Source organism: Enterobacter sp. E14S (genome assembly GCF_055666685.1).
The window spans coordinates 1-115,343 of sequence record NZ_JBVODQ010000004.1; the positions used below are offsets into that span (position 1 = coordinate 1).

Sequence of the window (115,343 nt, forward strand, 5' to 3'; positions counted from 1 at the left end):
GTAATGAATTACGTATGTTCACTCAGAGACTTGGTATTCATTTTTCGTCCGAGGACGTTAAGAATCCATGTCACTTTGAGTGCCCACACAGATTGTCTGATAAATTGTTAAAGAGCAGTGCAACGCGGCTTTCGCTCACCGTTGCGAGGTGGCGTATATTACGCTTTCCTCTTTCAGAGTCAACCCATTATTTCAGGGTTTTTTCTCTTCAACCGACCGCGTTGTCTGTGAAGTGATTCACATCCGCCGTGTCGATGGAGGCGCATTATAGGGGGCCGCCGAGGAATGACAAGCGGAAAAATGCATTTTTATTTCAACCGCTCACCTTTTCACCAAAAAGGCTATTTTTGGTGCTTTTTAATCTCTTTTGGCAGGTCGGCCAGGCTATTAATCACCCAATCCGCTGCATTTTCTGCTTCTGGCGTCACTGGCTTACCGGTGCGAACTAATATTTTGGTTCCTACACCCGCCGCTGCTGCTGCCTGCATATCTTCCAGTTTATCGCCCACCATATAAGAAGCGGACATATCAATGTGCAGGAACTCCTGTGCAGAGATGAACATCCCGGGATGCGGCTTACGGCAGTCACAGGTCTGACGATACGCTTCAACGGTTCCCTGCGGGTGGTGCGGACAATAGTAGATGCCGTCGAGATCCACACCGCGGTCGGCTAGCGACCAGTCCATCCATTCCGTCAGCGTCTCGAACTGCGCTTCGGTAAATTTACCGCGTGCAATACCGGACTGGTTCGTCACAACCACCAGCGCATAACCCATCTCTTTCAGCTGGCGCATGGCATCTATTACGCCCTCGATAAACTCGAACTCATCAATCTCATGAACATAACCGTGATCCACATTAATAGTGCCATCACGATCGAGAAAAATTGCGGGTACTGATTTTGCCACCGGTTTGCTCCTGAAAAAGGCATGTTCGACTAGTATCTCATGAATCGCAGCGCAATAAAGTGCTCATCGTACAGAGTTGGATTGATTTAGACGTCTGGATGCCTTAACATCCGTTTTGTTTACGGTCATCACCCGTATCTGGCAGAAGAAAATGCCACGGCTAACTTACATACGATAAAAATAATCTAATGATTAAACTTTCCAATATCACCAAAGTGTTCCAGCAGGGGAACCGAACCATTCAGGCGCTGAACAACGTCAGCCTGCATGTTCCTGCTGGTCAAATTTATGGCGTCATTGGCGCATCGGGTGCAGGTAAAAGCACGCTGATTCGTTGTGTTAACCTGCTTGAGCGCCCAACCCAGGGCAGCGTAGAAGTTGGCGGCCAGGACCTTACCGCCCTCTCAGAGAAAGAACTCACCAAAGCGCGTCGTCAGATTGGCATGATCTTCCAGCACTTTAACCTGCTGGCTTCCCGCACCGTGTTCGGCAACGTTGCCCTGCCGCTTGAGCTGGATAACACGCCGAAAGAAGAAGTGAAGCGTCGCGTCACCGAGCTGCTCGACCTCGTGGGTCTGGGCGACAAGCATGATAGCTACCCGGCAAATCTGTCCGGTGGGCAAAAGCAGCGTGTGGCCATTGCCCGCGCGCTGGCAAGCAATCCTAAGGTACTGCTGTGCGATGAAGCCACCAGCGCACTGGATCCGGCAACCACGCGTTCGATTCTGGAACTGCTGAAAGACATTAACCGTCGCCTGGGCCTGACGATCCTCCTTATTACGCATGAGATGGACGTGGTGAAACGCATCTGCGACTGCGTGGCGGTCATCAGCAACGGTGAACTGATCGAGCAGGACACGGTAAGTGAAGTGTTTTCGCATCCGAAGACGCCGCTGGCACAGCAGTTCATCCAGTCCACGCTGCATCTGGATATTCCGGAAGATTATCTGGAGCGTTTGAAAACCGAACCCGCAGCAGACAGCGTCCCGATGCTGCGCATGGAGTTCACCGGTCAGTCCGTTGACGCTCCCCTGCTTTCTGAAACCGCGCGTCGCTTTAACGTGAACAACAATATCATCAGCGCGCAGATGGATTACGCCGGTGGCGTGAAGTTCGGCATCATGCTGACAGAAATGCACGGCACACAAGAAGAAACCCAGGCCGCGATTGCCTGGCTGCAAGAACACCACGTAAAAGTAGAGGTACTGGGTTATGTCTGAGCCGATGATGTGGCTGCTGGTTCGCGGCGTTTGGGAAACGCTGGCAATGACCTTTGTCTCTGGCTTCTTTGGTTTTGTGATTGGCCTGCCGGTCGGCGTACTGCTGTACGTGACGCGTCCGGGTCAAATCATTGAGAACGCGAAACTGTACCGTACGCTCTCTGCGCTGGTGAACATCTTCCGTTCTATTCCCTTCATTATTCTGCTGGTGTGGATGATTCCGTTTACCCGCGTGATCGTCGGAACGTCTATCGGTCTGCAGGCGGCCATTGTTCCGCTGACCGTGGGGGCTGCGCCGTTTATCGCCCGTATGGTGGAAAACGCCCTGCTGGAGATCCCAACCGGTTTGATCGAAGCCTCACGCGCGATGGGCGCAACGCCGATGCAGATCGTCCGCAAAGTCCTGCTCCCGGAAGCACTGCCGGGCCTGGTGAACGCGGCAACCATCACGCTCATCACGCTGGTCGGTTATTCCGCAATGGGTGGTGCAGTTGGCGCTGGCGGTTTAGGCCAGATTGGTTACCAGTACGGCTATATTGGATATAACGCTACCGTGATGAATACCGTTCTGGTATTGCTGGTGGTTCTGGTTTATTTAATCCAGTTCTCCGGCGATCGCATCGTCCGGACCGTTACTCACAAATAACGTTACACACAACACAAACTCTACGAGTTAAGGATAAAACATGGCGTTTAAATTAAAGACCTTTGCAGCAGTAGGCGCGCTGATCGGCTCTCTGGCACTGGTGGGTTGCGGTCAGGACGAAAAAGATCCAAACCACATTAAAGTGGGCGTTATCGTGGGTGCAGAACAACAGGTTGCTGAAGTTGCTCAGAAAGTGGCGAAAGAGAAGTATGGCCTGGACGTTGAGCTGGTGACCTTCAACGATTACGTTCTGCCGAACGAAGCGCTGAGCAAAGGCGATATCGACGCTAACGCCTTCCAGCATAAGCCATACCTGGATCAGCAGATCAAAGATCGTGGCTATAAACTGGTGGGCGTCGGTAACACCTTCGTTTATCCAATTGCCGGTTACTCTAAGAAAATTAAATCGCTGGACGAGCTGCAGCCGGGCTCTCAGGTTGCCGTGCCTAACGACCCAACCAACCTTGGCCGTTCCCTGCTGCTGCTGCAGAAAGTGGGCCTGATCAAACTGAAAGACGGTGTTGGCCTGCTGCCAACCGTTCTGGATGTCACCGAGAACCCGAAAAATCTGAAAATTGTTGAACTGGAAGCACCGCAGCTGCCACGTTCTCTGGACGATGCGCAGATTGCCCTGGCCGTTATCAACACCACTTATGCCAGCCAGATTGGCCTGACGCCAGCCAAAGACGGTATCTTCGTAGAAGATAAAGACTCCCCGTACGTTAACCTGATCGTGACTCGCGAAGACAACAAGGACGCGGAAAACGTGAAGAAATTCGTTCAGGCTTATCAGTCTGATGAAGTTTACCAGGAAGCCAACAAAGTGTTTAACGGCGGCGCTGTTAAAGGCTGGTAATCTCACCTCAGTGTAATATCATCAGGACGGGCTTATGCCCGTCTTGTCATTTGTGCAGTCAACTGATTCAATATCTGACGTTTTGATTATCCATTGAGGAACTATTATGCGTGCTTTACCGATCTGTCTTTTAGCACTCATGCTGAGCGGCTGTTCTATGCTAAGCAGATCTCCCGTTGAACCTGTTCAAAGCACGGCAACCCCGCCAAAAACAGAGCCTGCAAAACCGAAAGTGGTTCGCCCTGCGCCGGTTCGCATTATCACGAAAGCAGACGAACTCGTCGGTAAACCATTCCGTGAACTGGGCGAAGTGAGCGGCGAATCCTGTCAGGCAACCAATCAGGACTCACCACCGAATATTCCGACAGCGCGTAAACGTATGCAGATTAATGCCGCAAAAATGAAAGCCAACGCGGTTCTGTTGCACAGCTGCGAAGTCACCAGCGGCACGCCGGGCTGCTATCGTCAGGCGGTTTGCATCGGTTCTGCGCTGAACATCACGGCGAAATGAGTGCATTTCAGTTCGAGCAGATAGGCGTTATCCACTCTCCTTATAAAGAGAAGTTCGCCGTCCCCCGCCAGCCCGGTCTGGTCACCAGCGGAAGCGGTGAGCTTCACCTGATTGCGCCTTACAATCAGGCCGATGCGGTACGCGGGCTCGAGGCTTTCAGCCATTTGTGGGTGGTGTTCGTGTTTCACCAGACGATGGAAGGCGGCTGGCGTCCGACCGTGCGCCCTCCTCGTCTTGGCGGAAATGCGAGAATGGGCGTGTTTGCAACTCGCTCGACCTTCCGCCCAAACCCGATTGGAATGTCGCTGGTTGAACTGAAAGGCATACGCTGCCAGAAAGATCGGGTGATACTGGAGTTAGGTAGTCTGGACCTGGTAGACGGCACGCCGGTAATCGACATCAAACCCTATTTGCCCTTCGCCGAAGCGCTCCCGGACGCGCGTGCAAGTTATGCTCAGGACGCACCGCAGGCGGACATGCCTGTTTATTTTACGCCAGAGATAACCGCGCAGCTCGGTCAGCTGGAGAAACGCTATCCTCGCTTACGGGATTTCATCACTGAAGTTCTGGCACAGGACCCTCGTCCGGCCTACCGTAAAGAAGAGGAAGAAGGAAAAATGTACGCCGTCTGGCTGCTTGATTTCAACGTTCGCTGGCGCGTCACCGGGGCAGGTTTTGAAGTGTTTGCCCTTGAACGCAGGTAATTTTGTTCTCCTCTCTTTTGGCATCTTTGCCACACTGGTAAACTAAACCACTTTTTTTGTGTCAGGTTGGCCTTTAAGCCAGCCCTACTCGTCGAAACGGAACCGTAACAACATGCGTACTAGCCAATATCTGCTCTCCACTTTAAAGGAGACACCTGCCGACGCCGAAGTGATCAGCCATCAGCTGATGCTGCGCGCCGGGATGATCCGCAAGCTGGCCTCCGGGTTATACACCTGGCTGCCGACCGGCGTGCGCGTCCTGAAAAAAGTCGAAAACATCGTGCGTGAAGAGATGAACAACGCCGGTGCAATCGAGGTGTTAATGCCGGTCGTTCAGCCCTCTGAACTGTGGCAGGAGAGCGGTCGCTGGGAGCAGTACGGTCCGGAACTGCTGCGTATTGCCGATCGCGGCGATCGTCCGTTTGTCCTCGGCCCAACGCATGAAGAAGTCATTACCGATCTGATCCGTAATGAGCTGAGCTCATACAAACAGTTACCGCTAAACTTCTTCCAGATCCAGACCAAGTTCCGTGACGAAGTTCGCCCACGTTTCGGCGTTATGCGCTCTCGCGAATTCCTGATGAAAGATGCTTACTCTTTCCATACCTCTCAGGAATCACTGCAAGAGACCTACGACGCAATGTACGCGGCGTACAGCAAAATCTTCTCCCGCATGGGTCTGGATTTCCGCGCGGTGCAGGCCGATACCGGCTCCATCGGCGGTAGCGCATCTCATGAGTTCCAGGTCCTGGCGCAGAGCGGTGAAGACGATGTGATCTTCTCTGACTCTTCAGACTACGCGGCGAACATCGAATTTGCAGAAGCGCTGGCGCCAAAAGAACCACGCGGCGCGGCAACGCAAGAGATGACGCTGGTTGATACGCCAAACGCGAAAACCATCGCCGAGCTGGTTGAGCAGTTCAATCTGCCTGTCGAAAAAACCGTGAAAACGCTGCTGGTGAAATCCACCGAAGGCAGCGCTTACCCGCTGGTTGCCCTGCTGGTGCGTGGCGATCACGAGCTGAACGAAGTGAAAGCCGAGAAGCTGCCGCAGGTAGCCAGCCCGCTGACCTTCGCAACGGAAGCGGAAATCCGCGCCGTGGTGAATGCGGGTCCAGGTTCACTGGGTCCAGTCAATCTGCCGGTGCCTGTTGTCATTGACCGCACGGTTGCGGCAATGAGCGACTTCTCCGCAGGTGCGAACATCGACGGTAAACATTACTTCGGCATCAACTGGGATCGCGACGTGGCGACGCCGGAAGTGGCTGACATCCGTAACGTGGTTGCAGGCGATCCAAGCCCGGACGGTCAGGGCACCCTGATGATTAAGCGCGGCATCGAAGTCGGTCACATCTTCCAGCTGGGCGATAAATACTCTCGCGCGCTGAACGCCGCAGTTCAGGGTGAAGATGGCCGTAACCAGATCCTGACCATGGGTTGCTACGGTATCGGGGTGACGCGCGTGGTAGCTGCGGCAATTGAGCAGAACTACGACGAGCGCGGCATCGTCTGGCCGGACAATATTGCGCCGTTCCAGGTGGCTATTCTGCCAATGAACATGCACAAATCTTACCGCGTGCAGGAGCTGGCCGAGAAGCTGTACGCCGAGCTGCGCGCTCAGGGTATTGAAGTGCTGATGGATGACCGCAAAGAGCGTCCGGGCGTGATGTTTGCCGATATGGAACTGATCGGTATCCCGCACACCGTCGTCATTGGCGACCGTAACCTCGACAGCGATGAGATTGAATACAAATACCGTCGCAGCGGCGAAAAACAGATGATCAAGACCGGCGACATTCTTGATTACCTGATGAAAGCCATCAAAGGCTAAACAAAAAACCCCGCTCAGGCGGGGTTTTTTAATGGCTCAGCGTCGGCTTATTTACTGTTACAGTCTTTACCCGCAACAAACTTCGCGTCTTTATCTGCCACCAGCGTTTTCACCATCTCCCCGCTATCCGGGTTTGGCTCCAGCGTAAAGTGACCGTCAACCGTCAGCAACACCGGCTTGCTGTCATTACCGCGTGCCACTGCGTAATCACGTTCAAGCTGCGCATTGTTTGCCACGCTGACCTTCCTGCCGGTTGCGCAGTCGGTAAAGATCGCCGCATCCGCCATATAGAAGTACATCCCCCGCATCGCCATCGGCGTGGCAGGCAGAGCTGCTTTTACCGGCGCAAGCGTGTAGTTGAACTGGGATTCAATCGGGTTGCCTTCGCGGTCAAGCATTTCCATGTTCTCGCCTTTAGGGCGGAACCAGGTTTTGTCACCGGAGGTATCCGTCAGCACCAGCTTCTCAGCCGTACGCGCCCATGTCCCGTAAGTCGCAAATGAAGAGGGTTCTTTCGCGCCCTGATAGCGCTGGTTCATCACCCAGGTACCGTCTTTTTGCAGGAACAGTGACGTTTCAATGCCTTCGCAATCCGCGCAAGGCAATACGCCCCGCCAGCTCTGCTGCATTGGCTTTAACTCTTCATTCTGCGCTGGCTGCAAAACCTGCGTTTCAGAACGGTTGTTACACCCGAAAAGCGCAAACAGCGTACTCACTGCCAGCGCTGAAAATAATGCTTTTTTCACAATGAATTCCTTATGAAAAGTGTGTTCCCTTTCGTCACTCTGTCGGGCGACGAACTTTACCGCGTAGTGCTTTCACTGTGGATTTTTGGGCCTTCGAGGACAACCGACGCTCTTTCGATGCGCGGGTTGGCCGCGTTGCCCGGCGGCTTTTTTGTACTGCCGTTAACTCTTTGATGACCGCCACCAGCCTGGCTACCGCCGCTTCCCGGTTTAATTCCTGGCTGCGGTACTCCTGGGCTTTAATCACGATCACACCTTCGCTGGTGATCAGGTGATGGCTGGCAGCGAGCAGACTTTCCTTATAATACTCTGGCAGGCTTGATGCCCGAATGTCAAAACGCAAATGGATAGCCGTCGACGCCTTGTTGACGTGCTGCCCGCCTGCCCCCTGTGCACGGATGGCGGTAATCTCCAGCTCGCTGTCAGGAATGCTGACGTTTCGGGACAAGACGATCATGACGCGGGTTGCCACGCCGTTAAATGAATTTCCAGATTATTCTGAGAATCAGAGAGCCAGATGGCGCCATCCTGAATCGTCGCCTGCAAAACCATGGTCCGGCTGGCGAACTCGCTCAACTGCGCCAGCTGCTCATCATCCAGATACCAGACCGTGAGATTTTTAAACTGTCCGCACTTGCTCTTGTTTTGCTGCCACCAGATTTCCGCCGCGCGCTGGTTATAGGCGAATAAGGCCACTTCCGCGGACTGGGTGCAGGCCTTCTTAATTCTGCGCTCGTCCGGCAGGCCGAGTTCGATCCACAAATCGATACCCAGATGATCGTTGCGCAGCCAGGCTTCAGGCTCGTCTTCTGCGCTTAACCCACGGGAAAACTGCAGGCGCTCGTCGGCATACTTAATCCACGCCAGCAGGCGCAGCATCATGCGCTCCTGGGTTTCGGAGGGGTGGCGTGCCAGCGTAAGCGACGCGTCGAGGAACTGGTTGCGATCCAGATCGGCCACATTGACCACAGCTTTATAAATTGTCGCTTTAAGCGCCATGTGAGAACTCCATTCGAATCAGGCGCACATTGTAGCGAAAACCGCGGCAAAAGGCTGTTACAGGGTGTTAAATACACCGCTATCAAGGCCCTGATATTGCTTAAATGAGTATGGTATAGTCACCTTGCTAAACCGAGTTTATCTTCGTAGGCTTAATGATATCTCACAGTAAGTCAGTGCGCTGGCGGGAGGGGATGTGAATAATTATTGTGAGTTAATTCGCAAACGGTATGCGGAAATCGCCAGCGGAGATCTGGGGTATGTCCCGGATGCGTTGGGCTGTGTATTGAAAGTGCTTAATGAAGTGGCCTCTGATGAGAGCCTTTCAGAGTCGGTCAGGGAAAAAGCAGCGTATGCTGCGGCGAATTTACTGGTGAGCGATTATGTCGATGAATGATACTTATCAACCTATCAATTGTGATGACTATGACAACCTCGAACTCGCCTGCCAGCATCATTTATTACTGACGCTGGAGCTAAAAGATGGCGAAGTGTTGAAGGCGAAAGCCAGCGATCTGGTTTCACGAAAGAATGTGGAATACCTGATAGTGGAAGACGCCGGTGCGACGCGTGAGCTGCGTCTGGACAAAATAGCCAGCTTCAGCCACCCGCAAATCGGCACCGTCGTGGTGAGCGAATCCTGATGACACTAACGGGCAGCCTGGCTGCCCGTTACGCTTTCTGCCACTCGAAACGAACGCCCTCTTCTGACCACCCCTCTTCCGTGATGAACACCCCTGCCGCAGCGATAAGCGTTTCACCGTAGAAGAGTAGCGGCGTGGTGTCGCGCAGCCACGGCGGCACGTTACACTCCTGCCATATTTTCTTCAGCTTCCGTCCCCCGTTGCGCCCGACGATATGCAGCATGCCGCCAGCCTTGAAGCGCACGGTGACAGGTTCATCGGGCTTAGGCAGCCGCACATGACCAGACGACAGGAGAAAGACGCGTCCTGCCTCACAGGGCAATATCAGGGGCGCGTCAGGAGAAAGCCAGTCGAGCACCACATCGGTCAGAGAGGGCATGGATTTTATCCACCAGAGCTCCCCTTTATAGCGTCTCACCTCAAAACCGTTCAGGTGGACGCACGGGGAAGCATCATCCCGCGCCAGTGCGACTTCGTCCCAGATGCGGCTCAGCATTGTCCGCGACGGCATCGCGGCGCGATGAAAGGCCAGCCAGCGCCGTAGCAGCGCGGCGCGACGTACCGGGCTCATCGCTTTCATCGGTACGATCGCCAGCGCCCCGTCTGCAGAAATCAGCCCAGCCAGCTCGTCGCTCAATAACTCATCCAGCAACGATTCCTGTTCGGCGCACAGCATGGCGCTTCTTGCCGTCGCGTCGGCGAAATGCGGCCAGCGCTCGCCCAAAAGCGGGAGGACGCGCAGACGCAGGAAGTTACGGTCATAGCCGTCATCCTGGTTACTCTCATCTTCGATCCAGTTCAGCTGATGTTCTCGCGCCCAGGCTTCCAGTGAGGCACGCGTCTCGCCAAGCAGCGGACGCAGTAACGTTGTGCCGGCAAATTCAGAACGCGCCGGCATGGCAGAAAGCCCCGCCGGCCCGCTGCCCCGCTTAAGCGCCAGCAGAAAGGTTTCACACTGGTCATCAAGATGCTGGGCCGTGACAAGCGCTTCTCCAGGACGTAATGCCCCGGCAAACGCGGCATAGCGGGCTTTCCGCGCCTGCGCCTCGATGCCCAGCCCTTCCTCCGCAAGCGTCACTCGCTCAACGATGAGCGGGATCGCCCAGGCCGCACACAAGGCTTCGCAGTGCGCCACCCACGCCTCTGCATGAGGACTTAATCCGTGGTGAATATGCATCGCCCGAAGCTGGACGTCAGGTTCCCGATCGCGCCAAAGCTTAAGGCGATGCAGCAACGCGGTAGAATCCAGGCCACCGCTAAACCCCACCAGCAGCTGGCGGTACGGTGAAACGGCTTGTGCGATAGCGGGTAAGGTCATAGGAGATTACACATAAAAAATGCCCGAACTGAGCGGGCATTATCACACAGGACAACCATTACTGCTGATAAAGCTCCAGCGGCAGGCCGTCCGGATCGTTGAAAAAAGTAAAGCGCTTGTCGGTGAACGGATCGACGCGTATCGCTTCGCACGTCACGCCGTGCGCTTCCAGATGCTTAACTGCGCTATCCAGGTCATCGACGCTGAAGGCAAGATGACGCAGGCCGCAGGCTTCCGGGCGGGACGGACGCGCAGGCGGAAAAGGAAAAGAGAACAGCTCAATCACATATTTCCCATTTAACGCCAGGTCGCCCTTCCAGGAGTCGCGCTCCTCGCGGTAGGCCTCGCTCATGAGCGTAAAGCCCAGGATGTCGCAGTAGAAGGCCTTACTTTTCGCGTAATCGGTGGCAATGATCGCAATATGATGAACCTGTTTTAAACCCAGCATAGCTTCTCCTTTTTATGATGCCTGAACGTTACAACCGAAAACCCGCGCCTGGCAAGCGGTCACCCTTATTTTAGGACTCGCACCCAGTAAACGCCGCTCTCGTCGCGCTTCGCACCGTGGATATCCGTCTCAAAACCGGGATAGTGGCGCCCGACAGAGCAGAGCATCAGCAGGAAATCGAGCACGGCCCGACTCTCTTCGGTAATCATCTCTCCCGGTATCAGGAGCGGAACGCCCGGCGGGTAAGGCAGGATCATGTTAGCCGATACGCGCCCGACCAGGTTTTCCAGCTCGACGGTTTCGACCTCCCCTTTAACCTGGCGCTGCCATGCCTTGTGCGGGGTAAACTTCATCTCCGGTAAGACATCGAACGCCTGAAGCATCAGACGCGGCAGATCGTGCTGACGGATCAGCCTGTGGATCCCCTGGGCCAGATCCTGAATGCGCATATTTCGATAGAAGTCAGGATCCTCCGCGTAGAGATCCGGCAGCATGTTCTTCACCCGCAGGTTAAGATCGTAGGCCCGCTTAAACTCCATCAGGCCGCGCAGCAACCCCATCGCGCGGGTTTTATCAATACCAATGCTGAACAGGAACAGCAGGTTATAGGGCCCGGTCTTCTCTACCACCACGCCACGTTCATCAAGGAATTTCGCGACCAGCGCGGCCGGAATACCTTCCTCGCTCATCTTTCCCTGCTCATCCATGCCCGGCGTCAGGATCGTCACTTTTACCGGGTCGAGGAACATATGGTCGCTATCGGCATCCCGGAAACCATGCCAGTCTTCGCCGGGCGAGACGGGCCAGCATTCCGCCTCATCAATCTCTTCCGGCTGCCAGATATCAAAGAACCAGCCGTCGGCTTCATCTTTCAGCCGCTGAACCTCTTTGCGGAAATGCAGCGCGCGCTCCACCGAACGGTTGATGAGGCGTTTGCCCGGATTGCCGCGCAGCATCGCCGCGGCCGTTTCAATAGAGGCCACCAGCGGGTAGCTCGGCGAGGTGGTGGTGTGCATCATAAAGGCTTCGTTGAACGTGTCTTCGTCGTACTCGCCTTTGATGTGAATAAGCGAAGCCTGGGAAAACGCCGCCAGCATTTTATGCGTCGACTGCGTTTCGAAGAACACTTTACCCGGCACGCGTTCACCGCTCATGCCGCTTTTGCCTGCGTAAATCGGGTGGAAATTGGTGTACGGCACCCACGCGGAATCGAAGTGGATCGACGGCACGTCCAGCGTCTTTTTGATCCAGTTCGTATTGTACAGCAGACCGTCATAGGTCGAGTTGGTGATCACCGCATGGACAGGCCAGCTTGCACCAGGGATCGTCGCGACCTTACGTTCAATCGCGTCATGCGCAAACTCCCGGCGCGGAATGCCGCCAAGAATACCGAGCGCGTTACGCGTGGGCGACAGCCAGAGCGGTACGACGTCGCTCATCATCAGCAGGTGTGCCAGCGATTTATGGCAGTTACGGTCAATCAGCAAGGTGCTGCCAGCAGGCGCAGCGTACATCCCGACAATTTTGTTCGAGGTCGAGGTGCCGTTGGTCACCATATAGCTCTGCTCGGCGCCAAAGGTGCGGGCGATATACTCTTCGGCTTCAAGATGCGGGCCGGTGTGATCCAGCAGAGAGCCCAGTTCGGTGACTGAAATAGACACGTCCGCTTTCAGCGTGTTGCCACCGAAGAAATCATAGAACAGGCAGCCCACCGGGCTTTTTTGATAGGCCGTTCCCGCCATATGACCTGGCGTACAGAAGGTATATTTCCCCTCTTTCACGTAGGTGAAGAGCGCGCGGGTAAAGGGCGGAGTGATGTTATCGAGATATTCATTCGTGTATTGCTGAATTCGGGTCGCAATGTCTTCCGCCACGCCGAGGGAATATTCAAAGAACCACAGCGCCATACGCATATCATTGGCGCTGACGTCCATGGTTGAGTGAGTATTAATAAACGCGTACAGCGGGAGGTATTCGTTCAGCTTGTTGATGTCGCTGCACAGTTCGAGATCGTATTCGTCCCAGTCGAAGATCACGCCGCAAATACGCGGGTTATGCTCGATGAACTTCAGCAGGTCGGCGCTGTTGTGCGGCCAGATTAGCTGATACCCGCGCGACTGCAGGGCTTGCTCAAGCTCCTTGATGGGCTCGTCTTTATAGAAGACGCCGTGTGGCCCCATAATGGCAATGATATTCATGGGCTTCCTCCTTAAAAAACATTAGCTAAGCATAGTCCGGCTAAACCGCAGGTATAAAAAAAGCCGCAACATTGTGCGGCTTTTCAGATAATTGTGAAGCTTACGCGTAACCGTAGGTCATCAGACGCTGGTAACGGCGGTTGAGCAGATCTTCTTTGCTCAGCACGTCCAGATCCGCCAGGTCAGCCAGCAGCTGTGCTTTCAGAGAAGCAGCCATTACTTCCGGCTTACGATGCGCACCACCCAGCGGTTCCGGGATGATGGAGTCGATCAGCTTCAGCTCTTTCAGGCGTGGCGCAATGATGCCCATTGCTTCTGCAGCCAGCGGCGCTTTGTCGGCGCTTTTCCACAGAATGGACGCACAGCCTTCCGGGGAGATAACGGAATAGGTGCTGTACTGCAGCATATTCACTTTATCGCCCACGCCAATCGCCAGCGCACCGCCGGAACCACCCTCACCGATAACGGTACAGATGACCGGCACCTTCAGACGAGACATCTCGCGCAGGTTGCGCGCGATAGCTTCAGACTGACCGCGCTCTTCCGCGCCCACGCCAGGGTATGCACCCGGGGTGTCGATGAAGGTGATGATTGGCATGTTGAAACGCTCAGCCATCTCCATCAGACGCAGGGCTTTACGGTAGCCTTCTGGTGCTGGCATACCGAAGTTACGACGGATTTTTTCTTTGGTTTCACGACCTTTCTGATGACCAATGATCATCACCGGGCGTCCGTCCAGACGCGCGATACCGCCAACGATAGCTTTATCGTCAGCGTATGCGCGATCGCCTGCCAGTTCGTCAAATTCGTCAAACGCCAGGCGGACATAATCCAGGGTGTACGGACGCTGTGGATGGCGGGCCAGCTGGGCCACCTGCCATGCGCCGAGATCGGCAAAGATTTTGCGCGTCAGCTCTACGCTTTTCTCGCGCAGACGATGCACTTCTTCGTCGATGTTAATATCCAGTTTTTCATCCTGACGGCTAACCGCTGTCAGAGAATCGATTTTCGCTTCCAGCTCAGCAATCGGCTGTTCGAAATCAAGGAAATTCAGACTCATAGTATTCCTGTATTAGTCAAACTCCAGTTCCACCTGCTCCGAACCAATGAGGCCACGGAGATCGTTCAGTAAACGATCGCTCGGAGAGACACGCCACGTTGCACCAAAGCGCAACCGCGCACGTGCATCCGCCCTCTGATAGTAGAGATGTACTGGAATTGTCCCCGAGCGGTGGGGTTCCAGAGACTGACGGAGTCGGTTTAAAAGCTGGTCATCAATTTGCCTGTCCGTCAGCGAGATAGCAAGCCCGCGAGCATATTTTTCCCGGGCTTCGTCAATGTCCATCACTTCGCGGGCGGTCATTTTAAGCCCCCCACTGAAGTCATCAAAGCTGACCTGTCCGCTGACGATAAGTATGCGGTCTTTTTCCAGCAATTGCTGGTATTTATCCAGCGCGTCGGTGAACAACATCACCTCCAGACGCCCGGAACGGTCATCCAACGTACAGATGCCGATACGATTGCCGCGCTTGGTGACCATAACCCTTGCGGCAATCACGAGCCCCGCAGCCGTGGTGATTTTACCACGTTCTGTCGGATGCATGTCTTTAAGCCTGTGGCCGCCGACATAGCGCTCAATTTCTTTGATGTACTGGTTGATCGGGTGCCCCGTCAGGTACAAGCCTAACGTCTCACGCTCCCCATCCAGTACCACCTGTTCTGGCCACGGCTGGCAGTTGGAATAAGATTGCTCGATCTGCTCTGGCTCTTCCGCCAGCACGCCGAACATATCCGCCTGACCAATGGCTTCCGCTTTTGCGTGCTGATCCGCCGCTTTCAGGGCGTCGCCGAGGGAATTCATCAGCGCGGCGCGGTGCGGCCCCAGCCTGTCAAACGCGCCGGACATGATCAGTTTTTCCAGCACGCGACGGTTCAGTTTTTTGGTATCGGTACGGGCGCAAAGATCGAACAGCTCGCGGAAATACCCGCCATTGTTACGCGCTTCGATGATCGCCTCGATCGGACCTTCGCCCACGCCTTTGATCGCGCCGATCCCGTAAACGATCTCTCCGTCGTCGTTGACGTGGAAGTGGTAGAGCCCTGAGTTAATATCCGGCGGCAGGATCTTAAGGCCCATGCGCCAGCACTCGTCCACCAGGCCAACCACCTTCTCGGTGTTGTCCATATCGGCCGTCATTACCGCCGCCATAAATTCAGCAGGATAGTGTGCTTTCAGCCACAGCGTTTGATATGACACCAAAGCATAGGCGGCGGAGTGGGATTTGTTAAATCCGTACCCGGCGAATTTCTCCACCAGGTCGAAGATTTTCATCGCCAGCTCGCCGTCAACGCCGTTTTTCTTCGCCCCGTCTTCAAAGATGGAGCGCTGCTTGGCCATCTCTTCCGGCTTTTTCTTACCCATCGCACGACGCAGCATGTCCGCGCCGCCGAGCGTATAGCCGGAAAGCACCTGAGCAATCTGCATGACCTGTTCCTGATACAGGATAATGCCGTAGGTTGGCTCCAGCACCGGCTTCAGGCTTTCATGCTGCCACTGAACGTCCGGGTAAGAAATCTCTTCGCGACCGTGCTTACGGTCGATAAAGTTATCTACCATCCCTGACTGCAGCGGGCCCGGACGGAACAGGGCGACCAGTGCGATCATATCTTCGAAGCAGTCGGGCTGCAGGCGTTTAATCAGATCTTTCATGCCGCGGGATTCAAGCTGGAAGACGGCCGTCGTCTCCGAGCGCTGCAGCATGTCGAAACTTTTCTTGTCATCCAGCGGGATGGCGGCAATGTCTATCGGCTCAAGGCCCTGCTTTTCCCGGCGCGGGTTGATCATCTTCAGCGCCCAGTCGATGATCGTCAGCGTACGCAGGCCGAGGAAGTCAAACTTCACCAGCCCGGCGTATTCTACGTCGTTCTTATCAAACTGAGTAACCGGGTGCTCACCCGCTTCATCGCAGTAGAGCGGCGCGAAGTCGGTAATTTTGGTCGGGGCGATAACCACGCCCCCCGCATGCTTGCCGGCGTTACGCGTGACGCCTTCCAGCTTGCGCGCCATGTCGATCAGCGCTTTCACTTCTTCGTCAGCTTCGTAGATTTCCGGCAGCTGAGGTTCGGCTTCAAACGCTTTTGCCAGCGTCATGCCCGGATCGGGCGGCACCAGCTTCGAAATACGATCGACAAACCCGTACGGGTGGCCCAGCACGCGGCCGACGTCACGAATAACCGCCTTCGCCGCCATCGTACCGAACGTAATAATCTGCGATACCGCATCACGGCCGTACATATCGGCGACGTGCTCGATCACCTGGTCGCGTTTCTCCATGCAGAAGTCGACGTCAAAGTCGGGCATGGAAACACGTTCCGGGTTAAGGAAACGTTCGAACAGCAGGTCGAACTCCAGCGGGTCGAGGTCGGTAATTTTAAGCGCATAGGCCACCAGCGAGCCTGCACCAGAGCCTCGTCCCGGTCCGACCGGTACGCCGTTATCCTTCGACCACTGGATAAACTCCATTACGATCAGGAAGTAGCCCGGGAAGCCCATCTGGTTGATTACCTGGAGTTCAATATCCAGGCGCTCATCGTACGGCGGCCGCTTCTCTTTGCGAACGGCCTCATCCGGGAACAGGAATTCCAGGCGCTCTTCCAGACCTTCCTTTGATTTCACGACCAGGAAATCTTCCGTGGTCATGTCACCCGTCGGGAACTGCGGCAGGAAGTATTCGCCGAGGCGGACGGTAACGTTACAGCGCCTGGCGATCTCTACGCTGTTTTCCAGCGCTTCGGGGATATCGGAGAAGAGTTCACACATCTCCTCCTCGCTGCGCATGTACTGTTGAGCGGAGTAATTACGCGGTCGTTTCGGATCGTCGAGCGTGAAGCCATCGTGGATCGCCACGCGAATTTCGTGAGCGTCAAAATCTCCCGGCTCGAGGAACCGCACATCGTTTGTCGCGACGACGGGCAGACCGCGTTCTTCCGCAAGTGCGACCGCCGCATGCAGATAGTTCTCTTCGTCCTGACGACCGGTGCGGATCAACTCCAGATAATAACGATCCGGGAAATACTCTTCATAGAACGAAACGCATTGATCCACCAGCGCGCTATTGCCGCGCAGCAGGCATTTACCGACATCGCCCATACGGCCACCGGAGATCAGCAGCAGCCCTTCGTTCAGCTCAGCCAGCCAGTCCCTGTCGATCCACGGGCCCAGCGCACCATATCCGCGCTGATAGGCTTTTGAGATAAGCAGAGTGAGGTTTTGATAGCCCGTGTTGTTCATCGCCAGCACGGAGATTTGCGTCATTTCATCGCCGACGAGATCGCTCTGGACATGAAAATCTGCGCCGACGATAGGCTTCATCCCCGCGCCGTGCGCCGTTCCGTAGAACTTCACCAGACCACACAGGTTGGTAAAATCGGTGATCGCCAGCGCGGGCATGCCAAGGGAGGCCGCCTTTTTTACCAGCGGCCCGGTCTTCGCCAGCCCATCGATCATGGAGTAGTCGCTATGCACCCGCAGGTGTACGAAACGTGGTTCAGCCATCTTCAGATTCCGCGTTACTTAATTGCTTGCGTATTGATTCAGGACACCCGTCCCAGCGCGCGTTTCACCGGGCCAAAACTGCGCCGGTGATGTTCGGTTGCACCATGTTCAGCCAGCCTTTCCAGATGGAAAGGTGTGGGATACCCCTTATGCTGGGCGAAACCATACTGAGGATAAGTGAGGTCCAGCGCGGCCATTTCGGCGTCGCGCGTCACTTTGGCAATGATAGAAGCTGCGCTAATTTCTGCGACCCGGCTATCGCCTTTGACGACCGCCATTGAAGGCATGGGCAATGCCGGACAGCGGTTGCCGTCAATCAGGACATATTCCGGGGAAATTTTCAGGCCTGCTACCGCACGCTGCATCGCCAGCATCGTGGCATGCAAAATATTCAGCTCGTCTATTTCATGCGGTTCAGCGCGCCCCAGGCTCCAGGCCAGCGCCTTCTCCTGAATCTCACTAAACAGCGCCAGACGGCGCTTTTCAGACAATTTTTTAGAGTCGTTCAGCCCGATAATCGGGCGAGCCGGATCGAGGATCACCGCGGCAGTCACCACAGCCCCGACCAGCGGGCCACGACCGACTTCGTCCACGCCCGCCACAAGGCGAGTGTGAGGATAAACAAATTCCATCATTTTGCTAGCTCCAGCACCGCATCAGCCGCTTGCTCATCAGCATTACAGCGGATCAGTTGATGCAGTTCGCGGAAGGTATCGTGCATCTGGTGGCTGGTCTTGCCGTTGGCGAGCAGCGGCAGCAGTGCATCGGCAAGCGACTGCGGCTGGCACTCATCCTGCAGCAGCTCTTTCACCAGCTCGCGCCCGGCCAGCAGGTTTGGCAGGGAGACATAATCCGTTTTCACCAGACGTTTTGCCAGCCAGAAGGTGAACGGCTTCATGCGATAGCCGACCACCATCGGGCATTTCGCCAGCATGCATTCCAGCGCCGCCGTGCCGGAGGCCAGCAGCGCGGCATCGCTCGCATACATCGCTTCCCGCCCTTTCCCGTCCAGAAGACGGACGTGAAGATCCGGGGCGACTTCCGCTTTGATGCGCTCAAACTGCTCGCGGCGTTTGGCATTTACCAGCGGAACAACCACTTCAAGATCCGGATAGGTCTGGCGAAGAATTTGCGCAGTTTTGAGGAAATCGGCGCTCAGCATCTCAACTTCTGCGCCACGGCTGCCCGGTAGCAGTGCCAGACAGTGCACATCGTGCGGGATGCCCAGCGCGTCGCGCGCCGCGTTTTTATCCGGATCCAATGGCATCGCATCCGCCATGGTATGACCGATAAAACGGCACGGAACATTAAATCTGTCGTAAAACGCTTTTTCGAAAGGCAGGAAAGCCAGCACCAGGTTGGTGGACCGTCCGATTTTGAAAACGCGTTTCTGTCGCCACGCCCAGACGGACGGACTGACGTAGTGAATCGTTTTGATACCCTGCTTTTTCAGATTCCCTTCGAGGGTAATGTTGAAATCAGGCGCATCGATACCGACAAACACATCGGGTTTGAGTTCGGTAAAACGGCGGGTGAGATCGGCGCGGATGTGCAGCAAACGGCGTAGCCGTCCCAGCACCTCAACGATGCCCATCACGGCGAGTTCTTCCATTTCATACCAGGCTTCACAGCCTTCGGCCTGCATCAGCGGGCCAGCAACGCCGACAAAGCGAGCATTGGGTACACGCGCCTTAAGCGCGCGGATGAGACCGGCACCAAGAATATCGCCGGAGGTTTCTCCGGCGACCAGGGCTATCGTAAGCGGACGACTGTCGACCATTAACGAATCAGACCCCTTGTTGAACGGTCAAAGAATTCCATGAACGCGTTCACTTCCGGGTACTTATTCGCCAGCTCGGCAATTTCCGGCTTCGCCTCTTCCAGCGTTTTACCGCTACGGTACAGCAGTTTGTACGCGTTGCGGATAGCAGTAATCGCTTCGCGGCTAAAACCACGACGCTTGAGGCCTTCGATGTTCACGCCAAACGGCGTGGCATGGTTGCCCTGCGCAATCACATACGGTGGGACGTCCTGCGCCACACCGGAGCATCCGCCAACCATCACGTGCGCACCAATGATGCAGAACTGATGGACTGCGGTCATGCCGCCAATAATTGCGAAGTCATCAACCGATACGTGTCCTGCCAGCGTTGCGTTGTTGGCAAGAATACAGCGGTCACCCACGGTACAGTCGTGCGCGATGTGCGCATTAACCATAAACAGGTTATCGCTGCCCACCTTCGTCAACCCACCACCCTGTACTGTTCCACGATGAATAGTGACGCTTTCGCGAATACGGTTACGATCGCCAATTTCCAGACGGGTCGACTCACCAGCATATTTCAGATCCTGGTTAACTTCGCCGATGGAAGCGAACTGATAGATCTCGTTATTGCAGCCAATGGTCGTGTGACCATTCACGACAACGTGAGATTTCAGTACTGTACCCTCACCAATTTCGACATGGGGTCCAACAATACAAAACGGGCCAATGTGGACGTTAGCGCCAATGATGGCACCGGTTTCCACAATAGCGGTAGGATGAATAAAGGCGGATTTATCAATCACGTATCAGGACTCCCGGCTACGAGCACACATCATCGTCGCTTCGCAAACAACTTTGCCGTCAACCAGCGCTACGCCTTTGAAGCGAGTCAGGCCACGACGCGTTTTTTCAAAAGTGACTTCCATGATCATCTGATCACCAGGCACGACAGGGCGCTTAAAGCGCGCTTCATCAATACCCGCGAAGTAATACAGCTCACCTGGCTCCAGTTTGCCGACGCTTTTAAACGCCAGAATACCGGTAGCCTGAGCCATCGCTTCCAGAATCAACACACCCGGGAAGATAGGCTTACCAGGGAAGTGTCCCTGGAAAAACGGCTCGTTCACGGAAACATTTTTCACTGCGCGCAGAAAACGACCTTCTTCAAAATCCAGCACACGGTCTACCAGCAGAAACGGGTAGCGGTGCGGCAGAAGTTCTAAAATCTCTTCAATATGCAGAGTATGAGTGTCAGTAGTCAAAATACTCTTCCTGTCAAAATGTACTGATAACAATAATAACACGGCCTGCCGGTTTATTAGAAAGCCGACAGGCCGGGAAAAATAGCGTTCAACGGATGACGCTTAATCTTGTTGATCGATCTTACGCTCAAGAGACTTGAGGCGCTTGCTCATATCATCAATGTTCATCACCAGAGCTGCTGTTTTACGCCATACCTTGTTGGGTTGTAGCGGAATACCTGAGGAATAGACGCCAGGTTCAGTGATAGGACGCATTACCATGCCCATTCCCGTCACAGTCACCTTGTCGCATATTTCCATATGGCCATTAATCACGCTCGCGCCGCCAATCATGCAATAACGGCCAATTTTCAGGCTGCCTGCCATGATGACGCCACCCGCAACCGCGGTATTGTCGCCAATCACAACGTTATGCGCAATCTGGCACTGGTTATCGATGATAACACCATTGCCAATGATCGTGTCGTCAAGCGCGCCACGGTCAATGGTGGTACAGGCGCCGATCTCTACGCGATCGCCAATAATAACGCGACCAAGCTGCGGGATCTTAACCCAGTTACCACGATCGTTAGCGTAACCAAAGCCATCAGAACCAATAACGGTGCTGGACTGGACGAGGCAATTTTCGCCAATTTCAACATCATGATAAACGGACACATTGGCCCATAAACGGGTCCCGGCGCCGATTTTCGTATTTTTCCCAACGAAGCAGCCCGGGCCAATGACGACGTTATCGCCCAGCACAACGCCGGATTCGATAACTGCATTCGCGCCAACGGCGACGTTGTTACCAAGCCTGGCCGTCGCATCAATCGCTGCACTGGCCGCAATGTTCTGGGCCGGCTGCGGCGTGGTATCAAGAATTTGAGCCATGCGTGCATACGTCAGGTAGGGGTTTTTCACTACCAGCGCGCTTACAGTGGCAAATGGAAGATCGTCCTGCGTCAGTACAACAGCTGACGCCTGGCATTGAGCCAGTTGCTCACGGTACTTAGGGCTTACCATGAAGGTAATCGTGCCAGCTTTAGCAGATTGCATGGACGCAACAGCGGTGATGACGATATCGCCATCACCGTGTAATTCTGCATCCAACTGCTGAGCTAAATCAGCCAGTCGAATTGAAGGCATTACTTATTTAACCTGTTTCAGAACATCAGCAGTGATGTCTTTAACATCTTTGCTGTTATAAGCAACGGCGTTCGCATCTACAACCAGATCGATACTCTGATCGGCAGCCACTGCTTTAACAGCAGTCTGAATGCGAGTTACCAGCTTGCCGCGTTCTTCGTTAGAACGACGCTGACGATCCTGCTCGAAAGCCTGCGCTTTCTGGGAGAACGTCTGGCGCTGAGCCATTACGTCTTTTTCCAGCTTGCTACGGTCGCTTGCTTTCATGGTAGAACCATCACGCTGCAGACGCTGCATTTTGGACTGAAGATCGTTTTCCATACCCTGCAGTTCGCTTGCACGGCCTTTGAATTCGTTTTCCAGAGTCGCAGAAACACCCGTTTTCTGTGCAACCTGCTGGAACAAATTACCCATGTTGACGATTGCAATTTTGTCTGCTGCCTGAGCAGAAGTTGCCATCGCTAAACCGAGACCTGCAGCTAATAACCACTTTTTCACAATTAACTCCTTACCATCCCATTGGCACCAGAAGGTACCGTTCTTTGCGTGGCAAGGCGACCGTGTAACCGATCGCCAGTTGTCAGCGCTACACTGCCAACGCATTCCTTTGCAGCGGATTATTACCAGGTTTTACCAATGTTAAACTGGAATTGCTCCGCTTTGTCTCCATCATATTTCTTAAACGGCTGGGCGTAAGAGAAGACCAACGGCCCCAGCGGTGACATCCATTGTAATGCGATACCGGCAGACATGCGAATATTGCTCGGATCGCTGTAGTCAGGAATGCCTTCTGCGCGCATCTGGGCAGTATTCTGCCAGTTGGTATCCCACACGGTACCGGCATCCCAGAAGAAGGACGTACGGACCGAGTTCGCATATTTATCACTGATAAACGGCGTTGGCGTGATGAACTCCAGGCTGGCAACGGCCATGGCGTTACCGCCCACCGCGTCATTGGAGCTACAGACTTCTGACGAGGAAGACTTATCACAGTTATCTTTGTCGTTTCCGCCGTAGTAAACCGCTTTCGGACCAATGTTGTTGGACTGGAAACCACGAACGGTGCTGGAGCCACCCGCATAGAAGTTTTCATAGAACGGCAGTTCTTTGCTACCCAGACCATCGCCATAGCCCCAACGGGTACGACCCAGAACCACCCACTTATGATCGTCATCGATCGGGAAGTAGGACGCGGTATCCAGCGTGACCTTATAGAACTCGTTATCGGAACCCGGCACGGTAACTTTACCGTTCAGGTTGACGCGAGAACCTTCCGTTGGGAAGTAACCACGGTCGAGACGGTTATAGGTCCAGCCGTAGTTAAAGGTGAAGTCATCCGCCGCGAAGCCATTGTCATTACCATTTTTACTGGTTGACTGGCCGATAGAGTCCAGATAACGCCACATCGCCACCTGCGGTTGCATGTTGGACAGGTCGTTATGCACGTAACCCAAGCCTGCACGCAGGGTGTTGTATTCGTTAACCGGGAAGCCAAGCGTACCGTCTACACCGTAACTCTTGTTGGTGTATGAAGACAGGTCCGCGTCATCTGCTTTAAAGTCGTTATAGAAGATACGACCGCCCAGGCTCACACCGTCTACGGTGAAGTATGGGTTAGTCACAGAGAACTCAGAGTAGGTCTGGTAGTCGTTTTTGGTGCCGTTAATACCGACAGAGTAACCCGTACCCAGCCAGTTATCCTGCTGCACGCCTACCTGGAAGCTGACGCCGCTTTCAGTACCGTAGCCCACACCGAAGTTGAAGCTACCGGTGTTGCGCTCTTTCACTTTATATACGACATCAACCTGATCCGGGCTGCCCGGTACGCGCTGGGTATCGGTATCCACCGTTTCAAAATAGCCCAGACGGTTCAGACGCTCTTTACCCTGATCAACGAGGTCGCTTCCCAACCATGCGCCTTCCATCTGACGCATTTCGCGACGCAGAACGGAATCTTTGGAGGTGTCGTTACCGACGAAGCGGATCTTACGCACGTAGAAACGGTTGCCCGCATCCACATTCACGTGCAGCTTAACGGTTTTATCCGCGTCATTGATTTCCGGCTGAGTCTGTACGCGCGGATAGGCATAACCGTAGCGGCCGAGCAGCTTCTTAATGCTGTCTTCCATTTTGGTTACCTTGGAACCGCTATACAGATCGCCCGGCTGAATTTTGGTCAGCGATTCGATTTCAGCAGAATGCCCCGCCAGGTTACCACTCACTTCAACACCAGAAAGCTTGTACTGCTCGCCTTCAGTGATGTTAACCGTAATGTAGATACCTTTTTTGTCCGGAGTCAGACTGACCTGAGTCGAGTCGATGTTGAAACGCGCATAGCCACGATCGAGATAGTAGCTGCGCAGGGTTTCGAGGTCACCCGCCAGTTTCTGTTTCTGGTATTTGCGATCGCCCACCACGTTCCACCATGGCACTTCATCGCGCAGCTGGAAGGTGGAGATCAGTTCGTCGGTGCTGAACGCGTGGTTGCCGACAATGTTGATCTGCTGGATCTTCGCAGAAACACCTTCCTGGAAGACCAGCTTCAGGTCAACACGGTTACGCGGCAGCGGAGTGACAACCGCTTTCACGCTGGCGCTGTATTTACCGACGCTGTAGTAGAAGTCTTCCAGACCTTTTTCAATGTCTGAAAGGGTTGTGCGGTCCAGGGATTCACCCACACGAACACCGGATGCTTCAAGGTTCTGCTTGAGCATGTCATCTTTCACCGACTTGTTACCGGAGAAAGTGATACTGGCAATCGTTGGACGTTCTTTTACCTGTACCAGCAGCGTATCACCATCGCGCAGGACGCGAACGTCCTCAAAGTTGCCGGTGGCAAACAGAGCACGGATGGTGTTACTGATATCATCATCATTTACCGTATCGCCGGGGCGTACAGGCATACTGAGGAGGGCCGCACCAACGGCGACACGCTGGAGGCCTTCGAAATGAATGTCTTTCACTACGAACCCGTCAGCACCGTATACGGTGGCGCTGCTAAACAGCAGCGACGCTATGAGCAACTTTTTCATCGCCATCGTTATTATGCGTTCTTCCTAACACTCTCTTACAACCGAGAGAAATCATTGAAAAGTGCAAGCCCCATTAACAGCACCAGCAAAATCGAGCCAATGCGATAACTAAAGTCTTGAACTCGCTCGGATACCGGTCCGCCTTTTAGCTTTTCAATCGCCAAAAACAGCAGATGACCCCCGTCTAAAACGGGAAGCGGGAACAGGTTGATTATCCCAAGGTTCACGCTAATGAGCGCGAGGAACATGAGATAGTAAATCACCCCGAATTCTGCTGACATCCCAGCCCCCTGAGCAATCGAAATTGGCCCACTGAGGTTGTTCAGTTTCACATCACCGGTTATCAATTTCCCCAACATGTTGACCGTCAGCTTCATCAGTTGCCATGTTTTATCCGTGGCTTCAAGGATGGCGCTGAACGGCCCATACTGGCGTATTGTCTTGTACTCATCTGGCAGCGGGATCACTTTTGGCACAACGCCTGCGAACCCTTCTGCCTTTTTGCCGACCGACTTCGTATCCGGGATCAGCGTCAGCGAAAGCGGACTGCCTTGCCTTTCAACTTCCAGCGCGAGAGACGTTCCCGGATTATCGCGCACCAGAGTAACAAAGGTCATCCACTCTGTTAATGGTTGACCATCGACTTTAACGATCCTGTCGCCCGCTTGCAAACCCGCTTTGCTCGCCGCCGAATTTGCCTGTACTTCGGCTAATACCGGCTCAATCTGCACACCGCGTGGACGAATGCCCAGCGCAGCAACGGGATCCTCTTTGTCTGGCTCGAAACGCCAGTGACGTAAATCGAGTACTTTGTCCTGACGCGTATCTGAACCAAACGGCGATACGCTGATGGTGGTCTGCGGATCGCCAATTTTGGCTACCAGCTGCAGTCGCACGGCATCCCAATCAGGGGTTTCGATGCCATCAATCGCTTTAAGTTCCATCCCGGATGTAATTTGCGCACTCGCCGCGATGGAGTTGGGGGCAATTTCACCCACCACCGGACGTACGCCAGGGACGCCGATGATAAACACCAGCCAGTAAGCGAAAATCGCAAAGATGAAGTTGGCTACCGGTCCGGCAGCAATGATGGCGGCGCGTTGTCCAACGGTTTTATTGTTGAATGCGCTGTGTCGCAGCTCAGGAGCGACAGGCTCGACGCGTTCGTCGAGCATTTTGACGTAGCCGCCCAGCGGGATAAGGGCGATGACAAATTCCGTGCCGTGGCGGTCGGTGCGCTTCCAGAGTGATTTCCCAAAGCCGATGGAAAATCGCTCTACGCGCACGCCACAGCGGCGAGCAACCCAGAAATGGCCAAATTCATGCACGGTAATCAGTACACCCAGTGCAACAATGAACGCCGCCAGATTCCAGAGAATGCTCAGCATAAAACCTTCCGTTAAATCGTCCCGAATACCAGTAAAAGCAAACACGCAAACACTGGAACAGCCGCTGTCAGGCTATCAATGCGATCCAGTATACCGCCATGCCCTGGAATCAGGTGTCCGCTGTCCTTAATCCCTGCTTCACGCTTAAACATACTTTCGGTTAAATCACCGAGCACGGAGGCAAGCGCAGCAAAAATCGAGCACACCAGCAGTATTGACGGTGCCACTTCAAGATTCGCCCAGACGCCGTAGCCCCAGGAGATGATCGCTGCCGTAAACAAGCCGCCGATGAATCCTTGCCAGGTTTTGCCCGGAGAAACCTTCGGTGCCAGCTTATGTTTGCCAAACAGTTTACCAAACATATAGGCCCCGGAGTCAGCCCCCCAGACCAGAATCATCACATAAAGCAGCCAGATCGCACCGCTGTAGTGGTTTTCGTCGTAGTGCCAGGCTCGCAGCGCAACCATACCCCAGAAAAAAGGAATAATTGTGAGCAAGCCAAAAATCAGACGCAGCACTTTTGAATTACGCCACAATGCCGCGGAACCCGGATAAAAAAGAACCAGCAACAGCGCGGCAACCCACCAGGCCAGCGATATCCACAAGGAACCGGCAACCAGGGGCTGATGAATATCATGGTGATATTCAGGTAACGTAAACAGCATTATGGCCAGGATAAAGCCACAAAGTACCGCAAGCCATACTCGCTGAGTGCGCGAGGTAAAGCCGCTAAACTGTCCCCATTCCCACGCGGCGAGCATGCACACCACCAGCGTGACAATAGCGAATCCCACCGGGGGCAGTAAAAACAGCGCCGCAATGACAATGGGTATTAATACAAAAGCGGAAATCAGGCGATACTTCAGCAAAAGCTACCCCCATCAGGCTTTGTCGCCACCAGGCTCGGTGCCGCCGAAACGACGCTCTCGATTGGCAAAGGCATGCAGCGCACCTTCAAAGTCTTGTTCATCAAAATCGGGCCAAAGAACATCTGTAAAGTAAAGTTCGGCATAGGCAATTTGCCATATCAAAAAGTTACTTATGCGATGTTCCCCCCCTGTCCTAATTACCAAATCCACAGGTGCCTGTTCATTCATGCAGACTTGCTTGCTCAGCGCCTCTTCATCAATCTGGTCGGGTCTCAACAGCCCTTCCTGAACCTGTTCGGCCAGATGCCGAACGCCCTGGATAATATCCCAGCGTCCGCCGTAATTCGCCGCAATATTCAGCGTCAAACCGGTATTATTTTCCGTCAGCGCTTCAGCTTTGCGGATCCGTTCCTGCAAACGTGAGTTAAAACGACTGGTATCGCCAATGATACGCAGGCGGACGTTGTGGCGGTGCAGGCTTTTTACTTCGCTGTCTAGCGCCCACACAAACAATTCCATCAACGCAGTCACTTCCTGCAGAGGTCGATTCCAGTTTTCACTGCTAAAAGCATAGAGCGTTAACGCATCAATGCCGTTGTTGGCGGCAAAAGAAACGGCGCGACGTACGGATTTCGCCCCCGCTTTATGCCCAAAGGCTCGTATCTTCCCTTGTCTTTTCGCCCAGCGGCCATTGCCATCCATAATGATTGCTACATGACGGCAGCCATGAGCTGGCAAATTTTCGCTTATTGGTTGATTCGCAGACAACATAACGCGTTTTTTGTCCCTGAAAAGGATTTAACGGTACTCAGGAATACTGAAGCCTATACATAAAAAAGCCGTGTCAAACCACGGCTCACCTGACCACATTAAGTCAAATACCTGCGATCAGGTGGCGCAGACTATATCACTGAAGCCCAACGCTAACAAATAGCACGACGACTAGTGCTTGCTTTATCACCAGCTTGCGAGACGTGTCACCTGTTGGCGCGCAATATTACGCGCAGCTGCATCCACCGCCAGCACCTCTTCCACGCTTTGTGGTTCGCGCAAATCCATCATCTCAAGTACCGATAAATTAAGCGACGCGATATCGGTAAAACGAATTTGCTGATTCAGAAATGCCTCAACGGTAATTTCATTAGCTGCATTAAGTGCCGTCGTCGCCGCCTGCCCCTGGTCAAAGGCATTCATCGCAAGCTTCAGACAAGGATAGCGGTCGTAGTCTGGTTCACTGAACGTCAGAGAATTTAGCTTGCAGAAATCAAGCGGCTTCACGCCGGATTTCACTCGATTTGGCCACGCCATTGAATGGGCAATCGGCGTACGCATATCCGGCTCGCCCAGCTGTGCCAGCACGCTGCCATCCTGATAACGCACCATCGAGTGAATCACCGATTGCGGGTGAATCAGTACTTCCATCTGTTTCGCTGACGCATTAAACAACCAGCGCGCTTCAATGTATTCCAGACCTTTGTTCATCATGGTGGCAGAATCAACGGAGATTTTACGCCCCATCGACCAGTTCGGATGACGGCACGCCTGATCCGGTGTCATCGCACGCAGTTCAGACAGTGGCGTTTCACGGAATGGGCCACCAGACCCGGTAAGTAGAATAGACACTACGCCATTCTGCTCCAGGTCAGCGTACCCCAGGTTCTGTTGAAAAGGTTGCGGTAAACTCTGAAAAATCGCGTTGTGTTCGCTGTCGACCGGCAGAAGACGCGCACCGCGCTGCTTCACCGCATCCATAAACAGGCGTCCGCAGGTGACCAGCGACTCTTTATTGGCCAGCAAAACATCCTTACCGGCATCAATCGCGGCAAGCGTCGGCAGCAGCCCTGCCGCGCCGACAATGGCCGCCATGACCTGATCCACCTCATCCAGCGCCGCCATCTCGCAGGCAGCCTGCTGGCCACTCAGCACCTCGGTTCGACTGCCCTTTTCACGCAGCTGTGCTTTCAGCAGACGCGCGCTTTCTTCGTCATCCATCACCGCATAGCGGGGCGCAAACTCCAGGCACTGCTCGGCCATTCGCTGCACATTCTTACCGGCCACCAGCGCTGTCACGGTGTAAAGTTCAGGATTATGGCGAACGACGTCGAGAGTGCTGCAACCGATAGAGCCGGTTGAGCCGAGGAGTGTTAAATGCTTCATGAGATGCCCGAAAAGTTAGACCAGATAAAAGCAAAACGCCGCCAGCAAGACCCGAAGTCCTTCTGAACGGCGTTTATCAGTGTACGACAGAAATCAGAACTGCATCAGTTCCGCTTCTTTTTCTGCCAGCGCCGCATCAATTTTCTTGATGGCCGCGTCGGTCATTTTCTGAATGTCGTCCTGAGAACGACGATCGTCATCTTCGCTGATCTCTTTTTCTTTCAGCAGTGCTTTCACTTTATCGTTCGCGTCGCGACGGACGTTACGCACGGATACACGACCCTGCTCAGCTTCGCCACGAACCACTTTGATAAGATCTTTACGACGCTCTTCCGTCAGCGGAGGCAGTGGAACGCGGATGTCAGCGCCCGCAGAGCTAGGGTTCAGTCCGAGGTCAGAGGCCATAATCGCTTTCTCAACGGCCGGGCTCATAGAGCGGTCGAATACGTTGATTTTCAGCGTACGGGTATCTTCTACCGTGACGCTCGCCAGCTGGCGCAGAGGCGTTGGCGTACCGTAATATTCTACGATGATGCCATCCAGCAGGCTTGGGGAAGCACGGCCAGTACGGATTTTGCTGATTTGGTTTTTGAACGCTTCTACGCATTTGTCCATGCGTACTTCAGCATCTTTTCTGATGTCGTTAATCACGTTACGAATCCTTGAAAACTTGTCTCAGGCAGACTATCCGCCAGCACAGCGCTACAGGTGTGCTAAGTATAGTCGCGTTTAATTCATGACAACGCCAAAGGCGCGCCCGGGTAAGATACCACTACAAAATAAAGCGGAATCTTACCTGTATTTATCGTCAACGGAAATTATTCCGTGATCAAAGTGCCTTCTTTTTCGCCCATGACCACGCGACGCAGTGCGCCAGGCTTGTTCATGTTGAAGACACGGATCGGCAGTTTGTGGTCGCGAGCCAGCGTGAAGGCGGCAAGATCCATCACTTTCAGCTCTTTATCCAGCACTTCGCTGTAGCTCAGCTGATCGTACATGGTGGCAGAAGGATCTTTTGCCGGGTCGGCAGTAAACACGCCGTCTACTTTGGTCGCTTTCAGTACCACATCGGCTTCGATCTCGATACCGCGCAGGCAGGCAGCGGAATCGGTTGTAAAGAACGGGTTACCCGTACCGGCGGAGAGGATCACCACGCGGTTATTGCGCAGCAGGCTGATGGCTTCTGCCCAGCTGTAATTATCGCAAACGCCATTCAGGGGAATCGCGGACATCAGGCGGGCATTCACATAGGCGCGATGCAGTGCATCACGCATTGCCAGGCCATTCATGACGGTTGCCAGCATACCCATGTGGTCGCCCACAACGCGGTTCATCCCCGCTTTCGCCAGACCAGCACCACGGAAAAGGTTGCCACCGCCAATGACCACGCCAACCTGGATACCCAGTTCGACCAGTTCTTTGATTTCCTGTGCCATGCGATCAAGGATGCTTGCGTCAATACCGAAGCCTTCCGATCCCTGCAGCGCTTCGCCACTCAGCTTAAGCAGAATGCGTTTGTACACGGGTTTTGCATTGGTAGCCATGTTTCTTTCCTGAGACTGTCAACGATTAAGATGGGGGTTAATTCTGGCGACATGATATGCCGCAAATCAGCACAGCGATACTGGAGCCTGTCTGATTTCCTGTGACGGGTGACAAAAAGAAGCCGCCCTCAGGCGGCTCCTTTTCAATCATTAAGACTGCTTGGACATTGCAGCAACTTCTGCTGCGAAGTCAGTCTCAACTTTCTCGATGCCTTCGCCCACTTCGAAGCGGATGAAGCCAGTTACGTCAGCGTTGTGCTCTTTCAGCAGCTGAGCAACAGACTTGCTTGGGTCCATTACGAATGGCTGGCCAGTCAGAGAAACTTCGCCGGTGAATTTCTTCATGCGGCCTTCAACCATTTTCTCTGCGATTTCTTTTGGCTTACCAGACTGCATCGCGATGTCCAGCTGAACCTGGTACTCTTTCTCTACCACTTCAGCAGACACGTCTTCTGGCTTAACGAATTCTGGTTTGCTTGCAGCGATGTGCATTGCCAGCTGTTTAACCAGCTCTTCGTCAGCGCCTTTAGCCGCAACCAGAACACCGATACGTGCACCGTGCTGGTAAGAGCCCAGAACGTCGCCTTCCAGAGAAGATACGCGACGAATGTTGATGTTCTCACCGATTTTAGCAACCAGCGCAACACGTTCTTCTTCGAACTGTGCTTTCAGAACTTCAACGTCAGTGATTTTACCAGCAACAGCTGCGTCCAGAACTTTGTTAGCAAATGCCTGGAAACCACCATCTTTAGCAACGAAGTCAGTCTGGCAGTTAACTTCCAGAATGATGCCGTAGTTGCCGTCGATCTTAGTGATGATCACGCCGTCAGCAGCAACGTTGCCTGCTTTTTTAGCTGCTTTGATCGCACCGGATTTACGCATGTTTTCGATTGCCAGCTCGATGTCGCCGTTCGCTTCAGTCAGCGCTTTTTTGCAATCCATCATGCCTGCGCCAGTACGCTCGCGCAGCTCTTTTACCAGGGATGCGGTAATTTCAGCCATTCTTAAATCCTCGGGAGATGTGAACTGCCCGGCCGGGGGCCAAACAGTGTAAATTGAAAAAAGGGGCCGGTAATGGGCCCCTATTCATACACGGTACTAATAAGGGGTAAAACCTTATTATTCAGCTTCTACGAAGCTTTCTTCCGCCTGAGAAGCCAGATCCTGGGAACGGCCTTCACGAACGGTAGCAGCTACAGCGCTCAGGTACAGGCTAACAGCACGGATTGCGTCGTCGTTACCCGGGATAACGAAGTCAACACCGTCCGGATCGGAGTTGGTATCAACGATAGCGAATACCGGGATACCCAGGTTGTTAGCTTCTTTGATTGCGATGTGCTCGTGGTCTGCATCGATTACGAACAGCGCGTCTGGCAGGCCGCCCATATCTTTGATACCGCCCAGGCTGTTTTCCAGCTTGTCCAGTTCACGAGTGCGCATCAGCGCTTCTTTCTTAGTCAGCTTGTCGAAAGTACCGTCCTGAGACTGGGTTTCCAGATCTTTCAGGCGTTTGATGGACTGACGAACAGTTTTCCAGTTGGTCAGCATGCCGCCCAACCAGCGATGGTTCACGAAGAACTGATCGCAGCTGTTAGCAGCATCTTTCACAGCTTCGCTTGCAGCGCGCTTAGTACCAACGAACAGAATCTTACCTTTACGGGAAGAGATCTTGTTCAGCTCAGCCAGGGCTTCGTTGAACATTGGTACAGTTTTCTCAAGGTTGATGATGTGAACTTTGTTACGCGCGCCGAAGATGAAAGGCTTCATTTTCGGGTTCCAGTAACGGGTCTGGTGACCGAAGTGAACACCAGCCTTGAGCATGTCGCGCATGGAAACAGTTGCCATGTTTAAAACCTCTATATTGAAAGTTGGGGTTATGCCTCCACGTATCCCATATTACCGACCCCGAAGGGCACCCCGGAATATGTGCCGATACGTGTGTGTTGTTACACAAAGTGAGATTTGTCGCTTCCGTCCAGCCTGTGTATCTGAGATGGATCGGAAGTCCGGCGCGCTTTATACCACAAAACACGACCAGAAACCAACAGTTGTTGGCGGAGTGTGCTGTTAATGATTCTCAATTTGGCACGGAGCGTGCCTGACTGATACCATTGACGACACTTAGACTAGTATTGTCGAAAAAATCGACACCGATGGACAGATTACATGGCTATCTCTATTAAGACTCCTGAAGAAATTGAAAAGATGCGCGTCGCCGGTCGTCTGGCCGCGGAAGTGCTGGAAATGATCGAGCCGTTCGTGAAGCCGGGCGTCAGCACCGGTGAACTGGACCGTATCTGTAACGACTATATCGTGAACGAGCAGCACGCGGTTTCCGCCTGCCTCGGCTACCACGGTTTCCCGAAATCCGTCTGCATCTCTATTAATGAAGTGGTGTGTCACGGCATTCCGGATGACGAAAAACTGCTGAAAGATGGCGACATCGTCAACATCGACGTGACCGTCATTAAAGACGAATACCACGGTGACACCTCAAAAATGTTCATCGTTGGCAAGCCGACCATCCTGGGCGAGCGCCTGTGCAAAGTCACCCAGGACAGCCTCTATCTGGCACTGAAAATGGTTAAACCGGGTATTCGCCTGCGTACCCTCGGTGCGGCAATCCAGAAGTTTGTGGAAGCAGAAGGTTTCTCCGTGGTGCGCGAGTACTGCGGTCACGGCATTGGTCGCGTCTTCCATGAAGAACCGCAGGTCCTGCACTATGATGCGGATGACGGCGGCGTGGTGCTGCAAAAAGGCATGACCTTTACCATTGAGCCGATGGTCAACGCGGGCGACTACCGCATCCGCACCATGAAAGACGGCTGGACGGTGAAAACCAAAGACAGAAGCTTGTCTGCGCAGTACGAGCATACTATTGTGGTAACAGACAACGGCTGCGAAATTATGACGTTGCGCAAGGATGACACCATCCCGGCGATACTGACGCACGATGAATGATAAAAAAGCCGGCAAATGCCGGCTTTTTTAATGGCTATAGCTTTTTCTTATGGGTGGCGCACGATGAGTAATCTTTTACCCGAACAGTATGCTAACACAGCACTTCCCACCCTCCCCGACCAGCCCGATAACCCGGGCGTATGGCCGTCGCACGAGCTGACCTGCGCGCATATTAAAGCCCATATGGATGTTTTCCATCGCTGGCTGGGCAGCGCGTTCGACGCGGGCGTGTCGGCCGAGCAGCTCATTGAAGCGCGCACCGAATTTATCGACCAGCTGCTGCAGCGCCTGTGGATCGATTACGGGTTTGGGCAAATCAGTGATGTTGCGCTGGTTGCCGTCGGGGGCTATGGCCGCGGTGAGCTGCATCCGCTTTCCGATATCGATCTGCTGATCTTAAGCCGCAAAAAGCTGCCGGACGAACAGGCGCAAAAAATTGGCGAACTGCTGACGCTGCTCTGGGACGTAAAGCTGGAAGTCGGCCACAGCGTGCGTACCCTGGAAGAGTGTCTGCTGGAAGGGTTATCGGACCTGACCGTCGCCACCAACCTGATTGAAACCCGCCTGCTGATTGGTGACGTCGCTCTGTTCCTGGAGCTGCAAAAACACATCTTCAGTGACGGCTTCTGGCCGTCAGAAAAGTTCTTCGCCGCGAAGGTCGAGGAGCAAAATCAGCGCCACCAGCGCTACCACGGCACCAGCTATAATCTTGAACCCGATATTAAAAGCAGCCCCGGCGGTCTGCGCGACATCCACACCCTGCAGTGGGTCGCCCGCCGCCATTTTGGCGCCACTTCGATGGACGAGATGGTCGGCTTCGGCTTTTTAACCGAGGCCGAGCGAAACGAGCTGAACGAGTGCCTGCACCTGCTGTGGCGCATCCGGTTTGCCCTGCATCTGGAAGTCACCCGCTACGATAACCGCCTGCTGTTTGACCGTCAGCTCAGCGTGGCTCAGCGCCTGAATTATCAGGGCGAAGGCAACGAGCCGGTTGAGCACATGATGAAGGATTTCTTCCGCGTCACCCGCCGGGTGACCGAGCTGAACCAGATGCTGTTGCAGCTGTTCGACGAGGCCATTCTGGCTCTGACGGCGGACGAAAAACCGCGCCCGATTGATGACGAATTCCAGCTGCGCGGCACGCTTATCGACCTGCGCGACGAAACGCTGTTCATCCGCGAGCCGGAAGCGATTCTGCGGATGTTCTATACCATGGTGCGCAATAGCACCATCACCGGGATCTACTCCACCACCCTGCGCCATCTGCGCCATGCGCGCCGTCATCTGACGCAGCCGCTGTGCTATATCCCGGAAGCGCGTTCGCTGTTCCTGAGCATGCTCCGCCACCCAGGCGCCGTCAGCCGCGGCCTTCTGCCGATGCACCGCCACAGCGTGCTGTGGGCCTATATGCCGCAGTGGTCGCACATTGTCGGGCAAATGCAGTTCGATCTGTTCCACGCCTACACGGTGGATGAACACACGATCCGCGTGATGCTCAAGCTGGAAAGCTTTGCGAAAGAAGAGACGCGCTCCCGCCACCCGCTCTGCGTGGAGCTGTGGCCGCGCCTGACCCATCCGGAGCTGATCCTGATTGCCGCCCTGTTCCACGATATCGCCAAAGGTCGCGGCGGTGACCATTCGGTGCTGGGCGCACAGGACGTGCTGAAATTTGCCGAACTGCACGGCCTGAACTCGCGTGAAACGCAGCTGGTGGCCTGGCTGGTGCGCCATCACCTGCTGATGTCGGTCACCGCGCAGCGCCGTGACATTCAGGATCCGGAAGTGATCAAGCAGTTCGCTGAAGAGGTTCAGACGGAAAACCGTCTGCGCTATCTGGTCTGCCTGACGGTGGCCGATATCTGCGCCACCAACGAGACCCTGTGGAACAGCTGGAAGCAGAGCCTGCTGCGCGAGCTGTACTTCGCCACCGAAAAACAGCTGCGTCGCGGGATGCAAAACACCCCGGACATGCGCGAGCGCGTGCGCCATCACCAGCTGCAGGCGCTGGCGCTGCTGCGGATGGATAATATTGATGAAGAGGCACTGCATCAGATTTGGGCCCGCTGCCGCGCCAACTATTTTGTCCGCCATAGCCCAAACCAGCTTGCGTGGCACGCGCGGCATCTGCTCAAGCACGATCTGTCCCAGCCGATGATCCTGCTGAGCCCGCAGGCAACCCGCGGCGGGACGGAGATTTTCATCTGGAGCCCGGACCGACCTTACCTGTTTGCTGCGGTCTGCGCCGAGCTGGACAGGCGTAACCTGAGCGTTCACGACGCGCAGATTTTCACCACCCGCGACGGCATGGCGATGGACACCTTTATCGTGCTTGAGCCGGACGGCAGCCCGCTCTCGGCGGACAGGCATGAAGGGATACGTTTTGGTCTGGAACAGGCGATTACCCAGCGCAGCTGGCAGCCCCCGCAGCCGCGTCGCCAGCCGGCGAAATTGCGCCACTTTACCGTCGATACCGAGGTCAATTTCCTGCCGACCCACACCGACCGTAAATCGTTCCTGGAGCTGATCGCACTCGACCAGCCGGGGCTGCTTGCTCGCGTCGGCCAGGTTTTTGCCGATCTGGGAATTTCGCTTCATGGGGCCCGAATTACAACCATTGGCGAGCGAGTAGAAGATTTATTTATAATCGCCACCGCCGACCGGCGTGCCCTTAATAATGACCTGCAGCTTGAAGTGCAACAACGGTTGACAGCAGCCCTCAATCCAAACGATAAAGGGTGATATGTTTTTTAGTGAAATGGAAAGAGTAAACAATGCAGCAGTTACAGAACGTTATTGAGTCCGCTTTTGAGCGTCGCGCCGAGATTACCCCGGCAAATGTGGATACCGTGACCCGTGAAGCGGTAAACCAGGTGATTTCCCTTCTGGATTCCGGCGCGCTGCGCGTGGCAGAAAAAATCGACGGTCAGTGGGTCACTCATCAATGGCTGAAGAAAGCCGTGCTGCTCTCTTTCCGTATCAACGATAACCAGGTTATCGACGGAGCTGAAAGCCGCTACTTCGATAAAGTGCCTATGAAATTCGCTGACTACGACGAAGCGCGTTTCCAGAAAGAAGGCTTCCGCGTGGTACCGCCTGCGGCGGTTCGTCAGGGCGCATTCATCGCACGTAACACCGTGCTGATGCCATCCTACGTGAACATCGGTGCCTACGTTGACGAAGGCACCATGGTTGACACCTGGGCGACCGTCGGTTCCTGCGCGCAGATCGGTAAAAACGTTCACCTGTCCGGCGGCGTGGGCATCGGTGGTGTTCTGGAGCCACTGCAGGCTAACCCGACCATCATCGAAGACAACTGCTTCATCGGCGCGCGCTCTGAAGTGGTTGAAGGCGTGATCGTGGAAGAAGGCTCCGTGATCTCCATGGGCGTTTACATCGGCCAGAGCACCCGTATTTACGACCGTGAAACCGGCGAAGTTCACTACGGTCGCGTTCCGGCGGGCTCCGTAGTGGTTTCCGGCAACCTACCGTCAAAAGATGGCAAATACAGCCTGTACTGTGCGGTTATCGTGAAGAAAGTGGATGCGAAAACGCGCGGTAAAGTGGGCATCAACGAATTGCTGCGCACCATCGATTAATCGGGTATAACAAAAAGCGGGGGCAACCCCGCTTTTTTTATATCTGAGGGTGGCGAAAATAGATTTTTTCGTTAATTATTCAAAGGTTATGTTGAGATCAAGGGTACCGCTATGTACGATAATCTGAAAAGTCTGGGCATTACCAATCCTGATGAAATTGATCGTTACAGCCTCCGTCAGGAAGCCAATAACGATATTCTGAAAATCTATTTTCACAAGGACAAAGGAGAGTTTTTCGCCAAAAGCGTGAAGTTTAAATATCCACGCCAGCGTAAGACCGTTGTGGCTGACGGTGTAGGACAGGGCTACAAAGAAGTACAGGAAATCAGCCCTAACCTGCGCTATGTGATCGATGAACTCGATCAGATCTGCCAGCGCGACCGCACCGAAGTCGATCTCAAGCGTAAGATCCTTGACGATCTGCGTCACCTTGAAAGCGTTGTAACAAATAAGATCAGCGAGATTGAAGCGGATCTTGAGAAATTAACGCGGAAATAAAAGCAAAACGGCAATCCTTGATTGCCGTTTTTAGTGTTTGCGCCCTCTCCCCGTGGGAGAGGGATGGGGTGAGGGTACCAGACCGCACTCAGTCATCTCTGTTCGTCCAGCTGCAGCGCCACATACAGCAGCAGCCTGTCGTCAAAGTTTCCCAGATCCAGACCCGTCAGCTCTGAAATCCGGTTTAACCGATACTCAAGCGTATTGCGGTGAATAAACAGCGCCTTCGAGGTCGCCAGCGGCTGCACGTTATGGCGGAACCACGCCTGCAGCGTCCGGCGCAGCAGGCCGTTGTTGTCCATGGCTTTCAGACGCGCCAATGGCCGCGCCAGCTCATTGGCCTGCCAGCCCCCGCGCAGGCTGTCGAGCAGCACCGGCAGCATCAGATCCTGATAGAAATAGCTGCGGCTCTCCGGCATCCGCTGCTTGCCCACCATCATGGTGGTGCGCGCGGTACGCCAGGAGCGGGCGATACTGCCCGGCCCGGTAAAGTAGTTGCCCAGCGCAACGCGAAAACGCAGCTGGCCGTTCTCCTCCATCCGGGAGATCAGCTGCTCCACGCGACGACGATGATCGTCTGCATCCCAGCGGCCGAACGCATTGAGCGCCGGTTTGAGGACCACCATTTCCGTCAGAGAAACGATCGCCACCAGGTTATCGCGCTCCGGCGTCGCCAGCGCATTTTGCAGCTGCTGCAGCTCGGCCATCGCGCTGTCCACGCCAAGCTGGCCGCTATCGACCTCAATGACCGCCACCACGCGCGGCTGATTTAAATCGATCCCCAGACGCTGCGCCCATTCGCTGAGCGCAGGCGTATGCTCTTCCGCCTGAATAAGGTTCATTACCAGCTCTTCACGCAGGCGGCTGTCCTGAGCGAGCAGGTGCATCAGGCGCGACTGCTCCAGCATCATCTCTGCCGTCATACAGACCAGCTCACCGTATTTTCGCAGTGACTCGGGCTCGCCGGTGAGGCCAATTACTCCCACAATTTCGCCTTCAAGACGCAGCGGTAAATTGATGCCCTGACGTACGCCGTGCAGGTGTTTCGCTACCGCATCGTCGATATCCACGACCCGCCCCTGAGAAAGCACCAGCAGCGCACCTTCGTGCAATTCCCCAATACGCTCGCGATCGCCGCTGCCAATAATGCGCCCGCGGGCATCCATTACGTTGATATTGGTATCAATGATGCGCATGGTGCGCGCCACGATATCCTGCGCCATTTTGGTATCAAGATGCCAGCCAGCCATGTAACCCTCCCGTGAGCAGAGCTCAAGCATAGGGAAGTTCAGCGACGACTGCATTGTGCAAATGCACAAAGAGAGAGGAAGAAGTATGGAGTTGTGGCAAGAATCACAGAAACGAGAAAGCCCCTGCGAACAGGGGCTTCAGAGGATTACTGCATCAGCAGATAAAGAGAGGTATCACCACGCTGGATATTAAGCGCCAGCACGGAAGGCTTGCTGTCGAGAATTTTGCGCAGTTCAGCGATATTTTTCACCGGCTGCTGGTTAGCGCCCATGATCACATCGCCTTTTTTCAGGCCGATACGGGCTGCCGGTGAATTCGCTTTCACGTTGTTCACCACCACGCCTTTGTCTGCGCCTTTATTGCTCATCTCGGCACCTTCAATACCGCTGAAGATGGTGCTGGAATCCACCTGATTCTGGCTGCTCTGCTGCAGCTCCAGGCTCACGTTAACCGGCTTACCGTCGCGCAGCAGGCCGAGGGTCACTTTACTGCCAATCGGCATCGAGCCCACTTCAGCACGCAGGGCGGCAAAGCTGCTGATCGGTTTACCGTTCAGGGAGGTGATTACATCGCCCGCTTTAATGCCCGCTTTCGCCGCAGAAGAATTCGGCATCACCTGGCTGACGAATGCCCCGCGCTGAGCGTCAACTTTCATCGCCTTAGCCAGTTCGGAGTTCAGCTCCGTACCGAGGATACCCAGCTCGCCGCGTTTCACCTGGCCATACTGCACCATCTGCGCGGTCAGGTTTTTCACCATGTTACTCGGGATAGCAAAACCGATCCCGATGTTGCCGCCGTCCGGTGCCAGGATAGCGGTGTTGATACCGATCAGCTCACCGTTCAGGTTCACCAGCGCACCGCCGGAGTTACCGCGGTTGATCGCCGCATCCGTCTGGATGAAGTTTTCATAGTTCTCAGCATTGAGGCCGCTACGGCCCAGCGCAGAGACGATACCCGAGGTCACGGTTTCACCCAGACCGAACGGGTTACCGATCGCCACGGTATAGTCGCCCACGCGCAGCGCATCGGAGTCGGCAATTTTAATCGCCGTCAGGTTTTTCGGATCCTGAATCTGGATCAGCGCGATGTCGGAGCGCGGGTCTTTACCCACCACTTTGGCATCGAACTTGCGGCCATCGCTCAGCTGAACCTTAATGCTGTTAGCGTTATCGACAACGTGGTTATTGGTAACGACGTAGCCTTTCGCCGCATCAATAATTACCCCCGAGCCAAGCGCCATGAATTTCTGCTGCTGGCCGCCGCCCTGGCTGTCATCCCCTGCGCCACCGCCCTGACAGAACGGGGAACTCTGGAATGGCGAACCGTCCTGGCAGAACGGCGAGTTGTCGCCGAAGAACTGCTGGAAGTTACGCGGCATACGCGGCGTATTGACGGTCGTACTTCCCTCAACGTTAATACTCACCACCGATGGCATCACTTTTTCGAGCATCGGTGCCAGGCTTGGCATCTGCTGCGCGGTTGCTGCCGACGACGCGGTCTCGGCTGCAGTAGCAGTCAGAGGAGACAGCGCTAAACCTAAACTCAGAGCCAGTGCACTCATTGCTAATGTGGTTTTTTTCATGTTTCTCAATCTCGATTTACAGGTAACGCAAAATTGCTGTGTAACTCAGATTCGTTTTATACCGCTTAGTTCCGGCGATAAGTTTATGGAAAAGGTAAAAATTTATTGGCCGTCTTTACAAAACTCCGGAATTATTCCACCGCCATCAGCTTGCGGTATTCATCCCAGGCATACAAATCCGTCATGCCGCTGATATAGTCCTGGATAAGACGGCAGCGATAATAATATTCCATCACCGGCCATTGGGGAGAGTTGCGTTCCAGCTTGCCAATCGCTTCGACATACGCCAGACGATGCCGGGTAGAGAGTTTTTGGTAAAGCCGCGATTCGATAGGTATTCTACGCACGCGCTCGTGTTCCACCAGCTCGCTGAACTCGTCGACCGACAGCTGAAGCAACGGGGAATAAATTTCCAGTAACCCACTGATTACCCGATAGCCCTGCAGCTCTAACTGCTCGACATCCGGATGGCTGAATACATGCCGCATCGCCACATGTTTATAAAGCTCAAGGAGTTGACTGAAACTGCTGTCATCTTCCAGCAGCGCGTGGTTGAATTCCCCGCTAAAAATGAGCGGCAAATTATCAATAAAACGCGACGCCGCATACGGCACCAGTTTATTTAATGTATTGACCCGCAAATACATAAAGAACTGGTCTTCCGTACTGCGGCTTAAAGTATTTGAGCGCGATTTTTCCCAGGCATTTTCGACAACCTGCGCAAACAACGAGCCTTTTTCATGGGTCCCCCAGGCCGCATAAAGATGTTGATAAAGCTCCTCGACGCTGAAGATTCTTTTCTCCACGGCATCTTCCAGATCGGCCACGCAATAGGAAATATCATCCGCGGCTTCCATAATCCAGGTCAATGGAAAGCGGCCGTTTGGCGTCAATGAAAGTTCTTTACGTAACCGTTCAATATAGGCCTCTTCGGAAAGGTAATAGCCCGGTTTTTTCATTAAATAGCTGTGGGACGCGGGCGTATCCCCCATCCACCACGCGGGGCGCGTATATTTCAGAATGCAGCCGACCTGGGCCCAGGTCAGGTTCATGCGCATCAGGGAATGGACCAGCCGGATCCCCTGCGCGTTGCCCTCGAAGTGACACAAATCCTGGCGCACTTTGCGGCGCAGATCGTTCAGCCGCTCTTCACCTTCACGCAGGCGTAAATCGCGTACGATGCAGCGGTCATCGCTGAGGGGCTGGCTTACCGCATCCGAAGGATAAAGCCGCTGCTTAAACCAGTCATTGATAGCCGCCTCACCAAAGTGGCCGAAAGGCGGGTTGCCGATGTCATGCATCAGGCAGGCCATCTCAACGATGCTCTCGAAGGGCCCCGTCAGCTCGTCCAGACCATAGGCTTCCAGTAAACGCTGCTCTTTGAGACGGCTCAAAATCTCTTTGGCAATGTAGCGACCGACCTGCTGCACTTCCATCGAGTGGGTTAAGCGCGTGCGCACCGCGGCGTTACGCTCCAGTGGGAACACCTGAGTTTTTTGCTGTAGACGGCGGATAGCAGGCGAGTTAACGATCCGCCCGCGATCGCTTTCGAAGATACGCAGGATCTCATGTTCGCTCTTGTCGCCCTGCGGCGAACGGAAACGTCGGTGCCAGTTTATTTTGGTGCGAAAATCGATTGGTGACATGTGCTCCCCCGCGTGAGAATGCGTTTCCCCTTAACCGCATGATAGACTATGCATCTTAACAAGGCACATCGCGAGTAAATCTATGAAAATCGGCATTATTGGTGCAATGGAAGAAGAAGTTACGCTGCTGCGTGACAAAATTGAGAACCGTCAGACCCTCTCTCTGGGAGGTTGTGAGATCTACACCGGCCAGCTGAACGGTGTTGACGTGGCTCTGCTGAAATCAGGCATCGGTAAAGTGGCTGCTGCGCTGGGTGCAACCCTGCTGCTTGAGCGCTGCAAGCCGGACGTGATCGTGAATACCGGCTCTGCGGGCGGCCTGGCGCCGACGCTGAAAGTGGGCGATATCGTTGTCTCCGACGAAGCGCGTTACCACGATGCCGACGTCACCGCGTTCGGTTACGAGTACGGCCAGCTCCCGGGCTGCCCTGCTGGATTTAAAGCTGACGACAAGCTGATTGCGGCGGCAGAGACCTGCATCGCAGAACTCAACCTCAACGCGGTACGCGGTCTGATTGTCAGCGGTGATGCCTTCATCAACGGCTCCGTTGGGCTGGCGAAAATCCGTCATAACTTCCCTCAGGCGGTTGCCGTTGAGATGGAAGCGACCGCGATCGCTCACGTTTGCCATAACTTCAGCGTACCCTTCGTGGTGGTTCGCGCCATCTCTGACGTGGCAGACCAGCAGTCCCACATCAGCTTCGACGAGTTCCTGACCGTTGCGGCAAAACAGTCCACCGTGATGGTGGAGCGCCTGGTGCAGAATCTGGCACGTGGCTAAACATACCGTCAGGGCGCTGGCCGCCCTGCTTCTTCTCGCACCGCTGTGGCTCTATGCTGTACCGCGCGTGATTACTCTCTCTCCCGCGAATACGGAACTGGCGTTTGCCGCCGGGATCACGCCCGTTGGCGTGAGTAGCTTTTCAGATTACCCACCGCAGGCCGCGGGTATTGAACAGGTGGCAACCTGGCAGGGGATGAACCTTGAGCGCATCGTGGCGCTTAAACCGGATCTCGTGCTGGCCTGGCGCGGCGGCAACGCCGAGCGGCAGGTCAACCAGCTCACCTCGCTTGGCATAAAGGTCATGTGGATTGATGCCGTCAGCATTGAGCAGGTCGCTCAGGCGCTACGCGCCCTGGCACCCTACAGCCCTACGCCCAAAAAAGCCGAGGCTGCGGCGAAACAGATGCTGAGCGACTATGCCGCGCTGAAATCCCGATACGATACCCCTGTTAAAAAGCGCATCTTCCTGCAGTTTGGCAGCCAGCCGCTATTCACCACCGGAAAAGGGTCGATTCAGAACCAGGTACTGGAAGTCTGCGGCGGTGAAAACATCTTTGCTGCCAGCCGGGTACCGTGGCCGCAGGTGAGCCGCGAACAGGTGCTGGCGCGCCAGCCGCAGGCCATCGTCGTGGTCGGAACTGCGAGCGAAATTCCCAAAATTGAGCAATTCTGGCAAAGGCAGCTAAAAATTCCGGTGATCCCGCTCAACAGCGACTGGTTTGAACGCGCCAGCCCGCGTATTATCCTCGCCGCAAAACAGCTCTGTGCCGCGCTGGCAGAGAGTCACTAACATAAGACCCTTTTCGAGGATTTAACGATGCTCGTTTATTGGCTGGATATTCTTGGCACAGCCGTTTTTGCTATCTCCGGCGTTCTGCTCGCTGGAAAACTACGCATGGATCCGTTTGGCGTGCTGGTGCTGGGCGTCGTGACCGCCGTCGGCGGCGGGACTATCCGCGATATGGCGCTGGCGAATGGGCCGGTGTTTTGGGTGAAAGATCCTACCGATCTGGTGGTCGCGATGGTCACCTGCCTGTTAACCATTGTGCTGGTTCGCCAGCCCCGCCGCTTACCCAAGTGGATATTGCCGGTACTGGATGCCGTCGGTCTGGCCGTGTTTGTCGGTATTGGCGTCAACAAGGCGTTTAATGCGGGTACCGGTCCGATGGTGGCAATCTGCATGGGCGTATTAACCGGCGTGGGCGGCGGGATCATACGCGACATTCTGGCGCGTGAAGTGCCGATGATCCTGCGTACTGAAATTTACGCGACGGCCTGCATCGTGGGCGGGATTGTTCACGCGACCGCGTACTACACCTTTGCCCTCCCGCTTGAAAATGCCGCGATGCTGGGGATGGTCGTGACGCTGGTGATACGTTTAGCGGCGATACGCTGGCACCTGAAGCTGCCGACGTTTGCGCTGGATGATAATGGCAGGTAAAAGCAAAACGGTAACCGCAAGGTTACCGTTTTGAGTATTTACGCCCTCTCCCTGTGGGAGAGGGACGGAGTAACGGCATCAGCCGCGCTCCGTTAGATGCTGAACGAAGATCCACACCCGCAGGTGCTTGTCGCATTCGGGTTAGTGACCACAAAGCGTGAACCTTCCAGACCCTCGGTGTAATCCACCGAACCACCCACCAGATATTGCAGGCTCATCGGGTCAACCACCAGCGCGACGCCCTGTTTCTCGATAGTCATATCGCCATCGTTAACCTGATCGTCAAAAGTAAAACCATACTGGAAGCCGCTGCAGCCGCCACCGGTAATATAGACACGCAGTTTCAGATCCGGATTGTCTTCATCGGCAATCAGGACTTTCACTTTGTTGGCTGCTGCTTCGGTAAATTCGAGCGGTACAGCTACTACGTCATCACTCATCTTATGCTCCCATGAATACTGCTATTGGGTAAAATTCACCCAATTCTTTGTCTCATTATCTAATACCCTGGTAATTCATTCAAGTATTCTGCGTGGCGGCCCGTTCAGCCTCTTGTTTCGCCAGGGTACGCGCGAGGATGGTGGAGTATAACGGTTTTCCACCCAGGAACTGGGCTAATAGTGTCGCGCCGAGGCAGGTAATGATCATTGGCAAAATGAGCTGGTAATTGTCCGTCATCTCCAGCACCAGCACGATCCCGGTCAAGGGCGCACGCAGGGACGCGGCCAGCAGCGCCCCCATTCCGGCCACCGCAAAGGTCCCGGCTTCAAGGTGATAGGCGGGAAAGCCCACTTCAGCCGCCATACCAAATGCGGTCCCGAGCAACGTACCCAGCGCCAGCATCGGGGCAAAAATCCCCCCGGGCGCGCCGGAAGAGAAGCACAGTACCGTCGTGATAACCCGGGAGATAAACATAAACAGCAGCAGACCCACGCTGAAATTCCCCGCCGCCGCAATGGGAATCAGCCCGAACCCGCCGCCTGCGGCATTCGGCTCGATAAACCCGAGTACGCCACACATTCCGCCCAGCAGACCGCCCATCAGCACCCATTTCGTGGTGTTCCCGCCGTGAATGCGCTGGAACATATCCTGAGCGCGCAGGATAAAGGTGTTAAACAGCGGCCCCACCACGCCAAAAATCATGCCGAGGATCAGGTAAAGCCACAGGGTGTTGACCGGCGCGTTGGTCAGTTTACCCACCTCAATGACCGCTCCCTCGCCATTAAAGATGCGAAACACGATGCTCGACATAATGACGCCGGTGAATACCGCTTTAATTGAGATCAGGTTGTAGCGGAACTGCGCGCGCATCTCTTCGATAATGAACAAAATGCCTGCCAGCGGCGCGTTAAACGCGGCGGAAAGCCCCGCCGCCGCGCCGGTTGCCAGCAGCGTATGGCGCGCTTCGGCGCTTCGCATCCGAAACAGATCGCCCACCATGCGGCCGACGTTCCCCCCCAGCTGTACCGTGGGTCCTTCCCGTCCAAGCACCATTCCCGCGCCCAGAGTCCCCATGCCGCCGATGAACTTAACCGGAATCACCCGCCACCAGCGCACCGGACGCAGCTCCTCAAGCGCGCCTTCAATTTCAGGGATGCCCGATCCCCCCGCTTCCGGCGCGAATTTACGCACCAGAAAATACCCCACCATGGCAAACAGCGCGGACAGCCCGAATGCCCACACCCAGACCAGCCATTCGCTGTCGGCGAAACCGGCCACGGTGCCCACTCGCCAGTTGAGTACGGCATTAACCGCTTTTTCAAACGCCACGCCAACCAGGCCCGCGAGAGTGCCCACCACGGCAGCGGCCAGCAGGATCGCCAGCGGCGTTTTATCGCGATTGAGCAGCCGCCGAATGCTGACTCGGTTCTGGGCGCGCGTAAACTGTTGTTCTTCAAAAGAAGGAGAATCTGATTTCATGTCCTGTTCTTATTTGTCACACAAAAAGCCGCGAGGATTTTACCAGAGACGGCCCCCCCGTCTCCTGAAAATTACTTAACAAATCTTAAAGCATTGCCCGGCTAAAAATTTCATAACCTTCCCCGAATCACATAGAATAGTGGGCTTAACCATTTTATTCGAACCAGGAACGACGCCATGAGCAAGTCTGAAAACCTCTACAGTGCAGCCCGCGAGCTTATTCCGGGTGGCGTGAACTCACCTGTGCGCGCCTTCACCGGCGTGGGCGGTACGCCGCTCTTTATCGAACGTGCTGACGGCGCGTATCTGTATGATGTCGATGGCAAAGCCTATATCGATTATGTGGGTTCCTGGGGACCGATGGTGCTGGGGCACAACCATCCGGCCATTCGTAACGCGGTAATTGAAGCCGCCCAGCGCGGCCTGAGCTTCGGTGCGCCAACCGAAATGGAAGTGAAAATGGCGGAGCTGGTGACCGAACTGGTGCCGACCATGGACATGGTGCGTATGGTGAACTCCGGTACCGAAGCGACCATGAGCGCCATCCGCCTGGCGCGCGGTTTTACCGGTCGCGATAAAATCATCAAGTTTGAAGGCTGCTACCACGGTCATGCGGACTGCCTGCTGGTGAAAGCCGGTTCCGGCGCGCTGACGCTCGGCCAGCCGAACTCCCCGGGCGTACCGGCAGATTTCGCGAAGCACACCCTGACCTGCACCTACAACGATCTTGCTACCGTTCGCGCGGCGTTCGAGCAGTATCCGCAGGAGATCGCCTGCATCATCGTTGAGCCGGTTGCCGGCAACATGAACTGTATCCCACCGCAGCCTGACTTCCTGCCGGGCCTGCGTGCCCTGTGCGACGAGTTCGGCGCGCTGCTGATCATCGATGAAGTCATGACCGGCTTCCGCGTGGCGCTGGCGGGTGCCCAGTCTTACTACGACGTCGTGCCGGACCTGACCTGCCTCGGCAAAATCATCGGCGGCGGCATGCCGGTCGGCGCATTCGGTGGTCGTAAGGACGTAATGGAAGCCCTGGCGCCAACCGGTCCGGTTTACCAGGCGGGCACGCTCTCCGGTAACCCCATCGCCATGGCGGCGGGCTTTGCCTGCCTGACCGAAGTGGCTCAGCCGGGCATTCACGAAACCCTGACCGACCTGACCTCGCTGCTGGCAAACGGTCTGCTGGAAGCGGCAGAAGAAGCGGGGATTCCGCTGGTGGTTAACCACGTGGGCGGCATGTTCGGGATTTTCTTCACCGATGCGAAAACCGTGACCTGCTATCAGGACGTGGTGAAGTGCGACGTTGAACGCTTCAAGCGCTTCTTCCACCTGATGCTGGAAGAAGGCGTGTACCTCGCGCCGTCAGCGTTCGAAGCGGGCTTTATGTCCGTGGCGCACAGCGAAGAAGATATCAACAACACCATCGACGCGGCGCGCAAGGTGTTTGCGAAGCTGTAAGATGTGCGGCTTGATGCCCTCACCCCAACCCTCTCCCACGGGGAGAGGGAGCAAATACTAAAACGGCAATCAAAAGATTGCCGTTTACTTTTATTACCGGCTCTGCTTTCTCAACAGATAAATAAAGTACGGCGCACCGATAAAGGTCGACAGCAGACCCGCCGGGATCTGATACGGGAACAGCACCATTCTTCCGCACCAGTCCGCAAACACCAGCATCACCCCGCCCGTCAGGGCCGACATCACAATATGCGGCATCGTCCGGCGGAATCCCATCATTCTGGCAATGTGCGGCGCCATTAATCCGACAAAACTCAGCGGTCCAATCGTCAGGGTTGCCACAGCCGTCAGGCACGCCGCCAGCAGCAGCAGGGCCACGCGCGCTGGCGTCAGCGCCATTCCCACCGCGCGCGCGGTTTCGCCGCCGAGCGGCAGAATGGTCATCCAGCGGCGGCACAGCGGCACCATCGCCAGCAGCACGAGCATCACGATCCCGGACCAGACCACCTGGCTGCCGGTGGCGTTGTACGTCGAGCCGGAAATCCAGGTCAGGATCTTCGCCATACGCGGATCGCCGCTGGCCTGCAGCATCATCAGCAGCATGGTAAATGCGGTGCTGAGCGCCATCCCGGCCAGCAGCATGCGGTGCGGTGAAAACCCGCCGCGACCGGCGGCTATCAGGATAATCATCAGCGTGACTGCCGCACCGATACTGCCGGCTGGCATCAGCCAGCCAAACGCATTCCCCGGCACAAAGAACAGCATCAGCACCACGCCAAAGGCGGCTCCAGAGCTGATCCCGAGCACTTCCGGGCTTGCCATCGGGTTGCCGGTCAGACGCTGAATAATGCACCCCGCCACCGCCAGCATCACCCCTGCGATCAGCGCGGCGAAGATACGCGGCCAGCGCCACTGCACCAGTTCATTGAGTAAATCACTCGTTGCCCAGTGCCAGCCCATGGCATCGCGTCCGAAAGAAAGCGCCGCGAACGAGGCGATAATCAGCACCGCCAGGCCGGCAAGGCTAAACCACAGCACCGACTGACGTTCAGCGTAGACTTTATCGCCGGCGTCCATCGCCGGTGCGCTCATGCTGCGCAGTCGCGGGAGCAGCCACAGCAGCAGCGGCGCCCCGATAAGCGCGGTCACAGAGCCGGTGGAGACTTCTCTCCAGACCTGCGCCAGCCAGAGAATAAGCTGATCGGAAAGCCAGAGGATCAGCGCCCCAATCAGCGGCGCCAGCATCAGACGCGCCAGCAGGCGACGCGCCCCGAGCATTTTCGCCAGCAGCGGCGCAAACAGGCCGATAAACCCGATGATGCCGACCGCGTTGACCAGCAGGGCACTCAATACAATCGCCAGCGTCAGCGCCGCCAGACGAGCCAGCGACAGCGCCAGCCCCAGGTTACGCGCCACGCCATCATCCAGCCCCATGAGCGTCAGAGGGCGCAGGAGCAGCAGCGTCAGCACGACTCCGCCAGCCAGCTGCGGCCAGAGGTGATCTACAACGCCCCAGTCGGTCTGGGTGAGCGTGCCGGTACTCCACAGGAACATGCTTTGCAGCCGATCGTGATGGAACAGCACCAGCAGCTGGTTAATCGCCCCGCAGTACAGGCTCACCACCAGCCCGGCCAGAATAAGCGTCACAGGAGAAAGGCGCTTGCCCCAGGCCACGCCAAAGACCAGCGCGCCCACCACGCACGCCCCCGCGAGTGCCGCAAACTGCGAGGTTAACGCTCCCGGCAGCGCCCACAGCGTGGTGATGGTGATCCCAAGCTGCGCGCCGGTCGCGACGCCGAGCGTGGTTGGCTCTGCTAGCGGGTTACGTAAAACCTGCTGGAACAGCACGCCCACCAGCCCTAAGCCGGCCCCGACCAAAAGGGAGATTGCCAGACGCGGCAGCAGGCTGTAGTGGAACAGCATCTGCTGAATATTGTCGATATCCGGCGAGGCCAGAGCGGCCCCCCACTGCTCGCGAGGTAAGGCCGCAGAGAGGTTGAACCCGGTTAATACCAGCGCAACCAGAAAAAGCAGGGATAACAGCAGCGCCGGGAAGCGGGCGATACGCGTACTCATGCTTTACCTCCCAGGGCGTTATCCAGCACGCGGGCAAAATGCATGGCCGACAGCGTCGCACCGTAGAACCAGACCGCCTGGGCGCGCTGGAAGCGCTTCTCGCGCACAAACGGCATCGCCTGCCAGAGCGGGGTCGCCATCAGGGTTTGCATGTCGCGTTCGTTACCGTGGTCGAAACAGAGCACGTCCACATCGCGAAACGCCGCCAGGCGGTCGATACCCACGGCGGTACTGCCCCAGAAGGTCATCTCCCCTTCCCAGGCGTTGCGAATGCCGAAGCTGTCCAGCACCTCCTGGAACAGACAGTTTTTACCGAAGACCAGCATATGGCGGGCATCCAGCAGCGTCACCATGAGCAGCGGACGATCGCCCCGGTGAGCAAAGCGCGGCTTCAGGGAGTCTATCAGGGCATCAAATTCGTCGAGATGCTTTTTGGCCTCCGCTTCGCGGTTGAGGAAATGCGCCATCTCGTTAATCGAGTTTTTCGCCACGGCCAGCGGTTTTTTACCGTCGCTGAAAGCAAATCCACGTCCCGGCGCAATGCGCGCCATGGTCTCCTCTGACGGGCCGTAGCCCGCTGACCAGAACAGGAACGAGGGTTTCATCTGGGTGAGCAGCTCAAGGTTTGGCTCCGTTCGCAGGCCGACGTCGATTACCGAGTCCGGCAGCTTTGGCTCGTTCACCCAGAGGTTATAGTTAGGAATGTCCGCCACGCCATAGGGCGTGACGCCGAGCGCCATCATCAGTTCGACCGGCAGCCACTCCAGGGCCACAATACGGTGCGGATCGACGGCGGCGGCACGCGCCGTATTCATTTTTAACAGCAGCGGCGAGAGCGCCATCGCCGTCAGCAGGCGACGGCGGCTAATGCGTGTGTTATTCAGCATCAGTAGACAAAGCTCACCGGTGCAGCCCCGGCCGGTGAGGCAGAATACCCATCGGAATACCGTAAATATGTTCCAGCGTTTCGCTGCGCATCAGCTCTGCCGGTGTCCCCTGGGCAATCATCTCGCCCCCGCGCAGCGCGACGAGGTAGTCACAATAGCGCGCAGCCATGTTGATATCGTGCAGAACCGCAATGACCGTCAGGCCACGCTGCTGGCTCAATCGATGCACCAGCGCCAGGACGTCGACCTGATGGGCGATATCCAGCGCAGAGGTCGGTTCATCCAGCAGCAGACAGCGGCTGTCCTGCGCCACCAGCATCGCGATCCACGCGCGCTGACGTTCGCCGCCGGACAGACTATCCACCAGACGGTGCGCCAGCGGTTTTAGCCCGACCAGCGCAATCGCCTCTTCCACCTTCTCTCTGTCGGCGACGCCGAAGCGCCCAAGCGCACCGTGCCACGGATAACGCCCAATCGCCACCAGCTCACGCACCGTCATCCCTTCCGCCTGCGGCAGCTGCTGCGGCAGATAGGCCACTTTGCGGGCAAAGGCTTTACTGCTCCAGCTCTCCAGCGGTTGGTCATCCAGCAGAATATCGCCTTCTGAAGGCGGCTGATGGCGCCCCAGCATCTTGAGCAGCGTGGATTTACCGGAACCGTTGTGACCAATCAGGCCCGTCACTTTACCGGCCGGAAACGTCAAAGAGAGCGGATGCAGCAGCGTGCGCCCGGGTACGCGAAAGGAGAGATGGTTGAGCGTAAAGGTGGTGTCGGGTTGCGTTTGAATATCCTGCATATCAGCCAACTTAAATAAAAAGGGCACGGCGAACCGTGCCCGAAGAGAGATTAGAAGCGGAAGGTCGCGGTGGCAACAACCTGACGTTCAGCACCCCAGAAGCAGCCGTAGGTATTGAAGCAGCTGGCAACGTACTCACGATCGAACAGGTTGTTCACGTGCAGCGCCACGTTTGAGCCAGCCATGCCAACGCGTGCCAGATCGTATCTGACCAGCGCATCGACAACGGTGTAGCTGCCCACCTTGAAGGAGTTCGCCGGATCGCCATAGCTTGAGCCCGTGTAACGCACGCCGGTACCCAGCGTCAGACCTGACAGCGCACCGTCAAACAGGGTGTAATCACCCCACAACGATGCCATGTGTTTTGGCACCTGAGCAGGCGTGTTGCCTTTGTAGGTGGTGTCCGTGGTGTATTCCGCATCGGTGTAGGTATAAGACCCCACCAGGTTGACGCTCGCAGACAGGGCCGCTTTCGCTTCCAGTTCTACGCCACGCGCGCGGATTTCACCGCCCTGAACCGAGAAGAAGGAGCCCGCCGGGTCCGCCATCAGGTTGTTGGTTTTGGTCAGCTGGTACAACGCACCGGTGACGACGATCGGACGATCGTTCGGCACGTATTTCACGCCCGCTTCGTACTGTTTGCCTTTAGACGGCGAGAACAGCTTGCCCTGGGCATCGGTCTGCGAAGCCGGTTCAAACGATTCGCTGTAGCTAAAGTACGGAGTTACGCCGTTATCAAACAGATAGTTAACGCCACCGCGCCAGGTGAACTGGGTATCATCACGTTTGGAGGTGGTGTTCGTCACGCGGTTATAGGATTCCTGATCGGCCCAGTCATAACGGCCGCCCAGGGTTACCAGCACTTTATCCCACTGCGCCTGATCCTGAACATACAGCCCCGTCTGTTTCTGACGGTTGAGGATCTGATATGGACCGGAGGTCGCGGGATCTTTTGAGCCGAAATCAAAATCGCTGTTCACCGGATTGTAGAGATCCAGCAGCGGAACAGAGTCGTCGTAACCGAACCAGGAGTTGATGTCATTTCGCATGCGCATAAAGTCAACGCCGGTCAGCAGGACATGGTCCACCTCGCCGGTTGAGAATTTGCTCTGCAGCTGGGTATCAACGGTAAAGTTCTGCAGCTTTTCGTTATCGACAACGTATTTACGCGCCAGATAATGGCCCTTGTCCGATGGCGCTAGCGCGGCACACTGTTTGTTGCCGCTGTTTGCCGGGTCGGTACAAACGCCATAACCGTATACGCTGTTTTGCGAGGTTTTGTTCTCGGCAAAGCGCAGGTTCTGACGCACGGTAAAGGTATCGTTGAACTCGTGGTCGAAGCTATATCCCACCATTTTCTGGTTACGGGAATAGGTATTGTTCTTCGCGCCTTCGTTGAAGTTCGTCGGCAGACGATCGCCGTTCGGCAGCGGCTCAACCGTTCCCTCTTTTGGCAGCCAGCCGTAGTAGCCCGTTTCAGGCTCGTTCTGGAAGTAGGAGAGGAACGTGAAGGTGGTTTTATCATCCGGACGCCAGGAGAACGATGGCGCGATGGCGTAACGCTGCTCTTCAGCACGCTCCTGCTGAGCGTTATTAGAACGCGCAACGCCCGTTAAGCGATAAGAGTAAACGCCGTCGTCGTCGATCGCATCGCTAAAATCGAACCCGGTCTGGAACAGGCTATCCGTGCCAACTTTGAACTGGATCTCTTTCAGCGGCTCGGTTGTTGGGCGCTTACTGACCATGTTCAGCAAACCGCCCGGGCTGCTTTTGCCGTACAGAACGGAAACCGGGCCGCGCATGATTTCGGCGCGCTCCAGCATGTAAGGATCAATCACCGCGTCGTTATAGAAGTTCCCCTGCATTTTCATGCCGTCGAGGTAGTTATTCTGCGTCTGACCATCGGCCGCGAAGCCGCGAATGATCAAATAGTCATAGGTGTTAGACGCGCCGCGCGTGCCTACCGCAACGCCCGGCGTGTAGCTCAGGGCTTCTTTCACCGAGCGCGGCTGATGCAGCGCCATCTCTTCGGCAGTGACCACAGAAATAGACTGCGGAACCTTTTGAATAGGGGTATCCGTTTTGGTTCCGGTCGCGGATTGCCGTGCGGCGATGGTCGCAGCAGGCCCCCAGGCACTTTCCTGTGCCGCAGGAGCTGCGGTTACCGTAATGGTTTCTTCTTTTTTCGGGGTTTCGGCCGCGTGAGCATAAGCAGACATGCCGGCAACCGCTGTGGCGACGACGACCGCGAGCTTACGCAGCGAGGTGTTCATTGGCTGAGCAGTATTGGAAAGCGCCATGTTGAATCTCTGATGTGAAAGTGAATGATAACGTAAACGAGAATTATTATTATGAGCGCCAGAATAATATGCGAAACGCTGGTTGCATAGCAAGCAGTAAGCGGCCCTATGAGAATTAAGGGTTTAAGAAATCATCAAGAGAAAACGAAGGGTTAATCAGAGTTAAAGCGAGGGTTAACGAAATGAGGTCTACGGGTAAAAAAAGCCCCCTTCCGGGGAAGAGGGCTTTAAAAGGTTAGTTACCGCCGAACATGTCTTTAATCCAGCCCGCGACACCGTCGCTGTCTTTCTTCTCATTCTGCTGCTGCGGCTGTTGCTGCTGCGGCTGCTGTGGCTGAGAAGACTGGTCGAACGGGTTACCCGTCGGCTGTTCAGGCTGGCTTTGCTGGCACAGCGAGTCCGGGTTGGCCGTCCAGACCGGCAGGGTACGCATTCCCCCGCCGCAGACGAAGTTACCGGAACTGTCCACGCCCATATCCACGATATCTTCCGGCGCAACCAGATTCAGCGGCACCGGAGACTGATTGGCCAGATAGCGCTGGTAAATCGACATCGCCCCGCTCGCCCCGTACAGTTTGGTCGGCTGGTTGTTGTCGCGGCCTACCCAGGTGATCACCACTTCACGGCCATCAATACCGGCAAACCAGGTATCGACGTTGTTGTTGGTGGTCCCGGTTTTACCCGCCAGATGCAGGCCCGGATACTTCGCACCCAGCTGACGCCCGGTACCGCGCTGCACAACCTGCTGCATCGTCCACAGCGTCATATAGGCGGCCTGAGCAGGAACGGCACGCTCCGCCTGCGGGAAGCTCTGATAAAGCACGGAACCATCTTCGGCAATCACTGAGCGCAGGGCAGACAGCGGCGCGCGGTTGCCCCCGCTGGCAATGGTCTGGAACGCCTGCGCCACTTCGATCGGCGTCAGGTTAAGCGCACCGAGGATCATCGCCGGCACCGGATGCAGCTGATCTTTCGCCACGCCCAGCTTTTGCCAGGTATCGACAATCGCCGGCAGTCCCAGCGACATGCCCAGGTTCACCGTTGGCACGTTCATGGAACGGGTCAACGCATCCACCAGCATGACCTGGCCGCTGAACTGTTTATCATCGTTCTGCGGTGACCAGACCTGACCGTTAGGCTGGCGCAGGGAGATCGGCGCATCCGCAATCCAGGTATTCAGGCGATACTGATTTGGCTGGCTCAGGGCTGTGAGGTAGGTTGCCGGTTTTGCCAGAGAGCCGATTGAGCGACGCGCCTGCATCGCACGGTTGTAGCCTGCAAACTGCGGCTCGGCCCCGCCCACCATCGCGCGCACTTCGCCGGTGTTACGGTCAACCACCACCATCGCGGTTTCAAGATCGGAGAGCTTACGCTGTTTCTTCAGCGCCGGAATGCCTTCCACAGCCGCTTTTTCGGCCGCATCCTGCGCCACGGAGTCAAAGGTGGTGAAGATCTTCACGCCGGAGAGATCTTTGACCTTATCACCGAGCTTGCTTTGCAGCTCCTGACGCACCAGCTGCATAAACGCAGGCTGAGGCGAAATCACGCCGCCGCGCGGCTGAACGCCGAGCGGACGCGCGCTCAGCATGTCGTACAGCTCCTGGTCAATCACCTGCTGCTGTTGCAGCAGACGCAGAACGAGGTTACGACGCTCCAGCGCCAGTTTCGGGTTACGCCACGGGTTATAAATGGACGCCCCTTTCACCATGCCCACCAGCAGCGCCTGCTGGTCCAGGCTCAGCTCTTCCACCGGACGGCCAAAGTAGTACAGGCTCGCCAGCGGGAAGCCGCGGATTTCGTTATCGCCGCTCTGACCGAGGTACACCTCGTTCATGTACAGCTCAAGGATACGATCCTTGCTGTAGCGCGCATCCATCAGCACGGCCATGTAGGCTTCGTTCGCTTTACGCCAGTAAGAGCGTTCGCTGGAGAGGAACAGGTTTTTCACCAGCTGCTGGGTCAGCGTACTCGCTCCCTGCACGGTGCGACCGGCAGTCAGGTTAGCCAGTACCGCACGGCCAATCGAGTAGAGGCTGATGCCATCGTGCTCGTAGAAGTGACGGTCTTCGGTTGCCAGCAGGGTATCGACCAGCAGATCCGGGAAGCCATTACGCGCCACGAACAGGCGCTGCTCGCCGTTTGCTGACGAAAGCATGGTGATCAGACGCGGATCGAGACGGAAGAAACCGAACTGACGGTTGTTATCCATGTTCTCGATGGTGTCCAGACGATCGCCGTCAAAGGTCAGACGCGCGCGCACCTGCCCCTCTTTGCTGTCCGGGAAATCAAACGGACGACGGATCATCTCAATACTGTTGGACTGCACGGTAAATTCGCCAGGCCGCGTCATTTTTGACACCTGACGATACTGGGTGGCTTCCAGCAGTTTAACCATCTCGTTTTTGGTGATGGACATATCTGGCTCAAGGTTCACCATACGGCCATACACTGCCGCAGGGAGCTGCCAGACTTTTCCGTCGATACGGCTGCGGATCTTCTGATCCAGATACACGCCGTAAATTGCCATCAGGACAACAAAAATAATAAACAGCTTCAGCAGCAGCCAGAACCAGCCGCGCTTGCCCCGAGGCTTACGCCCTTTGCCTTTTCCATTACGCGGCATCGGTTCTTCATCCTCATAATCGTCTTCATAGTCATCGTCATAGTCCTCATCTCTGAGGCGACGACGGCTTACCTTTTCTTTCGCCGGACGCGCTGGTTTTCCCTTACGTCCTATTGGCTCGCGGTCATTCCCCGCCATGCTTTTTCTCCGCAACTTTCAGGCGCAAAGGCCAGATTTTCTTTTCTTTCACAGGCCTGTGAAAGAAGAAATCTCTCAAAATTTGTTTTCTCCCTCTCCCCGTGGGAGAGGGCCGGGGTGAGGGCATCAGGCCGCACTCCCCTTTTACGAATATTTCTTCGTTCGCCGCGTCGGCGCCGTATTCGCCGGATCGTCCGGCCAGACATGTTTGGGATATCGCCCCTTCATCTCTTTCTGCACTTCACGGTAGCTTCCCGCCCAGAACGCCCCCAAATCTCTGGTGATTTGTAATGGACGATGCGCAGGCGACAGCAGTTCAAGCACTAACGGCACACGCCCTTCCGCAATGGACGGCGTGGTGGCTTCACCAAACATCTCCTGTATCCGAACCGCCAGCGCCGGCGGATTATCCTCATGATAACGGATGGCAATCCGGCTTCCGGTCGGCACAGTGTAATGCCCTGGCAGTTCACTATCCAGACGTTGACGTAATGACCAGTCCAGTAAATTCTGTAACGCGGTCTTAACATCAAGCGCCTTAAGGGCTCGCAGAGAGTGTACGCCGCTCATTTGCGGCAGTAGCCAGCGCTCAAGCGTAGCGAGCAGCGTCTCGTCATCCACCGCAGGCCAACTATATTCCGGTAGCCACTTCGCGGCGCAGTGCAGACGAATGCGGTACTGCTCCGCTTCCGGCGTCCAGTTCAGGGCGCTCAGCCCTTTTTCCCGAATACCGTTCAGCATCGCCTGATGAAGCTCGTCTTCCGACGGCTTCGCCAGCGGCTTCGTCCCAAGCGTCAACTTGCCAATCTGACTGCGACGAAAGGCCTTCAGCGTGCCCTGGGCGTCATCCCATTCCACGGTATCAGATTGCTGAAGCAGCTGCGGACAGGCACGCGTCAGGGCGTCAATCTCTACGGCTATCGCCTGCAGGATACGCGCATCCGGAGAATGGCTGCCCTGCAGCAACAGCGGGGCGATCAGCCATTCGTGGCGCGTCAGCGCATCATCGCTGTCCAGCATCGCCCCCATGCCGTTTGCCAGCTGGTAGCGACCGTCCAGCCCGCGCCGACGCGCAATCCTGTCCGGGAAGGCCTGGGCCAGCAGGAAGGCAATCTTATCGCTGTCAGGCGCTCCTCCCCGGCTATTCAGGCGTTTACTCAGCTGCTGCGCCCGCTGCTGCCAGTTCCCCTGGCTGCGCGAAAACGCCTGCCCCAGATCGCTGCTGCCACCGCGAGGCGGCTCCTCAAGAATAGCCGCCAGTTTTGCCGCCGTGGCAATTTCATCATCCCTTTGCGCGGCCACCAGCATCGCGGCCAGACGCGGATCGTTGCCCAGCGCCGCCATTTTCTGGCCGCGCGCCGTCAGGCGCTCGCCTTCCAGCGCGCCAAGCTGCGTCAGCAACGTGCGCGCAGCGGTGAGGTTTACGGCAGGAGGAGGATTAAGCCAGGTGAGCTGCTCAGGGTTCGGGCAGCCCCACTGGAGCAGATCCATCACCAGACCAGACAAATCGCTTTGTAAAATTTCCGGCGTGCTTTGCTGTGCAGCGCGTTCAGCCTGCTCCGCGCTGGTCAAATGCAGGCAGATGCCCGGCTCAAGACGCCCCGCACGGCCCGCGCGCTGCACCATCGACGCCTGGCTGATGCGCTGCGTCAGGAGTTTAGTCAGCCCGGTACGCGGATCAAAGCTTGCCACTCTCTCCTGCGCGCTATCCACCACCAGGCGAATCCCTTCAATGGTCAAACTGGTTTCAGCAATGTTGGTTGCCAGCACCACCTTGCGCTGCCCCGCCGGGGCCGGAAGGATGGCTTTACGCTGATCCTGCAGCGACAACGCGCCGTAGAGCGGGCAAAGCAGCACGTCGCCGCCTACGCGGGTAGAAAGCTGCTCCTGCACGCGCTGAATTTCGCCCACGCCCGGCAAAAACAGCAGCAGGGAACCGGCTTCCTGGCGCAGCAGCTCAGCCGTGGCAATGGCGACGGCCTCGTCAAAACGCTGATGGGAGGGAATCGGCTGATAGCGGCGTTCAACCGGAAACGCCCGCCCCTCTGAGCTGATGACCGGCGCACCGGGTAATGCCTGTCGTAGCCGCTCGTTGTCCAGCGTAGCCGACATAATAAGCAGCCGGAGATCGTCGCGTAGCCCCTGCTGCACGTCCAGCAACAGCGCGAGGGCCAGATCCGCCTGCAGGCTGCGCTCGTGGAATTCATCGAGGATCACCAGCCCGACGCCGGTCAGCTCAGGATCGTTTTGCAGCATGCGGGTGAGAATACCCTCGGTGACCACTTCAAGACGCGTGGTCGGGCCAACGCAGGTCTCGGCACGCATCCTGTAACCTACCGTTTCGCCCGGTTTTTCATTCAGCAGTTCCGCCAGACGCTGCGCCACGTTGCGCGCGGCCAGCCTGCGCGGCTCCAGCAGGATAATTTTCCCGCGGATGTTTCCGTCTTTCAGAATCTGCAGCGGCAGCCAGGTGGACTTGCCCGCGCCCGTAGGGGCATTCAGCAAAACCTGCGGGGCATAGTGTAAGGCAGCGAGAAGCTCAGGAAGAATGACGGCGACCGGCAATGAGGACACTAACAGCTCCAGAGGGTTAACATTAGTCGGCGTACATTGTAGCATCGGCGCATATCATTACCGAGTCCTCCGTATGCCTGAGTCGAAACGGCTGTTCTTTGCCATTGAATTGCCCGCCACAATACAGCGTCAAATTGTTCGCTGGCGCGCTGATTGCTTTCCGCCGGAAGCGGGCCGCCCTGTCGCGGCGGCCAACCTGCACCTGACGCTGGCCTTTTTGGGCGACGTCAGTGCCGAAAAACAGCGGGCGTTAGCCGCGATGGCCGGGCGTATTGCCCAGCCGGAATTTACGCTGCACCTCGACGACGCGGGCCAGTGGCTGCGTTCGCGCGTGGTCTGGCTGGGAACGCGCCAGCCGCCGCGCGGATTGTTACAGCTGGCGAATATGCTGCGCGCCCAGGCGGCGCGCAGCGGCTGTTATCAGAGCCCACAGCCGTTTCATCCACATATCACGCTGCTGCGCGATGCCGGTCAGGCCGTTGCCATCCCGCCGCCGGGTTTTCACTGGGCCTTTCCGGTCAACGCATTCGCGCTTTACGAATCCGTCTTTGCACAGGGACGCACCCGCTATACGCCGCTACAGCGCTGGACGCTGGGCAACACCGAAAGGAATTCTGATGAAGTTTAGTCCTCCCCTGCAGCACGCTACGCTTATCCAGCGCTACAAACGCTTCCTCGCCGACGTGATTACCCCCGAAGGGGTTCAGCTCACCCTGCACTGCCCCAATACCGGCGCCATGACGGGGTGCGCGACGCCGGGTGACAGAGTCTGGTATTCCACATCAGAAAATAGTAAACGCAAATATGCCCATACCTGGGAAGTGACCGAAACCCAAAACGGGGCATTTATTTGCGTCAATACCCAGCGCGCAAATCAGCTGGTTAAGGAAGCGCTGACCCTTGGCACCATTCCCGAACTGGTGGGATATGGCACGCATAAAAGTGAAGTGAAATATGGCGATGAAGGCAGCAGAATTGACTTCATGTTACAGGCGGAAGACAGGCCCGAGTGCTATATTGAAGTAAAATCAGTGACGTTAGCGGAACAGGAAAATGGCTACTTCCCGGATGCGGTAACGCTACGTGGCCAGAAGCATCTGCGAGAGCTAATGAGTGTTGCGGCGGCGGGCAAACGCGCCGTATTGCTGTTTGCGGTGTTGCATTCAGCCATTGAACGTTTCTCACCTGCCCGCCATATTGATCCTAAATACGCGCAATTGTTGAATGAGGCACAAAAGCAGGGGGTAGAGGTTTTCGCTTATAAAGCGGAACTTTCTGCCGATAATATGACTCTGAGATCGTCTCTTCCCATTGTCTTATAAGGGATTAGACATTGACGAATAAGTGTTCTGGCCGCGTGCGCAAATACGCTTTTCCTCACAGGCTTGTCAAGTGTTACGTTTAGATAATTGCCATACGGAAAAGCATCTGCTATTTATAGCGACCTGATTTTTCCCCCAACACGGGGATCGATAGTGCGTGTTAAGGAGAAGCAACATGCAAGAAGGGCAAAACCGTAAAACATCGTCCCTGAGTATTCTCGCCATCGCTGGGGTGGAGCCGTATCAAGAGAAGCCGGGCGAAGAGTATATGAACGAAGCCCAGCTGTCGCACTTCAAGCGTATTCTTGAAGCATGGCGTAATCAACTCAGGGATGAAGTCGATCGCACCGTTACTCATATGCAGGATGAAGCTGCTAACTTCCCGGATCCGGTAGACCGTGCCGCTCAGGAAGAAGAGTTCAGCCTCGAACTGCGTAACCGTGACCGCGAACGCAAACTGATCAAAAAGATCGAGAAAACGCTGAAAAAAGTCGAAGACGAAGATTTTGGCTACTGCGAATCCTGCGGTGTTGAAATTGGCATTCGTCGCCTGGAAGCGCGTCCAACCGCCGATCTGTGCATCGACTGTAAAACGCTGGCCGAAATCCGCGAAAAACAGATGGCCGGTTAATACCAGCGCTGTTTACACACTCCAAAGGCGGGAGTCTCTCCCGCCTTGTTACTGTTGATATGTCTGAATCACACTATATTGGGCGCTTCGCGCCATCTCCTTCCGGTGAATTACACTTCGGCTCATTAATTGCCGCGCTCGGCAGCTACCTGCAGGCTCGCGCCCGCCTGGGAAAATGGCTTGTCCGCATTGAAGATATAGACCCCCCGCGTGAAGTTCCCGGTGCTGCAGAGACGATTCTGCGTCAGCTGGAACATTACGGTCTTTACTGGGATGACGAGGTGCTCTGGCAGTCAAAACGTCACGAGGCTTATCGTGAACGTCTGGCCTGGCTTCGCGATCGGGGGCTTTCCTATAACTGCACCTGCACCCGCGCGCGTATCCAGAGCGTGGGTGGCGTCTATGACGGCCACTGCCGTACGCTTAATCTTCCCCCGGAAAATGCCGCCGTACGTATAAAGCAGCGTGCCCCGGTGACGCGCTTTACCGATCTCCTCTCCGGTGAGATTCATGCCGATGAACGTCTGGCGCGTGAGGATTTTATTATTCACCGCCGTGACGGCCTGTTTGCCTATAACCTGGCGGTGGTCGTCGACGATCGTTTCCAGGGCGTGACGGAAATTGTGCGCGGGGCGGATCTGGTCGAACCGACCGTGCGACAAATATCGCTCTATCACCAGTTTGGCTGGACGGCCCCGGACTACATTCATCTGCCGCTGGCGGTCAATGCGCAGGGCTTTAAATTGTCAAAGCAGAACCACGCCCCGGCCCTGCCAGACGGCGATCCGCGTCCTGTTTTGATCGACGCGCTGCGATTTCTCAACCAGAATGTAACCAACGAATGGCAGGATCTGCGAATTGACGAACTGCTGAAAATGGCCGTTGCCAACTGGACGCTCGCGGCAGTGCCAAAAATCCAGCATTCTCAAATGCGTTGCGCTGAGCTATGATTAGCCGCTTTTTTCATAACAAAACACACTACGAGGTGTACCATTTTTACCCGAGTCGCTAATTTTTGCCGTAAAGTGCTAAGCCGCGAAGAGAGCATGGCGAACGATGCTATTGCACAGCCACACATGTCGGTTATTCCGCGTGAGCAGCACACTATTTCCCGCAAAGATATCAGTGAAAATGCCCTCAAGGTGCTCTATCGTCTGAATAAAGCGGGCTACGAGGCCTATCTCGTGGGCGGTGGAGTACGTGATTTACTGCTGGGCAAAAAACCAAAAGATTTCGACGTGACGACCAGCGCCACGCCTGAGCAGGTGCGCAAATTATTCCGCAACTGCCGTCTCGTTGGCCGCCGTTTCCGTCTGGCTCACGTGATGTTTGGGCCGGAAATTATCGAAGTGGCGACCTTCCGCGGCCACCACGAAGCGGGCGCATCCGATCGCACCACGTCACAGCGCGGCCAGAACGGCATGCTGCTGCGTGATAATATCTTCGGCTCTATCGAAGAAGATGCCCAGCGTCGCGACTTCACCATCAACAGCCTTTATTACAGCGTGGCGGATTTCACCGTGCGCGATTACGTCGGCGGCATGCAGGACCTGAAAGAAGGTCTGATCCGTCTGATCGGCACGCCGGAAACGCGCTATCGCGAAGATCCCGTGCGTATGCTGCGCGCCGTGCGTTTCGCCGCCAAGCTTAATATGCGCATCAGCCCGGAAACGGCAGAGCCGATTCCGCGCCTGGCGACGCTGATTAACGACGTGCCGCCTGCCCGCCTGTTTGAAGAGGCGCTGAAGCTGCTGCAGGCCGGCCACGGCTTTGAAACCTACAATCTGCTGCGCGAATACAACCTTTTCCAGCCCCTGTTCCCGACCATTACCCGCTACTTCACCGAAAGCGGTGACAGCCCAATGGAGCGGATGATTGCGCAGGTGCTGAAAAATACCGATACCCGTATTCGCAACGACATGCGCGTCAATCCGGCGTTCCTGTTTGCGGCGATGTTCTGGTATCCGCTGCTCGAAACGGCCCAGCGAATTACCCAGGAGAGCGGGCTTGCCTACTATGATGCCTTCGCGCTGGCCGCAAACGACGTGCTGGACGAAGGGTGCCGTACGCTCGCTATTCCAAAACGTATTACCACGCTGGTGCGCGATATCTGGCAGCTTCAGCTGCGCATGTCCCGTCGTCAGGGCAAACGCGCCTGGAAGCTGATGGAGCATCCAAAATTCCGCGCCGCCTTCGATCTGCTGTCGCTGCGTGCTGAAATTGAACGCAACCAGGAGCTGCAGCGCCTGGCGCAGTGGTGGGCCGAATTCCAGGTCTCCGCCCCGCCGGAGCAAAAAGATATGCTCACCGGGCTGGATGAAGAGCCGGAACCGCGTCGCCGCCATCGTCGTCCGCGCAAACGCGCGCCGCGTCGTGAAGGGACAGCATGACCCTTGCGTATATCGCCATTGGCAGCAATTTAGCCTCTCCGCTGGAGCAGGTGAACGCTGCCGTACAGGCGCTGGGGGAGATCCCGCAAAGCAAGATCGTGGCGGTCTCCTCTTTCTACCGTACCCCGCCGCTGGGGCCGCAGGATCAGCCTGATTATCTCAATGCCGCCGTGGTGCTGGAAACCGCCCTTGATGCCGAAACGCTGCTCGATAACACCCAGCGCATCGAACTGCAGCAGGGCCGCGTACGCAAAGCCGAGCGCTGGGGACCGCGCACGCTGGACCTCGACATTATGCTGTTTGGTCACGAGACCATTAGCACTGAACGTCTCACCGTTCCGCATTACGACATGAAAAATCGCGGGTTTATGCTCTGGCCGCTGTTTGAAGTCGCCCCCGATCTCATCTTCCCTGACGGCATCTCGCTCAAGTCCATTCTGGACGGCCTCAACGCGGAAAGACCCGCCCGCTGGTGATCCGGTCCCCTGCTGATTAGCCTTAAAATAATTGTGGCTAATCGGTTGCCTAAAATCATTGTTCCCTCGAATGTTACTGTTAGAATGCGCAAAGATTCGCTTTTGGGCTATCAGGAAACAGTATGAAACCAACCACCATCTCCTTACTGCAGAAATGCAAACAGGAAAAAAAACGCTTCGCCACCATCACCGCGTATGACTACAGCTTCGCCAAACTCTTTGCCGAAGAGGGTATCAACGTCATGCTGGTCGGAGATTCGTTAGGGATGACGGTACAAGGACATGATTCCACACTGCCGGTCACGGTTGAGGATATCGCTTACCACACGCGTGCGGTGCGCCGCGGGGCTCCAGCCTGCCTGCTGCTTTCCGATCTGCCGTTTATGGCCTATGCCACGCCGGAGCAGGCATTCGAAAACGCGGCAGCGGTCATGCGTGCTGGCGCTAACATGGTCAAAATTGAAGGCGGCGCCTGGCTGGTGGATACGGTGAAGATGCTCACCGAGCGCGCCGTGCCGGTGTGCGGCCATTTGGGCCTGACGCCGCAGTCCGTCAACATCTTTGGTGGATATAAGGTGCAGGGCCGCGGTGACGCCGCCCAGACGCTGTTTGATGATGCCCTGGCGCTGGAAGCCGCAGGCGCCCAGCTGCTGGTGCTGGAGTGCGTGCCGGTTGAGCTGGCGAATCGTATTACTGAAGCCCTGTCGATTCCGGTGATTGGTATTGGCGCAGGCAACGTGACCGACGGTCAGATCCTGGTGATGCACGACGCCTTTGGCATCACCGGCGGGCATATTCCGAAGTTTGCCAAAAATTTCCTCACCGAAGCGGGCGACATGCGCGCTGCGGTCAGGCAGTATATTGCCGACGTTGAATCCGGTGTTTACCCGGGTGAAGAACACAGTTTCCATTAAGGAGTCTCGTTGTGCTAATCATTGAAACCCTGCCGCTGCTGCGCCAGCATATCCGTCGCGCGCGTCAGGAAGGTAAACGTATCGCACTGGTCCCAACCATGGGCAACCTGCATGACGGCCATATGAAGCTGGTTGACGAAGCAAGAGCCCGTGCAGATATCGTGGTGGTCAGTATCTTCGTTAACCCAATGCAGTTTGACCGCGCCGACGATCTGGCACGCTATCCGCGCACCCTGCAGGAAGATTGCGAGAAGCTCAAAAAACGCCATGCGGATATTGTCTTCTCTCCGGCACCGGCGGATGTCTATCCTCAGGGTACCGATGAGGCCACTTACGTTGACGTACCAGGCATTTCCACCATGCTGGAAGGCGCAAGCCGCCCGGGTCATTTCCGCGGCGTATCGACCATCGTCAGCAAGCTGTTCAACCTGGTGCAGCCGGACGTTGCCTGCTTCGGTGAGAAAGATTTCCAGCAGCTGGCGCTGATCCGCAAGATGGTTGCGGATATGGGCTACGATATCGAGATTGTCGGCGTACCCATTGTACGCGCGAAAGACGGTCTGGCGCTCAGCTCGCGAAATGGCTACCTGACCGCGGACCAGCGTAAAATCGCGCCGGGCTTAAGCAAGGTCATGAACACCATGGCAGAACAGCTGCTGGCGAAAGAGTTAATGGCCGAAGAGATTATTGCTCTGGCTGAACAGGCGCTGAACGATAAAGGCTTCCGCGCTGATGATATTCAAATTCGCGATGCCGATACGCTTCTGGAGCTTACACAGACCAGCAAACGTGCGGTCATTCTGGTGGCGGCATGGCTCGGTCAGGCCCGCCTAATCGACAACAAAGTGGTTGAACTGGCGTAGGTTTCTCTACCCGGAAGATGAAAGGTAAATGTAATGATTCGCAAAATGCTGCAAGGTAAGCTTCACCGTGTGAAAGTCACCCAAGCCGACCTGCACTATGAAGGCTCCTGCGCTATCGACCAGGATTTCCTTGATGCTGCGGGCATCCTTGAAAACGAAGCGATTGATATCTGGAACGTTAACAACGGCAAACGTTTCTCAACCTACGCCATCGCCGCCGAGCGCGGGTCTAAAATCATCTCCGTTAACGGCGCGGCAGCGCACTGCGCGGACGTGGGCGATATTGTGATTATCGCCAGCTTCGTGATGATGTCTGATGAAGAAGCACGCCGCTGGCAGCCGAAAGTGGCCTACTTTGAAGGCGACAACGACATGAAACGTACCGCGAAGGCGATTCCGGTTCAGGTTGCATAAGCACTATCCCTGCGGCTGATTGCTGATCAGCCGCGACATGGTCTCCAGCGAATCCGTTCTTAAGATGTACAGGCGTTTCAGTAAGAACGGATTATCCCCCGGCTTCACCTTCCCTTTCACCGTCGTCACCGCAAGATGAAAACCGGCGTCGTTCGCCGCCTTTATCGCTTTATTGTCGTAGCCGCCAAACGGATAGGAAAGATAGAGCACGCGTGGATTAAACTGCGCCAGCGCGCGACGCGAGCGTTCAAAATCAAACAAAATCACGTGATAGCTGCGGCTCAGTAAAATCGGGTGCTTATACCCATCCACGCGGTGCAGGAAGTGGGTGTGGGACTGAATATCGAACACATCCTGAATCCCCTTAATCTCCTGCACGCTCATAAACTGCAGCGATTTCGGGTCCCACTTCTGCGGATGGCCTTTTATGCGGGAAGAGATAATAAACGCGGTAGCCTTGAAGCCGTACTCTTTCAGCACAGGATAGGCATAGCGGCTAACGGATTTCAGGCCATCGTCAAAGGTAATCACCACCGATTTTGCAGGCAGGTTCATTTTGTTACGCACGTACCCTTCAAGCTGGTACATCGTCAGGGTGGTATAGCCCTGATCGCGTAGCCAGGCCATCTGGTTGTTGAACGCACGTACGCTGGTGGTCGTGGACGTATGTCGAAAGCGCGTGTTTTCTTCATCACGCAAAATATGGTGGTAGGTCAGAACCGGAAGGCCGTTATCTTCCTGCGCGTCCAGGCTGCTGATCCACGCCAGACGATTGCCGATGCGGATCTGGAACCAGGTCTGATTCAGACGGTCCTTCAGTTTATTCAGAATGGGATAACGCAGGTTGGCGCTAAGGGTGCCAAAAGGCGCACTTCCGCTGCTGGGCGCGTTATAGACGGGCGTATCTTTCCAGGTGATGAGGTTCTGGTTACTGAGCGGCTTGTTCAGATCGCCCAGGCTGTCCTCAACGCGCTGTTTGCCCTGCACTTTCTCAAGGTGATCTTTATCGATAAACCCCGTGCCGAATCCGAAGCGAAATTCATAATAATCCGCCGCAGCGGGAAAAACCGCGAGGATCTGCCCGGCGCGGATATTGCCTACGTTAACCACCTCATTCCCCACCTGGGCCCAGATGGCCGCATCCTCAGTGGTTTGCATATATTGAGCAGGAAGCCCTTGCTGACTTATCAGGCTGGCAGACGCCCCGCCGGAAACCAGCAGCAAAAGGAGAAAGATAACGCGCATGAACATAGGATATTAATCGACACAGGAAATCAGTCGCCATTGTAGCAAAAGCGACATCAATACCAATGTTTAATGCTTATACAGATCGTGAAGCAGAACGAAAGGCGGGTTCTTCTGCTGCTGGTGCCACAGGCTGCTCACTTCCGGCAGCCCCTCTGCCACGATGGCGTGACGAAACTCGGCGCTGCTTAACGAGGCACGAAGCGGATACACGGTTTCGAGTAAAGGCAGGCTGATACCGGAGATCACTTCACAGTTATCATGCTTGTGGCTCAGTAACGCCGCGGCCCGGTAAGGCGCCGCGCCCGATTTATCGGTAAGAAAAATCACGCCATCACCGGTGTCCGTTTCATGCAGGGCATCGCACATCATGCGGCTCAGCATGTTGGTGCTCAACCCGCGCCAGTAGTTTACCGCCCGGCATTGCACCAGCGGGCCAAATCTGGCTTCAAGCTTATCCAGCATTTCCTGCGCCTGTTCATCGTGGCAGGTGATAACCCATCCCAGCATAACTCCCTCCTTAGCAGGCAAGTAGTTTAGCGGAGTGAAGGTTAGCTTACGGTGATAACTGTCAAAGAAAGTGCCCGGCAAACAGAACGTCACCGGGCAAAAGATTAGCTGCGCAGCCCGCGTCCGCGCTGGATCAGCGACCAGCAGAGCAGGTAGAAGGCGATGATAAACACCACCAGCACCGCCACCGTGGTAAACAGCGGCACATCGGTGATACCGAGGAAGCCAAAGCGGAACCCGCTGATCATGTAGACAATCGGGTTCAGGTGCGACAGCGCCTGCCAGAACGGTGGCAGCAGCGTCAGGGAGTAGAACACCCCGCCGAGATAGGTCAGCGGCGTCAGCACGAAGGTCGGGATCAGGCTGATATCGTCAAACGTTTTGGCGAACACGGCGTTCAGCAGACCGGCCAGCGAGAAGAGGATCGCCGTCAGGAGCAGCGTCAGCGCGACAAACAGCCACGAGTGGACCTGGAACGGCACGAAGAACAGCGAAATCGCCGTGACCAGGATCCCCACGCACAGCCCGCGCGCCACGCCGCCGCCCACGTAGCCCGCGATAATAACGTGCGTCGGCACCGGCGCGACCAGCAGCTCTTCAATATTGCGCTGGAACTTGGCGCTGAAAAACGACGACGCCACGTTGGCGTAGGCATTGGTGATCACCGCCATCATGATCAGGCCCGGCACGATAAACTGCATATAGGTAAAGCCGTGCATCTCACCAATCCGGGAACCAATAAGGTTACCGAAGATGATGAAATAGAGCGTCATCGTGATGACCGGCGGTACCAGGGTTTGCACCCAGATACGCATAAAGCGGTTGATCTCTTTCGCCCAGATACTTTTCAGCGCGACCCAGTAAAGATGCGTCATGCCTTGTCTCCTTGTTTGTCATGTACCAGAGAGACAAACAGCTCTTCCAGTCGGTTCGCTTTGTTACGCATACTTAAAACCTGAATCCCCTGCGCGCTCAGCTGTGAGAACACGCTGTTAATCCCCTGCTCGCGCAGCACTTCCACTTCCAGCGTCGAGGTATCTACCAGACGATAGTTGTAACCTTCAAGTTTTGGCAGCGCGCTTTTCGCCGCCAGATCGAGAATGAAGGTTTCGGATTTCAGCTTGGAGAGCAGATTCTTCATCGAGGTGTTCTCCACCAGCTCGCCGTTCTGAATGATGCCGATATTGCGGCACAGCATTTCAGCCTCTTCAAGGTAGTGGGTGGTCAGAATAATGGTGGTGCCTTTGTCGTTGAGATCTTTCAGGAAGCCCCACATGGAGCGACGAAGTTCGATATCAACACCCGCTGTCGGTTCATCGAGGATCAGCAGCTTTGGCTCGTGCATCAGCGCACGGGCGATCATCAGGCGGCGCTTCATCCCGCCGGACAACATGCGCGCGCGTTCGTTACGCTTTTCCCACAGATCGAGCTGCTTAAGGTATTTTTCGCTACGCTCGAGAGCCTCTTTACGCTCAACGCCGTAATAGCCCGCCTGGTTAACGACAATTTGCTGCACCGTCTCGAACGGGTTGAAGTTGAACTCCTGCGGAACCAGCCCCAGCTGGCGCTTGGCGTTCACCACGTCTTTTTGCAGGTCGTACCCAAACACGCTCACCCGGCCGGACGTTTTATTGACCAGCGAGCTGATAATCCCAATGGTGGTCGATTTCCCGGCCCCGTTCGGCCCCAGAAGCGCGTAAAAATCGCCGGCCTCTACTTTCAGATCTATTCCGCGTAGCGCCTGAACGCCACCCGGATAGGTTTTTTTAAGCTGCTCAAGCTCCAGTGCAATTGCCATGAAATTAACTTACCTTCAGTTCTTACACACGTTGTGTGGTTTCATTAAAAGTCGGGTTACCCTATAGTAGCGCAACGCAATAACTCGGTTACAGGTCGCTAACCTCCATGAACAACATAGATACACTCATCAGCAACAATGCACTATGGTCAAAAATGCTGGTGGAGGAAGACCCCGGATTTTTTGGAAAACTCGCGCAGGCTCAGAACCCACGCTTTCTCTGGATTGGATGTTCCGACAGCCGCGTACCGGCGGAGCGCCTGACCGGCCTTGAACCCGGCGAACTGTTTGTTCACCGCAATGTCGCCAATCTCGTGATTCACACCGATCTCAACTGTCTTTCTGTTGTTCAGTATGCCGTGGACGTTCTGCAAGTCGAGCACATCATCATTTGCGGCCATTATGGCTGCGGCGGCGTGCAGGCGGCGGTTGAAAACACGGAACTGGGGCTCATTGATAACTGGCTACTGCACATCCGCGATATCTGGTTCAAACATAGCTCACTGCTGGGCGAAATGCCGCAGGAGCGTCGCATGGATACCCTTTGCGAACTCAACGTGATGGAGCAGGTGTATAACCTGGGTCACTCAACGATCATGCAATCAGCGTGGAAACGCGGGCAGAAGGTCTCTATCCACGGCTGGGCGTACGGGATTCACGATGGCCTGCTGCGCAATCTGGAAGTGACCGCCACCAACCGCGAAACGCTGGAGCAGCGTTACCGTTCGGGGATTGCCAACCTTCAGCTTAAGCATGTAAATCATAAATAAAGCCGGGGATGTTCTCCCTCTCCCTGTGGGAGAGGGCCGGGGTGAGGACATCAGCCCTCGATTACTCGTCCAGCAGTACCACTTTCCCCACATACGGCAGATGACGATAGCGCTGCGCGTAGTCAATGCCGTAACCGACGACGAATTCGTCAGGAATCGAGAAGCCCACGAACTCTACCGGCACCTGCACTTCACGACGGTCAGGTTTATCCAGCAGCGTACAAATCGCCAGAGATTTTGGTTCACGCAGGCTCAGGATCTCGCGCACTTTTGACAGCGTGTTGCCGGAGTCGATGATGTCCTCAACGATCAACACATCTTTGCCACGAATATCTTCATCCAGATCTTTCAGGATTTTCACATCACGGGTAGTGGACATGCCGCTGCCGTAGCTGGAGGCGGTCATAAAATCGACCTCATGGGGCACATGCACTTCACGGCACAGGTCTGCCATGAACATGAAAGAGCCGCGCAACAGACCGACCAGCACCATTTCGCTGCCGCTGTCCTTGTAATGTTCGGTGATTTGACGACCCAGTTCGGCGATACGCGCTTTGATCTCGGCTTCCGGGATCATCACTTCAACAGTATGTTTCATATTACTAACCAAATGATTTTAGTGAAAATCTCTCAATACGGATGAGTTAATATCCAGCACTGATACGCAAGCCAGCCATTATATCAGCAAATGGATAAGCCTGGCGTATGAGTTATAAAAAGCAAATATTGTGATTCCGATCACACTTGTTAATACCTATAATTAGTTGCTAGCAAATTATTAACAAAAACTGACGAGTACACTTTCTATGGCTGAAACAAACTCTAAACAGCCGCGTCTACTGGTGACATTAACAGCCGCATTCGCAGCCTTCTGCGCGCTGTATCTGTTAATCGGTGGCGTCTGGCTGGTCGCTTTAGGCGGCTCCTGGTACTACCCGATTGCGGGTCTGGTTATGGTTGGCGTAACCGTCCTGCTGTTGCGTAGAAAACAATCTGCACTGTGGCTGTATGCCGCCCTCCTTCTTGCCACCATGATCTGGGGCGTCTGGGAAGTCGGGTTCGACTTCTGGGCACTGACGCCGCGCAGCGACATCCTGGTCTTCTTCGGTATCTGGCTGATCCTGCCGTTCGTCTGGCGTCGCCTGATTGTGCCGTCCAGCGGTGCGGTGGCGGGCCTGGTTGTTGCCCTGCTGATTACCGGCGGCATTCTGACCTGGGCCGGCTTTAATGACCCACAGGAGATCAACGGTACGCTGAACGCAGAATCCACGCCTGCTGCGGCTATCTCGCAGGTCGCTGACGGCGACTGGCCAGCGTATGGTCGTAACCAGGAAGGTCAACGTTACTCCCCGCTGAAGCAGATCAACGCGGACAACGTTAAAAACCTGAAGGAAGCCTGGGTATTCCGTACCGGCGACCTGAAGATGCCGAACGATCCGGGTGAACTGACCAACGAAGTCACGCCGATTAAAGTCGGCAATATGCTCTACCTGTGTACGGCGCACCAGCGTCTGTTCGCGCTCGACGCGGCCACCGGTAAAGAGAAATGGCACTTTGATCCGCAGCTGAATTCCAACCCGTCCTTCCAGCACGTCACCTGCCGTGGCGTCTCTTACCACGAAGCGCGCGCCGATAATGCGAGCCCGGAAGTTATTGCTGACTGTCCTCGCCGCATTATGCTGCCGGTGAACGATGGCCGTCTGTTCGCCATCAATGCCGAAACGGGCAAGCTGTGCGAAACCTTTGCCAACAAAGGTATCCTGAACCTGCAGACCAACATGCCGGACACCACGCCGGGTCTGTATGAACCCACCTCGCCGCCAATCATCACCGATAAAACCATCGTGATTGCCGGTTCGGTAACGGATAACTTCTCCACGCGTGAAACCTCCGGCGTTATCCGTGGTTTCGACGTGAACACCGGTAAACTGCTGTGGGCCTTCGACCCGGGCGCGAAAGATCCAAACGCGATCCCGTCGGACGAGCACACCTTTACCTTTAACTCGCCAAACTCCTGGGCACCGGCGGCGTATGACGCGAAGCTGGACCTGGTCTATCTGCCAATGGGTGTGACCACGCCAGATATCTGGGGCGGTAACCGCACGCCGGAGCAGGAGCGTTACGCGAGTGCTATCGTGGCGCTGAACGCGACCACCGGCAAGCTGGCGTGGAGCTACCAGACCGTTCACCACGATCTGTGGGATATGGATATGCCGTCCCAGCCGACGCTGGCGGACATTACCGTTGATGGCAAAACCGTTCCGGTGATTTACGCTCCGGCCAAGACGGGCAACATCTTCGTGCTGGATCGCAGCAACGGCAAGCTGGTTGTGCCTGCACCGGAAAAACCGGTTCCGCAGGGCGCGGCGAAAGGCGATTACGTCAGCAAAACCCAGCCGTTCTCTGACCTGAGCTTCCGTCCGAAGAAAGACCTCAGCGGTGCGGACATGTGGGGTGCCACCATGTTTGACCAGCTGGTGTGCCGCGTGATGTTCCACCAGCTGCGCTATGAAGGCATCTTCACGCCGCCATCTGAGCAGGGCACGCTGGTCTTCCCGGGTAACCTGGGGATGTTCGAGTGGGGCGGGATCTCCGTTGACCCTAACCGTCAGGTGGCGATTGCCAACCCGATGGCGCTACCGTTCGTTTCCCGCTTGATCCCACGCGGTCCGGGCAACCCAATGGAGCAGCCGAAAGACGCGAAAGGCAGCGGTACCGAAGCCGGCATTCAGCCGCAGTACGGCGTGCCGTTTGGCGTAACGCTGAACCCGTTCCTGTCGCCGTTTGGTCTGCCGTGTAAACAGCCTGCCTGGGGTTATATCTCCGGTCTGGATCTGAAAACTAACCAGATCGTATGGAAAAAACGTATTGGTACGCCACAGGACAGCATGCCGTTCCCGATGCCTGTTCCGGTGCCGTTCAATATGGGTATGCCAATGCTGGGTGGCCCAATTTCTACCGCCGGTAACGTGCTGTTCATCGCGGCAACCGCAGATAACTACCTGCGCGCGTACAACATGACCAACGGTGAAAAACTGTGGCAGGGCCGTCTGCCGGCGGGTGGACAGGCCACGCCGATGACCTATGAAGTGAATGGCAAGCAGTACGTTGTCATCTCAGCGGGTGGTCACGGTTCGTTTGGCACCAAGATGGGCGACTATATCGTCGCGTATGCGTTGCCTGACGAAAACAAGTAACTGAAAAAGCCGGGTGGCGGCTACGCCTTACCCGGCCTACGGAAAGATGAAAAACGGCAACCTCGGTTGCCGTTTTTGTGTTTGTTCCCTCTCCCCGTGGGAGAGGGCTAGGGTGAGGGCATCAGGCCGCACTGTTTCAAATAGTGAACCCCAGCATCATCCCCGTATCTTCATGCTCCAGCAGGTGGCAGTGCGCCATATAGGCAAACTCTTTCGGCGCCTCATGGTCAAACTTCACCAGCACCTCGCTGACGCCGCCCTCCACTCTCACCGTATCTTTCCAGCCCGCGCGATGCGCATCCGGCGCTTTACCGTTCTCTGTGAGAATGCGGAACTGGGTGCCGTGGATATGGAACGGGTGCAGCATCATGTCCCCTTCGCCTGAAATCACCCAGCGCTCAAGCTGACCCTTTGTCGCAGCAAACATCGGCGTGTTCATGTCGAACGCTTTGCCGTTGATCATGTTGGCGTTGTGGAAATCAAAGCCGTGGTCGCCGTGATTCATATTCCCCATGCCGCCCATTTTGCCGTGGTCCATATTCATGTGGCCCATCATCTGGCCGTGCTGCATCCCCGCCATCGCCTTATCGCCATATTTCGCCATCAGCGCCTGCATGCCCATCATATCGAGCATCGGGTTCATGGAGAGCTGCAGCTTGCGCTGCGTAAGCCCATCCAGCGACGGGAGGGCTGGCAGGGTGGTTAACGTATCAGGCAGCGTGCCGGAAGCGGCCACCAGCAGCGGCTGAATACGCAGCACCGGATGCGGCTTATCAAACGGTGCGACCGCCATCCCCATCTGGCTCACCGGCAGGGTTACGAGGTCAAACGGCTTGCCGTCGCTGATATCCACCAGCACCTCAAAGCGTTCGCCCATGAGCATCGGCAGCTCGCTCACCTTCACCGGCTCCGGCAGCAGCCCGCCGTCGCTGGCTACCACGTACAGCGGACGTTTATCGCTGGCGGCGAAATTGAGCGAGCGCGCGTTACAGCCGTTGAGCAGGCGCAGGCGCAGCCAGCCTTTCGGCGCGGCGTGCTGAGGGTAAATGGCGCCGTTGGTCAGCAACGTGTCGCCAAACCAGCCTACCGCCGCGCTCATCACGTCCAGCTGGTAGTCTATTTGCCCGTCAGCGTTGAATTTCTTGTCCTGCACAATCACCGGTACGTCGTCGATGCCCCACTGCTTCGGCAGGCGCAGCAGGCGGCTTTCGTCGTCTTCAATCAGCACCAGCCCCGCCAGCCCCATCGCCACCTGATGGCCCGTTTTGCCATGCTGATGCGGATGGAACCAGCAGGTCGCCGCGCGCTGATCGGGCGTAAAGGTGACGCTGCGCGTACCGCCCGCTTTGATGATGCCCTGCGGCCCACCGTCCACCTCGCCCGGCACTTCCAGCCCGTGCCAGTGCAGCGTCGTCTCTTCGGCGAGCGTGTTGTGGATATCCACCGTCACCGTTTTCCCTTTACGTAGCTGAAGCGCCGGACCGAGCAAATTGCCGTTATAACCCCACGTCGTGGCGTGGTGCTCGCCGAACGTCGTTTTACCGGCCTGAACCACAAGCTGGATACGGCTGCGGGCGTCAGCGGTCACTAAGTCAGGGATGGGTAAGACAGGCCTGTCGGCCGCAAAAACGCGCGGCTCCAGAGTGGTAATGCGCTGGCAGCCCCCAGCACAGCGGAATATTTTAAAAAATCACGACGTTGCATGTTCATTTCCTTATTTCCAGCAGGCGATCTTTTGAGCATAAACCCTCCCCTTACCGGAAGGTCAAGTCAAGCGGCAATAATAAAGATCGTCGCACCGGCATCAAGTATGCTAACGTTAATTTTCCGTGAAGAAGTGGTAGAAGCAATGAAGACGTTTTTCAGGACAATTTTGTTCGGAAGCCTGATGGCAATGTGTGCGAACAGCTATGCGCTAAGTGAAAATGAAGCGGAAGATATGGCCGATTTAACGGCGGTTTTTGTATTCCTGAAAAATGATTGTGGCTACCAGAATTTACCCAACGGGCAGATTCGCCGCGCGCTGGTCTTTTTTGCCCAGCAAAACCAGTGGGATCTCAGCAACTACGACAGCTTCGACATGAAGGCGCTCGGCGAAGACAGCTACCGTGACTTGAGCGGTATTGGTATTCCCACTGCCAAAAAATGTAAAGCGCTGGCTCGCGACTCACTCAGCCTGCTCGCCTACGTCAAATAACCTTCCCGACGCCCCCCTGTTGAACCTATAGCCGTGCAACCACGGTTATAGTTAGCTATCATGTTTCGCTCATTTTTTTGTGAGCGTAACGGATGTTAACAAAGGAGGAGTCCGCGTATGGCCGACCACACGTTGTGGCATGAAACACTGCATGACCAGTTTGGTCAGTACTTTGCCGTTGATAACGTGCTCTATCATGAGAAAACCGATCACCAGGATCTCATCATCTTCGAAAACGCCGCCTTTGGCCGCGTGATGGCGCTGGACGGCGTCGTGCAAACGACCGAGCGCGACGAGTTTATCTATCACGAAATGATGACCCACGTTCCGCTGCTGGCGCACGGACACGCGAAGCATGTCCTGATTATCGGCGGCGGCGACGGCGCAATGCTGCGTGAAGTGTCCCGCCATCGTTCCATTGAAACCATCACCATGGTGGAAATCGATGCGGGCGTCGTCTCTTTCTGTCGCCAGTATCTGCCCAACCACAATGCCGGTAGCTATGACGATCCGCGCTTTAGCCTGGTGATTGACGACGGCGTTAACTTTGTTAACCAGACCTCGCAGACCTTTGACGTCATTATCTCCGACTGCACCGACCCAATCGGCCCCGGCGCGTCGCTGTTTACCTCCTCCTTCTACGAAGGCTGCAAGCGCTGCCTGAACCCGGGCGGGATCTTCGTCGCACAAAATGGCGTCTGCTTCCTGCAGCAGGATGAAGCGCTCGATAGCCATCGTAAGCTGAGCACCTATTTCGATGACGTCAGCTTCTATCAGGCGGCCATTCCGACGTACTACGGCGGGATCATGACCTTTGCCTGGGCGACGGATAACGACGTATTACGCCATCTCTCCACCGAAATTATTCAGGCCCGCTTCCATCAGGCCGGTCTTCAGTGCCGATACTACAATCCGGCTATTCATACCGCAGCGTTTGCGCTGCCGCAGTACCTGCAAGACGCATTATCCACTAAGGGGGTGAGCTAATTGAAAAAGCTTAAACTGCATGGCTTTAACAACCTGACGAAAAGCCTGAGTTTTTGTATTTACGATATCTGCTATGCCAAAACAGCGGAAGAACGCGATGGTTACATCGCCTATATCGACGAACTCTACAACGCCAACCGTCTGACCGAGATCCTGTCAGAAACCTGTTCCATTATCGGCGCAAACATCCTGAACATCGCCCGACAGGATTATGAACCTCAGGGCGCCAGCGTGACCATTCTGGTCAGCGAAGAGCCGGTCGACCCGAAGCTTATCGACAAAACTGAACATCCGGGCCCGCTGCCGGAAGTGGTCGTGGCCCACCTGGATAAAAGCCATATCTGCGTGCACACCTACCCGGAGAGTCACCCGGAAGGCGGGCTGTGCACGTTCCGCGCCGATATTGAAGTATCGACCTGCGGCGTGATTTCCCCGCTGAACGCGCTGAACTATTTAATCCACCAGCTGGAATCGGACATCGTCACCATTGATTATCGCGTGCGTGGTTTTACCCGCGATATCAACGGCATGAAGCATTTCATCGACCATGAGATCAACTCCATCCAGAACTTTATGTCCGAGGACATGAAATCGCTGTACGATATGATGGACGTGAACGTGTATCAGGAAAATATCTTCCATACCAAGATGTTACTTAAGGAATTTGACCTTAAGCACTACATGTTCCACACGAAGCCGGAAGATTTGAGCGAAGAAGAGCGTAAGGCGATTACTGACCTGCTCTGGAAAGAGATGCGCGAGATTTACTACGGCCGCAATATTCCGGCCGTGTAAAAGCAAGCCGGAGCAGGGATGCTCCGGGCTGTTATTTCTGTTTCATAAAGTCGCGGTAGGCATTTACCACCTGAAGGAAATCCTCTACGCCGCACATCGACAGGCTTTCTTCGTCATAGTAGCTCATCCCCTCTTCCATCTCGTCACCTGAAAACTCAAGCTGGTTGGCACGCACCATGACCTCTTCACCGTCCATCCACAGCGTATATTCATGCCCGGCGCGCTGCCAGGATCGTTCACTGCCTTTCACCGTATTTGCCGCCTGTTCAACCTCATCAAGAAGTGCGAGATTTTCTTTCACCTCTTCGTTAAACCAGTGTCCAACGGCTTCGTGGCCCATCGACATACGCACTTTCACCACTCCGGTGATGTCGCGCAGAAATTCGTAATCCATAGTGTTTTCCTCTGCAAAGCCATTACGGTAATTATCGCAGCAGTGAGGAAGAAAAAAAGCGGGAGAGGTGGGAGGAATGAAAATAAAAAGGTGAGAGCAAGACCCTGCGGCCTGGTGCCCTCACCCCGTCCCTCTCCCACGGGAGAGGGTGCAAACACTAAAAACCGTCTCGTAGAGACGGTTTTGCTGTTTATACCGCCGTCTGGAAGATAACCCCGTCGGCCTTCTCGGTGTACTGAGAAAGCTGGTCGAAGTTCAGATAGCGATAGGTATCCACCGCCGTCTTATCCACCTGAGCCACAAAGGTCTGGTACTCTTCCGGCGTTGGCAGTTTGCCAATCAGCGCCGCAACCGCCGCCAGCTCCGCAGAGGCCAGGAAGACGTTCGCACCGGTACCTAAACGGTTCGGGAAGTTACGGGTAGAGGTGGAGACCACCGTCGCACCGTCAGCTACGCGCGCCTGGTTGCCCATGCACAGGGAACAGCCAGGGATTTCGATACGCGCACCGCTCTTACCAAACACGCTGTAGTAGCCCTCTTCGGTCAGCTGAGCCGCGTCCATACGGGTTGGCGGCGCCACCCACAGACGGGTTGGCAGCTGGCCTTTGTGGGTATCCAGCAGTTTACCGGCAGCACGGAAGTGACCGATGTTGGTCATACAGGATCCGATGAACACTTCGTCGATCTTCTCGCCCTGAACCTCAGACAGCGGACGCGCGTCGTCAGGATCGTTCGGTGCACACAGGATTGGCTCTTTGATATCCGCCAGATCGATGTCGATCACCGCCGCGTACTCTGCGTCAGCATCGGCTTCCAGCAGCTGCGGATCGGCCAGCCATTTTTCCATGCCCTGGATACGACGCTCCAGCGTACGACGGTCGCCGTAGCCTTCTGCAATCATCCACTTCAGCAGCACGATGTTGGAGGTCAGATACTCAATAATCGGCTCTTTGTTCAGCTTGATGGTACAGCCCGCCGCAGAACGCTCGGCGGAAGCATCGGTCAGCTCGAACGCCTGCTCCACTTTCAGATCCGGCAGACCTTCAATTTCCAGAATGCGGCCAGAGAAGATGTTTTTCTTCCCTTTCTTCTCAACGGTCAGCAGGCCCTGTTTAATCGCATACAGCGGGATCGCGTGAACCAGGTCGCGCAGGGTGATACCCGGCTGCATTTTACCTTTGAAGCGCACCAGCACCGATTCCGGCATATCCAGCGGCATCACGCCAGTCGCAGCAGCAAACGCCACCAGACCGGAGCCCGCCGGGAAAGAGATACCGATTGGGAAACGGGTATGGGAGTCACCGCCGGTACCGACGGTATCCGGCAGCAGCATGCGGTTCAGCCAGGAGTGGATTACGCCGTCACCCGGACGCAGGGAAACGCCGCCGCGGTTCATGATGAAGTCTGGCAGCGTGTGGTGCGTGGTCACGTCAACCGGCTTCGGATAGGCCGCCGTGTGGCAGAAGGACTGCATCACCAGATCAGAAGAGAAGCCCAGGCACGCCAGGTCTTTCAGTTCGTCACGGGTCATTGGACCGGTGGTGTCCTGAGAGCCTACGGAGGTCATCTTCGGCTCGCAGTACGCGCCAGGACGAATACCGGCTACGCCGCACGCGCGCCCCACCATTTTCTGCGCCAGCGAGTAGCCGCGGTTGCTTTCAGCAACGTCTTTCGCCTGACGGAAAACGTCAGAGTGCGGCAGACCCAGCGCTTCACGCGCTTTGGTAGTCAGAGCACGACCAATGATCAGCGGGATACGGCCACCGGCGCGCACTTCGTCGATCAGCACGTCGGTTTTCAGCTCGAAGCTTGCCAGCAGCTCGTTGGTCTCGTGGTTGCGCACTTCGCCTTTGTACGGGTAAACGTCAATCACGTCGCCCATGTTCAGGTTAGAAACGTCCACTTCGATCGGCAGGGCGCCCGCATCTTCCATGGTGTTGAAGAAGATTGGCGCAATTTTGCCGCCGAGGCACAGGCCGCCGCCGCGCTTGTTCGGCACGTGCGGAATGTCGTCGCCCATGAACCACAGCACGGAGTTGGTTGCGGACTTACGGGAAGAACCGGTACCCACAACGTCACCCACATAGGCCAGCGGGAACCCTTTTTTCTGCAGGGCTTCAATCTGTTTGATCGGGCCGACGCTGCCCGGCTGATCCGGCTCAATACCTTCACGGGCGTTTTTCAGCATCGCCAGGGCGTGCAGAGGGATATCCGGGCGAGACCACGCGTCCGGTGCCGGAGAGAGGTCATCGGTGTTGGTTTCACCAGTCACTTTAAAGACGGTAACGGTGATTTTTTCAGCCAGCGCTGGGCGGTTCAGGAACCATTCGGCATCAGCCCAGGACTGCATCACCTGCTTCGCATAGACGTTGCCTGCTTTGGCTTTTTCTTCTACGTCGTAGAAGTTATCGAACATCAGCAGCGTGGAAGAGAGCGCTTTAGCGGCAATCGGTGCCAGCTTGTCGTTATCCAGCGCGTCAATCAGCGGATGAATGTTGTAACCACCCTGCATGGTGCCGAGCAGTTCAATGGCTTTTTCAGGAGTAACCAGTGGGGAGGTGGCTTCGCCTTTGGCGATAGCAGCAAGGAATCCGGCTTTTACGTAGGCAGCTTCATCTACGCCAGGCGGTACGCGGTTGATCAGCAGATCTAACAGGAATTCTTCTTCGCCCTTAGGCGGGTTCTTCAGCAGCTCGACGAGCGCGGCCATTTGGGTTGCATCTAAAGGTTTGGGTACAATTCCCTCGGCGGCACGTTCTGCTACGTGCTTACGGTATTCTTCTAGCACGACGGTTCTCCTCGCTCTCATTGTCATATGCGGCGGGCGTTCTCTTCACGCTCCTGTGAGACAGCAGTTTGTAGGGTAAATGCCCGATACCGCGTCGGGCAGCATAGCAGGATTTCTGCACAGTGTTAATCCGTTTACAAAAAAGCAACATTAAAAAATTTGCTGAATCGTTAAGCATGGTGTAGCGGGGATTCAGGGCATCTTTTTGCGGTATCTTCTGCACCGTGACGCTTCAGTTTTTTCTTCATCAGATATAATTGTGTAATAAATACTCACACTCTTTATCCGGACGTCCCGGACGCTTCCCAATAAAAGTCAAAACAGTAAAAGACGGGTGAATAATACTCACGCCAACCGTAACGCCTCACGGCACAGCGCTTGTCTCGTTGGAGTCATTTTATGAAGTTGCCCTTTAAGCCACATCTGCTCGTCCTTGTGTGCAGTGCCGGGCTGTTTGCCGCCTCGGGCGTCATGTTTGTCAAAGGTCGCGCCACGGAGCCCGCCGCGCCGGCCCCCGTCGCACAGCAACCGGCTGCACCTGCGCCTGCCGCAGCCCAGCCCGCACCTGTTGTCGCGCCAGCCTACACTGCCGCGCAAATCGATCAATGGGTTGCTCCCATCGCGCTCTACCCGGATGCCCTGCTGTCGCAAATTTTAATGGCGTCGACCTATCCGGCCAACGTGATCCAGGCGGCGCAGTGGTCCAAAGACAACCCTAAAATGGAAGGGGACGCCGCGATTCAGGCCGTTGCCAGCCAGCCCTGGGATCCCAGCGTAAAATCGCTGGTCGCGTTTCCTCAGCTTATGTCCCTGATGGGTGAAAACCCGCCGTGGGTACAAAATCTGGGTGATGCGTTTCTCGCGCAGCCGAAGGACGTGATGGATTCCGTTCAGCGCCTGCGCACGCTGGCGCAGAAGACCGGCGCTTTACAATCCACGCCTCAGCAGACGGTCACCACCGTGACAAAACCGGCGCCAGCGAAAACCAGCCCCACCGAGGCAACGACAGCCACGACGGCCGCGCCAGCTCCAACGGTAATCAAAATTGAATCTGCCGACCCGCAGGTTGTTTACGTCCCCACCTATAACCCCAATACGGTTTACGGGACCTGGCCAAACGCCGCCTATCCGCCCACCTATCTGCCGCCTACGCCCGGGGAGCAGTTTGGCAGCAGCTTCGTAAACGGTTTAGGCTTCAGCCTGGGCGTCGCCACAACCTATGCCATCTTCAGCAGCATCGACTGGGATGATGATGATGACTGGGATCATCACCATGGCGACTGGGATAATCACGGCGGCTATAACCGCAACGGTGATAACAATATCAATATCAACGTTGAGAACTTCAATAAAATCAGCGGACAGCGCCTGACGGACGCCAACCGCACCTGGCAGCACAACCCGGCCTATCGGGAAGGCGTGCCCTACCCGACTAACCAGCTCAACACTCGCTTCCACGCCACCAACGCGGCCACAGGGCTCAGCTCAACGCAGCAAAAACCGGTTAACCGCGATAGCCAGCGTCAGGCCGCGCTGAGCCAGATGGAGAAATCCACGGGCAAAACCTTCCCCCAAACGGCGCGCACCGGAACGAAAGACGTGCAGCGTCAGGCCTCAGGCGAACAGCTGAAGCAGATTTCGCAGCGCAATAACTACCGCGGCTACGACACCAAACCGCAGACGGCGAAGCGGAGCACCGCGCAGCAGCGAGAAAATCGCCAGACCACCGCCCAGAGACAAGAGAAGCGGGTTTCGCAGCCCGCGCAGCAGCGCACGCTCCAGCAGCGAAGCAGCCAGCCCCGGGCCAATGCGCTGAGCGGTAACGACAGCCGCTCGGCGAACTGGCAGGCGCAGCAGCAGCGCGGTGCGCAAAGCAGACAGCTCGCTGCGCGCCAGCAGCAGCCACGTCAGGCGTCTGGTGGACGTGCTGAACGCCGTGAAATTCGACATCGCTAAGGGAACCGACATGAAAAGTAAACTACTCAGCGGAATGGTGTTATTCATGCTTTCGGCCCCGGTGATGGCGCAGCAGTCTTTTAGCACACCCGCCCAGGCAACCGATGCGCTGACCAAAGCCATCAGTGAGCAAAATGAGAGCGCGATGACCAACCTGCTCGGAGAGAACTGGCGCGATTTTCTGCCGCCTGAGGGCGTTGATCCGGATGCTGTCGATCGCTTCCTGCGCGACTGGAACGTCCGTCATACCACGGTTGTCGAAGGGGATACGGCGCATCTGGTTGTCGGAGACAGCGGCTGGCAGCTTCCCATCCCGGTGATCAAAACCTCGGCAGGCTGGCAGTTCGACATCAAAGAAGGGGCAGAAGAGATCCTGACCCGTGAAATCGGGCGTAACGAGCTCGCCGCCATTGAAGCCTTACATGCCTATGTTGATGCGCAGCAAAGCTATTTTGCGATGAACCAGAAATACGCACAAAAGATTGTCAGCTCGAAAGGCAAAAAAGACGGTTTGTACTGGCCAGCCTCGCCCGGCGAAGCGCCCAGCCCGCTCGGCCCGGCATTTAGCCCGAAAGAGCCGGGTACCGGCTATCACGGCTATCGCTTCCGCATCCTGCCGGATAATCACGGTTTCGCGATGGTTGCCTGGCCGGTCAGCTACGGTCAGACGGGCGTCATGAGCTTTGTGATAAACCAGGACGACAAGGTGTACCAGTCCGATCTCGGCAGCGATTCAGAGCAGAAAGCCCGGGCGCTAGCCGCCTATAGCCCTGATAAAACCTGGCAGCCTGTGGTCCCCTAAACGCAGCGCATAAAAAAAGCGGCCATTGGCCGCTTTTTTTCATCTGAAGAAACTTATTTCTTCTTCGCTTTCGCGTTTGGCAGGTCGGTGATGCTGCCTTCAAACACTTCTGCCGCCAGGCCCACGGACTCGTGCAGAGTCGGGTGAGCGTGGATGGTCAGCGCGATGTCTTCAGCGTCACAGCCCATTTCGATAGCCAGACCGATTTCACCCAGCAGCTCGCCGCCGTTGGTACCGACAATCGCACCACCGATGACGCGGTGAGTTTCTTTGTCGAAGATCAGTTTGGTCATACCGTCTGCGCAGTCGGAAGCGATAGCACGGCCAGAAGCAGCCCATGGGAAGGTGGCGGTTTCGTAGCTGATGCCTTTCTCTTTCGCTTCTTTCTCAGTCAGACCCACCCATGCCACTTCTGGCTCGGTGTACGCGATAGATGGAATGACTTTCGGATCGAAGTAGTGCTTCATGCCGGCGATAACTTCAGCGGCAACGTGACCTTCGTGAACACCTTTGTGCGCCAGCATTGGCTGACCGACGATATCGCCGATAGCAAAGATGTGCGGCACGTTAGTGCGCAGCTGTTTGTCAACGCGGATAAAGCCACGGTCGTCCACTTCCACGCCAGCTTTGCCCGCGTCGAGGTTTTTACCGTTCGGCACACGGCCGATAGCCACCAGCACGGCGTCGTAACGCTGTGGTTCGGATGGGGCTTTTTTGCCTTCCATGGAAACGTAAATACCGTCTTCTTTCGCTTCAACGGCAGTCACTTTGGTTTCCAGCATCAGGTTGAATTTCTTGCTGATGCGTTTGGTGAAGACTTTAACGATGTCTTTGTCGGCAGCCGGGATAACCTGGTCGAACATTTCAACCACGTCGATCTCTGAACCCAGCGCATGGTACACGGTACCCATTTCCAGACCGATGATACCGCCGCCCATGACCAGCAGACGCTTAGGAACGGTTTTCAGCTCCAGCGCATCGGTGGAATCCCACACGCGTGGATCTTCATGCGGAATGAATGGCAGTTCGATTGGGCGAGAGCCTGCCGCGATGATCGCGTTGTCGAAGTTGATCACGGTTTTGCCGTTTTCGCCAAAACATAAAACAGGATATCGCCATGCTCGACAAACACACCCATACCCTGATCGCCCACCGCCTGCATCAGGCGGAACAAACGCGGGAGCAGATCCGCGCGATCTCGCTGGACTACCCGGAGATCACCATTGAAGACGCCTACGCCGTTCAGCGCGAATGGGTCAGCCTGAAAATCGCCGAAGGCCGCGTGCTGAAGGGCCATAAGATCGGCCTGACCTCCAAAGCGATGCAGGCCAGCTCGCAGATTAGCGAGCCTGACTATGGCGCGCTGCTGGACGACATGTTTTTCCACGACGGCAGCGACATTCCCGTCGATCGCTTTATCGTTCCGCGCATCGAAGTGGAGCTGGCCTTCGTGCTGGCGAAACCGCTGCGCGGACCGAACTGCACCATCTTCGACGTCTACAACGCCACGGACTACGTGATCCCCGCGCTGGAGCTGATCGACGCCCGCTGCCACAACGTTGACCCGGAAACCCAGCGCCCGCGCAAGGTGTTCGACACCATCTCCGATAACGCCGCCAACGCGGGGGTGATCCTCGGCGGCCGCCCGATTAAGCCCGACGAGCTGGATCTGCGCTGGATCTCCGCCCTGCTCTACCGCAACGGCGTGATCGAAGAGACCGGCGTCGCCGCAGGCGTGCTTAACCACCCGGCGAACGGCGTAGCGTGGCTGGCGAACAAGCTGGCAACGTACGACGTGCAGCTTGAGCCGGGGCAAATCATCCTCGGCGGCTCGTTTACCCGCCCGGTGCCCGCCAGCAGAGGCGACACCTTCCACGTCGACTACGGCAACATGGGCTCCATCAGCTGCCGCTTTGTTTAGGAGAGGACCATGCAAAACGCATTCAAAGCGGCGCTGCAGGCAGGCCGCCCGCAAATTGGCTTATGGCTGGGGCTCACCAGCAGCTACAGCGCCGAGCTGCTGGCGGGGGCAGGCTTCGACTGGCTGCTGATCGACGGCGAGCACGCGCCGAATAATGTGCAAACCGTCTTAGCCCAGTTACAGGCCATCGCGCCCTATCCCAGCCAGCCGGTAGTGCGCCCGTCGTGGAACGACCCGGTGCAGATCAAACAGCTGCTGGACGTGGGCGCGCAAACCCTGCTGGTGCCGATGGTGCAAAACGCCGACGAAGCGCGGCTGGCGGTGCGTGCCACCCGCTACCCGCCTGCGGGCATTCGCGGCGTCGGCAGCGCCCTTGCGCGCGCCTCGCGCTGGAACCGCATCCCGGATTACCTGCAGCAGGCCAACGACGCCATGTGCGTGCTGGTGCAGATTGAAACCCGCGAGGCGCTAAAAAACCTGCCGCAGATCCTCGACGTGGACGGCGTCGACGGCGTGTTTATCGGCCCGGCGGATCTGAGCGCCGACATGGGCTTTGCCGGCAACCCGCAGCACCCGGAGGTGCAGGCCGCCATCGAGCAGGCGATCGCGCAGATCCTTAGCGCCGGTAAAGCGCCCGGCATCCTGATGGCGAACGAACAGCTGGCGAAACGCTACCTCGAGCTTGGTGCCCGGTTTGTCGCCGTCGGCGTCGACACCACCCTGCTCGCCCGCGGCGCGGAAGCGCTGGCGGCACGCTTTATCGAACAACCGGTTACGTCAGTTAATAACAATAAATCCGTCTACTAAACGTAAGATCTGGAGCGCACCATGACGACCTCTACCCTGCAAACCCATGATAATAAAGCTGTTGAACATCGCGTCATTAACAAGCTGTTCCGACGCCTGATCGTCTTTCTCTTTATCCTGTTTGTCTTTTCGTTTCTCGATCGCATCAACATCGGCTTTGCCGGACTGACGATGGGCAAAGATCTGGGCCTGACGTCGACCATGTTTGGCCTGGCCGCGACGCTGTTTTACGTCACCTACGTGCTGTGCGGCATCCCGAGCAACATCATGCTGGCGAAGATCGGCGCGCGGCGCTGGATCGCCGGGATCATGGTGGTGTGGGGCATCGCCTCGACCTGCACCATGTTTGCCACCAGCCCTGAAACGCTCTACGTCCTGCGCATGCTGGTGGGCATTGCCGAAGCGGGCTTCCTGCCGGGGATCCTGGTCTACCTGACATGGTGGTTCCCGGCGTATCACCGCGCCCGCGCCAACGCGCTGTTTATGATCGCCATGCCGGTGACCATGATGCTCGGCTCGATCCTCTCCGGCTACATTCTGGCGATGGACGGGCTGTGGAACCTGAAGGGCTGGCAGTGGCTGTTCCTGCTGGAGGGGCTGCCGTCGGTGGTGCTCGGCGTGGTGACCTGGTTTTACCTCAACGACACGCCGGATCGGGCCACCTGGCTCGACGACGACGAAAAGCAGGCGCTGAAATGATGATCGCCCGCGAGCAGGAGGTCGCCATTGCCCAGTCCGTCACGCCGCGATCGACGCTGCGCGAAGTGCTGACCCCGGCGGTGCTGCTCTACACGCTGGCCTACTTCTGCCTGACCAACACGCTCAGCGCCATCAACATCTGGACGCCGCAGATCCTGCAAAGCTTCAACACGGGGAGCAGCAATATCGTCATCGGCCTGCTGGCGGCGATCCCGCAGTTTTGCACCATTCTCGGGATGATCTGGTGGAGCCGACGCTCCGACAGGCTGAAAGAGCGAAAAAAGCACACCATCCTGCCGTACCTGTTCGCCGCGGCGGGATGGATGCTGGCCTCGGCCACCGATCACAGCCTGATCCAGCTGCTTGGCATCATCATGGCCTCAACCGGATCCTTTACCGCCATGGCGATATTCTGGACCACGCCGGATCGGGTGATTAGCCTGCAGTCCCGCGCGGTGGCGCTGGCGGTGATCAACGCGATCGGCAACGTCGGATCCGCCGTCAGCCCGCTGCTGATCGGCATTCTGCGTGACGCGACCGGCAGCTTCAGTTCCGGACTGTGGTTTGTGGCCGGGCTGCTGGTGGTCGGCGCGCTGGTGCTGACGCGCATTCCGATGACGCAGCGGGATCAACAGAGGAACGATCATGTGCCAGAGCCCTATCGCCAACATTGATATCAGCAAGGAGTACGACGAAAGTCTGGGCACCGACGACGTGCACTACCAGTCGTTTGCCCGCATGGCGGCCTTTTTTGGCCGCGACATGCAGGCGCACCGTCACGACCAGTATTTTCAGATGCACTTTCTCGATACCGGGCAGATTGAGCTTCAGCTCGACGATCATCGCTACTCGGTGCAGGCCCCGCTGTTCGTCCTCACGCCGCCGTCGGTGCCGCACGCGTTTATCACCGAATCCGACAGCGACGGACACGTGCTGACGGTGCGCGAGGATCTGATCTGGCCGCTGCTGGAGGTGCTCTACCCCGGCACGCGTGAAGCGTTTGGCCTGCCGGGGATCTGCCTCTCGCTGGCCGACAGGCCGGACGAGCTGGCGGCGCTGAAGCACTACTGGCAGCTCATTGCCCGGGAATCCACGGAACAGCTGCCGGGGCGCGAACATACTCTGGTCCTGCTGGCGCAGGCGGTGTTTACTCTGCTGCTGCGCAACGCGAAGCTCGACGACCACGCTTCGGGCGGCATGCGCGGCGAGCTGAAGCTGTTCCAGCGCTTTACCCAGCTGATAGATGCCCACTACCACCAGCACTGGACGGTGCCGGAATACGCCAGCGAGCTGCACCTGACCGAATCCCGCCTGACCGATATCTGCCGCCGCTTCGCCAACCGCCCGCCGAAGCGGCTGATCTTCGACCGCCAGCTGCGGGAGGCCAGACGCTTGCTGCTCTTCTCCGACAGCGCGGTCAGCGAGATTGCCTGGCAGCTGGGGTTTAAGGATCCGGCCTATTTTGCCCGTTTTTTTAACCGCTTAGTGGGGTGTTCGCCGAGCGCGTATCGGGCGCAGAAAGTACCGGTGTCGCCTGTTCCCCTCTCCCAAAGGGAGAGGGAGTAACCGTCCCCTCTCCCTTTGGGAGAGGGTTAGGGTGAGGGAAATCACACTCTGCGATCTCTCGCGAAAAGTACCCGTCGTTGTCCTAATCGTCCCTTCACGTTACGCCCCTCTCAGGCTTCAATTAAACAACAAAAACAAAACATAAATTTAACAACATTATTCCGATACGAGGTCCCTATGAAGCCTGAAGATTTCCGCGCTGATGCCAAACGTCCGTTAACCGGCGAAGAGTATTTAAAAAGCCTGCAGGACGGCCGTGAGATTTATATCTACGGCGAGCGCGTCAAAGACGTCACCACCCATCCGGCGTTTCGCAACGCGGCGGCCTCCATCGCACAGATGTACGACGCGCTGCACAAGCCGGAGATGCAGGACACGCTCTGCTGGGGCACCGATACCGGCAGCGGCGGCTACACCCACAAGTTCTTCCGCATGGCGAAAAGCGCCGACGACCTGCGCCAGCAGCGTGACGCCATCGCCGAGTGGTCGCGCCTGAGCTACGGCTGGATGGGCCGCACGCCGGACTACAAAGCCGCGTTCGGCTGCGCGCTCGGCGCCAATCCGGCCTTCTACGGCCAGTTCGAACAGAACGCCCGTAACTGGTACACGCGCATTCAGGAAACCGGCCTGTACTTCAACCACGCCATCGTTAACCCGCCGATCGACCGCCACAAGCCGGCGGACGAGGTGAAAGACGTCTACATCAAGCTGGAGAAAGAGACCGACGCCGGGATTATCGTCAGCGGCGCGAAGGTGGTGGCAACCAACTCGGCGCTGACCCACTACAACATGATCGGCTTCGGCTCCGCGCAGGTGATGGGCGAAAACCCGGACTTCGCGCTGATGTTCGTCGCGCCGATGGATGCCGAAGGCGTGAAGCTGATCTCCCGCGCCTCTTACGAGATGGTGGCAGGCGCAACCGGATCCCCGTACGACTACCCGCTCTCCAGCCGCTTCGACGAGAACGACGCGATCCTGGTGATGGATCACGTGCTGATCCCGTGGGAAAACGTGCTGATCTACCGCGATTTCGACCGCTGCCGTCGCTGGACGATGGAAGGCGGCTTTGCGCGGATGTACCCGCTGCAGGCCTGCGTGCGTCTGGCGGTGAAGCTCGACTTCATCACCGCCCTGCTGAAGAAATCCCTGGAGTGCACCGGTACCCTGGAGTTCCGCGGCGTGCAGGCGGATCTCGGCGAAGTGGTGGCCTGGCGCAACATGTTCTGGGCGCTGAGCGACTCCATGTGCTCCGAAGCCACCCCGTGGGTCAACGGCGCGTATCTGCCGGATCACGCCGCGCTGCAAACCTACCGCGTGATGGCGCCGATGGCCTACGCCAAGATCAAGAACATCATCGAGCGTAACGTGACGTCCGGGCTGATCTACCTGCCGTCCAGCGCCCGGGATCTGAACAACCCGCAGATCGACCAGTATCTGGCGAAGTACGTGCGCGGCTCCAACGGCATGGATCACGTCGAACGCATAAAGATTTTGAAGCTGATGTGGGACGCCATCGGCAGCGAGTTTGGCGGCCGTCACGAGCTGTACGAAATCAACTACTCTGGCAGCCAGGATGAGATCCGCCTGCAGTGTCTGCGCCAGGCGCAGAGCTCCGGCAACATGGACAAGATGATGGCGATGGTTGACCGCTGCATGTCCGAGTACGACCAGCACGGCTGGACGGTGCCACACCTGCACAACAACAGCGATATCAACATGCTCGACAAGCTGCTGAAATAGCGCAGCGGGAGGTTGCAATGCATTCAGATGAACAACGCCTGCGTTTTCGCGACGCAATGAGTAGCCTGTCGGCTGCGGTTAATGTGGTCACCACCGAGGGCGAGGCGGGCCGCTGCGGCATTACCGCCACCGCCGTCTGTTCGGTCACGGACACCCCGCCGTCGGTTATGGTGTGCATCAACGCCAACAGCGCCATGAATCCGGTATTTCAGGGCAACTGCAGGCTGTGCGTTAACGTACTGAACCACGAACAGGAGATCATGGCTCGCCATTTTGCGGGGATGACCGGTATGACGATGGAGGAACGCTTTACCCTCTCCTGCTGGCAGAAAGGGCCGCTGGCGCAGCCGGTGCTCAAGGGCGCGCTGGCCAGCCTTGAGGGCGAGATTAGCCAGGTGCAAACCATCGGCACGCATCTTGTCTACCTTGTCGAAATTAAAAATATCATCCTGAGTGACGCGGGACACGGCCTGATCTACTTCAAGCGCCGTTTCCACCCGGTCATGCTGGAGGCGGAAGCCGCCGTCTGATCCCCCCTCGCGCTGGCCTTTTTCTTCGGCCAGCGCCGCTTTCTACAAAAACTCCTAAGGTTTCCGCTAAATCACGCCGTTATATAACCATAAGAGAAATTTTCTGTGACTGAATACTGACACCCTTTGTCAGTGCATCCGCATCATTCAGCGCATACCTAAATATACAGGATGACCTTATGGCTAAAACGACGCGGAGCCGCTCGGCTGAACGTCTGGTCGATATTCTGGTTGAGCTACATTTAAACGGTGTGGTAAACCGCAGTGCGCTAATGGAAAAATTTAAAATTACCGAGCGTACCGTCTACCGGGATTTAAATGCCCTCTCTCCTATTGTTGAACATACCGGTAACGGGCTATATCGACTGATCCATTCTGCGCAATCGCCCGGCGGACAAGGCTTACACCACACCCTTGCTAACTTCCTGAATGCTGACAGCTTTTTCCCTGAAAGAAATACGGAATTCTGGCAGAAGCTCGAAACGCGCGTTGACGAAAACCATATTCTTATTCTTGGCAATGAGGCAGAACACACGGTAGAACGTGATATTCGCCGTCATTTAACGAAAATCGAGAAATCGATTAAAAACCATAATGTTTGTCAGATCGTTTATAAGGGAAAAGCCCGTCTGATTAATCCCTATAAACTCATTAACAAAAAAAATATATGGTATTTACAAGCCACCGAAAATAGCCGCCTGAAATCCTTCTCATTGAGCCAGATTAGCTGGTTCGATATTCAAAAAACGTCCTTCACGCCCGAGGAAAATGTCCTTGAGCTGCTGGAGAAAAGCCTCGATCCCTGGGTGTCTGAAAATACTTTCGCAGTGAAAATATTTATCAAAGATAATATTTCACATTACTTCCTGCGCCGCGATCTTCTGCCGGAACAGGAGCTGCTGGAGGAGCAACAGGGCGGCGTCACGCTGCGCTGCCAGGCGGCGCACGAGAACCAGATCCTGCCGCTGCTGTTCTACTGGCTGCCCCATATTCAGATTCTGGAACCGAACTGGCTGAAGGAAAAACTGATTAGAACGCTGGAGAACTATCTGGCGGTGGAGCGTAACCCGAATAATCAAGTGATCTCAATCACATAATTTCGCCCCCTGGCGGCGAGCCGGAACCGCTCGTCGCCCCCTTTGACCGCTCACCCGGCACTTTCAACCACTCATTCATTTACCGTCCTTTACACGCGCGAGGATCTGGCAAGATCGCTCCAGCATTAATCAATACCTCCCCACAACGAACCCTGACCCTTTTTTCTTTACATAAAAAACCAGGTCTTACTATGGATACTAAAAAACTACTGAAGCACGTGCCCTGGGCCTTACTCGGGATCCTCGGCGCTTTTTGTCTGGCGGTTGTCGCATTACGCCGGGGCGAACACGTAAGCGCCCTGTGGATCGTGGTCGCGTCGGTTTCCGTCTATCTTGTTGCTTATCGCTACTACAGCTTGTACATCGCGCAGAAGGTCATGAAGCTCGACCCGACGCGCGCCACCCCGGCGGTCATTAACAATGACGGCCTGAACTACGTGCCAACCAACCGCTACGTGCTGTTTGGTCACCACTTTGCCGCTATCGCGGGCGCAGGCCCGCTGGTCGGCCCGGTGCTGGCCGCGCAGATGGGCTACCTGCCGGGTACCCTGTGGCTGCTTGCCGGCGTGGTGCTAGCGGGTGCGGTGCAGGACTTTATGGTGCTGTTTATCTCTTCTCGCCGTAACGGGGCCTCTCTGGGTGAGATGGTCAAAGAAGAGATGGGCCGCGTGCCGGGGACTATCGCCCTGTTCGGCTGCTTCCTGATTATGATCATCATCCTCGCGGTGCTGGCCCTGATCGTGGTGAAAGCGCTGGCCGAAAGTCCGTGGGGCGTCTTCACCGTCTGCTCAACCGTGCCGATTGCGCTGTTCATGGGTATCTACATGCGCTTCCTGCGTCCGGGACGCGTGGGCGAAGTGTCGGTGATTGGTATCGTGCTGCTGGTGGCCTCCATCTACTTCGGCGGCGTGATTGCGCACGACCCTTACTGGGGCCCGGCGCTGACCTTCAAAGACACCACCATTACCTTCGCGCTGATTGGCTATGCGTTTATCTCCGCGCTGCTGCCGGTCTGGCTGATTCTGGCACCGCGTGACTACCTGGCGACCTTCCTCAAAATCGGCGTTATCGTCGGTCTGGCGATCGGTATCCTGGTGATTAACCCGGACCTGAAAATGCCTGCGGTCACGCAGTACATCGACGGTACCGGCCCGCTGTGGAAAGGCGCCCTGTTCCCGTTCCTGTTCATCACCATCGCCTGCGGTGCGGTCTCCGGCTTCCATGCCCTGATTGCCTCCGGTACCACGCCTAAGCTGCTGGCGAACGAGAAAGACGCGCGTCTGATCGGCTACGGCGCGATGCTGATGGAGTCCTTCGTGGCGATCATGGCGCTGGTTGCAGCCTCCATCATCGAACCGGGTCTCTACTTCGCGATGAACACCCCGCCTGCTGGCCTCGGCATTACCATGCCAAACCTGCACGAGATGGGCGGCGATAACGCGGCGCTGATTATGGCGCAGCTGAAGGACGCAAGCGCACACGCCGCGGCGACCGTCAGCTCCTGGGGCTTCGTGATTTCGCCTGAGCAGATCATGCAGACCGCGAAGGACATCGGCGAACCGTCCGTGCTGAACCGCGCAGGCGGTGCACCTACGCTTGCCGTCGGTATCGCACACGTGTTCCACAAGGTGCTGCCGTGGGCGGACATGGGCTTCTGGTACCACTTCGGTATTCTGTTCGAAGCGCTGTTCATCCTGACCGCGCTGGACGCCGGTACCCGTGCGGGCCGCTTCATGCTGCAAGATTTACTCGGTAACTTCGTGCCGTTCCTGAAGAAAACCGACTCTCTGGTGGCGGGTATTCTGGGTACTGCCGGCTGCGTCGGCCTGTGGGGCTACCTGCTGTATCAGGGCGTTGTCGACCCGCTCGGCGGCGTGAAGAGCCTGTGGCCGCTGTTCGGTATCTCTAACCAGATGCTGGCAGCCGTTGCTCTGGTGCTCGGTACCGTGGTCCTCGTGAAGATGAAGCGTACCAAATACATCTGGGTCACCGTGGTTCCTGCGCTGTGGCTGCTGCTCTGCACCACCTGGGCGCTTGGCCTGAAGCTGTTCAGCGCCAACCCGCAGCTGGAAGGCTTCTTCTTCATGGCTAACCAGTACAAAGAGAAGATTGCCGCAGGCGGCGCGGACCTGACCGCGCAGCAGATTGCCAACATGAACCATATCGTGGTGAACAACTACACCAACGCGGGTCTGAGCATTCTGTTCCTGGTGGTGGTGTACAGCATCATCTTCTACGGCATCAAAACCTGGCTGAACGTGCGCAACGCCGACGGCCGTACGGATAAAGAAACTCCGTACGTGCCGGTGCCGGAAGGCGGCGTGAAGACCTCTTCACATCATTAATCCGCAATCCTCCCCCTCTCCCTTTGGGAGAGGGCTGGGGTGAGGGGAACATAAGCCCAGCGGACTCACATCGCCGGGCTTTTTCTGTCTGGAACCCACAATGTTTGGTAACTTAGGCGAAGCAAAAAAATACCTCGGTCAGGCGGCGAAAATGCTGATTGGCATTCCGGACTATGACAACTACGTTGAGCATATGAAGACCAACCATCCGGATAAGCCGTACATGACCTACACCGAATTCTTCCGCGAGCGCCAGGAAGCGCGCTACGGCGGAAGTGGAGAAGGCGGCGTCCGCTGCTGCTAAAGGAGAGACCATGACCCCGATTGCCGTTACCCTGCTGACCGGTTTCCTCGGCGCCGGTAAAACCACCCTGCTGCGCCACATCCTGAACGAACAGCACGGCTTCAAAATCGCCGTCATCGAAAACGAGTTCGGCGAGGTCTCCGTTGACGATCAATTGATCGGCGATCGCGCCACCCAGATCAAAACCCTGACCAACGGCTGCATCTGCTGCACCCGCTCTAACGAATTAGAAGACGCCCTGCTGGACCTGCTCGACAGCCGCGATCGCGGCGAGATCGACTTTGACCGCCTGGTGATCGAGTGCACCGGCATGGCCGACCCCGGCCCGATTATTCAGACCTTTTTCTCTCACGAAATCCTCTGCCAGCGCTACATGCTGGACGGCGTGATTGCCCTGGTCGACGCGGTTCACGCCGACGAGCAGATGAACCAGTTCACCATCGCCCAGTCTCAGGTGGGCTACGCCGACCGCATCCTGCTGACCAAAACCGATGTGGCGGGCGAAAGCGAAAAACTGCGCGAGCGCCTGACCCGCATTAACTCCCGCGCGCCGGTTTACACGGTGACGCATGGCGACATCGATCTGTCTCAGCTGTTCAACACCAACGGCTTTATGCTGGAAGAGAACGTCACCGCGAAACCGCGCTTCCACTTTATGGGAGATAAGCAAAACGACGTGGCGTCGATTGTGGTCGAGCTGGACTACCCGGTGGACATCAGCGAGGTTTCGCGGGTGATGGAAAACCTGCTGCTGTCGTTTGCCGACAAGCTGCTGCGCTATAAAGGGATGCTGTGGATTGACGGCGAGCCGAACCGCCTGCTGTTCCAGGGCGTACAGCGCCTGTACAGCGCAGACTGGGACAGACCCTGGGGCGATGAAGCGCCGCACAGCGTGATGGTGTTTATCGGTATCCAACTCCCGGAAGAAGAGATTCGGGCGGCGTTTGCAGGGCTGAAGAAATAACCGCTATGCATCTCCTCTCCCCTGTGGGGCTGAGGGATCCCCGGTAATTTTTTAACCTGAAGCGATGAATGTTGCTTCAGAAAAATTAGTGGCTCACAGCGATGCCCTGGTCCGGCTGTAAATCGCCGAGGCGTTTCCGTAAGGCCGGGGCGAGGCGCAGGGATGCGCCGAGAGGGCGTGGCCTGCAGGGATGCAGGCTCATGCCCGACCCGATAGCCTGAAGGAATAAGCTGAGGGTACCGCGAAGCGGCGATTTACCGCCGGGAGCCCGGGTCGCCAGGGTGGTGGCGATTGAGCCACCCTGGCACGTTCACAGGTCATGCCGTTACAGAGTAGCAAGGAACATAGAGTGAACGGAATAACCTCCACAGCCGTATGTTCCCCCTCACCCCAGCCCTCTCCCTCAAGGGAGAGGGAGCCGTCTGTGCAGGCATTATCTTGTGGGGATACCCCAGCCTTTAGCAAGAAGGGTAAACTTATTTCACCGCTTCCGGCAGCGTCACAATCCACAGCTCGCTGTCCGACTCCGGCTTCTTCAGCGGCTTCACGCTGAGCGTGGTTTCAACCGGCTTATCATCCAGCGTCAGCTTGCCTTCCGCGTTCACCCGATAATCCTTGAGCTTCTTGCCCTCGACCGGGTTTTGCATCGCAACCTTCACGCCAAAGTCGTTATCGTTCGCTACCGCAAGCGTTTTGCTGTCGATCAGCGCCAGCCCTTCGGCCTTCTCCTGCTGCCAGCCCAGTGCGCGGAGATCGACGACCTGCGTTTTAGCCGCAAGGGTAATGCCGCGCTGCGCCAGGGTTTTTTCATCATCAAACTCCGGGTACTCGCCCGGCTTGTCGAAGGCGGAAAGGTCGCTCGCCTTGCTGAGATCCACCTTATAAATCAGGTTACGCATGCCGTCGTTTTTATCGCTTCCCTGCTCAATCAGCAGGATGTGCTGGTTATCGAGCGCCACGATGTCGCCGATTTTGGCGTCGCTGTTTTTGTCATAAGCCGCGCTGTCGATAGGGTAACCGTACATCGCCGTTTTCCCGGTTGCCGGGTCGAAGCTCACCAGACGCGTAAACAGCGCCTGCTTTTTGCTCTTACCATCGATATCCAGCGTGCTTTGCACAGCGGCGATAATACGCCCGTCCGGCATCCGGGTCAGGCCTTCAAAGCCCCGGTTCGCCTGGCGCCATTTGATAATGTTTGGCAGACCGCCCGCGATGGATTTCTCCCCTTCCGCGGCCTGCGGCCCGTGGATCGCCAGGATCTTCCCTTTGCTGTCGACGTTAATCAGGAACGGGCCATATTCGTCGCACAGCCAGTAGCCGCCTTTGCCGTCCGGGGTGATGCCTTCCGTGTCCAGCCCGCGGTTGTCGCCCTTCAGGATCTTGAGGGTATCGCTGAACGCCACTTCATTGGTGGAGCCAATCACGCCGCTTTGCAGCGGCAGACCGTTGATCTCGCCTTTATCATCATGCAGCGGGCGGGCATCGACAGCCTCCGCTTTGCCGTTCTGAACGCGGATGGTCATCAGCAGCGGCGCGAAATCTGGCGTGACAAATATTTTGGCTTCGCTTTTACCCATTTTTGGCGCATCGGCGTTTGGACCGCGATCGGTCACGGTCGCAAAGGTCAGGGCGTCGCCCTGCTTGCCCGTAAACAGCAGGCCAGAACCGATTCCCACGGGCAGTCCGTTCGGAAACGCGCTGGCAAACGCGCCGCTGTAGCTCACGTGGGAGCCTTCAGGGAAGCTGACGACATAGCGCTCAGCAGTGGGCTGCGCCGCCAGGCCAGAGAAAGAGAGCGCACAGCCGATTAGCACAGGAATAATTTTTCTTTTCATATTGTTAGCATCCAGTTAGTGAAGCCAACAACGTAAAGAATAAACGTGTCAGAAAAATGACATGGAAGGGAAACCGGTATGAGCGATTGAACGTATATTCATCACTCGAAATGTAAGGCTTTGTTGTTTTGTGTGACAGGCGAAACATTTTTGGAAATTATTAGAAACCCAATTAATTCATCTCAAATCACTATCCCCGCCTCGTTCAGTTTATGTTTAGTCAAAAAACTAAACGGTTCCTAAACGCTAAAAACATCCCCTGTTGACACCCCGACAATCAAACATCATTGCAACAACTTCAATAAAAAAGTTAACAATATCAGTATAAAACCGCGATTTATATCACATTTGCAGTCATTAACATCGCTTGTTAAGGTGCGCCCAGATGAATTTAATGACGAGGCAAAAAACATGAAAAAACTGAATATCCTTCTTCTTTCTGCTCTGGCTGCCGTATCGGGTTCCGCACTGGCGATGGGCGGCACCGTTGAGCAGGGTAAAAACTTTACCAACCTCAACCTGGAAATGGGGAAATCCTCATCCGGTGTTTATCTGGAAAGTAACTGGCTGAAAAACACCGACGACGGTACCCAGACCGGCGGCGTGGGCGCAGGCTACAACCTGGGTCTTGGCCCGGTGATGCTGAACGCGGGCGCAAAAGCCATCTACCTCGGCCCGAAAAAAGGCGATAACGGCGTGGCGTTCCCGATTGGCGGCGGCGTAAACGTTGCCCTGACCGACAGCATCCACGTCTACGGTGAAGGCTATGTCGCACCAGAAGGCCTGAACAACAGCGTGAAAAACTACGTCGAAGCCAACGGCGGCGTAAGCTGGACGCCAATTACGCCAGTGACCCTGAAAGTGGGCTACCGCCACGTGAGCGTGGACGGCAAAGACGGTCGTCCTGGCCACACGCTGATTGACGGCGCATATGTAGGCGGTGGAGTCACCTTCTGATGAAACACCGCATGACCGCGCTTTGCGTTCTGAGCCTCACGCTGATGCTCGCCGGCTGCGTCCAGTACAAATGGGTGAAACCGGGCGTCAGCGATGCGGAAATGAATAAAAAGCTCACGGAATGCGAAGCGCAGGCGCTGATCGATCTGCCCCCGGATAACGTCGTAACCGGATCCAGCTCGGAAAAAACGGACAAAAAGAACAAGAAAAAGGATATTTCCACGAGCTACACGGTTGAAGACGCGAATGAATATCGCCGGGATACGTTAGTTGACAGCTGCATGTTCAAAAGCGGCTGGGACAAGATCGAAGTGCAATAATCCCTTTAAAAAAAACCTGCCGGCTGGCAGGTTTTTTATGACCTCTTACTTATGCACCACCACCAGCTTCTGGTTCACAAACTCTTTGATCCCCAGATCCGACAGCTCGCGCCCGTAGCCGGAGCGCTTCACGCCGCCGAACGGCAGCTCTGGCGCGGTATCGGTGAGCCAGTTGATGTACACCATCCCGGTCTCAATCCGCGACGCCATTTTCTTCGCGCGCTCGATATTCTGGCTGAATACCGCCCCGCCCAGGCCGTAGTGGGAGTCGTTCGCCAGCGCGACCGCCTCGTCGTCGTTTTTCACCACGTACATCTGCGCCACCGGGCCGAAGAACTCTTCGAAATACGCCGGGTTATCGCGGGAGATATTCGTCAGGATCGTCGGTTCGAAGAAACTCCCGTCGCGCTGCGCCGGTTTGCCGCCATAGTGCAGCGTGGCGCCGTTTTTCACCGCCTCGTTAACCTGTCTGGTCAGCGTTTCGAGCGCATCTTTAGACGACAGCGGCCCCAGCGTGGTGCTTTCGTCCAGCGGATCGCCAATCTTCACCTGCTTAAACGCCTCGGTGAATTTGCTCAGGAAGGCCTCTGCAATCTTTTCATGCAGGATAAAGCGCTTCGCCGCGGTGCAGACCTGCCCGGCGTTGTTGAGCCGCGCGTTAACGCCAATTTTCACGGCCTTCTCAAGGTCTGCATCGTCCAGGACCACGAACACGTCATTACCGCCCAGCTCCAGCGTGGATTTCTTAATGTGCTTCGCCGCCTGCGCGGCCACCGCGCTGCCGGCCTTTTCGGAGCCGGTTAATGCGGCGCCCTGCACGCGATCGTCAGCAATGATATTCGCCACCTGCTCGGACGAGATAAACAGGTTGGTCCACGCCCCTTCCGGCGCACCCGCCTCGCGCACCAGATGGGCAAAGGTCTCGGCGCAGTGCGGCACGATGCTGGCATGTTTGGCGATGACGGGGTTACCCGCCGCCAGGTTTGGCGCCAGGACGCGCATCAGCTGGTAGTACGGGAAGTTCCACGGCTCAACGGCCATCAGCACGCCGATGGGGTGATGCTCCACCCAGGCTTCACCGAGCTCAGAGTCGTACTTCACCGGGGCCAGGAACCGCTGCGCGTTGTCGGCGTAGTAGCGGGCGATCTGCGCGCACAGCTTCACCTCGCCGCGGCTCTGTTCGATGAGCTTACCCATCTCCTGGCTGGCGATTTTAGCCAGATCCTCCACGCGCTCGTCGATCAGATCGGCAAGCTTATGCAGCACCGGCAGGCGCTGGCTGATGTCGCCTTTCGCCCAGTCCGAATGATAAAGCGCATCGGCCGCCTTCAGCGCCGCTTCGATATCCGCGTCGGTATGTGAGGGGTATTCTTTGATGAGCTGGTTAGTGGCAGGATTTACTGTCTGATAAGCCATGTCGAATCTCCTTGTTTTACCGCTTAGGGTATTAAGGGTAGTCAACATGACTGGCTATGGACGTAAAGTTGGGTATATCCGGAAGGTTCTTAATGAAGCGCTGCCGGACGGTTCGCTGACGTGGTATAAAAAATCTTCAGAAGGAGCGCCCATGACCGATACCCGACATATCCGCCAGACTTTTCACCGCGCCTCAGGCCTTGAGCTGCGCAGCACCTGGCAGAGTACGCAGGCGTACAAACGCCACAGTCACCCTCAGCTTTCCATCGGCGCGATTGTGGAGGGCCAGACCCGCTGCGTGTGTCATGACAGAGAGTACATCCTTAACCCCGGGGACCTCATCGCGATCCCGGCCGGTGTGCCACACAGCTGTAACCCCGTCGCCGGGCAACCGCGCAGCTGCCATATGCTCTATATCGACACCGGGTTTCCGCTGGCGCTACAGGTGATTCGTAGCCCAACCCTGTTTGCCCATTACCAGGACGTTGTCGAGACCCTGTCTCCGGCATCACTGGAAACGCTGCTTTCTGCCCTTCCCCGCGCCGCGGATAACGCTGACGCGCTTCGCGCAACCAGCCAGCAGGTTCAGCAGGCATTTCTTTCCGATCTCGCCTGCCCGCCTTCCCTCGACGAGCTTGCCCAACGCTTCTCGCTGCGCAAGGAGACGCTGATCCGCACCTTCAGGCAGGACACCGGCCTGACGCCGGGCAGTTTTCTCAACATCTCCCGCGTGGAGTACGCCAAGGTGCGGCTGCGTGCCGGGGACGATATTGCCGACGTCGGCTACCAGAGCGGCTTTGCCGACCAGAGCCATTTTCATAAGACCTTCGTCAGCTATACCGCTGCCACGCCGCGCCAGTACGCCACCGGCCGATCAATATCAGACAATAAATAGGTTCTGCAGCGCCGTACTCTGACCTCGGATTGTTAACCGAGGTCGCTATGGAACTGTTCTTCCCTTCCGCTTTTCTCGCCCTGGCGCTGGCGCACTTTGTTGCCCTGTTAAGCCCGGGCCCGGATTTCTTCCTGCTGGTGGGCTACGCCGCGCGCTATCGGCTGCGCGGCAGCGCCGGACTGTGCCTCGGCATTGCCGCGGGTAACGCGCTCTATATTCTTCTGGTGATTATCGGCTGGAGCGCGCTGCGCCAGTTTACGTGGCTGTTTACCCTTATCGAGCTTTGCGGGGCGCTGTTCTTGCTGTGGATCGGCTCGCATCTGATTCGCAGCCGCCAGCAGGCGCTGGCGCTGAATGAAACCCACCAGCGCTTCCCTTCGCTGCGCAAGCAAATCCTGCTGGGGCTCGGTTCGGCGCTGCTAAACCCGAAGAACGCGCTGTTCTATCTGGCGCTAATGACGGCGTTACTGGGGCCGGGCGTCACGCTGCTTCAGCAGGCGACCTGCGGCGTCTGGATGGTGATGGTGGTGCTGGTGTGGGATCTGGCGCTGGTATCGCTGATGGGGTTGACCGTGGTTCAACAGAAGCTCAGCCGTTCGCTGTGGTGGATTGAGCGCACGGCGGGGGTGGTGCTGATGGGGTTTGGCGGATGGGTGCTGTGGCGGTTTTTGCACATTCCCCCCGCTTCCCTCTATCCTTAACCCATGGAAAAAATAGCTGAACTCAAACGCGCCAAGCTGCTGGCGCTATCGCTGCTGCTGATTGCCGCCGCAGCGTTTATCACCACCCTGTTTCTGCCGCAGACCTTCTGGGTGCGCGGCGTGAAGGCCATTGCCGAGGCGGCGATGGTCGGCGCGCTGGCAGACTGGTTTGCCGTGGTTGCGCTGTTCCGTCGGGTGCCCATTCCGTTTATCTCGCGCCATACGGCGATTATCCCGCGCAATAAAGACCGGATCGGCGACAATCTCGGCCAGTTTGTGCAGGAGAAGTTTCTTGATACCCAGTCGCTGGTGGCGTTGATTCGCCGCTATGAGCCCGCGCAGATGATCGGAACCTGGTTCAGCCAGCCCGACAATGCCCAACGCGTCGGGCTGCATTTGATGCAGGTGATGAGCGGTTTTCTCGAACTCACCGACGACGGGCGCATTCAGCGCCTGCTCAAACGGGCGGTGCATAAGGCCATCGACAAGGTCGATTTCACCGAAACCAGCGCCGTGATGCTGGAGAGCATGACCAAAAACAACCGCCACCAGGTGCTGCTGGATGCGATCATCAATCGTCTGATTACCCTGATTCAGCGGGAGAGCACGCGGGACTTTATTGCCGATCAGATTGTCCACTGGCTGAAGACCGAACATCCGCGCAAGGCGATGGTGCTTCCCACCGAGTGGCTGGGCGATCAAAGCGCGGAGATGGTGTCGAACGCGGTGAACACGCTGCTGGACGATATCAGCCACGACCGCACGCACCAGATCCGCCAGGCGTTCGACCGCGCTACGCTGAAGCTTATCGACAACCTGAAAAACGATCCGGAGATGGCGGCGAAAGCCGACAACATCAAGCACTACCTGAAAAACGATGAGGCGTTTAACCGCTATCTGGGAGAGATGTGGGCTGACCTGCGCCAGTGGCTAAAAGCGGATATGCAAAGCGAGGATTCGCGGGTGAAGCAACGCATCGCCAACGCCGGGCTGTGGTTTGGCGAAACGCTGTCTAACGACGCCAGCCTGCGTGCGTCGCTGAACGAGCATCTTGAGCAGGCCGCGCATCGCGTGGCGCCGGATTTTGCCGCGTTCCTGACGCGCCACATCAGCGACACGGTCAAAAGCTGGGACGCCAAAGACATGTCCCGCCAGATTGAGCTCAATATCGGTAAAGACCTGCAGTTCATCCGCGTCAACGGCACGCTGGTGGGCGGGACGATTGGCCTGATCCTGTTTTTACTCTCGCAGCTGCCTGCCGTGCTGGGACATTAATCTACTTTGGGCGGCGCGATGACGTAGCGCGTCGCCTCGAAGCGGTTGAGGATCAGGTGCACCAGGAAGACCATCGTCAGCGTTGCGACCAGCGAAAAGGTGACGGAGGTGATGCGGTAGAGATCGCTGAACACCAGGTCAGTGTCCGGGTGCATGTTCTGCCCGAACATAATGCCGATGGTGGTGATGCTGGAAAACCCCACGCCCGCCCCCACCTTTTCCATCACGTGCAGACGCGCGCCAAACGCCAGCCCGAGGCCGATCAGCGGCATCATCAACAGCATATGGCTGCTGTGATCGTAGAGGATCAGCTGCACCACCAGAATGTAGAGACAGCCCAGCACCACGCCGACCACGCGCCAGATCGAGCTCATCACCGAACCGCGGTAGTGCATGGGGAACAGAATTAAAATCCCCGCCATCAGCGCCGAAAGCGAATCGCTTAAGTCGCTAATCTGAAACACCACGAATATCAGCGTCGCGACGGTGCCGGAGAGCAACGACTCGTGGCGCACGCGGGCGTCGTCTTTCTCAATCAGCGGCGGCGGCCTGCGGGGCTCCACGTCCGGCAGGAGATAGTTCATCAGCGCGCTCAGGCACACCGCCATCACGCTCGCTTCGATGTTGGAAAACAGCAGCGTGTGCCAGCTGGTCGTGGGGTAGCTCATAAAGTTGAGCATCACGCTCTGGCACACCACGCCCATTGAGCCAAACAGGAACAACGGCCCCTTGCTCATAAAACGAAAACGCATCACGTACAGGGCAAACACCACCAGCGTCATGATGACCGGCCATTGCGACAGATAGCCGATAATGAAGATCATTTCGACGCAGTTTAGCGCGGCGCTGAAGATAAACTGCTTTGCCACGTGGCGGTTAAACACCGGTACCAGCGACAGAAGCATGATCGGATAGACCACGAAAAATACGCCGTAGCTGGTGTTGTAGAAGCTGGAGATGCTGAGCGCAATCATCCCGGCGAAGACGATGCGCAGGGTCTGGCGAAAGTCGTTTGCCGTGTAGACGATGTTGCCGTGCGGGGTAAAGACCCGCGCCAGGGTGCTAATAGACATAGTGAAGCAGGCTCACCAGGTGGATCTGCATCCCGGAGAAAAAGCGCGCAAACGGCCCTTCGCTGTTGTAAAGCTGTACGGTAGCGCGGGCGCCGGTCGGCAGATGCTTTGGCAGCGCTTCATCCAGCGTCACGTGAATGCGCATGCGTTGGGCGTCACGTACCCAGCGGTTGGAGGTTTCCGGCTCGGACAGCTGGCCGTTCACGGCCTCCTGACCCGCCAGTATCCCCGCGTCGCTGCTGGTCACGTGGGCGCGGAAAACGTGCCCCGGGAAGGCGTCGAACACCACGGCGGCATCGGTGCCCTGATGGGTATGGCGCAGGCTTTTTTCGCGAAAATCGGCCACGATATCGGTCTGGTTGTTCACCAGCGCCAGCGCGGCGGAACCCGAGGAGGCGTAAAAGCCCGGACTTAACTGCAGGTTACTGACCGTGCCGTCCGCCTGGGCGTAGACCTTCGTCCAGCCGAGGTTAAGCTCTGCCTCATCCAGCGCGTTGCGGTATTTTTGCAGCGTCACGTTGCGGTGCTCGTCCCGCTCGCCGCGCTGAATGCGCAGGTTATGGATATTGGCCTGGATGGAGCTGACGGACTGCTCGCTGCTCTGCCAGGTGGTGCGGACTTTGTCCAGATCCGCCTGCGAGACGTTCTGCAGGGTGCTCAGCTTCTGGTAGCGATCGAAGGTCACTTTATCGTTACGCGCGGTCAGAACGGCGGTTTTCAGGCTGGCCTGCGCGGCAGCGATCTGCGCATCCAGCTGTTCGTTGGAAAGGCGTGCCTGCTCAAGCGAGATTTGCGCCGCTTCTACTTTATTGCGAAACGGCGTGTCGTCGAGCTCAAACAGCAGATCGCCTTTTTTCACCTGGCTGTTGTTATGGACATGTACCGCCGCCACGTAGCCGGAGACGCGCGGAGAAACCGGCGTCACCACGCGCATCACGGTGGAGTCCGGCGTCAGCGGGATCCAGATATCCGCGACGATAAAGTAGACAAACATCAGCAGGAAAGAGGCAATACTTACCCTTACCCAGCGGGCAAACTTTTGTTCAGGGGTCATTATTTTTCGGTCTTGTTATCTTCTTCGCGGATTGTCCGCAAATTGCAGGCGAATTGATTCAGGGTGGCGCTGAAAATGTCGATATGTTCCGGCGCGATGTTTTGCGATACGCGCGCCTGATAGGTCTCAATCACCTGAGTGAGCCTTTTTAATATGGCTTTTCCCTCAGGCGTCAGCGTCAGAAGCCGGATACGCTTGTCATAAGGCGATACGGAGCGCAGCAGGTAACCCTGCTTTTCCAGCTGTGTCAGGGTGCGCATCAGCGGCGGCAGTTCAATGCCCTGCACCTCCGCCAGCTCACTCACGGAGACGTTATCCCCGAGCTGATGAAGCTGCATCATCACCGTCCAGCTCGACTGGGTTAACCCGGTATCGAGAATGGCGTCGTCGATTACCGCACGCCACTGGCGCACGATCATCGCCATCCGCATGCCCATCGGCCTGCGGCTAAACAGTTCTTCTTCGCTCATGGGGAAACCTCTCGTCACACGCGGCCACGATAATAGTTATCAGGATAAGTATCAAGAAACGAGAGGCGAAAGAGCAGGAATTGCGAAAACGATGTCTCCCTCTCCCCGTGGGAGAGGGGCGGGGTGAGGGCACCAGCCCGCAGCGGCGTTTAGCGGCTAAAAAGTCTCTTAACAGCAGCCCTACCTGAAGCCGTCACCACCACCTCCCTGTATCCCGCCACCCGCTGGATCCAGCCTTTGCTTTCCAGAAAAATCAACAGCGCCGCGCCCGCCTCACCGCCAAGATGAAAGCGCCGCTCGCTCCAGTCCAGGCAGGCGCAGCAGGCCTTGCGACGTGTATTGGGATTTAACGGAATACCAAGCTTCAGAAACTGCTCGCGGCCATACGGCGTGAGCGCTGAACCGTCTGCCTCCAGCCAGCCTTCCGCCTGCATAAAATCGTAGATTTGCACCGCAACCGTTCCGGCAAGATGGTCGTAGCAGGTTCGGGCTTCGCGCATGGCTTTCGGCGCGGTCGTTTCAGGCGGGGTGATGCGGCTCCAGGAGAGCCCCATCATCTGCTCGACCAGCGCCGCCACGTCGTGCCCCGCCAGACGATAATAGCGGTGCCGCCCCTGCGACAGGCAGGTAATCAATTGCCCTTCCACCAGCCGGGCGAGATGGCCGCTGGCGGTCGACGGCGCAACGTCTGCCGCCGCGCTCAGCTCGGTAGCGGTCCACGCCCGCCCGTCCATCAGCACGCACAGCATCTTTACGCGCGACGGATCGGCCATTGCGGCAGCCACCGCGGCAATGGCCTGTTCCAGCGCCGCGCTGTTATCAGGAGGTAGGCTCGTTTTTAACATGTGTCGCCCAGGGTTCGGTGATCTCTGCGGCCAGCTTATCATCATCCGTCAGCAGAATTAGGTCAACGTCATACATCCGCGCGCCCTCCGGTTTCGGAACTGTACTCCCGCACCAGCTGCGCCACCCGAATGCGGTAGTACGCGAAAATCGACTCCCGCCCTTCGGCCTGCGCGGCCTGATGAAAGACGTTCTGCTTCCAGCGGCGGACGGCCTCTTCATCCCGCCACCAGGAAAGCGACAGGATTTTGCCGTCGGTCGTCAGGCTCTGGAACCGTTCGATATCAATAAAGCCGTCGATATCCGCCAGCAGAGGTTTGAGTTCGGCAGCGAGCTGCAGGTAGCGCGCCTGATGGGCGGGCGCGGCTTTGGCTTCGAAAATGACTGCAATCATGATGGCCTCTCCGTTGTGATGTCGGGGAGAGAATGCAGGGTAGAGAGGAACGATGCTTCGGCAAAGAGCGAAGTAATGTGCCGGATGGCGCTGCGCTTATCCGGCCTACGAATAGTGTAGAACCGGTAAGCGCAGCGCCACCGGGCAGGTTTTAGCTCAGAATCGACCTCGGCTCCATAAACGCCCTAATCCCCCACTCGCCCATCTCGCGCCCCACGCCGGAGTGCTTAAACCCGCCGAACGGCGCTTTCGGTTCATGGGCAAGGGTGTTCACCAGCACGCGACCGGAGACAATCTGCTGCGCTACGCGGCGCGCGCGCTCCGCATCGCCGCCCAGCACCATCGCGCTCAGGCCGTAGTCCGTGTCGTTGGCAATCGCAACAGCCTCCGCCTCGTCACGATAGGGGATGACGCACAGCACCGGGCCAAAAATCTCGTCACGGGCAATCGTCATCCGGTTGTTCACGTCGGTAAACAGTGTCGGGCGCACAAACCAGCCGTCCTGCGTGCCTTCCGGTCTCCCTTCACCACCTGCCAGCAGATGCGCCCCCTCTTCGATGCCTTTACGAATATAGCCCTGCACCCGCTGCCACTGCTTTTCGCTGACCATCGGGCCGACGTCCGTCGCGCTATCGCGCGGATCGCCCGATTTCACCGCCGCCACGGCCTGCGCCAGCGCGGCTTCGATCTCCGCCTTGCGCGCCTGCGGCACCAGAATGCGCGTTCCGGCCACGCACGCCTGCCCGCTGTTCATAAATCCGGCCTGAATCACCAGCGGGATCGCCTGCGCCAGTTCCACGTCATCCAGCAGGATCGTCGGCGATTTACCGCCTAACTCCAGGGTCACGCGCTTAAAGCTCTCCGCCGCGTTGCGCAGGATCGCCTTGCCGGTATTCGTCGAGCCGGTAAACGAGATTTTTGCCACGTCGGGATGACGGCTGATGGTTTCACCGACGGTTTCGCCGCGTCCGGTGACGATATTAAACACGCCCGGCGGCAGCGCGGCATCGCACAGCGCTTCGGTGACAATCCGGGTTTGCAGGGCGCTCATTTCGCTCGGCTTGATGACGGCCGTACAGCCCGCAGCCAGCGCGGCCGCCAGCTTGCCGCAGATAAACCCCGCGTCGCTGTTCCACGGCGTGATAAGCCCGGCCACGCCAAGCGGCGTCATCTGCACCGTCGCTGTGCCTGCGGGGGTGATAAACTCAAACGCCTCCAGCGCCTCGATGGCCTGAGCAATCACCTCCGCCGGATAGCTGGCCATCCACGCCGAGCGCGAGGCGGGGGCGCCGTACTCTTCGATGACCGCTTCCAGCAGATCGTCGTGACGAGCGGCCACGGCGGCGTGCATGCGCTTCAGCGCCGCGATGCGTTCCTGCTTTGTGGTCTTCGACCACGCCGGAAACGCCGCTTTTGCCGCCGCAATGGCGCGCTCTGCGTCAACCTCATCCGCCAGACGTACCTGCCCTATAACCTGCGCCGTCGCCGGGTTGTACAAATCAAACCACTCGGTACCGCGCGGGGTAACAAATTCGCCGTTAATAAAGATCTGTTCGATGGTGTGCATATAAACCTCCTCAGGCTGTGTGAGCACAGTCTGTCACGGCTTCTCCGTTGCGATAATCCACGCTATGCTGCAAGGGTTGTTTCGATTTTCAGGATAATCTATGCATCGTTCAGGTCTGACAGAGCTGGAAGTGGTGATGGCGGTCGTGCGACGCGGCAGCTTTCGCGGCGCGGCGCAGGAGCTGGGCATGTCAGCCACGGCGGTAAGCAACGCCATCGCCGGGCTGGAGAGCCGCCTTGATACTCGCCTCTTTAACCGCACCACCCGCAGCGTGGCGCTCACCGACGCCGGACAGCGCTACGTGGCGCGTATCGGCCCGGCCCTGCAGGAGATCCGTCTCGCCAGCGAGGAGATCCACAGCGACACCGGGGAACCCGCCGGCACGCTGCGTCTGAACGTGCCGAACCATATCGGCACCCTGTTTCTGGACCAGCTGCTGATCGACTTTATGATCCGCTATCCGAAGATGCGCGTAGAGACCGTCAGCGAAGCGCGAATGATCGACATCGTCGCGGAAGGCTATGACGCGGGGATCCGCCTTGAGGAGTCCGTGCCGCAGGACATGATCGCCGTGCCGCTGACCGGGGAGATCCGCCAGCTGGTCACCGCCACGCCGGACTATTTTGCACGCCACGGCATTCCGCAGACGCCGGACGATCTGCTTTCGCATCAGGGGATCGGCATGCGCATGGCCCACGGCGGGATCTACCGCTGGGAGCTGGCGCGTCGGGGGGAAACGTACGCCCTTGCCGTGCCGCCGCGCTTTGCGACGTCCGATCTTTTTGCCTCGATCCGCGCCGTGAAAGCGGGATTAGGGGTGGGATTTTTGCCGGAACTGTATATCCGTGAAGAGCTGGAGCGTGGAGAACTGGTGAGCGTCCTAAACGACTGGGCGCAGCCCTTTGCCGGACTGCGCCTGTACTACCCCGGCCATCGCCACGTTCCGCCAGGCCTGCGGGCGCTGGTGGCAACGATCCGCGAGCGCGGGATTATTCCAGGTTAGCCTTGTTCAGCCCGTAAGCCGCGTCCAGCGATCCCGGTGCCATGCGGGAGGTGATCCCCAGACGGTTCCAGGCGTTGATCGCCACGATGGCGAAGTTCAGCTCTGAAATTTCCACGTCCGAGAAGTGCTCCGCCACGCTGCGATACAGTGCGTCGCTTACCCCGTGAACGCCAATCTGGGTCAGCGCTTCGGTGAAGGCCAGCGCGGCTTTCTCGCGGGCGCTGAACAGCGGGGACTCGCGCCAGGCCGCCAGATGGTACAGGCGCAGCTCGCGCTCGCCGGCAATTTTGGCCTCTTTCGAGTGCATATCCAGGCAGAAGGTACAGCCGTTCAGCTGCGACACGCGAATGTCGATCAGGTGCTTCAGCGCCGGGTCGATGGAGGTTTTTGCCACCTCCATGCTCAGGGCAGACAGCGCGTTGGCGAGGGCGGGTGTAACTTTGTGGTGGTTAACGCGAGTGCTCATTGTCTTTCCTCTTTTTTTTGTGCGGCATGTGTCATGCGATGAGGCAAATCTACGCCGTTCATGACATAGTAAAAAGATACAAAAAGCGTGAAATGAGGTAGGACATGAAGCCGGGCTATCACGAGATTTATACCCGCTATCGCGACAACATCACGCGCGGGGTGCTGAAGCCGGGCGATAAGGTGCCTGCCATCCGCGTGCTGGCGGAAGAGTTGAAGGTGGCGCGTAAAACCGTCGAAACGGCGTATGCCATTCTGACGGGTGAAGGGTATCTGGTGAGCCAGGGCGCGCGCGGCACGCGGGTGAACCCGGATCTGCTGTTGCCGGATAAGAGTGCCCCTGCGGAACAGACCACCGGCACGCTTCCGGCATCGCTCATCAGCCAGCGCGAGCGGGCAGGGTTTCTGCGCCCCGGCATCCCGGCCCTCGACAGCTTTCCGTATAAAAAATGGCTGCTGCTGGCGGGCCAGGCGACGCGCGCTATGCGACAGGAGGAGATGCTCAACCCGCCCGTTCTGGGCTGGTATCCGCTGCGCCAGGCCATCGCCAGCTATCTTAATATTTCACGCGGGCTGTCCTGCAGCGCCGAACAGGTGCTGATCACCAGCGGCTATAGCGGCAGCCTGCGGCTGATCCTCGACACCCTTGCCAGCCGCAGCGACAAGGTGGTGTTTGAAGATCCGGGCTATTTTATGGGCCAGCAGCTGCTCAAGCGGATCGTGCCGCGCCTGCACACGGTGCCGGTCGATCGCTGCGGCATCGACACGGAATACCTGCTCCGTCACCATCGCGACGCCCGTTTTGCCATCGTCACCCCGTCGCACCAGAGCCCGCTGGCGGTCACCCTCTCGCTGCCGCGCAAGCAGCAGCTGCTCGACTGGGCCAGCCAGAACGAGGCGTGGATTATCGAAGACGATTACGACGGGGAATTTCACTACACCCGCAAGGTGCTGCCGTCGCTGAAAAGTCTCGATCGGCACGATCGGGTGATTTTTATGGGCACCTTCAGTAAAACCATCATGCCGTCGCTGCGCATGGGCTACGTGGTGATGCCCGCCAGCACCGTCGGGGCCTTTACCGACTGCGCGGACATTACCACCAGCGGCCAGCCGGTGCTGACGCAAAAGATCCTCACCGCCTTTCTCAACGAAGGGCATTTTTTCCGTCACCTGAAAAAGATGCGCGCGCTGTATCAAACCCGCCGCGACTGGATGATTGCCGCCCTGCGCGAGGTGTATGGCGATCTGTTTTTCACCGAGCAAAATGACGGCGGGATGCATATCGTGGCGTTCCTGACCAGAGGAAGCGGTGACCGGGAAGTGGCGCGCTGCTGGCAGGAACAGCAGCTGCAGGTGAATGCGCTTTCGGAGTGGTATCGCGGGTCGGGCAAACGCTACGGGCTGGTGATGGGCTATAACAACGTACGGTCATATGAAGAGGCGGTGGCGTTGCTCGAGAGGCCGAAGCGGGAGACGCTTGCGCTGTTGAGCTGAAATCGCCGGGTGGCGGCTGCGCCTTACCCGGCCTACAGGATCGAGCAGGCCCGGTAAGCAAAGCGCCACCGGGCAACCCTATGCTCACACATCATACCGCGACAGCCCAACGTCCTTGAGCTGCTCGTCGCTCATCTGGCTCAGGATGCGGCGCGTGCGGTTGATGCGATACCAGTTGCAGATCGTTTTGCCGATCCAGACAAACACGACGAACGGACGTTTTGAACGATTCTCATAGAATTCCATGATGCTCTCCTCACTGTACCAGTGGGGTTATCATCCTGGAAATCGGCCTTTGCAATACAGACTCAAAAACACCTTTTGTTTAACATACAGATCCGCTAAAACAGTATCTGCATGCCAATTTTTACGGCAATCTGTACTGGTTTTGGAATCTGTATGGTGAAAACAAAGGATACAGCATGACGCGCTATCAACATCTGGCCAACCTTCTGGCAGAACGCATTGAACAAGGGCTGTATCGCAGCGGCGAACGTCTGCCGTCGGTGCGCACGCTGAGCCAGGAGCACGGCGTGAGCATCAGCACCATACAGCAGGCTTATCAAATCCTCGAAAACCTCCAGCTGATCACCCCCCAGCCGCGCTCCGGCTATTTTGTCTCGCAGCGCAAGGCCCAGCCGCCGGTTCCGGCGATGACCCGCCCGGTGCAGCGCCCCGTGGACGTCACCCAGTGGGATGAGGTGATGATGCTGCTGGACGCCCGCGCCGACAAAGAGATGATCTCCTTCGGCGGCGGCTCGCCGGATATTAACCAGCCGAGCCTGAAGCCTCTGTGGCGCGAGATGAGCCGCATCGCGCAGCATAATCCGGGTGAAATGCTGAGCTATGACGTGCTCGACGGGCGCCTGGAGCTGCGCGAGCAGATCGCCCGCCTGATGCTGGATGGCGGCTCCACCGTGGCGGCGAATGAAATTGTCATCACCAACGGCTGCCACGGCGCGCTGTCGATTGCCCTGCTCTCGGTGTGCAAGCCGGGGGACATCGTGGCGGTAGAATCGCCGTCGTTTCACGGCACCATGCAGATGCTGCGCGGGTTTGACATCAAGGCGATTGAAATTCCTACCGATCCCGAGACCGGGATCAGCATCGAGGCATTAGAGCTGGCCCTGGAGCAGTGGCCGATCAAGGCCGTGATTCTGGTGCCCAACTGCAATAACCCGCTCGGGTTTATCATGCCGGAAGCGCGGAAAAAGCAGGTCTTAGCCCTGGCTCAGCGGCACGATATCGTGATTGTCGAGGACGATATTTACGGCGAGCTGGCGGCGGAGTACCCGCGCCCGCGCACCATTCATTCGATGGATATCGACGGCCGCGTGATTCTCTGCAGCTCGTTTACCAAAACCGTGGCGCCGGGCCTGCGCGTCGGCTGGATTGTGCCGGGGCGCTATTACGACCGGGTGATGCACATGAAATACGCCGCGGGCGGGTTTAACGTGCCGGGCACGCAGATGGCGGTGGCGGCGTTTATTCGCGACGGCCATTACCATCGCCACGTGCGCCGTATGCGCCAGATTTATCAGCAGAATATGGAAACCTACACCTGCTGGGTGCGGCAGTATTTTCCGGCAGAGATTTGCGTCACGCGCCCGCAGGGAAGCTTCCTGCTGTGGATTGAACTGCCGGAGAAGGTCGACATGGTGTGCGTCAGCAAGCAGCTGTGTCGGCTGAAGATCCAGGCCGCGGCCGGGTCGCTGTTTTCCGCCTCCGGGAAGTACCGCAACTGTCTGCGGATCAACGTGGCGCTGCCGCCGACGGAGAAGAATCGTGAAGCGTTGAAGAAGATGGGTGAAGCGATTGTGATTGCGATGGAGGAGGACTAGTGCGGCCTGATGCCCTCACCCCGCCCCTCTCCCACAGGGAGAGGGAGAAGGTCAGGATTACTCGTCGAAGTACCAGTATCCCTGGTTAATCAGCCCGGTAAGCTCTTCAACAAACGCCGGGTTTTTCAGCGCATCGCCCAGCTCGGCCTGACCGAGTTCGGTGTAGCGGCACAGCGCATCCGCCGCTTTCGCGTCTACCGTCTCCAGCTGTTCGCTGTTGATAAAGAAGCTGCCGTTGACGTTCAGCACGCGCAGGCCGCTCAGGCGAGACAGCGTTTCGCCGCCCTGCAGCGCGTCCAGCACCTCTTCCGGCGCGTACGGCGGCTCGGCGGCGGCGATATCCAGCTCGTGGCGCGGCGTCGAGACAAAACTGCCGAACCATTTTGTGAAATCATCCGGCTTGCTAATCATGTCGAACATCATCTGGCGAATGCGATCGAGTTCGTACTGCTCCACGCGGCCGGGGTGTTCGCGACAGGTCAGATCCGGATCGCTGTAGTGCTCGCCGCCCAGATCGTTTTCCAGCGCATAATCGGCGAAGCTGCTGATCAGATCGCGACCGTTCGGCCCGCGGAAGCCAACGGAGTAGTTGAGCGCCGTTTCATGGGTAAAGCCGTCGTGCGGGAATCCAGGCGGGATGTAGAGGATATCGCCCGGGGCCAGATCTTCGTCGATGATCGGCTCGAACGGATCGACATGCAGCAGCGCCGGATGCGGGCAGAACTGACGCATCGGCAGCTTGTCGCCCACGCGCCAGCGGCGGCTGCCCATCCCCTGAATGATAAACACGTCGTACTGATCGATATGCGGACCCACGCCGCCGCCCGGCACGGAGAAGGAGATCATCAGGTCATCCAGACGCCAGTCCGGCAGGAAGCGGAACGGACGCACCAGCTCCGCGGCGGGCATATGCCAGTGGTTCACCGCCTGCGCCAGCAGCGACCAGCCGGTTTCGCCCAGATCGTCAAAGTGCTCAAAAGGACCATTGCTGGCCTGCCATTTGCCGTTGAAATGGCTCACCAGACGGCTATCGACTTCCGGCTCCATCGCCAGCCCTGCCAGCTCGTCCGGGGTAATCGGGTCGACAAAATTCGGGAAGGCATTTTTCAGCACTACGGGTTGTTTTTGCCAGTATTTCTCAAGAAATTCCGGCCAGTTCAGGTTCAGTTGATACGCCATGGGTAGCACCAGTGAGAGGGGAAACAGGCGCGATTATGGTGGAGAGCGTGGAGGGCTGCTTTGTCGTGGGTCAAGCGCAGATGATTTGCCTGCCACGCGCGTGTTGGCAATGATTAAACCTGGTCATTAGGTGAAGTGGTATTAAAGTAAAACTTAAATGATAATTTTTCCTGAACCTTTTCCCCCGTCCGACGTTTACTTTTACTCAAGGCATCTTACCTCTTAAAACTGGTAGTTTTTTAATTTTAAGAACAAGATTAGCATTAGAGATTGTCATTCTTTATATTTAGCTCTAAGCTATTTTCTTTTGCATACCTGGCTCATTAAAGGCAATGATTAGAATCACAAGGACTGTTGAAAGCGAACATTGCTTACAAGAATATATTTCAACGTTTTCTGCCTTAAATAATCTTATTGACCGACACCTTTCTAAAACTTATCTCAATCTTTTTGCCCGCCCTCAGCAGGCTGAAGATGGTGCGGTTGAATGGTATAGCGAAATAAATGGCAAACCCCAACGCTTTAACGCTTTAAACGTCGTTGAGCGAGACAAAATCGCCATACTCCTCTCACAAAAGCTGGCGGCACTCACTCAACTTCATCAAACACTCTCGACTAGCGCGCAGACTTCTCCCGAAACACTGCAGTTACTGGCAAAAATAGCCAGACAGCCCTCACCAGAAAGAATATGGATCGTTGACGGTCAGCCTGTGATTACAGGCTGGGACATCATGCCTGAAACTAAGTTGCCGGCAGAACCGCTGGCTAAAAAGCGTGGGTGGTTATGGCTGGGGCTTTTAGCACTGGCTCTGCTTCTGGCTCTTGTTCTCCTGCGCGGCTGCTGGCCGACTGTCAAAGTAGCCACTCCTGCCGTTTCTC

Annotated in this window: 102 protein-coding genes and 5 pseudogenes (1 of these 107 running past the window's edge); 51 read left to right on the top strand and 56 right to left on the bottom strand. The window is 56.6% G+C overall.

Annotation, left to right across the window (positions count from 1 at the left end):
• Positions 1 to 341: 341 nt before the first annotated feature.
• Positions 342 to 908, bottom strand: a complete 567-nt coding sequence (gmhB, locus tag ACZ6J2_RS11075; protein ID WP_029741186.1) for a D-glycero-beta-D-manno-heptose 1,7-bisphosphate 7-phosphatase — start codon at positions 906 to 908, stop codon at positions 342 to 344.
• Positions 909 to 1,096: 188 nt separating this feature from the next.
• Between gmhB and metN the strand changes: the two genes are divergently transcribed.
• The 6 genes from metN to proS all read left to right on the top strand — a co-directional run bounded on the left by metN (position 1,097) and on the right by proS (position 6,676).
• Positions 1,097 to 2,128, top strand: a complete 1,032-nt coding sequence (metN, locus tag ACZ6J2_RS11080; RefSeq protein ID WP_471725729.1) for a methionine ABC transporter ATP-binding protein MetN — start codon at positions 1,097 to 1,099, stop codon at positions 2,126 to 2,128.
• The gene (locus ACZ6J2_RS11085; RefSeq protein WP_014168730.1) at positions 2,121 to 2,774 is read left to right on the top strand and encodes a methionine ABC transporter permease MetI; all 654 of its coding nucleotides are present in this window, start codon (positions 2,121 to 2,123) and stop codon (positions 2,772 to 2,774) included. Before metN ends, ACZ6J2_RS11085 begins: the two co-directional genes overlap by 8 nt.
• A 40-nt stretch (positions 2,775 to 2,814) precedes the next feature.
• Positions 2,815 to 3,630, top strand: coding sequence for a methionine ABC transporter substrate-binding lipoprotein MetQ (metQ, locus tag ACZ6J2_RS11090; RefSeq protein WP_014168729.1), 816 nt, complete (start codon positions 2,815 to 2,817; stop codon positions 3,628 to 3,630).
• A gap of 106 nt (positions 3,631 to 3,736) precedes the next feature.
• Positions 3,737 to 4,141 (top strand): Rcs stress response system protein RcsF, encoded by a 405-nt coding sequence (gene rcsF, locus ACZ6J2_RS11095; protein ID WP_008501883.1) that lies wholly within the window; start codon positions 3,737 to 3,739, stop codon positions 4,139 to 4,141.
• A complete protein-coding gene (gene tsaA, locus ACZ6J2_RS11100) occupies positions 4,138 to 4,845 on the top strand; it encodes a tRNA (N6-threonylcarbamoyladenosine(37)-N6)-methyltransferase TrmO (protein ID WP_471725730.1) in 708 nt (235 codons plus the stop codon). The genes rcsF and tsaA overlap by 4 nt, the downstream gene beginning before the upstream one ends.
• A gap of 112 nt (positions 4,846 to 4,957) precedes the next feature.
• A complete protein-coding gene (gene proS / locus ACZ6J2_RS11105) occupies positions 4,958 to 6,676 on the top strand; it encodes a proline--tRNA ligase (protein WP_471725731.1) in 1,719 nt (572 codons plus the stop codon).
• 47 nt (positions 6,677 to 6,723) lie between these two features.
• On the opposite strand, the gene nlpE is transcribed toward proS, so the two are convergent.
• From nlpE to ACZ6J2_RS11120, 3 genes are read right to left on the bottom strand one after another with little or no spacing between them, the layout of a single operon-like run.
• Positions 6,724 to 7,422 (bottom strand): envelope stress response activation lipoprotein NlpE, encoded by a 699-nt coding sequence (gene nlpE, locus ACZ6J2_RS11110; RefSeq protein WP_471725732.1) that lies wholly within the window; start codon positions 7,420 to 7,422, stop codon positions 6,724 to 6,726.
• A 34-nt stretch (positions 7,423 to 7,456) separates the two neighbouring features.
• On the bottom strand, positions 7,457 to 7,879 hold the full coding sequence (gene arfB, locus ACZ6J2_RS11115; RefSeq protein WP_471725842.1) for an alternative ribosome rescue aminoacyl-tRNA hydrolase ArfB: 423 nt from the start codon (positions 7,877 to 7,879) through the stop codon (positions 7,457 to 7,459).
• Positions 7,876 to 8,421, bottom strand: a complete 546-nt coding sequence (locus ACZ6J2_RS11120) for a YaeQ family protein (protein WP_033144678.1) — start codon at positions 8,419 to 8,421, stop codon at positions 7,876 to 7,878. Before ACZ6J2_RS11120 ends, arfB begins: the two co-directional genes overlap by 4 nt.
• 196 nt (positions 8,422 to 8,617) lie before the next feature.
• Between ACZ6J2_RS11120 and ACZ6J2_RS11125 the strand changes: the two genes are divergently transcribed.
• Complete coding sequence (locus ACZ6J2_RS11125; protein WP_008501889.1) at positions 8,618 to 8,818, top strand: YaeP family protein; 201 nt, start codon at positions 8,618 to 8,620, stop codon at positions 8,816 to 8,818.
• Positions 8,805 to 9,065, top strand: coding sequence for a Rho-binding antiterminator (gene rof, locus ACZ6J2_RS11130; RefSeq protein ID WP_008501890.1), 261 nt, complete (start codon positions 8,805 to 8,807; stop codon positions 9,063 to 9,065). The genes ACZ6J2_RS11125 and rof overlap by 14 nt, the downstream gene beginning before the upstream one ends.
• A 28-nt stretch (positions 9,066 to 9,093) precedes the next feature.
• Here rof and tilS read toward each other — a convergent pair whose 3' ends face one another.
• The 20 genes from tilS to rpsB form a co-directional block, all read right to left on the bottom strand.
• Entirely contained in the window at positions 9,094 to 10,383 is a 1,290-nt protein-coding gene (tilS, locus tag ACZ6J2_RS11135) for a tRNA lysidine(34) synthetase TilS (protein ID WP_471725733.1), read from the bottom strand.
• Positions 10,384 to 10,441: 58 nt separating this feature from the next.
• Entirely contained in the window at positions 10,442 to 10,831 is a 390-nt protein-coding gene (locus ACZ6J2_RS11140; RefSeq protein ID WP_471725734.1) for a VOC family protein, read from the bottom strand.
• A gap of 65 nt (positions 10,832 to 10,896) precedes the next feature.
• Positions 10,897 to 13,029 (bottom strand): lysine decarboxylase LdcC, encoded by a 2,133-nt coding sequence (locus ACZ6J2_RS11145; protein ID WP_471725735.1) that lies wholly within the window; start codon positions 13,027 to 13,029, stop codon positions 10,897 to 10,899.
• 100 nt (positions 13,030 to 13,129) lie between these two features.
• Positions 13,130 to 14,089: an acetyl-CoA carboxylase carboxyl transferase subunit alpha gene (accA, locus tag ACZ6J2_RS11150; protein ID WP_008501895.1), complete on the bottom strand. Its 960-nt coding sequence runs from the start codon at positions 14,087 to 14,089 to the stop codon at positions 13,130 to 13,132.
• A 12-nt stretch (positions 14,090 to 14,101) separates the two neighbouring features.
• Positions 14,102 to 17,584: a DNA polymerase III subunit alpha gene (gene dnaE, locus ACZ6J2_RS11155; protein WP_471725736.1), complete on the bottom strand. Its 3,483-nt coding sequence runs from the start codon at positions 17,582 to 17,584 to the stop codon at positions 14,102 to 14,104.
• A 38-nt stretch (positions 17,585 to 17,622) separates the two neighbouring features.
• Positions 17,623 to 18,219, bottom strand: coding sequence for a ribonuclease HII (rnhB, locus tag ACZ6J2_RS11160; RefSeq protein WP_024907528.1), 597 nt, complete (start codon positions 18,217 to 18,219; stop codon positions 17,623 to 17,625).
• On the bottom strand, positions 18,216 to 19,364 hold the full coding sequence (gene lpxB, locus ACZ6J2_RS11165; RefSeq protein ID WP_471725737.1) for a lipid-A-disaccharide synthase: 1,149 nt from the start codon (positions 19,362 to 19,364) through the stop codon (positions 18,216 to 18,218). Before lpxB ends, rnhB begins: the two co-directional genes overlap by 4 nt.
• Positions 19,364 to 20,152: an acyl-ACP--UDP-N-acetylglucosamine O-acyltransferase gene (gene lpxA / locus ACZ6J2_RS11170; protein ID WP_049005315.1), complete on the bottom strand. Its 789-nt coding sequence runs from the start codon at positions 20,150 to 20,152 to the stop codon at positions 19,364 to 19,366. Before lpxA ends, lpxB begins: the two co-directional genes overlap by 1 nt.
• Positions 20,153 to 20,155: 3 nt before the next feature.
• Positions 20,156 to 20,611, bottom strand: coding sequence for a 3-hydroxyacyl-ACP dehydratase FabZ (gene fabZ / locus ACZ6J2_RS11175; RefSeq protein WP_010426706.1), 456 nt, complete (start codon positions 20,609 to 20,611; stop codon positions 20,156 to 20,158).
• A gap of 102 nt (positions 20,612 to 20,713) precedes the next feature.
• Positions 20,714 to 21,739, bottom strand: coding sequence for a UDP-3-O-(3-hydroxymyristoyl)glucosamine N-acyltransferase (lpxD, locus tag ACZ6J2_RS11180; RefSeq protein ID WP_032644136.1), 1,026 nt, complete (start codon positions 21,737 to 21,739; stop codon positions 20,714 to 20,716).
• A 3-nt stretch (positions 21,740 to 21,742) separates the two neighbouring features.
• Entirely contained in the window at positions 21,743 to 22,237 is a 495-nt protein-coding gene (gene skp / locus ACZ6J2_RS11185) for a molecular chaperone Skp (RefSeq protein WP_032644135.1), read from the bottom strand.
• A 122-nt stretch (positions 22,238 to 22,359) separates the two neighbouring features.
• On the bottom strand, positions 22,360 to 24,777 hold the full coding sequence (gene bamA / locus ACZ6J2_RS11190) for an outer membrane protein assembly factor BamA (RefSeq protein ID WP_033144673.1): 2,418 nt from the start codon (positions 24,775 to 24,777) through the stop codon (positions 22,360 to 22,362).
• Between the two features lie 29 nt (positions 24,778 to 24,806).
• On the bottom strand, positions 24,807 to 26,159 hold the full coding sequence (rseP, locus tag ACZ6J2_RS11195) for a sigma E protease regulator RseP (protein WP_471725738.1): 1,353 nt from the start codon (positions 26,157 to 26,159) through the stop codon (positions 24,807 to 24,809).
• A gap of 11 nt (positions 26,160 to 26,170) precedes the next feature.
• Positions 26,171 to 27,028, bottom strand: a complete 858-nt coding sequence (gene cdsA / locus ACZ6J2_RS11200) for a phosphatidate cytidylyltransferase (RefSeq protein ID WP_023310457.1) — start codon at positions 27,026 to 27,028, stop codon at positions 26,171 to 26,173.
• Between the two features lie 12 nt (positions 27,029 to 27,040).
• Positions 27,041 to 27,799 carry a (2E,6E)-farnesyl-diphosphate-specific ditrans,polycis-undecaprenyl-diphosphate synthase gene (ispU, locus tag ACZ6J2_RS11205; protein ID WP_471725739.1) on the bottom strand — a complete coding sequence of 253 codons (759 nt, stop codon included), beginning with the start codon at positions 27,797 to 27,799 and terminating at the stop codon, positions 27,041 to 27,043.
• A 186-nt stretch (positions 27,800 to 27,985) separates the two neighbouring features.
• Entirely contained in the window at positions 27,986 to 29,185 is a 1,200-nt protein-coding gene (gene ispC / locus ACZ6J2_RS11210) for a 1-deoxy-D-xylulose-5-phosphate reductoisomerase (protein WP_471725740.1), read from the bottom strand.
• A 93-nt stretch (positions 29,186 to 29,278) separates the two neighbouring features.
• A complete protein-coding gene (gene frr, locus ACZ6J2_RS11215; RefSeq protein ID WP_003856180.1) occupies positions 29,279 to 29,836 on the bottom strand; it encodes a ribosome recycling factor in 558 nt (185 codons plus the stop codon).
• 167 nt (positions 29,837 to 30,003) lie between these two features.
• Complete coding sequence (pyrH, locus tag ACZ6J2_RS11220) at positions 30,004 to 30,729, bottom strand: UMP kinase (RefSeq protein ID WP_008501910.1); 726 nt, start codon at positions 30,727 to 30,729, stop codon at positions 30,004 to 30,006.
• Between the two features lie 150 nt (positions 30,730 to 30,879).
• Positions 30,880 to 31,731: a translation elongation factor Ts gene (gene tsf / locus ACZ6J2_RS11225; RefSeq protein ID WP_014882627.1), complete on the bottom strand. Its 852-nt coding sequence runs from the start codon at positions 31,729 to 31,731 to the stop codon at positions 30,880 to 30,882.
• 117 nt (positions 31,732 to 31,848) lie between these two features.
• Entirely contained in the window at positions 31,849 to 32,574 is a 726-nt protein-coding gene (gene rpsB, locus ACZ6J2_RS11230) for a 30S ribosomal protein S2 (protein ID WP_003856207.1), read from the bottom strand.
• Between the two features lie 321 nt (positions 32,575 to 32,895).
• Between rpsB and map the strand changes: the two genes are divergently transcribed.
• The 4 genes from map (at position 32,896) to ACZ6J2_RS11250 (ending at position 37,784) form a co-directional block, all read left to right on the top strand.
• Positions 32,896 to 33,690, top strand: a complete 795-nt coding sequence (gene map, locus ACZ6J2_RS11235; RefSeq protein ID WP_448159162.1) for a type I methionyl aminopeptidase — start codon at positions 32,896 to 32,898, stop codon at positions 33,688 to 33,690.
• 63 nt (positions 33,691 to 33,753) lie between these two features.
• Positions 33,754 to 36,429 (top strand): bifunctional uridylyltransferase/uridylyl-removing protein GlnD, encoded by a 2,676-nt coding sequence (gene glnD, locus ACZ6J2_RS11240; protein WP_109845538.1) that lies wholly within the window; start codon positions 33,754 to 33,756, stop codon positions 36,427 to 36,429.
• 32 nt (positions 36,430 to 36,461) lie between these two features.
• Complete coding sequence (dapD, locus tag ACZ6J2_RS11245) at positions 36,462 to 37,286, top strand: 2,3,4,5-tetrahydropyridine-2,6-dicarboxylate N-succinyltransferase (RefSeq protein WP_008501915.1); 825 nt, start codon at positions 36,462 to 36,464, stop codon at positions 37,284 to 37,286.
• Between the two features lie 111 nt (positions 37,287 to 37,397).
• Positions 37,398 to 37,784, top strand: a complete 387-nt coding sequence (locus ACZ6J2_RS11250; RefSeq protein WP_014168696.1) for a DUF3461 family protein — start codon at positions 37,398 to 37,400, stop codon at positions 37,782 to 37,784.
• Positions 37,785 to 37,876: 92 nt separating this feature from the next.
• Here the strand turns inward: ACZ6J2_RS11250 and cdaR are convergent, their stop codons facing one another.
• From cdaR to dgt, 3 genes are all read right to left on the bottom strand, one after another.
• The gene (cdaR, locus tag ACZ6J2_RS11255; protein WP_023310452.1) at positions 37,877 to 39,034 is read right to left on the bottom strand and encodes a DNA-binding transcriptional regulator CdaR; all 1,158 of its coding nucleotides are present in this window, start codon (positions 39,032 to 39,034) and stop codon (positions 37,877 to 37,879) included.
• A gap of 146 nt (positions 39,035 to 39,180) precedes the next feature.
• A complete protein-coding gene (gene degP / locus ACZ6J2_RS11260) occupies positions 39,181 to 40,617 on the bottom strand; it encodes a serine endoprotease DegP (protein WP_024907518.1) in 1,437 nt (478 codons plus the stop codon).
• Positions 40,618 to 40,748: 131 nt separating this feature from the next.
• Entirely contained in the window at positions 40,749 to 42,263 is a 1,515-nt protein-coding gene (gene dgt, locus ACZ6J2_RS11265; protein ID WP_471725741.1) for a dGTPase, read from the bottom strand.
• An 82-nt stretch (positions 42,264 to 42,345) separates the two neighbouring features.
• Between dgt and mtnN the strand changes: the two genes are divergently transcribed.
• Genes mtnN through ACZ6J2_RS11280 form a run of 3 tightly spaced genes read left to right on the top strand, consistent with a single transcriptional unit; the run spans position 42,346 to position 44,488 of the window.
• Positions 42,346 to 43,044, top strand: coding sequence for a 5'-methylthioadenosine/S-adenosylhomocysteine nucleosidase (mtnN, locus tag ACZ6J2_RS11270; protein WP_014882620.1), 699 nt, complete (start codon positions 42,346 to 42,348; stop codon positions 43,042 to 43,044).
• Positions 43,037 to 43,837: a vitamin B12 ABC transporter substrate-binding protein BtuF gene (btuF, locus tag ACZ6J2_RS11275; RefSeq protein ID WP_471725742.1), complete on the top strand. Its 801-nt coding sequence runs from the start codon at positions 43,037 to 43,039 to the stop codon at positions 43,835 to 43,837. The genes mtnN and btuF overlap by 8 nt, the downstream gene beginning before the upstream one ends.
• A gap of 27 nt (positions 43,838 to 43,864) precedes the next feature.
• Positions 43,865 to 44,488: a TRIC cation channel family protein gene (locus ACZ6J2_RS11280; protein ID WP_023310447.1), complete on the top strand. Its 624-nt coding sequence runs from the start codon at positions 43,865 to 43,867 to the stop codon at positions 44,486 to 44,488.
• Between the two features lie 92 nt (positions 44,489 to 44,580).
• Here the strand turns inward: ACZ6J2_RS11280 and erpA are convergent, their stop codons facing one another.
• Both erpA and clcA read right to left on the bottom strand, forming a co-directional pair.
• Positions 44,581 to 44,928 carry an iron-sulfur cluster insertion protein ErpA gene (erpA, locus tag ACZ6J2_RS11285; protein WP_023310446.1) on the bottom strand — a complete coding sequence of 116 codons (348 nt, stop codon included), beginning with the start codon at positions 44,926 to 44,928 and terminating at the stop codon, positions 44,581 to 44,583.
• A gap of 79 nt (positions 44,929 to 45,007) precedes the next feature.
• Positions 45,008 to 46,408, bottom strand: a complete 1,401-nt coding sequence (gene clcA, locus ACZ6J2_RS11290; protein ID WP_471725743.1) for a H(+)/Cl(-) exchange transporter ClcA — start codon at positions 46,406 to 46,408, stop codon at positions 45,008 to 45,010.
• A 177-nt stretch (positions 46,409 to 46,585) separates the two neighbouring features.
• On the opposite strand from clcA, the gene hemL reads away from it, so the two are divergent.
• On the top strand, positions 46,586 to 47,866 hold the full coding sequence (gene hemL, locus ACZ6J2_RS11295; RefSeq protein ID WP_471725744.1) for a glutamate-1-semialdehyde 2,1-aminomutase: 1,281 nt from the start codon (positions 46,586 to 46,588) through the stop codon (positions 47,864 to 47,866).
• 93 nt (positions 47,867 to 47,959) lie between these two features.
• Here the strand turns inward: hemL and fhuB are convergent, their stop codons facing one another.
• From fhuB to hrpB, 6 genes and pseudogenes are all read right to left on the bottom strand, one after another.
• Positions 47,960 to 49,942, bottom strand: coding sequence for a Fe(3+)-hydroxamate ABC transporter permease FhuB (gene fhuB, locus ACZ6J2_RS11300; protein ID WP_471725745.1), 1,983 nt, complete (start codon positions 49,940 to 49,942; stop codon positions 47,960 to 47,962).
• Positions 49,939 to 50,829 (bottom strand): Fe(3+)-hydroxamate ABC transporter substrate-binding protein FhuD, encoded by an 891-nt coding sequence (gene fhuD / locus ACZ6J2_RS11305; protein ID WP_471725746.1) that lies wholly within the window; start codon positions 50,827 to 50,829, stop codon positions 49,939 to 49,941. The genes fhuB and fhuD overlap by 4 nt, the downstream gene beginning before the upstream one ends.
• Positions 50,829 to 51,625, bottom strand: a pseudogene (gene fhuC, locus ACZ6J2_RS11310) (Fe3+-hydroxamate ABC transporter ATP-binding protein FhuC). The gene fhuD and the pseudogene fhuC overlap by 1 nt, the downstream one beginning before the upstream one ends.
• Before the next feature lie 50 nt (positions 51,626 to 51,675).
• Positions 51,676 to 53,925 (bottom strand): ferrichrome porin FhuA, encoded by a 2,250-nt coding sequence (gene fhuA, locus ACZ6J2_RS11315; protein ID WP_033144662.1) that lies wholly within the window; start codon positions 53,923 to 53,925, stop codon positions 51,676 to 51,678.
• Positions 53,926 to 54,160: 235 nt separating this feature from the next.
• Positions 54,161 to 56,686, bottom strand: a complete 2,526-nt coding sequence (gene mrcB, locus ACZ6J2_RS11320; protein ID WP_471725747.1) for a bifunctional glycosyl transferase/transpeptidase — start codon at positions 56,684 to 56,686, stop codon at positions 54,161 to 54,163.
• Positions 56,687 to 56,830: 144 nt separating this feature from the next.
• Positions 56,831 to 59,260 (bottom strand): ATP-dependent helicase HrpB, encoded by a 2,430-nt coding sequence (hrpB, locus tag ACZ6J2_RS11325; protein ID WP_471725748.1) that lies wholly within the window; start codon positions 59,258 to 59,260, stop codon positions 56,831 to 56,833.
• A 73-nt stretch (positions 59,261 to 59,333) separates the two neighbouring features.
• Here hrpB and thpR point away from each other — a divergent pair, with 73 nt between their 5' ends.
• The 9 genes from thpR (at position 59,334) to panD (ending at position 66,270) form a co-directional block, all read left to right on the top strand.
• Complete coding sequence (gene thpR, locus ACZ6J2_RS11330) at positions 59,334 to 59,888, top strand: RNA 2',3'-cyclic phosphodiesterase (RefSeq protein ID WP_471725749.1); 555 nt, start codon at positions 59,334 to 59,336, stop codon at positions 59,886 to 59,888.
• Entirely contained in the window at positions 59,878 to 60,582 is a 705-nt protein-coding gene (sfsA, locus tag ACZ6J2_RS11335; RefSeq protein ID WP_045401080.1) for a DNA/RNA nuclease SfsA, read from the top strand. Before thpR ends, sfsA begins: the two co-directional genes overlap by 11 nt.
• 175 nt (positions 60,583 to 60,757) lie before the next feature.
• Positions 60,758 to 61,213, top strand: a complete 456-nt coding sequence (dksA, locus tag ACZ6J2_RS11340; protein ID WP_001155232.1) for an RNA polymerase-binding protein DksA — start codon at positions 60,758 to 60,760, stop codon at positions 61,211 to 61,213.
• A 59-nt stretch (positions 61,214 to 61,272) separates the two neighbouring features.
• Positions 61,273 to 62,163: a tRNA glutamyl-Q(34) synthetase GluQRS gene (gene gluQRS / locus ACZ6J2_RS11345; protein WP_471725750.1), complete on the top strand. Its 891-nt coding sequence runs from the start codon at positions 61,273 to 61,275 to the stop codon at positions 62,161 to 62,163.
• Between the two features lie 42 nt (positions 62,164 to 62,205).
• Positions 62,206 to 63,603 (top strand): polynucleotide adenylyltransferase PcnB, encoded by a 1,398-nt coding sequence (pcnB, locus tag ACZ6J2_RS11350; protein ID WP_072162357.1) that lies wholly within the window; start codon positions 62,206 to 62,208, stop codon positions 63,601 to 63,603.
• A complete protein-coding gene (gene folK, locus ACZ6J2_RS11355) occupies positions 63,600 to 64,079 on the top strand; it encodes a 2-amino-4-hydroxy-6-hydroxymethyldihydropteridine diphosphokinase (protein ID WP_471725751.1) in 480 nt (159 codons plus the stop codon). Before pcnB ends, folK begins: the two co-directional genes overlap by 4 nt.
• A gap of 122 nt (positions 64,080 to 64,201) precedes the next feature.
• Positions 64,202 to 64,993, top strand: coding sequence for a 3-methyl-2-oxobutanoate hydroxymethyltransferase (panB, locus tag ACZ6J2_RS11360; RefSeq protein WP_471725752.1), 792 nt, complete (start codon positions 64,202 to 64,204; stop codon positions 64,991 to 64,993).
• A gap of 11 nt (positions 64,994 to 65,004) precedes the next feature.
• Entirely contained in the window at positions 65,005 to 65,856 is an 852-nt protein-coding gene (gene panC / locus ACZ6J2_RS11365) for a pantoate--beta-alanine ligase (RefSeq protein WP_471725753.1), read from the top strand.
• Between the two features lie 33 nt (positions 65,857 to 65,889).
• The gene (gene panD, locus ACZ6J2_RS11370) at positions 65,890 to 66,270 is read left to right on the top strand and encodes an aspartate 1-decarboxylase (protein WP_006810068.1); all 381 of its coding nucleotides are present in this window, start codon (positions 65,890 to 65,892) and stop codon (positions 66,268 to 66,270) included.
• Between the two features lie 3 nt (positions 66,271 to 66,273).
• Here the strand turns inward: panD and ACZ6J2_RS11375 are convergent, their stop codons facing one another.
• From ACZ6J2_RS11375 to ACZ6J2_RS11390, 4 genes are all read right to left on the bottom strand, one after another.
• Positions 66,274 to 67,521 (bottom strand): polysaccharide deacetylase family protein, encoded by a 1,248-nt coding sequence (locus ACZ6J2_RS11375; protein ID WP_471725754.1) that lies wholly within the window; start codon positions 67,519 to 67,521, stop codon positions 66,274 to 66,276.
• 63 nt (positions 67,522 to 67,584) lie between these two features.
• Complete coding sequence (locus ACZ6J2_RS11380; RefSeq protein ID WP_471725756.1) at positions 67,585 to 68,025, bottom strand: PTS sugar transporter subunit IIA; 441 nt, start codon at positions 68,023 to 68,025, stop codon at positions 67,585 to 67,587.
• A 104-nt stretch (positions 68,026 to 68,129) separates the two neighbouring features.
• Positions 68,130 to 68,900 carry an ABC transporter permease gene (locus tag ACZ6J2_RS11385; protein ID WP_023310428.1) on the bottom strand — a complete coding sequence of 257 codons (771 nt, stop codon included), beginning with the start codon at positions 68,898 to 68,900 and terminating at the stop codon, positions 68,130 to 68,132.
• Entirely contained in the window at positions 68,897 to 69,823 is a 927-nt protein-coding gene (locus tag ACZ6J2_RS11390; RefSeq protein ID WP_032660633.1) for an ABC transporter ATP-binding protein, read from the bottom strand. Before ACZ6J2_RS11390 ends, ACZ6J2_RS11385 begins: the two co-directional genes overlap by 4 nt.
• Positions 69,824 to 69,930: 107 nt before the next feature.
• On the opposite strand from ACZ6J2_RS11390, the gene can reads away from it, so the two are divergent.
• Entirely contained in the window at positions 69,931 to 70,593 is a 663-nt protein-coding gene (gene can, locus ACZ6J2_RS11395; RefSeq protein ID WP_008501947.1) for a carbonate dehydratase, read from the top strand.
• Between the two features lie 61 nt (positions 70,594 to 70,654).
• Here can and hpt read toward each other — a convergent pair whose 3' ends face one another.
• Complete coding sequence (gene hpt / locus ACZ6J2_RS11400; protein ID WP_008501948.1) at positions 70,655 to 71,191, bottom strand: hypoxanthine phosphoribosyltransferase; 537 nt, start codon at positions 71,189 to 71,191, stop codon at positions 70,655 to 70,657.
• A gap of 208 nt (positions 71,192 to 71,399) precedes the next feature.
• Here hpt and ACZ6J2_RS11405 point away from each other — a divergent pair, with 208 nt between their 5' ends.
• Positions 71,400 to 73,790, top strand: coding sequence for a glucose/quinate/shikimate family membrane-bound PQQ-dependent dehydrogenase (locus ACZ6J2_RS11405; protein WP_471725757.1), 2,391 nt, complete (start codon positions 71,400 to 71,402; stop codon positions 73,788 to 73,790).
• A gap of 136 nt (positions 73,791 to 73,926) precedes the next feature.
• On the opposite strand, the pseudogene cueO reads toward ACZ6J2_RS11405, so the two are convergent.
• Positions 73,927 to 75,494 (bottom strand): annotated as a pseudogene (gene cueO / locus ACZ6J2_RS11410) (multicopper oxidase CueO).
• A gap of 145 nt (positions 75,495 to 75,639) precedes the next feature.
• Here cueO and ACZ6J2_RS11415 point away from each other — a divergent pair.
• The 3 genes from ACZ6J2_RS11415 (at position 75,640) to speD (ending at position 77,769) form a co-directional block, all read left to right on the top strand.
• Positions 75,640 to 75,987, top strand: coding sequence for a YacC family pilotin-like protein (locus ACZ6J2_RS11415; protein ID WP_014882582.1), 348 nt, complete (start codon positions 75,640 to 75,642; stop codon positions 75,985 to 75,987).
• Positions 75,988 to 76,104: 117 nt separating this feature from the next.
• Positions 76,105 to 76,974, top strand: coding sequence for a polyamine aminopropyltransferase (gene speE / locus ACZ6J2_RS11420; RefSeq protein ID WP_023310424.1), 870 nt, complete (start codon positions 76,105 to 76,107; stop codon positions 76,972 to 76,974).
• The gene (speD, locus tag ACZ6J2_RS11425; protein WP_032649781.1) at positions 76,975 to 77,769 is read left to right on the top strand and encodes an adenosylmethionine decarboxylase; all 795 of its coding nucleotides are present in this window, start codon (positions 76,975 to 76,977) and stop codon (positions 77,767 to 77,769) included. It begins immediately after the preceding gene.
• A 31-nt stretch (positions 77,770 to 77,800) separates the two neighbouring features.
• Here speD and yacL read toward each other — a convergent pair whose 3' ends face one another.
• Both yacL and acnB read right to left on the bottom strand, forming a co-directional pair.
• Positions 77,801 to 78,163: a protein YacL gene (gene yacL, locus ACZ6J2_RS11430; RefSeq protein ID WP_023310423.1), complete on the bottom strand. Its 363-nt coding sequence runs from the start codon at positions 78,161 to 78,163 to the stop codon at positions 77,801 to 77,803.
• 190 nt (positions 78,164 to 78,353) lie between these two features.
• Entirely contained in the window at positions 78,354 to 80,951 is a 2,598-nt protein-coding gene (gene acnB, locus ACZ6J2_RS11435; protein WP_471725758.1) for a bifunctional aconitate hydratase 2/2-methylisocitrate dehydratase, read from the bottom strand.
• A 399-nt stretch (positions 80,952 to 81,350) separates the two neighbouring features.
• Between acnB and ACZ6J2_RS11440 the strand changes: the two genes are divergently transcribed.
• A complete protein-coding gene (locus tag ACZ6J2_RS11440; protein WP_471725759.1) occupies positions 81,351 to 82,907 on the top strand; it encodes a DUF3300 domain-containing protein in 1,557 nt (518 codons plus the stop codon).
• 10 nt (positions 82,908 to 82,917) lie between these two features.
• A complete protein-coding gene (locus ACZ6J2_RS11445; RefSeq protein ID WP_471725843.1) occupies positions 82,918 to 83,709 on the top strand; it encodes a DUF2950 family protein in 792 nt (263 codons plus the stop codon).
• A 53-nt stretch (positions 83,710 to 83,762) separates the two neighbouring features.
• Here the strand turns inward: ACZ6J2_RS11445 and ACZ6J2_RS11450 are convergent.
• A pseudogene (locus ACZ6J2_RS11450) lies at positions 83,763 to 84,803 on the bottom strand (dihydrolipoyl dehydrogenase family protein); the annotation flags it as partial.
• 23 nt (positions 84,804 to 84,826) lie between these two features.
• Here ACZ6J2_RS11450 and hpaH point away from each other — a divergent pair.
• From hpaH to yjiA, 10 genes and pseudogenes are all read left to right on the top strand, one after another.
• Entirely contained in the window at positions 84,827 to 85,630 is an 804-nt protein-coding gene (gene hpaH / locus ACZ6J2_RS11455) for a 2-oxo-hept-4-ene-1,7-dioate hydratase (RefSeq protein ID WP_471725760.1), read from the top strand.
• Between the two features lie 9 nt (positions 85,631 to 85,639).
• On the top strand, positions 85,640 to 86,437 hold the full coding sequence (hpaI, locus tag ACZ6J2_RS11460; protein ID WP_471725761.1) for a 4-hydroxy-2-oxoheptanedioate aldolase: 798 nt from the start codon (positions 85,640 to 85,642) through the stop codon (positions 86,435 to 86,437).
• A gap of 21 nt (positions 86,438 to 86,458) precedes the next feature.
• Positions 86,459 to 87,810 (top strand): annotated as a pseudogene (gene hpaX / locus ACZ6J2_RS11465) (4-hydroxyphenylacetate permease).
• Positions 87,782 to 88,702 (top strand): 4-hydroxyphenylacetate catabolism regulatory protein HpaA, encoded by a 921-nt coding sequence (gene hpaA, locus ACZ6J2_RS11470; RefSeq protein ID WP_471725762.1) that lies wholly within the window; start codon positions 87,782 to 87,784, stop codon positions 88,700 to 88,702. Before hpaX ends, hpaA begins: the two are co-directional and overlap by 29 nt.
• A 177-nt stretch (positions 88,703 to 88,879) precedes the next feature.
• Positions 88,880 to 90,442 carry a 4-hydroxyphenylacetate 3-monooxygenase, oxygenase component gene (gene hpaB / locus ACZ6J2_RS11475; RefSeq protein ID WP_471725763.1) on the top strand — a complete coding sequence of 521 codons (1,563 nt, stop codon included), beginning with the start codon at positions 88,880 to 88,882 and terminating at the stop codon, positions 90,440 to 90,442.
• A 17-nt stretch (positions 90,443 to 90,459) separates the two neighbouring features.
• Positions 90,460 to 90,972 carry a 4-hydroxyphenylacetate 3-monooxygenase reductase subunit gene (locus ACZ6J2_RS11480; protein ID WP_471725764.1) on the top strand — a complete coding sequence of 171 codons (513 nt, stop codon included), beginning with the start codon at positions 90,460 to 90,462 and terminating at the stop codon, positions 90,970 to 90,972.
• A gap of 179 nt (positions 90,973 to 91,151) precedes the next feature.
• Positions 91,152 to 92,069 (top strand): helix-turn-helix transcriptional regulator, encoded by a 918-nt coding sequence (locus ACZ6J2_RS11485; protein WP_471725765.1) that lies wholly within the window; start codon positions 91,152 to 91,154, stop codon positions 92,067 to 92,069.
• A gap of 191 nt (positions 92,070 to 92,260) precedes the next feature.
• Positions 92,261 to 94,414 (top strand): carbon starvation CstA family protein, encoded by a 2,154-nt coding sequence (locus ACZ6J2_RS11490; RefSeq protein ID WP_023334384.1) that lies wholly within the window; start codon positions 92,261 to 92,263, stop codon positions 94,412 to 94,414.
• Between the two features lie 100 nt (positions 94,415 to 94,514).
• Complete coding sequence (locus ACZ6J2_RS11495) at positions 94,515 to 94,718, top strand: YbdD/YjiX family protein (RefSeq protein ID WP_003856610.1); 204 nt, start codon at positions 94,515 to 94,517, stop codon at positions 94,716 to 94,718.
• 10 nt (positions 94,719 to 94,728) lie between these two features.
• Positions 94,729 to 95,682: a GTPase gene (gene yjiA, locus ACZ6J2_RS11500; protein ID WP_471725766.1), complete on the top strand. Its 954-nt coding sequence runs from the start codon at positions 94,729 to 94,731 to the stop codon at positions 95,680 to 95,682.
• A 476-nt stretch (positions 95,683 to 96,158) separates the two neighbouring features.
• Here yjiA and ACZ6J2_RS11505 read toward each other — a convergent pair whose 3' ends face one another.
• Positions 96,159 to 97,517, bottom strand: a complete 1,359-nt coding sequence (locus tag ACZ6J2_RS11505; protein ID WP_471725767.1) for an esterase-like activity of phytase family protein — start codon at positions 97,515 to 97,517, stop codon at positions 96,159 to 96,161.
• A gap of 411 nt (positions 97,518 to 97,928) precedes the next feature.
• On the opposite strand from ACZ6J2_RS11505, the gene ACZ6J2_RS11510 reads away from it, so the two are divergent.
• Positions 97,929 to 98,474 (top strand): YfaZ family outer membrane protein, encoded by a 546-nt coding sequence (locus ACZ6J2_RS11510; RefSeq protein ID WP_023310269.1) that lies wholly within the window; start codon positions 97,929 to 97,931, stop codon positions 98,472 to 98,474.
• Positions 98,474 to 98,794, top strand: coding sequence for a hypothetical protein (locus ACZ6J2_RS11515; protein WP_039262264.1), 321 nt, complete (start codon positions 98,474 to 98,476; stop codon positions 98,792 to 98,794). Before ACZ6J2_RS11510 ends, ACZ6J2_RS11515 begins: the two co-directional genes overlap by 1 nt.
• 45 nt (positions 98,795 to 98,839) lie before the next feature.
• Here the strand turns inward: ACZ6J2_RS11515 and ACZ6J2_RS11520 are convergent, their stop codons facing one another.
• Complete coding sequence (locus tag ACZ6J2_RS11520) at positions 98,840 to 100,210, bottom strand: NAD-dependent succinate-semialdehyde dehydrogenase (protein WP_471725768.1); 1,371 nt, start codon at positions 100,208 to 100,210, stop codon at positions 98,840 to 98,842.
• A gap of 151 nt (positions 100,211 to 100,361) precedes the next feature.
• Between ACZ6J2_RS11520 and ACZ6J2_RS11525 the strand changes: the two genes are divergently transcribed.
• The 3 genes from ACZ6J2_RS11525 to ACZ6J2_RS11535 are packed head-to-tail and all read left to right on the top strand — an operon-like array spanning position 100,362 to position 103,081.
• Positions 100,362 to 101,105 (top strand): helix-turn-helix transcriptional regulator, encoded by a 744-nt coding sequence (locus tag ACZ6J2_RS11525; protein ID WP_471725769.1) that lies wholly within the window; start codon positions 100,362 to 100,364, stop codon positions 101,103 to 101,105.
• A 47-nt stretch (positions 101,106 to 101,152) separates the two neighbouring features.
• A complete protein-coding gene (locus ACZ6J2_RS11530) occupies positions 101,153 to 101,806 on the top strand; it encodes a LysE family translocator (RefSeq protein ID WP_471725770.1) in 654 nt (217 codons plus the stop codon).
• Positions 101,807 to 101,809: 3 nt separating this feature from the next.
• Positions 101,810 to 103,081, top strand: a complete 1,272-nt coding sequence (locus tag ACZ6J2_RS11535; protein ID WP_471725771.1) for a DUF445 domain-containing protein — start codon at positions 101,810 to 101,812, stop codon at positions 103,079 to 103,081.
• Here the strand turns inward: ACZ6J2_RS11535 and ACZ6J2_RS11540 are convergent.
• The 7 genes and pseudogenes from ACZ6J2_RS11540 to ACZ6J2_RS11570 form a co-directional block, all read right to left on the bottom strand.
• The gene (locus tag ACZ6J2_RS11540) at positions 103,078 to 104,154 is read right to left on the bottom strand and encodes a DUF2955 domain-containing protein (protein ID WP_023310256.1); all 1,077 of its coding nucleotides are present in this window, start codon (positions 104,152 to 104,154) and stop codon (positions 103,078 to 103,080) included. The two genes, ACZ6J2_RS11535 and ACZ6J2_RS11540, sit on opposite strands and share 4 nt — an antisense overlap.
• Positions 104,144 to 105,211: an HlyD family secretion protein gene (locus tag ACZ6J2_RS11545; protein WP_471725844.1), complete on the bottom strand. Its 1,068-nt coding sequence runs from the start codon at positions 105,209 to 105,211 to the stop codon at positions 104,144 to 104,146. The genes ACZ6J2_RS11540 and ACZ6J2_RS11545 overlap by 11 nt, the downstream gene beginning before the upstream one ends.
• Entirely contained in the window at positions 105,208 to 105,678 is a 471-nt protein-coding gene (locus tag ACZ6J2_RS11550) for a MarR family winged helix-turn-helix transcriptional regulator (RefSeq protein ID WP_033144545.1), read from the bottom strand. The genes ACZ6J2_RS11545 and ACZ6J2_RS11550 overlap by 4 nt, the downstream gene beginning before the upstream one ends.
• 149 nt (positions 105,679 to 105,827) lie before the next feature.
• Positions 105,828 to 106,523, bottom strand: a complete 696-nt coding sequence (locus ACZ6J2_RS11555) for an ArsR/SmtB family transcription factor (RefSeq protein ID WP_471725772.1) — start codon at positions 106,521 to 106,523, stop codon at positions 105,828 to 105,830.
• Positions 106,498 to 106,584, bottom strand: a pseudogene (locus ACZ6J2_RS11560) (amino acid-binding protein); the annotation flags it as partial. The gene ACZ6J2_RS11555 and the pseudogene ACZ6J2_RS11560, both read right to left, overlap by 26 nt.
• Positions 106,585 to 106,591: 7 nt before the next feature.
• Positions 106,592 to 106,915: an antibiotic biosynthesis monooxygenase family protein gene (locus ACZ6J2_RS11565; RefSeq protein WP_471725773.1), complete on the bottom strand. Its 324-nt coding sequence runs from the start codon at positions 106,913 to 106,915 to the stop codon at positions 106,592 to 106,594.
• Between the two features lie 151 nt (positions 106,916 to 107,066).
• Entirely contained in the window at positions 107,067 to 108,482 is a 1,416-nt protein-coding gene (locus ACZ6J2_RS11570; protein WP_471725774.1) for an aldehyde dehydrogenase family protein, read from the bottom strand.
• Positions 108,483 to 108,582: 100 nt separating this feature from the next.
• Here ACZ6J2_RS11570 and ACZ6J2_RS11575 point away from each other — a divergent pair, with 100 nt between their 5' ends.
• Positions 108,583 to 109,485: a LysR family transcriptional regulator gene (locus tag ACZ6J2_RS11575; RefSeq protein WP_471725775.1), complete on the top strand. Its 903-nt coding sequence runs from the start codon at positions 108,583 to 108,585 to the stop codon at positions 109,483 to 109,485.
• On the opposite strand, the gene ACZ6J2_RS11580 is transcribed toward ACZ6J2_RS11575, so the two are convergent.
• On the bottom strand, positions 109,472 to 109,951 hold the full coding sequence (locus ACZ6J2_RS11580; protein WP_014882392.1) for a carboxymuconolactone decarboxylase family protein: 480 nt from the start codon (positions 109,949 to 109,951) through the stop codon (positions 109,472 to 109,474). The genes ACZ6J2_RS11575 and ACZ6J2_RS11580 overlap by 14 nt on opposite strands.
• A gap of 104 nt (positions 109,952 to 110,055) precedes the next feature.
• Here ACZ6J2_RS11580 and pdxR point away from each other — a divergent pair, with 104 nt between their 5' ends.
• Positions 110,056 to 111,444, top strand: coding sequence for a MocR-like pyridoxine biosynthesis transcription factor PdxR (pdxR, locus tag ACZ6J2_RS11585; RefSeq protein ID WP_471725776.1), 1,389 nt, complete (start codon positions 110,056 to 110,058; stop codon positions 111,442 to 111,444).
• An 84-nt stretch (positions 111,445 to 111,528) separates the two neighbouring features.
• Here the strand turns inward: pdxR and ACZ6J2_RS11590 are convergent, their stop codons facing one another.
• Positions 111,529 to 111,690 carry a DUF1127 domain-containing protein gene (locus tag ACZ6J2_RS11590; RefSeq protein ID WP_023334364.1) on the bottom strand — a complete coding sequence of 54 codons (162 nt, stop codon included), beginning with the start codon at positions 111,688 to 111,690 and terminating at the stop codon, positions 111,529 to 111,531.
• Between the two features lie 176 nt (positions 111,691 to 111,866).
• Here ACZ6J2_RS11590 and ACZ6J2_RS11595 point away from each other — a divergent pair, with 176 nt between their 5' ends.
• Positions 111,867 to 113,285 carry an aminotransferase-like domain-containing protein gene (locus ACZ6J2_RS11595; RefSeq protein WP_256062475.1) on the top strand — a complete coding sequence of 473 codons (1,419 nt, stop codon included), beginning with the start codon at positions 111,867 to 111,869 and terminating at the stop codon, positions 113,283 to 113,285.
• A gap of 57 nt (positions 113,286 to 113,342) precedes the next feature.
• Here the strand turns inward: ACZ6J2_RS11595 and ACZ6J2_RS11600 are convergent, their stop codons facing one another.
• On the bottom strand, positions 113,343 to 114,464 hold the full coding sequence (locus tag ACZ6J2_RS11600) for a ribosomal protein uL16 3-hydroxylase (protein ID WP_471725777.1): 1,122 nt from the start codon (positions 114,462 to 114,464) through the stop codon (positions 113,343 to 113,345).
• 332 nt (positions 114,465 to 114,796) lie between these two features.
• Between ACZ6J2_RS11600 and ACZ6J2_RS11605 the strand changes: the two genes are divergently transcribed.
• On the top strand, positions 114,797 to 115,343 hold the beginning of the coding sequence (locus ACZ6J2_RS11605) for a VWA domain-containing protein (protein WP_213787717.1). 674 nt of this gene lie beyond the right edge of the window; only the first 547 of its 1,221 coding nucleotides appear in the window; the start codon lies at positions 114,797 to 114,799; its stop codon lies beyond the right edge, outside the window.

Bases quoted from the DNA above. Each gene is read 5' to 3' on its own strand.
- metN (WP_471725729.1), top strand. From the start codon at position 1,097: ATGATTAAACTTTCCAATATCACCAAAGTGTTCCAGCAGGGGAACCGA.
- ACZ6J2_RS11085 (WP_014168730.1), top strand. From the start codon at position 2,121: ATGTCTGAGCCGATGATGTGGCTGCTGGTTCGCGGCGTTTGGGAAACG.
- metQ (WP_014168729.1), top strand. From the start codon at position 2,815: ATGGCGTTTAAATTAAAGACCTTTGCAGCAGTAGGCGCGCTGATCGGC.
- rcsF (WP_008501883.1), top strand. From the start codon at position 3,737: ATGCGTGCTTTACCGATCTGTCTTTTAGCACTCATGCTGAGCGGCTGT.
- tsaA (WP_471725730.1), top strand. From the start codon at position 4,138: ATGAGTGCATTTCAGTTCGAGCAGATAGGCGTTATCCACTCTCCTTAT.
- proS (WP_471725731.1), top strand. From the start codon at position 4,958: ATGCGTACTAGCCAATATCTGCTCTCCACTTTAAAGGAGACACCTGCC.
- arfB (WP_471725842.1), bottom strand. From the start codon at position 7,879: ATGATCGTCTTGTCCCGAAACGTCAGCATTCCTGACAGCGAGCTGGAG.
- ACZ6J2_RS11120 (WP_033144678.1), bottom strand. From the start codon at position 8,421: ATGGCGCTTAAAGCGACAATTTATAAAGCTGTGGTCAATGTGGCCGAT.
- rof (WP_008501890.1), top strand. From the start codon at position 8,805: ATGTCGATGAATGATACTTATCAACCTATCAATTGTGATGACTATGAC.
- tilS (WP_471725733.1), bottom strand. From the start codon at position 10,383: ATGACCTTACCCGCTATCGCACAAGCCGTTTCACCGTACCGCCAGCTG.
- ACZ6J2_RS11140 (WP_471725734.1), bottom strand. From the start codon at position 10,831: ATGCTGGGTTTAAAACAGGTTCATCATATTGCGATCATTGCCACCGAT.
- ACZ6J2_RS11145 (WP_471725735.1), bottom strand. From the start codon at position 13,029: ATGAATATCATTGCCATTATGGGGCCACACGGCGTCTTCTATAAAGAC.
- accA (WP_008501895.1), bottom strand. From the start codon at position 14,089: ATGAGTCTGAATTTCCTTGATTTCGAACAGCCGATTGCTGAGCTGGAA.
- dnaE (WP_471725736.1), bottom strand. From the start codon at position 17,584: ATGGCTGAACCACGTTTCGTACACCTGCGGGTGCATAGCGACTACTCC.
- rnhB (WP_024907528.1), bottom strand. From the start codon at position 18,219: ATGATGGAATTTGTTTATCCTCACACTCGCCTTGTGGCGGGCGTGGAC.
- lpxB (WP_471725737.1), bottom strand. From the start codon at position 19,364: ATGGTCGACAGTCGTCCGCTTACGATAGCCCTGGTCGCCGGAGAAACC.
- lpxD (WP_032644136.1), bottom strand. From the start codon at position 21,739: ATGCCTTCAATTCGACTGGCTGATTTAGCTCAGCAGTTGGATGCAGAA.
- bamA (WP_033144673.1), bottom strand. From the start codon at position 24,777: ATGGCGATGAAAAAGTTGCTCATAGCGTCGCTGCTGTTTAGCAGCGCC.
- rseP (WP_471725738.1), bottom strand. From the start codon at position 26,159: ATGCTGAGCATTCTCTGGAATCTGGCGGCGTTCATTGTTGCACTGGGT.
- ispU (WP_471725739.1), bottom strand. From the start codon at position 27,799: ATGTTGTCTGCGAATCAACCAATAAGCGAAAATTTGCCAGCTCATGGC.
- ispC (WP_471725740.1), bottom strand. From the start codon at position 29,185: ATGAAGCATTTAACACTCCTCGGCTCAACCGGCTCTATCGGTTGCAGC.
- pyrH (WP_008501910.1), bottom strand. From the start codon at position 30,729: ATGGCTACCAATGCAAAACCCGTGTACAAACGCATTCTGCTTAAGCTG.
- tsf (WP_014882627.1), bottom strand. From the start codon at position 31,731: ATGGCTGAAATTACCGCATCCCTGGTAAAAGAGCTGCGCGAGCGTACT.
- rpsB (WP_003856207.1), bottom strand. From the start codon at position 32,574: ATGGCAACTGTTTCCATGCGCGACATGCTCAAGGCTGGTGTTCACTTC.
- map (WP_448159162.1), top strand. From the start codon at position 32,896: ATGGCTATCTCTATTAAGACTCCTGAAGAAATTGAAAAGATGCGCGTC.
- glnD (WP_109845538.1), top strand. From the start codon at position 33,754: ATGAGTAATCTTTTACCCGAACAGTATGCTAACACAGCACTTCCCACC.
- dapD (WP_008501915.1), top strand. From the start codon at position 36,462: ATGCAGCAGTTACAGAACGTTATTGAGTCCGCTTTTGAGCGTCGCGCC.
- ACZ6J2_RS11250 (WP_014168696.1), top strand. From the start codon at position 37,398: ATGTACGATAATCTGAAAAGTCTGGGCATTACCAATCCTGATGAAATT.
- cdaR (WP_023310452.1), bottom strand. From the start codon at position 39,034: ATGGCTGGCTGGCATCTTGATACCAAAATGGCGCAGGATATCGTGGCG.
- degP (WP_024907518.1), bottom strand. From the start codon at position 40,617: ATGAAAAAAACCACATTAGCAATGAGTGCACTGGCTCTGAGTTTAGGT.
- dgt (WP_471725741.1), bottom strand. From the start codon at position 42,263: ATGTCACCAATCGATTTTCGCACCAAAATAAACTGGCACCGACGTTTC.
- mtnN (WP_014882620.1), top strand. From the start codon at position 42,346: ATGAAAATCGGCATTATTGGTGCAATGGAAGAAGAAGTTACGCTGCTG.
- ACZ6J2_RS11280 (WP_023310447.1), top strand. From the start codon at position 43,865: ATGCTCGTTTATTGGCTGGATATTCTTGGCACAGCCGTTTTTGCTATC.
- erpA (WP_023310446.1), bottom strand. From the start codon at position 44,928: ATGAGTGATGACGTAGTAGCTGTACCGCTCGAATTTACCGAAGCAGCA.
- clcA (WP_471725743.1), bottom strand. From the start codon at position 46,408: ATGAAATCAGATTCTCCTTCTTTTGAAGAACAACAGTTTACGCGCGCC.
- hemL (WP_471725744.1), top strand. From the start codon at position 46,586: ATGAGCAAGTCTGAAAACCTCTACAGTGCAGCCCGCGAGCTTATTCCG.
- fhuB (WP_471725745.1), bottom strand. From the start codon at position 49,942: ATGAGTACGCGTATCGCCCGCTTCCCGGCGCTGCTGTTATCCCTGCTT.
- fhuD (WP_471725746.1), bottom strand. From the start codon at position 50,829: ATGCTGAATAACACACGCATTAGCCGCCGTCGCCTGCTGACGGCGATG.
- fhuA (WP_033144662.1), bottom strand. From the start codon at position 53,925: ATGGCGCTTTCCAATACTGCTCAGCCAATGAACACCTCGCTGCGTAAG.
- mrcB (WP_471725747.1), bottom strand. From the start codon at position 56,686: ATGGCGGGGAATGACCGCGAGCCAATAGGACGTAAGGGAAAACCAGCG.
- thpR (WP_471725749.1), top strand. From the start codon at position 59,334: ATGCCTGAGTCGAAACGGCTGTTCTTTGCCATTGAATTGCCCGCCACA.
- sfsA (WP_045401080.1), top strand. From the start codon at position 59,878: ATGAAGTTTAGTCCTCCCCTGCAGCACGCTACGCTTATCCAGCGCTAC.
- dksA (WP_001155232.1), top strand. From the start codon at position 60,758: ATGCAAGAAGGGCAAAACCGTAAAACATCGTCCCTGAGTATTCTCGCC.
- gluQRS (WP_471725750.1), top strand. From the start codon at position 61,273: ATGTCTGAATCACACTATATTGGGCGCTTCGCGCCATCTCCTTCCGGT.
- folK (WP_471725751.1), top strand. From the start codon at position 63,600: ATGACCCTTGCGTATATCGCCATTGGCAGCAATTTAGCCTCTCCGCTG.
- panB (WP_471725752.1), top strand. From the start codon at position 64,202: ATGAAACCAACCACCATCTCCTTACTGCAGAAATGCAAACAGGAAAAA.
- panD (WP_006810068.1), top strand. From the start codon at position 65,890: ATGATTCGCAAAATGCTGCAAGGTAAGCTTCACCGTGTGAAAGTCACC.
- ACZ6J2_RS11375 (WP_471725754.1), bottom strand. From the start codon at position 67,521: ATGTTCATGCGCGTTATCTTTCTCCTTTTGCTGCTGGTTTCCGGCGGG.
- ACZ6J2_RS11380 (WP_471725756.1), bottom strand. From the start codon at position 68,025: ATGCTGGGATGGGTTATCACCTGCCACGATGAACAGGCGCAGGAAATG.
- ACZ6J2_RS11385 (WP_023310428.1), bottom strand. From the start codon at position 68,900: ATGACGCATCTTTACTGGGTCGCGCTGAAAAGTATCTGGGCGAAAGAG.
- ACZ6J2_RS11390 (WP_032660633.1), bottom strand. From the start codon at position 69,823: ATGGCAATTGCACTGGAGCTTGAGCAGCTTAAAAAAACCTATCCGGGT.
- can (WP_008501947.1), top strand. From the start codon at position 69,931: ATGAACAACATAGATACACTCATCAGCAACAATGCACTATGGTCAAAA.
- hpt (WP_008501948.1), bottom strand. From the start codon at position 71,191: ATGAAACATACTGTTGAAGTGATGATCCCGGAAGCCGAGATCAAAGCG.
- ACZ6J2_RS11405 (WP_471725757.1), top strand. From the start codon at position 71,400: ATGGCTGAAACAAACTCTAAACAGCCGCGTCTACTGGTGACATTAACA.
- ACZ6J2_RS11415 (WP_014882582.1), top strand. From the start codon at position 75,640: ATGAAGACGTTTTTCAGGACAATTTTGTTCGGAAGCCTGATGGCAATG.
- speE (WP_023310424.1), top strand. From the start codon at position 76,105: ATGGCCGACCACACGTTGTGGCATGAAACACTGCATGACCAGTTTGGT.
- yacL (WP_023310423.1), bottom strand. From the start codon at position 78,163: ATGGATTACGAATTTCTGCGCGACATCACCGGAGTGGTGAAAGTGCGT.
- ACZ6J2_RS11440 (WP_471725759.1), top strand. From the start codon at position 81,351: ATGAAGTTGCCCTTTAAGCCACATCTGCTCGTCCTTGTGTGCAGTGCC.
- ACZ6J2_RS11445 (WP_471725843.1), top strand. From the start codon at position 82,918: ATGAAAAGTAAACTACTCAGCGGAATGGTGTTATTCATGCTTTCGGCC.
- hpaH (WP_471725760.1), top strand. From the start codon at position 84,827: ATGCTCGACAAACACACCCATACCCTGATCGCCCACCGCCTGCATCAG.
- hpaI (WP_471725761.1), top strand. From the start codon at position 85,640: ATGCAAAACGCATTCAAAGCGGCGCTGCAGGCAGGCCGCCCGCAAATT.
- hpaA (WP_471725762.1), top strand. From the start codon at position 87,782: ATGTGCCAGAGCCCTATCGCCAACATTGATATCAGCAAGGAGTACGAC.
- hpaB (WP_471725763.1), top strand. From the start codon at position 88,880: ATGAAGCCTGAAGATTTCCGCGCTGATGCCAAACGTCCGTTAACCGGC.
- ACZ6J2_RS11480 (WP_471725764.1), top strand. From the start codon at position 90,460: ATGCATTCAGATGAACAACGCCTGCGTTTTCGCGACGCAATGAGTAGC.
- ACZ6J2_RS11485 (WP_471725765.1), top strand. From the start codon at position 91,152: ATGGCTAAAACGACGCGGAGCCGCTCGGCTGAACGTCTGGTCGATATT.
- ACZ6J2_RS11490 (WP_023334384.1), top strand. From the start codon at position 92,261: ATGGATACTAAAAAACTACTGAAGCACGTGCCCTGGGCCTTACTCGGG.
- ACZ6J2_RS11495 (WP_003856610.1), top strand. From the start codon at position 94,515: ATGTTTGGTAACTTAGGCGAAGCAAAAAAATACCTCGGTCAGGCGGCG.
- yjiA (WP_471725766.1), top strand. From the start codon at position 94,729: ATGACCCCGATTGCCGTTACCCTGCTGACCGGTTTCCTCGGCGCCGGT.
- ACZ6J2_RS11505 (WP_471725767.1), bottom strand. From the start codon at position 97,517: ATGAAAAGAAAAATTATTCCTGTGCTAATCGGCTGTGCGCTCTCTTTC.
- ACZ6J2_RS11510 (WP_023310269.1), top strand. From the start codon at position 97,929: ATGAAAAAACTGAATATCCTTCTTCTTTCTGCTCTGGCTGCCGTATCG.
- ACZ6J2_RS11515 (WP_039262264.1), top strand. From the start codon at position 98,474: ATGAAACACCGCATGACCGCGCTTTGCGTTCTGAGCCTCACGCTGATG.
- ACZ6J2_RS11520 (WP_471725768.1), bottom strand. From the start codon at position 100,210: ATGGCTTATCAGACAGTAAATCCTGCCACTAACCAGCTCATCAAAGAA.
- ACZ6J2_RS11525 (WP_471725769.1), top strand. From the start codon at position 100,362: ATGACCGATACCCGACATATCCGCCAGACTTTTCACCGCGCCTCAGGC.
- ACZ6J2_RS11530 (WP_471725770.1), top strand. From the start codon at position 101,153: ATGGAACTGTTCTTCCCTTCCGCTTTTCTCGCCCTGGCGCTGGCGCAC.
- ACZ6J2_RS11535 (WP_471725771.1), top strand. From the start codon at position 101,810: ATGGAAAAAATAGCTGAACTCAAACGCGCCAAGCTGCTGGCGCTATCG.
- ACZ6J2_RS11540 (WP_023310256.1), bottom strand. From the start codon at position 104,154: ATGTCTATTAGCACCCTGGCGCGGGTCTTTACCCCGCACGGCAACATC.
- ACZ6J2_RS11550 (WP_033144545.1), bottom strand. From the start codon at position 105,678: ATGAGCGAAGAAGAACTGTTTAGCCGCAGGCCGATGGGCATGCGGATG.
- ACZ6J2_RS11555 (WP_471725772.1), bottom strand. From the start codon at position 106,523: ATGTTAAAAACGAGCCTACCTCCTGATAACAGCGCGGCGCTGGAACAG.
- ACZ6J2_RS11565 (WP_471725773.1), bottom strand. From the start codon at position 106,915: ATGATTGCAGTCATTTTCGAAGCCAAAGCCGCGCCCGCCCATCAGGCG.
- ACZ6J2_RS11570 (WP_471725774.1), bottom strand. From the start codon at position 108,482: ATGCACACCATCGAACAGATCTTTATTAACGGCGAATTTGTTACCCCG.
- ACZ6J2_RS11575 (WP_471725775.1), top strand. From the start codon at position 108,583: ATGCATCGTTCAGGTCTGACAGAGCTGGAAGTGGTGATGGCGGTCGTG.
- ACZ6J2_RS11580 (WP_014882392.1), bottom strand. From the start codon at position 109,951: ATGAGCACTCGCGTTAACCACCACAAAGTTACACCCGCCCTCGCCAAC.
- pdxR (WP_471725776.1), top strand. From the start codon at position 110,056: ATGAAGCCGGGCTATCACGAGATTTATACCCGCTATCGCGACAACATC.
- ACZ6J2_RS11590 (WP_023334364.1), bottom strand. From the start codon at position 111,690: ATGGAATTCTATGAGAATCGTTCAAAACGTCCGTTCGTCGTGTTTGTC.
- ACZ6J2_RS11595 (WP_256062475.1), top strand. From the start codon at position 111,867: ATGACGCGCTATCAACATCTGGCCAACCTTCTGGCAGAACGCATTGAA.
- ACZ6J2_RS11600 (WP_471725777.1), bottom strand. From the start codon at position 114,464: ATGGCGTATCAACTGAACCTGAACTGGCCGGAATTTCTTGAGAAATAC.